100 protein-coding genes, 1 tRNA gene and 2 pseudogenes (2 of these 103 cut by a window edge) are annotated in these 114,186 nt (G+C 61.1%); 56 read left to right on the forward strand and 47 right to left on the reverse strand.

The window, feature by feature from the left end:
* From apbC to BPHYT_RS04985, 5 genes are all read left to right on the forward strand, one after another.
* Window positions 1-169, forward strand: partial view of an iron-sulfur cluster carrier protein ApbC gene (apbC, locus tag BPHYT_RS04965; RefSeq protein WP_012432066.1) — the end only. It extends 920 nt beyond the left edge of the window; 169 of the gene's 1,089 nt are visible here — the last part of the coding sequence; its start codon lies beyond the left edge, outside the window; the stop codon is at window positions 167-169.
* A gap of 226 nt (window positions 170-395) precedes the next feature.
* Window positions 396-929, forward strand: a complete 534-nt coding sequence (locus BPHYT_RS04970) for a superoxide dismutase family protein (RefSeq protein ID WP_012432067.1) — start codon at window positions 396-398, stop codon at window positions 927-929.
* Window positions 930-1,278: 349 nt separating this feature from the next.
* Window positions 1,279-1,848 (forward strand): dCTP deaminase, encoded by a 570-nt coding sequence (dcd, locus tag BPHYT_RS04975; RefSeq protein ID WP_012432068.1) that lies wholly within the window; start codon window positions 1,279-1,281, stop codon window positions 1,846-1,848.
* A gap of 86 nt (window positions 1,849-1,934) precedes the next feature.
* Window positions 1,935-4,220: an arginine/lysine/ornithine decarboxylase gene (locus tag BPHYT_RS04980; protein ID WP_012432069.1), complete on the forward strand. Its 2,286-nt coding sequence runs from the start codon at window positions 1,935-1,937 to the stop codon at window positions 4,218-4,220.
* A gap of 2 nt (window positions 4,221-4,222) precedes the next feature.
* Entirely contained in the window at window positions 4,223-4,966 is a 744-nt protein-coding gene (locus tag BPHYT_RS04985; protein ID WP_083772064.1) for a lysozyme inhibitor LprI family protein, read from the forward strand.
* Window positions 4,967-5,005: 39 nt separating this feature from the next.
* On the opposite strand, the gene BPHYT_RS04990 is transcribed toward BPHYT_RS04985, so the two are convergent.
* The gene (locus tag BPHYT_RS04990) at window positions 5,006-5,932 is read right to left on the reverse strand and encodes a bestrophin family protein (RefSeq protein ID WP_012432071.1); all 927 of its coding nucleotides are present in this window, start codon (window positions 5,930-5,932) and stop codon (window positions 5,006-5,008) included.
* 703 nt (window positions 5,933-6,635) lie between these two features.
* Between BPHYT_RS04990 and BPHYT_RS04995 the strand changes: the two genes are divergently transcribed.
* Window positions 6,636-7,088, forward strand: a complete 453-nt coding sequence (locus tag BPHYT_RS04995) for a hypothetical protein (RefSeq protein WP_012432072.1) — start codon at window positions 6,636-6,638, stop codon at window positions 7,086-7,088.
* Between the two features lie 217 nt (window positions 7,089-7,305).
* On the opposite strand, the gene BPHYT_RS05000 is transcribed toward BPHYT_RS04995, so the two are convergent.
* Window positions 7,306-8,979, reverse strand: coding sequence for an alkaline phosphatase family protein (locus BPHYT_RS05000; protein ID WP_012432073.1), 1,674 nt, complete (start codon window positions 8,977-8,979; stop codon window positions 7,306-7,308).
* A 116-nt stretch (window positions 8,980-9,095) separates the two neighbouring features.
* Here BPHYT_RS05000 and BPHYT_RS05005 point away from each other — a divergent pair, with 116 nt between their 5' ends.
* A complete protein-coding gene (locus BPHYT_RS05005) occupies window positions 9,096-9,449 on the forward strand; it encodes a hypothetical protein (RefSeq protein WP_041758285.1) in 354 nt (117 codons plus the stop codon).
* 161 nt (window positions 9,450-9,610) lie between these two features.
* Here BPHYT_RS05005 and BPHYT_RS05010 read toward each other — a convergent pair whose 3' ends face one another.
* The 3 genes from BPHYT_RS05010 to zwf form a co-directional block, all read right to left on the reverse strand.
* Complete coding sequence (locus BPHYT_RS05010; RefSeq protein ID WP_012432074.1) at window positions 9,611-11,527, reverse strand: bifunctional transcriptional regulator/glucokinase; 1,917 nt, start codon at window positions 11,525-11,527, stop codon at window positions 9,611-9,613.
* The gene (gene pgl / locus BPHYT_RS05015) at window positions 11,505-12,209 is read right to left on the reverse strand and encodes a 6-phosphogluconolactonase (protein ID WP_012432075.1); all 705 of its coding nucleotides are present in this window, start codon (window positions 12,207-12,209) and stop codon (window positions 11,505-11,507) included. The genes BPHYT_RS05010 and pgl overlap by 23 nt, the downstream gene beginning before the upstream one ends.
* Window positions 12,210-12,389: 180 nt before the next feature.
* Window positions 12,390-13,853, reverse strand: coding sequence for a glucose-6-phosphate dehydrogenase (zwf, locus tag BPHYT_RS05020; protein ID WP_012432076.1), 1,464 nt, complete (start codon window positions 13,851-13,853; stop codon window positions 12,390-12,392).
* A gap of 545 nt (window positions 13,854-14,398) precedes the next feature.
* On the opposite strand from zwf, the gene BPHYT_RS05025 reads away from it, so the two are divergent.
* From BPHYT_RS05025 to BPHYT_RS05040, 4 genes are all read left to right on the forward strand, one after another.
* On the forward strand, window positions 14,399-15,646 hold the full coding sequence (locus tag BPHYT_RS05025) for an ABC transporter substrate-binding protein (RefSeq protein WP_012432077.1): 1,248 nt from the start codon (window positions 14,399-14,401) through the stop codon (window positions 15,644-15,646).
* 199 nt (window positions 15,647-15,845) lie between these two features.
* The gene (locus tag BPHYT_RS05030) at window positions 15,846-16,784 is read left to right on the forward strand and encodes a carbohydrate ABC transporter permease (protein WP_012432078.1); all 939 of its coding nucleotides are present in this window, start codon (window positions 15,846-15,848) and stop codon (window positions 16,782-16,784) included.
* Window positions 16,774-17,631, forward strand: coding sequence for a carbohydrate ABC transporter permease (locus BPHYT_RS05035; protein WP_012432079.1), 858 nt, complete (start codon window positions 16,774-16,776; stop codon window positions 17,629-17,631). The genes BPHYT_RS05030 and BPHYT_RS05035 overlap by 11 nt, the downstream gene beginning before the upstream one ends.
* A 100-nt stretch (window positions 17,632-17,731) precedes the next feature.
* Window positions 17,732-18,847, forward strand: coding sequence for an ABC transporter ATP-binding protein (locus BPHYT_RS05040; protein ID WP_012432080.1), 1,116 nt, complete (start codon window positions 17,732-17,734; stop codon window positions 18,845-18,847).
* Between the two features lie 81 nt (window positions 18,848-18,928).
* Here the strand turns inward: BPHYT_RS05040 and BPHYT_RS05045 are convergent, their stop codons facing one another.
* Both BPHYT_RS05045 and BPHYT_RS05050 read right to left on the reverse strand, forming a co-directional pair.
* Window positions 18,929-19,846, reverse strand: a complete 918-nt coding sequence (locus tag BPHYT_RS05045; RefSeq protein WP_012432081.1) for a LysR family transcriptional regulator — start codon at window positions 19,844-19,846, stop codon at window positions 18,929-18,931.
* Between the two features lie 138 nt (window positions 19,847-19,984).
* Window positions 19,985-20,644 carry a glutathione S-transferase family protein gene (locus tag BPHYT_RS05050; RefSeq protein WP_012432082.1) on the reverse strand — a complete coding sequence of 220 codons (660 nt, stop codon included), beginning with the start codon at window positions 20,642-20,644 and terminating at the stop codon, window positions 19,985-19,987.
* Between the two features lie 278 nt (window positions 20,645-20,922).
* Between BPHYT_RS05050 and fliD the strand changes: the two genes are divergently transcribed.
* A complete protein-coding gene (gene fliD / locus BPHYT_RS05055) occupies window positions 20,923-22,431 on the forward strand; it encodes a flagellar filament capping protein FliD (protein WP_012432083.1) in 1,509 nt (502 codons plus the stop codon).
* Between the two features lie 66 nt (window positions 22,432-22,497).
* Here the strand turns inward: fliD and BPHYT_RS05060 are convergent, their stop codons facing one another.
* The 3 genes from BPHYT_RS05060 to trxB all read right to left on the reverse strand — a co-directional run bounded on the left by BPHYT_RS05060 (window position 22,498) and on the right by trxB (window position 25,072).
* Entirely contained in the window at window positions 22,498-23,118 is a 621-nt protein-coding gene (locus BPHYT_RS05060) for a trimeric intracellular cation channel family protein (RefSeq protein ID WP_041758771.1), read from the reverse strand.
* Window positions 23,119-23,131: 13 nt separating this feature from the next.
* Window positions 23,132-23,890 carry a Smr/MutS family protein gene (locus BPHYT_RS05065; RefSeq protein WP_041758773.1) on the reverse strand — a complete coding sequence of 253 codons (759 nt, stop codon included), beginning with the start codon at window positions 23,888-23,890 and terminating at the stop codon, window positions 23,132-23,134.
* A 180-nt stretch (window positions 23,891-24,070) separates the two neighbouring features.
* Complete coding sequence (trxB, locus tag BPHYT_RS05070) at window positions 24,071-25,072, reverse strand: thioredoxin-disulfide reductase (protein ID WP_012432086.1); 1,002 nt, start codon at window positions 25,070-25,072, stop codon at window positions 24,071-24,073.
* A gap of 344 nt (window positions 25,073-25,416) precedes the next feature.
* Between trxB and BPHYT_RS05075 the strand changes: the two genes are divergently transcribed.
* A complete protein-coding gene (locus BPHYT_RS05075) occupies window positions 25,417-27,729 on the forward strand; it encodes a DNA translocase FtsK (protein WP_012432087.1) in 2,313 nt (770 codons plus the stop codon).
* A gap of 364 nt (window positions 27,730-28,093) precedes the next feature.
* Window positions 28,094-28,828, forward strand: a complete 735-nt coding sequence (gene lolA / locus BPHYT_RS05080; RefSeq protein ID WP_012432088.1) for an outer membrane lipoprotein chaperone LolA — start codon at window positions 28,094-28,096, stop codon at window positions 28,826-28,828.
* An 80-nt stretch (window positions 28,829-28,908) separates the two neighbouring features.
* Here the strand turns inward: lolA and BPHYT_RS05085 are convergent, their stop codons facing one another.
* Window positions 28,909-29,829: a LysR family transcriptional regulator gene (locus tag BPHYT_RS05085; RefSeq protein ID WP_012432089.1), complete on the reverse strand. Its 921-nt coding sequence runs from the start codon at window positions 29,827-29,829 to the stop codon at window positions 28,909-28,911.
* Window positions 29,830-30,000: 171 nt separating this feature from the next.
* Between BPHYT_RS05085 and speB the strand changes: the two genes are divergently transcribed.
* Window positions 30,001-30,990 carry an agmatinase gene (gene speB, locus BPHYT_RS05090; protein WP_012432090.1) on the forward strand — a complete coding sequence of 330 codons (990 nt, stop codon included), beginning with the start codon at window positions 30,001-30,003 and terminating at the stop codon, window positions 30,988-30,990.
* An 82-nt stretch (window positions 30,991-31,072) separates the two neighbouring features.
* Here the strand turns inward: speB and cytX are convergent, their stop codons facing one another.
* Entirely contained in the window at window positions 31,073-32,389 is a 1,317-nt protein-coding gene (gene cytX, locus BPHYT_RS05095; RefSeq protein WP_012432091.1) for a putative hydroxymethylpyrimidine transporter CytX, read from the reverse strand.
* 355 nt (window positions 32,390-32,744) lie between these two features.
* On the opposite strand from cytX, the gene BPHYT_RS05100 reads away from it, so the two are divergent.
* The 7 genes from BPHYT_RS05100 (at window position 32,745) to BPHYT_RS05130 (ending at window position 40,016) form a co-directional block, all read left to right on the forward strand.
* The gene (locus BPHYT_RS05100; RefSeq protein WP_012432092.1) at window positions 32,745-34,058 is read left to right on the forward strand and encodes a replication-associated recombination protein A; all 1,314 of its coding nucleotides are present in this window, start codon (window positions 32,745-32,747) and stop codon (window positions 34,056-34,058) included.
* Window positions 34,059-34,315: 257 nt separating this feature from the next.
* Entirely contained in the window at window positions 34,316-35,611 is a 1,296-nt protein-coding gene (gene serS / locus BPHYT_RS05105) for a serine--tRNA ligase (protein ID WP_012432093.1), read from the forward strand.
* A gap of 206 nt (window positions 35,612-35,817) precedes the next feature.
* Window positions 35,818-35,908 (forward strand) — tRNA-Ser (locus BPHYT_RS05110).
* A gap of 220 nt (window positions 35,909-36,128) precedes the next feature.
* Window positions 36,129-37,430, forward strand: a complete 1,302-nt coding sequence (locus BPHYT_RS05115; RefSeq protein WP_012432094.1) for an NAD(P)/FAD-dependent oxidoreductase — start codon at window positions 36,129-36,131, stop codon at window positions 37,428-37,430.
* Window positions 37,427-38,278, forward strand: a complete 852-nt coding sequence (locus BPHYT_RS05120) for a DUF1365 domain-containing protein (RefSeq protein ID WP_012432095.1) — start codon at window positions 37,427-37,429, stop codon at window positions 38,276-38,278. The genes BPHYT_RS05115 and BPHYT_RS05120 overlap by 4 nt, the downstream gene beginning before the upstream one ends.
* A gap of 12 nt (window positions 38,279-38,290) precedes the next feature.
* Window positions 38,291-39,502, forward strand: coding sequence for an SAM-dependent methyltransferase (locus tag BPHYT_RS05125; protein WP_012432096.1), 1,212 nt, complete (start codon window positions 38,291-38,293; stop codon window positions 39,500-39,502).
* Window positions 39,468-40,016, forward strand: coding sequence for a chalcone isomerase family protein (locus BPHYT_RS05130; RefSeq protein WP_012432097.1), 549 nt, complete (start codon window positions 39,468-39,470; stop codon window positions 40,014-40,016). The genes BPHYT_RS05125 and BPHYT_RS05130 overlap by 35 nt, the downstream gene beginning before the upstream one ends.
* Before the next feature lie 114 nt (window positions 40,017-40,130).
* On the opposite strand, the gene BPHYT_RS05135 is transcribed toward BPHYT_RS05130, so the two are convergent.
* The 3 genes from BPHYT_RS05135 to BPHYT_RS05145 all read right to left on the reverse strand — a co-directional run bounded on the left by BPHYT_RS05135 (window position 40,131) and on the right by BPHYT_RS05145 (window position 43,733).
* Entirely contained in the window at window positions 40,131-41,213 is a 1,083-nt protein-coding gene (locus BPHYT_RS05135; protein ID WP_012432098.1) for an alpha/beta hydrolase, read from the reverse strand.
* Between the two features lie 89 nt (window positions 41,214-41,302).
* The gene (locus BPHYT_RS05140) at window positions 41,303-42,628 is read right to left on the reverse strand and encodes an Nramp family divalent metal transporter (RefSeq protein ID WP_012432099.1); all 1,326 of its coding nucleotides are present in this window, start codon (window positions 42,626-42,628) and stop codon (window positions 41,303-41,305) included.
* Window positions 42,629-42,752: 124 nt separating this feature from the next.
* Complete coding sequence (locus BPHYT_RS05145) at window positions 42,753-43,733, reverse strand: ferritin-like domain-containing protein (RefSeq protein WP_012432100.1); 981 nt, start codon at window positions 43,731-43,733, stop codon at window positions 42,753-42,755.
* A 401-nt stretch (window positions 43,734-44,134) separates the two neighbouring features.
* On the opposite strand from BPHYT_RS05145, the gene map reads away from it, so the two are divergent.
* The 6 genes from map to BPHYT_RS05175 all read left to right on the forward strand — a co-directional run bounded on the left by map (window position 44,135) and on the right by BPHYT_RS05175 (window position 48,546).
* Window positions 44,135-44,920, forward strand: coding sequence for a type I methionyl aminopeptidase (gene map, locus BPHYT_RS05150; protein WP_012432101.1), 786 nt, complete (start codon window positions 44,135-44,137; stop codon window positions 44,918-44,920).
* Between the two features lie 199 nt (window positions 44,921-45,119).
* Complete coding sequence (locus BPHYT_RS05155; protein ID WP_012432102.1) at window positions 45,120-45,653, forward strand: GNAT family N-acetyltransferase; 534 nt, start codon at window positions 45,120-45,122, stop codon at window positions 45,651-45,653.
* Window positions 45,654-45,875: 222 nt separating this feature from the next.
* Window positions 45,876-46,730 carry a septum site-determining protein MinC gene (minC, locus tag BPHYT_RS05160; protein ID WP_012432103.1) on the forward strand — a complete coding sequence of 285 codons (855 nt, stop codon included), beginning with the start codon at window positions 45,876-45,878 and terminating at the stop codon, window positions 46,728-46,730.
* Between the two features lie 103 nt (window positions 46,731-46,833).
* Window positions 46,834-47,649: a septum site-determining protein MinD gene (gene minD / locus BPHYT_RS05165; RefSeq protein WP_006048490.1), complete on the forward strand. Its 816-nt coding sequence runs from the start codon at window positions 46,834-46,836 to the stop codon at window positions 47,647-47,649.
* A 14-nt stretch (window positions 47,650-47,663) separates the two neighbouring features.
* Window positions 47,664-47,918 carry a cell division topological specificity factor MinE gene (minE, locus tag BPHYT_RS05170; protein ID WP_012432104.1) on the forward strand — a complete coding sequence of 85 codons (255 nt, stop codon included), beginning with the start codon at window positions 47,664-47,666 and terminating at the stop codon, window positions 47,916-47,918.
* 316 nt (window positions 47,919-48,234) lie between these two features.
* A complete protein-coding gene (locus BPHYT_RS05175) occupies window positions 48,235-48,546 on the forward strand; it encodes a YXWGXW repeat-containing protein (RefSeq protein WP_012432105.1) in 312 nt (103 codons plus the stop codon).
* 248 nt (window positions 48,547-48,794) lie between these two features.
* On the opposite strand, the gene BPHYT_RS05185 is transcribed toward BPHYT_RS05175, so the two are convergent.
* Window positions 48,795-50,219, reverse strand: coding sequence for a chloride channel protein (locus BPHYT_RS05185; protein ID WP_012432106.1), 1,425 nt, complete (start codon window positions 50,217-50,219; stop codon window positions 48,795-48,797).
* 212 nt (window positions 50,220-50,431) lie between these two features.
* Between BPHYT_RS05185 and waaC the strand changes: the two genes are divergently transcribed.
* Together waaC and BPHYT_RS39420 are read left to right on the forward strand one after the other, a co-directional pair.
* Window positions 50,432-51,436 carry a lipopolysaccharide heptosyltransferase I gene (gene waaC, locus BPHYT_RS05190; protein WP_012432107.1) on the forward strand — a complete coding sequence of 335 codons (1,005 nt, stop codon included), beginning with the start codon at window positions 50,432-50,434 and terminating at the stop codon, window positions 51,434-51,436.
* A gap of 708 nt (window positions 51,437-52,144) precedes the next feature.
* Window positions 52,145-52,279 carry a hypothetical protein gene (locus tag BPHYT_RS39420; protein ID WP_012432108.1) on the forward strand — a complete coding sequence of 45 codons (135 nt, stop codon included), beginning with the start codon at window positions 52,145-52,147 and terminating at the stop codon, window positions 52,277-52,279.
* 53 nt (window positions 52,280-52,332) lie between these two features.
* Here the strand turns inward: BPHYT_RS39420 and BPHYT_RS05195 are convergent, their stop codons facing one another.
* From BPHYT_RS05195 to BPHYT_RS05215, 5 genes are all read right to left on the reverse strand, one after another.
* Entirely contained in the window at window positions 52,333-52,512 is a 180-nt protein-coding gene (locus tag BPHYT_RS05195) for a hypothetical protein (protein WP_012432109.1), read from the reverse strand.
* A gap of 238 nt (window positions 52,513-52,750) precedes the next feature.
* Window positions 52,751-54,058, reverse strand: a complete 1,308-nt coding sequence (locus BPHYT_RS05200) for an MFS transporter (RefSeq protein ID WP_012432110.1) — start codon at window positions 54,056-54,058, stop codon at window positions 52,751-52,753.
* Window positions 54,059-54,571: 513 nt separating this feature from the next.
* A complete protein-coding gene (locus BPHYT_RS05205; RefSeq protein WP_238535628.1) occupies window positions 54,572-55,030 on the reverse strand; it encodes an energy transducer TonB family protein in 459 nt (152 codons plus the stop codon).
* A 453-nt stretch (window positions 55,031-55,483) separates the two neighbouring features.
* The gene (argH, locus tag BPHYT_RS05210) at window positions 55,484-56,890 is read right to left on the reverse strand and encodes an argininosuccinate lyase (RefSeq protein ID WP_012432112.1); all 1,407 of its coding nucleotides are present in this window, start codon (window positions 56,888-56,890) and stop codon (window positions 55,484-55,486) included.
* A 170-nt stretch (window positions 56,891-57,060) separates the two neighbouring features.
* Entirely contained in the window at window positions 57,061-57,873 is an 813-nt protein-coding gene (locus BPHYT_RS05215; RefSeq protein WP_012432113.1) for a helix-turn-helix transcriptional regulator, read from the reverse strand.
* A 154-nt stretch (window positions 57,874-58,027) separates the two neighbouring features.
* Here BPHYT_RS05215 and BPHYT_RS05220 point away from each other — a divergent pair, with 154 nt between their 5' ends.
* Complete coding sequence (locus tag BPHYT_RS05220; RefSeq protein WP_012432114.1) at window positions 58,028-58,780, forward strand: class I SAM-dependent methyltransferase; 753 nt, start codon at window positions 58,028-58,030, stop codon at window positions 58,778-58,780.
* Between the two features lie 122 nt (window positions 58,781-58,902).
* On the opposite strand, the gene ppc is transcribed toward BPHYT_RS05220, so the two are convergent.
* Entirely contained in the window at window positions 58,903-62,130 is a 3,228-nt protein-coding gene (gene ppc, locus BPHYT_RS05225) for a phosphoenolpyruvate carboxylase (protein WP_012432115.1), read from the reverse strand.
* 403 nt (window positions 62,131-62,533) lie between these two features.
* On the opposite strand from ppc, the gene hemC reads away from it, so the two are divergent.
* From hemC to BPHYT_RS05240, 3 genes are read left to right on the forward strand one after another with little or no spacing between them, the layout of a single operon-like run.
* A complete protein-coding gene (gene hemC, locus BPHYT_RS05230) occupies window positions 62,534-63,562 on the forward strand; it encodes a hydroxymethylbilane synthase (RefSeq protein ID WP_012432116.1) in 1,029 nt (342 codons plus the stop codon).
* On the forward strand, window positions 63,562-65,580 hold the full coding sequence (hemDX, locus tag BPHYT_RS05235; RefSeq protein WP_012432117.1) for a fused uroporphyrinogen-III synthase HemD/membrane protein HemX: 2,019 nt from the start codon (window positions 63,562-63,564) through the stop codon (window positions 65,578-65,580). Before hemC ends, hemDX begins: the two co-directional genes overlap by 1 nt.
* A gap of 2 nt (window positions 65,581-65,582) precedes the next feature.
* Window positions 65,583-66,773, forward strand: coding sequence for a heme biosynthesis protein HemY (locus BPHYT_RS05240; protein ID WP_012432118.1), 1,191 nt, complete (start codon window positions 65,583-65,585; stop codon window positions 66,771-66,773).
* A 151-nt stretch (window positions 66,774-66,924) separates the two neighbouring features.
* Here the strand turns inward: BPHYT_RS05240 and BPHYT_RS05245 are convergent, their stop codons facing one another.
* From BPHYT_RS05245 to BPHYT_RS05270, 6 genes are all read right to left on the reverse strand, one after another.
* Complete coding sequence (locus tag BPHYT_RS05245) at window positions 66,925-67,392, reverse strand: hypothetical protein (protein WP_012432119.1); 468 nt, start codon at window positions 67,390-67,392, stop codon at window positions 66,925-66,927.
* A gap of 575 nt (window positions 67,393-67,967) precedes the next feature.
* Window positions 67,968-68,621 (reverse strand): RloB family protein, encoded by a 654-nt coding sequence (locus BPHYT_RS05250; RefSeq protein WP_012432120.1) that lies wholly within the window; start codon window positions 68,619-68,621, stop codon window positions 67,968-67,970.
* Window positions 68,621-69,991: an AAA family ATPase gene (locus BPHYT_RS05255; RefSeq protein WP_012432121.1), complete on the reverse strand. Its 1,371-nt coding sequence runs from the start codon at window positions 69,989-69,991 to the stop codon at window positions 68,621-68,623. The genes BPHYT_RS05250 and BPHYT_RS05255 overlap by 1 nt, the downstream gene beginning before the upstream one ends.
* A 457-nt stretch (window positions 69,992-70,448) precedes the next feature.
* Window positions 70,449-71,024, reverse strand: a complete 576-nt coding sequence (locus BPHYT_RS05260) for a hypothetical protein (RefSeq protein ID WP_148225067.1) — start codon at window positions 71,022-71,024, stop codon at window positions 70,449-70,451.
* 88 nt (window positions 71,025-71,112) lie between these two features.
* On the reverse strand, window positions 71,113-71,388 hold the full coding sequence (locus BPHYT_RS05265; RefSeq protein ID WP_012432122.1) for a hypothetical protein: 276 nt from the start codon (window positions 71,386-71,388) through the stop codon (window positions 71,113-71,115).
* A gap of 159 nt (window positions 71,389-71,547) precedes the next feature.
* Window positions 71,548-72,333, reverse strand: coding sequence for a hypothetical protein (locus BPHYT_RS05270; RefSeq protein ID WP_012432123.1), 786 nt, complete (start codon window positions 72,331-72,333; stop codon window positions 71,548-71,550).
* A gap of 266 nt (window positions 72,334-72,599) precedes the next feature.
* Here BPHYT_RS05270 and BPHYT_RS05275 point away from each other — a divergent pair, with 266 nt between their 5' ends.
* The 4 genes from BPHYT_RS05275 to BPHYT_RS05290 all read left to right on the forward strand — a co-directional run bounded on the left by BPHYT_RS05275 (window position 72,600) and on the right by BPHYT_RS05290 (window position 76,864).
* Window positions 72,600-73,475: a site-specific integrase gene (locus tag BPHYT_RS05275; RefSeq protein WP_012428455.1), complete on the forward strand. Its 876-nt coding sequence runs from the start codon at window positions 72,600-72,602 to the stop codon at window positions 73,473-73,475.
* 21 nt (window positions 73,476-73,496) lie between these two features.
* The gene (locus BPHYT_RS05280) at window positions 73,497-74,666 is read left to right on the forward strand and encodes an IS91 family transposase (protein WP_012428456.1); all 1,170 of its coding nucleotides are present in this window, start codon (window positions 73,497-73,499) and stop codon (window positions 74,664-74,666) included.
* Between the two features lie 608 nt (window positions 74,667-75,274).
* Window positions 75,275-75,568 carry a hypothetical protein gene (locus BPHYT_RS05285; RefSeq protein WP_041758295.1) on the forward strand — a complete coding sequence of 98 codons (294 nt, stop codon included), beginning with the start codon at window positions 75,275-75,277 and terminating at the stop codon, window positions 75,566-75,568.
* A gap of 792 nt (window positions 75,569-76,360) precedes the next feature.
* On the forward strand, window positions 76,361-76,864 hold the full coding sequence (locus tag BPHYT_RS05290) for a lysozyme inhibitor LprI family protein (RefSeq protein WP_012432124.1): 504 nt from the start codon (window positions 76,361-76,363) through the stop codon (window positions 76,862-76,864).
* Window positions 76,865-76,934: 70 nt separating this feature from the next.
* On the opposite strand, the pseudogene BPHYT_RS39620 reads toward BPHYT_RS05290, so the two are convergent.
* A pseudogene (locus BPHYT_RS39620) lies at window positions 76,935-77,147 on the reverse strand (aromatic alcohol reductase); the annotation flags it as partial.
* A 143-nt stretch (window positions 77,148-77,290) separates the two neighbouring features.
* On the reverse strand, window positions 77,291-77,689 hold the full coding sequence (locus tag BPHYT_RS05300) for a nuclear transport factor 2 family protein (RefSeq protein ID WP_012432125.1): 399 nt from the start codon (window positions 77,687-77,689) through the stop codon (window positions 77,291-77,293).
* 80 nt (window positions 77,690-77,769) lie between these two features.
* Between BPHYT_RS05300 and BPHYT_RS05305 the strand changes: the two genes are divergently transcribed.
* Window positions 77,770-78,711, forward strand: a complete 942-nt coding sequence (locus BPHYT_RS05305; protein ID WP_012432126.1) for a LysR substrate-binding domain-containing protein — start codon at window positions 77,770-77,772, stop codon at window positions 78,709-78,711.
* 243 nt (window positions 78,712-78,954) lie between these two features.
* Here BPHYT_RS05305 and BPHYT_RS05310 read toward each other — a convergent pair whose 3' ends face one another.
* Window positions 78,955-79,872 (reverse strand): LysR family transcriptional regulator, encoded by a 918-nt coding sequence (locus tag BPHYT_RS05310; protein WP_012432127.1) that lies wholly within the window; start codon window positions 79,870-79,872, stop codon window positions 78,955-78,957.
* A gap of 117 nt (window positions 79,873-79,989) precedes the next feature.
* Between BPHYT_RS05310 and BPHYT_RS05315 the strand changes: the two genes are divergently transcribed.
* The 3 genes from BPHYT_RS05315 to BPHYT_RS05325 all read left to right on the forward strand — a co-directional run bounded on the left by BPHYT_RS05315 (window position 79,990) and on the right by BPHYT_RS05325 (window position 82,500).
* Entirely contained in the window at window positions 79,990-81,153 is a 1,164-nt protein-coding gene (locus BPHYT_RS05315) for an alpha/beta fold hydrolase (protein ID WP_012432128.1), read from the forward strand.
* 48 nt (window positions 81,154-81,201) lie between these two features.
* A complete protein-coding gene (locus BPHYT_RS05320; RefSeq protein ID WP_012432129.1) occupies window positions 81,202-81,993 on the forward strand; it encodes an MBL fold metallo-hydrolase in 792 nt (263 codons plus the stop codon).
* A 75-nt stretch (window positions 81,994-82,068) separates the two neighbouring features.
* Window positions 82,069-82,500, forward strand: a complete 432-nt coding sequence (locus BPHYT_RS05325; RefSeq protein ID WP_083772039.1) for a nitrilase-related carbon-nitrogen hydrolase — start codon at window positions 82,069-82,071, stop codon at window positions 82,498-82,500.
* Between the two features lie 861 nt (window positions 82,501-83,361).
* Here BPHYT_RS05325 and BPHYT_RS05330 read toward each other — a convergent pair.
* A complete protein-coding gene (locus BPHYT_RS05330) occupies window positions 83,362-84,003 on the reverse strand; it encodes an HD domain-containing protein (protein WP_012432130.1) in 642 nt (213 codons plus the stop codon).
* 125 nt (window positions 84,004-84,128) lie between these two features.
* Window positions 84,129-85,127, reverse strand: coding sequence for a GlxA family transcriptional regulator (locus tag BPHYT_RS05335; protein ID WP_012432131.1), 999 nt, complete (start codon window positions 85,125-85,127; stop codon window positions 84,129-84,131).
* A gap of 311 nt (window positions 85,128-85,438) precedes the next feature.
* Here BPHYT_RS05335 and BPHYT_RS05340 point away from each other — a divergent pair, with 311 nt between their 5' ends.
* Together BPHYT_RS05340 and BPHYT_RS05345 are read left to right on the forward strand one after the other, a co-directional pair.
* Window positions 85,439-86,062 carry an HD domain-containing protein gene (locus BPHYT_RS05340; protein WP_012432132.1) on the forward strand — a complete coding sequence of 208 codons (624 nt, stop codon included), beginning with the start codon at window positions 85,439-85,441 and terminating at the stop codon, window positions 86,060-86,062.
* Between the two features lie 148 nt (window positions 86,063-86,210).
* A complete protein-coding gene (locus BPHYT_RS05345; protein ID WP_012432133.1) occupies window positions 86,211-86,807 on the forward strand; it encodes a carbonic anhydrase in 597 nt (198 codons plus the stop codon).
* 156 nt (window positions 86,808-86,963) lie between these two features.
* Here the strand turns inward: BPHYT_RS05345 and BPHYT_RS05350 are convergent, their stop codons facing one another.
* Window positions 86,964-87,854, reverse strand: coding sequence for a hypothetical protein (locus tag BPHYT_RS05350; protein WP_012432134.1), 891 nt, complete (start codon window positions 87,852-87,854; stop codon window positions 86,964-86,966).
* A gap of 218 nt (window positions 87,855-88,072) precedes the next feature.
* On the opposite strand from BPHYT_RS05350, the gene BPHYT_RS05355 reads away from it, so the two are divergent.
* Window positions 88,073-88,777 carry a Crp/Fnr family transcriptional regulator gene (locus BPHYT_RS05355; protein ID WP_012432135.1) on the forward strand — a complete coding sequence of 235 codons (705 nt, stop codon included), beginning with the start codon at window positions 88,073-88,075 and terminating at the stop codon, window positions 88,775-88,777.
* A 293-nt stretch (window positions 88,778-89,070) separates the two neighbouring features.
* Here BPHYT_RS05355 and BPHYT_RS05360 read toward each other — a convergent pair whose 3' ends face one another.
* The 3 genes from BPHYT_RS05360 to BPHYT_RS05370 form a co-directional block, all read right to left on the reverse strand.
* Window positions 89,071-90,390 carry an MFS transporter gene (locus BPHYT_RS05360; RefSeq protein WP_012432136.1) on the reverse strand — a complete coding sequence of 440 codons (1,320 nt, stop codon included), beginning with the start codon at window positions 90,388-90,390 and terminating at the stop codon, window positions 89,071-89,073.
* A 155-nt stretch (window positions 90,391-90,545) separates the two neighbouring features.
* Entirely contained in the window at window positions 90,546-91,304 is a 759-nt protein-coding gene (locus BPHYT_RS05365; RefSeq protein ID WP_012432137.1) for an SDR family oxidoreductase, read from the reverse strand.
* 43 nt (window positions 91,305-91,347) lie between these two features.
* Window positions 91,348-92,787, reverse strand: a complete 1,440-nt coding sequence (locus tag BPHYT_RS05370) for an aldehyde dehydrogenase family protein (protein ID WP_012432138.1) — start codon at window positions 92,785-92,787, stop codon at window positions 91,348-91,350.
* A gap of 253 nt (window positions 92,788-93,040) precedes the next feature.
* Here BPHYT_RS05370 and ppa point away from each other — a divergent pair, with 253 nt between their 5' ends.
* The gene (ppa, locus tag BPHYT_RS05375; protein WP_012432139.1) at window positions 93,041-93,568 is read left to right on the forward strand and encodes an inorganic diphosphatase; all 528 of its coding nucleotides are present in this window, start codon (window positions 93,041-93,043) and stop codon (window positions 93,566-93,568) included.
* A gap of 152 nt (window positions 93,569-93,720) precedes the next feature.
* On the opposite strand, the gene BPHYT_RS05380 is transcribed toward ppa, so the two are convergent.
* Window positions 93,721-94,059, reverse strand: coding sequence for a winged helix-turn-helix transcriptional regulator (locus tag BPHYT_RS05380; RefSeq protein ID WP_012432140.1), 339 nt, complete (start codon window positions 94,057-94,059; stop codon window positions 93,721-93,723).
* Between the two features lie 91 nt (window positions 94,060-94,150).
* On the opposite strand from BPHYT_RS05380, the gene BPHYT_RS05385 reads away from it, so the two are divergent.
* On the forward strand, window positions 94,151-94,900 hold the full coding sequence (locus BPHYT_RS05385; protein ID WP_012432141.1) for an SDR family NAD(P)-dependent oxidoreductase: 750 nt from the start codon (window positions 94,151-94,153) through the stop codon (window positions 94,898-94,900).
* A 191-nt stretch (window positions 94,901-95,091) separates the two neighbouring features.
* Here BPHYT_RS05385 and BPHYT_RS37110 read toward each other — a convergent pair whose 3' ends face one another.
* From BPHYT_RS37110 to BPHYT_RS39050, 3 genes and pseudogenes are all read right to left on the reverse strand, one after another.
* Complete coding sequence (locus BPHYT_RS37110) at window positions 95,092-95,577, reverse strand: DUF3331 domain-containing protein (protein WP_012432142.1); 486 nt, start codon at window positions 95,575-95,577, stop codon at window positions 95,092-95,094.
* A 148-nt stretch (window positions 95,578-95,725) separates the two neighbouring features.
* A complete protein-coding gene (locus BPHYT_RS05390) occupies window positions 95,726-96,373 on the reverse strand; it encodes a cysteine hydrolase (protein WP_012432143.1) in 648 nt (215 codons plus the stop codon).
* A gap of 102 nt (window positions 96,374-96,475) precedes the next feature.
* Window positions 96,476-96,601 (reverse strand): annotated as a pseudogene (locus BPHYT_RS39050) (carbonic anhydrase); the annotation flags it as partial.
* A gap of 335 nt (window positions 96,602-96,936) precedes the next feature.
* Between BPHYT_RS39050 and BPHYT_RS05400 the strand changes: the two are divergent.
* Window positions 96,937-97,392 (forward strand): DUF6130 family protein, encoded by a 456-nt coding sequence (locus BPHYT_RS05400; RefSeq protein ID WP_012432144.1) that lies wholly within the window; start codon window positions 96,937-96,939, stop codon window positions 97,390-97,392.
* Between the two features lie 33 nt (window positions 97,393-97,425).
* Here the strand turns inward: BPHYT_RS05400 and BPHYT_RS05405 are convergent, their stop codons facing one another.
* Both BPHYT_RS05405 and BPHYT_RS05410 read right to left on the reverse strand, forming a co-directional pair.
* Entirely contained in the window at window positions 97,426-97,929 is a 504-nt protein-coding gene (locus BPHYT_RS05405; protein WP_012432145.1) for a GNAT family N-acetyltransferase, read from the reverse strand.
* A gap of 144 nt (window positions 97,930-98,073) precedes the next feature.
* Window positions 98,074-99,078: an MBL fold metallo-hydrolase gene (locus tag BPHYT_RS05410; protein WP_012432146.1), complete on the reverse strand. Its 1,005-nt coding sequence runs from the start codon at window positions 99,076-99,078 to the stop codon at window positions 98,074-98,076.
* A gap of 427 nt (window positions 99,079-99,505) precedes the next feature.
* On the opposite strand from BPHYT_RS05410, the gene BPHYT_RS05415 reads away from it, so the two are divergent.
* The 3 genes from BPHYT_RS05415 (at window position 99,506) to BPHYT_RS05425 (ending at window position 102,995) form a co-directional block, all read left to right on the forward strand.
* Window positions 99,506-99,979 (forward strand): nuclear transport factor 2 family protein, encoded by a 474-nt coding sequence (locus tag BPHYT_RS05415; RefSeq protein ID WP_012432147.1) that lies wholly within the window; start codon window positions 99,506-99,508, stop codon window positions 99,977-99,979.
* A 47-nt stretch (window positions 99,980-100,026) separates the two neighbouring features.
* Window positions 100,027-100,638, forward strand: a complete 612-nt coding sequence (locus tag BPHYT_RS05420) for a glutathione S-transferase family protein (protein WP_012432148.1) — start codon at window positions 100,027-100,029, stop codon at window positions 100,636-100,638.
* Between the two features lie 254 nt (window positions 100,639-100,892).
* On the forward strand, window positions 100,893-102,995 hold the full coding sequence (locus tag BPHYT_RS05425) for a 2Fe-2S iron-sulfur cluster-binding protein (RefSeq protein ID WP_012432149.1): 2,103 nt from the start codon (window positions 100,893-100,895) through the stop codon (window positions 102,993-102,995).
* Window positions 102,996-103,187: 192 nt separating this feature from the next.
* Here BPHYT_RS05425 and BPHYT_RS05430 read toward each other — a convergent pair whose 3' ends face one another.
* The gene (locus BPHYT_RS05430; protein WP_012432150.1) at window positions 103,188-104,603 is read right to left on the reverse strand and encodes an aminotransferase-like domain-containing protein; all 1,416 of its coding nucleotides are present in this window, start codon (window positions 104,601-104,603) and stop codon (window positions 103,188-103,190) included.
* Window positions 104,604-104,873: 270 nt separating this feature from the next.
* On the opposite strand from BPHYT_RS05430, the gene BPHYT_RS05435 reads away from it, so the two are divergent.
* The 4 genes from BPHYT_RS05435 to BPHYT_RS05455 all read left to right on the forward strand — a co-directional run bounded on the left by BPHYT_RS05435 (window position 104,874) and on the right by BPHYT_RS05455 (window position 109,241).
* Window positions 104,874-106,184, forward strand: a complete 1,311-nt coding sequence (locus tag BPHYT_RS05435; RefSeq protein WP_238535629.1) for a branched-chain amino acid ABC transporter substrate-binding protein — start codon at window positions 104,874-104,876, stop codon at window positions 106,182-106,184.
* A 170-nt stretch (window positions 106,185-106,354) separates the two neighbouring features.
* A complete protein-coding gene (locus tag BPHYT_RS37115) occupies window positions 106,355-106,768 on the forward strand; it encodes an ectoine synthase (RefSeq protein ID WP_012432152.1) in 414 nt (137 codons plus the stop codon).
* Window positions 106,769-107,109: 341 nt separating this feature from the next.
* Window positions 107,110-108,048 (forward strand): helix-turn-helix domain-containing protein, encoded by a 939-nt coding sequence (locus BPHYT_RS39055; RefSeq protein WP_012432153.1) that lies wholly within the window; start codon window positions 107,110-107,112, stop codon window positions 108,046-108,048.
* A gap of 302 nt (window positions 108,049-108,350) precedes the next feature.
* Window positions 108,351-109,241 (forward strand): AraC family transcriptional regulator, encoded by an 891-nt coding sequence (locus BPHYT_RS05455; RefSeq protein WP_012432154.1) that lies wholly within the window; start codon window positions 108,351-108,353, stop codon window positions 109,239-109,241.
* 96 nt (window positions 109,242-109,337) lie between these two features.
* Here the strand turns inward: BPHYT_RS05455 and BPHYT_RS05460 are convergent, their stop codons facing one another.
* Window positions 109,338-110,168, reverse strand: a complete 831-nt coding sequence (locus tag BPHYT_RS05460; RefSeq protein WP_041758785.1) for an alpha/beta fold hydrolase — start codon at window positions 110,166-110,168, stop codon at window positions 109,338-109,340.
* A 570-nt stretch (window positions 110,169-110,738) separates the two neighbouring features.
* Between BPHYT_RS05460 and BPHYT_RS05465 the strand changes: the two genes are divergently transcribed.
* Complete coding sequence (locus BPHYT_RS05465) at window positions 110,739-112,838, forward strand: FUSC family protein (RefSeq protein ID WP_012432156.1); 2,100 nt, start codon at window positions 110,739-110,741, stop codon at window positions 112,836-112,838.
* 41 nt (window positions 112,839-112,879) lie between these two features.
* Here the strand turns inward: BPHYT_RS05465 and BPHYT_RS05470 are convergent, their stop codons facing one another.
* A complete protein-coding gene (locus tag BPHYT_RS05470) occupies window positions 112,880-113,209 on the reverse strand; it encodes a GIY-YIG nuclease family protein (RefSeq protein ID WP_012432157.1) in 330 nt (109 codons plus the stop codon).
* Window positions 113,210-113,218: 9 nt separating this feature from the next.
* Window positions 113,219-114,186, reverse strand: partial view of a GNAT family N-acetyltransferase gene (locus BPHYT_RS05475; protein ID WP_012432158.1) — the 3' portion only. It continues 202 nt past the right edge of the window; 968 of the gene's 1,170 nt are visible here — the last part of the coding sequence; the start codon falls outside the window, past its right edge; its stop codon occupies window positions 113,219-113,221.

The raw sequence follows: 114,186 nt of genomic DNA on the forward strand, positions 1-114,186 counted from the left end.
TGCGATCCGCGAACAGGCCGACTCGGGCAAACCGACCGTGGTGGCCGACCCGCAAGGGCGCATCGCGGAGATCTACCGGTCGATCGCGCGCAAGGTGGCGATCCATATCGCCGAACGCGCTCGCGACATGACTTCGAAGTTCCCCAATATCGTGGTCCAGAACACCTGAGAAAACGCGGGCTACCTCAGGTTTCCGGCCTCGCGGGAAGTCTCCTGGAGGATCGCGCCCGCGGGCGGGCTGGCGCGACACGCCAGGTTCGACGGGCCACGCTTGACCAGCCGTTCGGACAAGGGGCCAAGGCGTCTGTTTTCGCCTGGTCTCGCGGTATCATGTCGACTTCACAAGTTCGGCTCGGCGGCCGCAGGGGCGGCCACCAGGCCGGCAAGAGGATCGCATGGGAAAACGAATCGACGGGCAGGCGGTGCATGCGTTCATCGTCCTGACTGCCAGCAGTGTGCTGTTATGCGGCTGTAGCGCGTTCCTGAGACCACAGGAAAAACGTGCGGACGCGCAGTTGCTGCCCACCGTGGGCAATCAGGCGCGCGGTCTCGTCACGTTCATCGAGCGCTCGGACGGCGTGCAGGTCACCTACAACCTCGCGGGCATGCCGCCCAATAGCGATCACGCGTTGCAAGTGCACGAGCGCGGCGACTGCAATGCCGCCGACGGTTCCAGCGCCGGCCAGGTGTTTTCGCCGGCCGCCGAGCGTCTGAAATCGGGCGCGCGCGTCGAGGGCGACCTCGGCAATATTCACGCGGACGCGAACGGCGTGGCCACGGGCTTCATCGTCGCGCCGGACGTGTCGCTCGACGGTATCCGTTCGGTGTTGCAGCGCGCGGTTCTGCTGCATCACGACGCGACAGATCCGTACGCGTATCCGCAACATGGTGCGGGCCCCGCTCTCGCTTGTGGATTGATTCGCCAATGAGCGGTGAGCGGGCCTCGTGTGCGAGGTCCGGGCGCGCGCTGCCGGCATTCATCTAAAGCAGCTTCGGAGAAGGCGCCGGACCGCGCCTAAGCCTAATCGCGGCACCATGCTCACGATCGCGTAAAATAAGCGCCTTTCGTTCGGCTGCCTCGCCGGAGCGCCTGTCCTGCCGCATAGGCGGGACATTCGGCAAAGCGAGCGTAGGGCGCCGAACGGCACGCCGCCTGGCTCGCCGCAAAGTCAGCGCAAAGCAGGCGCGCAGTAAGCCAAAAGTAGCCAAAAGTGACCCGGCACCAACCGGGTCGTTATCCGTCATACCTCTGTCATTCACGTCGAGCAGCGTTCACCTATGACTATCAAATCCGACAAGTGGATCCGGCGCATGGCCGCGTCGCACAACATGATCGAGCCGTTCGCGCCCGATCAGGTTCGCGTCTCCGAAGACGGCCGGAAGATTGTCAGCTACGGCACGTCGAGCTACGGCTACGACATCCGCTGCGCCGACGAATTCAAGATCTTCACGAACATCAACTCGACCATCGTCGATCCGAAGAATTTCGACGAGAAGTCGTTTGTCGACTTCAAGGGCGATGTCTGCATCATCCCGCCCAATTCGTTCGCGCTCGCGCGCACGGTGGAGTATTTCCGCATTCCGCGCAGCGTCCTGACCGTGTGTCTGGGCAAGTCCACGTATGCGCGTTGCGGGATCATCGTCAACGTGACGCCGTTCGAGCCGGAATGGGAAGGGCACGTCACGCTCGAATTCTCGAATACGACACCTTTGCCTGCGAAAATCTACGCGAACGAAGGCGTCGCTCAAGTGCTGTTTTTCGAAAGCGACGAGATTTGTGAGACGTCGTACGCGGATCGCGGCGGCAAATATCAAGGTCAGCACGGCGTCACGTTGCCTAAGACGTGACGTCGGCAGCGCATTGACCCACTAGCTATTCGGGTGACCGCTGCAATTTACAGAATGCAGCGGTCGTTCTTTTTGGAGAATCGCCCATGAAGTTTCGTTTTCCCGTCGTCATCATCGACGAAGATTTCCGCTCCGAGAACATCTCGGGTTCCGGCATTCGCGCTCTGGCCGAAGCCATCGAGAAAGAAGGCGCGGAAGTGCTCGGGTTGACGAGCTACGGCGATCTGACCTCGTTCGCGCAACAGTCGAGCCGTGCCTCGTGCTTCATCCTCTCGATCGACGACGACGAGTTGCTGCCCTACGTCGATAACGTGGTGGTGGAAGGCGAAACGCCGGAACTCGCGGCCGCGATCGTCGCGCTGCGCGCGTTCGTGACGGAAGTGCGCCGCCGCAATGCCGACATTCCGATCTTCCTGTACGGCGAAACGCGTACGTCGCGCCACTTGCCGAACGACATCCTGCGTGAACTGCACGGCTTCATCCACATGTTCGAGGATACGCCGGAGTTCGTGGCGCGCCATATCATCCGCGAGACCAAGGTGTATCTGGATTCGCTCGCGCCGCCGTTCTTCAAGGAACTGGTGCAGTACGCGGATGAAGGCTCGTACTCGTGGCACTGCCCGGGACACTCGGGCGGCGTGGCGTTTTTGAAAAGCCCGCTTGGCCAGATGTTCCATCAGTTTTTCGGCGAGAACATGCTGCGCGCGGACGTCTGCAATGCCGTCGACGAACTCGGCCAATTGCTCGATCACACGGGTCCGGTGGCGGCTTCGGAACGCAACGCCGCGCGCATCTTTAGCGCCGACCACGTGTTCTTCGTGACCAACGGCACGTCCACGTCGAACAAGATCGTCTGGCACGGCACGGTAGCGCCGGGCGACATCGTGCTGGTGGACCGCAACTGCCACAAGTCGATTCTGCACGCGATCACCATGACCGGCGCGATTCCGGTGTTCCTCACGCCCACGCGTAACAACTTCGGCATCATCGGGCCGATTCCGCGCAGCGAGTTCGAACCGGAGAACATCAAGAAGAAGATCCTGGCGAACCCGTTTGCCCGCGAAGCGCTCGCGAAGAATCCGAACCTCAAGCCGCGCATTCTGACTATCACGCAAAGCACGTACGACGGCGTGATCTACAACGTCGAGATGATCAAGGAGATGCTAGGCGACTGGCTCGACACGCTGCACTTCGACGAAGCCTGGCTGCCGCACGCCGAGTTCCACGAGTTCTATCAGGACATGCACGCGATCGGCGCGGGCCGTCCGCGGATCGGCGCGATGGTGTTCGCCACGCACTCCACGCACAAACTGCTGGCCGGCATTTCGCAGGCTTCGCAGATCGTCGTGCAGGACTCGAAGAACAGCCGCTTCGACAAGCATCGCTTCAATGAAGCGTATCTGATGCACACGTCGACCAGCCCGCAGTACGCGATCATCGCCTCGTGCGATGTGGCCGCGGCCATGATGGAAGCGCCGGGCGGTCCTGCGCTGGTGGAAGAATCGATCGCCGAAGCGCTCGATTTCCGCCGCGCCATGATCAAGGTCGATGCCGAATACGGCGACGACTGGTTCTTCAAGGTGTGGGGCCCGGACCAGTTCGCCGAAGAGGGCATCGGTTCGCGCGAAGACTGGATGCTGCGCCCGAACGACGAGTGGCACGGCTTCGGCCCGCTCGCCGACAACTTCAACATGCTCGACCCGATCAAGGCGACCATCGTCACGCCGGGTCTGGATATGGGCGGCGGCTTCGGCGAGACTGGCATTCCGGCTGCGATCGTCACGAAGTATCTGGCGGAACACGGCATCATCGTTGAGAAGACCGGGCTGTATTCGTTCTTCATCATGTTCACGATCGGCATCACGAAGGGCCGCTGGAATTCGATGGTCACCGAACTCCAGCAGTTCAAGGACGACTACGATAACAACCAGCCGTTGTGGCGCGTGCTGCCGGAGTTCGTCTCGCATCATCCGATGTATGAGCGCGTCGGCTTGCGCGATCTGTGCCAGCAGATTCATAGCGTCTACCGCGCGAACGACATCGCGCGTCTGACCACCGAGATGTATCTGTCGAGCATGGAACCGGCCATGAAGCCGTCGGATGCGTTCGCCAAGCTCGCGCACCGCGAGATCGACCGCGTGCCTATCGACGAGCTCGAAGGCCGTGTCACGTCGATCCTGCTGACGCCGTATCCGCCGGGCATTCCGCTGCTGATTCCGGGCGAGCGATTCAACAAGACCATCGTCAACTATCTGCGTTTCGCGCGCGAATTTAACGAGCGCTTCCCGGGTTTCCACACGGATATCCATGGGCTCGTCGGCGAAACGATCAATGGGCGCATCGAGTACTTCGTCGATTGCGTTCGCGGCTGATGATGTTGCGGGTGACGTCCCTGTTGGCTGCCGGCGCCGGCGTTCGCGGCGCGCGGCGCGCGTTCGGCGCGTTGGCGCTGGCTTCGGCGGCGGTGTTCGGCGTGGTGTCGTTGCCGGCGCATGCCGAAGTCGCCGCCGCCGATCCGATCGATGCGTCGATGCGTACGTGCCTCGCGCGCAGCGACATGTCGTCGACGACGGGGCAAGTGCAATGCATGGACAACGCGCGGATCGGCTGGAAGACCGCGCTCGATAACGCGTGGCAGCAGCTTCAGCAGAAGTTGCCGCCCGCGCAGCGCAAGCGGTGGGACAAGAGCCAGGCGAGCTGGCAGGCGTCACGCGACGCCGAGAAGCAGTTGCTCGCGGCGGTGTTCGCCACGACACACGGTTCGATGTACGTGCTTGCCGAAGCCGATATGCAATTGCAGCCGGTGCGTGACCGCGCGCTCGCGTTGCGCAGTGCTGTGGCGAAGGCGGCCGCCGGCGGCGATCCGCCGCGCCGGGTGCGGCCGTGCAGTGCGGATGCGCAGTGCGAACACGCGATGTTCGATCTGAACCGTTATTACCGACGTCTGCGGTCGAAGATGCCGGTGCATACGCGTCCGACATTGACGCGCGCGCAGAAAGCGTGGACCGCGTATCTGAACGCTACGACGCCGGTGGTCGATGAGCGTGGCCGTATCGATATCATCGGCGCGCGGGTGGCGACGCTCAAGCGTTTGTCGGAGACGGTTGGCAATAGCTGAGCGTTGAGCGGCCGGCGATGCGCTTTAGTCGAAGCGGGCTCAATCGAGCATGTAGCCTTCTGCTCCTGGGCTCGGCAACTTGATGGCGGGTTCGCCGAGCAGGTCGCGCATGGCGTCTTCGATTGCCAGGGACATCGTGTTGAGCGCAAGGTCGTTTTCGTCGATGCCGAAAGGCTCTTCGATTTGCGATGCAATGGCTTCGTGCGCCATGAACGTGTACGCCACGAAGACGGCGAAGACCGGCGTGAAGATGCCGATGCTGTCCACCAGTCCGAATGGCAGCGACGCGCAGAAGAAATACACCGTGCGGTGAATCATCACCGAATAGGCGAACGGCAGCGGCGTTGAAACGATGCGCTCGCATCCGCCGATTACATCCGAGATTCCATTCAGATTTCTATCGAAGGCGATGACGGCCATTGGGTCGATTGCGCCTGTTTTGGCTTGGCGTTGTACCCATTCGCCTAGGGAAAGCAGCAAGGTGGCTGGCTTGTAGCGCGACGCTGTGACTCGGGCGAATAGGGCTGGCGGCAGGCGTTCGGCGAGGTCTTGGGTTGGGTCGCTCTTGCGGAGTTGGTGACGCAGCGCGTGTGGCAGGGCGCTGAGTGCTGCTGTGAATTCTTTCAGGTCTTCTTTTTGTAGCTGTTTTGTCGGGAGGGTGAGCGCCTGGCGGATGAGGGAGCGTGATTCGTTCAGCAGTTGGCCCCATAGCTTGCGGGCTTCCCACCAGCGGTCGTAGCTGGCGTTGTTTCTGAAGCCTAAAAATACCGCTAACGCTATGCCTATCAGCGAGAAGGGCGCTGTCGTGTTCAGGTTTAGCGAGATCGGGAGGAGGTGGTCGTGCGCCGCCACCGCGACTATCGAAATGCAGAAGATCAGCGCAAGGCGCGGTAGCAGTTGCGGGAGGACGGAGCCCCGCCAGGCTAGCAGCATGCGGAACCAATGGACGTGGGGGCGGATGATCATCGGGGTTTGCTTTTTTGCCTGCGGCGCTTCGGGGGTTCTATTATCGCTTTTTTGGGTGTGGGCTTTTTGGTGTTGGCCTTTCCTTGAATTGTTTGTGGTCTATTAGCGTTGCCCCTGTGCGGGGCGGCACTTACTTCTCTTTGCCGCCGCAAAGAGAAGTAAGCAAGAGAAAGCGGCTCACACCGCTAATTCTTAAGCGGGTCCCCCGCGCAGCCACGGTAGTGGCGCATCTGGAATCTGTGTTCTCGCACATTCCGCTTTCGTGACAAGGCGCTCATTCTTCCGGCGGCGCTGCGCGCGCCGGCGCGGTTGTTCTTCAAACAATTGCTTCGTTTTCTCCCGGCGTTTCCGCTGCGTCGTAGTACTTCGTTCGTGAGCGTGGTTGGGAAATTTCAGAAATCTTGCGGGTGCGCGGCTTTTTGCTCGTGCGGGTGATCACTCGTGAAGCAAGACGTTTAAACTCAATTCGCCGTCGTTCAAGGACGGTCAGGTTTGACAGCCTGCAACCAAACCCGCACGCTTGCCCGGGCAAGTCTGTGCGTCTGTTTCTGCGCGTCCATCTGCAATGGGCGGGCCGTGATGGGGAGACCTTTTGGGTCTGCTGGTTTGGTTTGGGCCAGTCTGTCAACCTTGTCACTGTGCCCGCTCACCACCGCGTAAGCGCGTGTGTGGGCGATCGAATACGTTTCAGGGAGATCGCGCCATGAGTAAATCCGCCAAGCATTCACGCATCACGTCGCGCCCACCGGTTGACGCACTTCAATACGAAAAGCTCGCCTTATCGGCCTTTGGACTGCTTGAACGGCAGCTGAGTCAACTGGACAAGTTGGTCACACTCGCGGCTTCAATAGTTAGGAGTCCAGCTGTGACGCGAGAAGAAAGACACCGGCAACGGAAATTGCTGGAACTGCTGTTGGACACGGGCGAGGACTACCAACGCGAAGTCGAGATGGACCGTGACTTATACCAGGTCATCGCACTCGATGCGAAGGGAATTCCTCAGAGCCGCATCACGGCACGCCACGCCGCGGACCTTCTGGCAAAGGCCGCGCGGACAGCGGCGGATAGCCGCGAAAGTGTCGGCCCTGCAGGGATGACGCAGGATAAGCGAACGCGGTTCAACATAAAGGCGCGCCGCACCGCGATGGCACACTAACCAAGGCTCCTGGCTCGAATGCGGACTTGCGTCAGGCAGAGACCAGGCGATAACTCATCGCGCACCTTTCCTGATTTCTCCGCCGTGCGCAATTGCTCTGTGCCGCCGGCTGTCGCCGGGCTATGCCAGCGGCGCAACCGTCCGTCCATCGATGTCAGAACGACTGCGTCGCGCAAGTGAGCACGCTTGGGTCGCCGCGGTGGACGCCCTCTCAAGTCTAGAAGCGGTTGCGCTCGAAGCCGGGCAGCGCACGGGTTCCTTCGATGGCAACCGAATGCAGCAGTTCAGGTCTGAGATCGAGCAGGCGCAGGATAGTCGGCGCGACCTGAGTGGTCAGCACCGGTTCGTCGACGGTTTGTCCCGTTCGACGAGCACCCGGCACGGAAACCACGAGACCCAGATGGCTGTCGTCCGGCGCGTTGCCGCCGTGCTCTTCGTCTTTCGACGTACTCGACGTATAGATGACACCCGGATTCGGCTGCACGATGATATCGGGCGTGCGGCCGCGCGCCGGATTGCCGAAGCGCGCGGCAAGTTGCGGTCCGTACAGAATGTACGCCTGCGGACCGTCGGCGCAGATGCCCGGAGCGTTGCAACTGAGGTTGCTCTTCAGCGTCTTGACGACCGCGTGCAACTGACTTTGGTCACGCAGCCAGATTAGCCCGACGTCGTCCGTTTGAACCATGCCGGTATCCACGAGGCCAGTGCCGTCGTTCAGATTGCCGCTCTTGGTCGCGTTCTGTCCGAAGTTGCCATTCGGGTCCAGATAATTGTTGGCTTCCAGCAGTTTCGTGAGCGTGTCGCCGTTCTTCACCAGCTTCGAGTGGTCGGTCGGCGACTGGCCATGCTTGGCCGTGACAATGATCGCGGTGGACGAATAAAGCCCGCGCTGCTTGAGTTCAGCAACGATACGGCCTAACGCGTCGTCCAGATAGGCAATCGCGGCGGCGACCTGCGGGCCCGGCGTGAAACTCGCATCCAGATAGCCGCCGCCCTTCGCGACCGTGGCCTTCTGGGCAACGCTCAGCGTCTGGAAGTTGGTGCCGAACAGCGTGGGGACATCGGCGCGCGACTGTCCGGTGGAGTCCCTGCCGTCGATCTCGGCGATCAGCGACTGAACATGCAAGTTGTCGAATTTTTCCGTGTGCGTGTAGATGTCGGTGTAATTGGTGTTAGTTGCAGGATCGATCGAATTGATTTCCGTGCGCGATAGATCGTCTACACCAATACCGGATGGTCCGTTCAGCCAATCGTAGCCCCACGCGTGCTTATCGGCCCAAGCGGTGCGCGCGTCCCGTTTGTTTTCCTTGATGACTTCGAAGACGGTATTGGTCTTGATGTAGTTGTGCGGATAGACCGGCTGGCACACGCCGTTGACCAGTGCGTGAGGGATAGCCTGCGGGTTAAAAGCGCCGCCGCCGTTGAGATGCGTCAGCGCGCCGCCATTTTCCCCATCGACGCCGGTTGTTTCGTCGAATACGACATTCCAGCCTTGTTTGCCCGTGCAGCCCGTATCGGAAGGGGCGTAAAGCGTTCGGTCATAAGATACGTCGTAGAACAGACCGGCCGACTTCGGCGAGCCGCCCGTCACCAATGCAGCCAAACCAGGAAATGAATCGGACAGGCCTGGCGTATGCGCGTTCGTGTAGTTCGTACCCGACTTCGCCAGCAATGCCAGATTCGGACATGAATTCGAACCGATGCAGCGCGCGACGTCCTGCTCATGCAACCCGTCGAAGCTGATCAACAGCACATGCTTGACTGCCTCGTGCTCGCGCGAGTGATCGTCGGCGTCACCCGCCAGCGCCGTTGCCGCATGCAGCGCGGCGAGCATGGCGACACCACCTGCGATCACGCTCTGCGCACGCTGCCATCTCCTGATCGTCTTCACGTCCTTCTCCTTTAAAAGTGATGGGGAAACTTTTAGTAATAGTCCGTGAATGTGAAGTTAAATTAAGTCGTCCAGATGAATCATTGCCTTCGATTGGCTGACGGCCGGTGAGCCTTATGTCTGCCTCAAAAGATTCATTGAAGATCGCGGGAGTACTTAAGGTTTCCTTAAGCTTTGAGTGGTCTATTTCGACGCTATTGCGCTTTCAAAACAGCCTTTGCAACTCATCCAAGGCTCAAGATAAAAACGACTTTTGTTCGCACAAGGGTTCGTCGGTTGCATTCACGCTGGGCGCGACGCAGGGCATCGTGTCGTACCCACGAATCAATGACAACGGGAAGAAGGACTACAACGGCGCGCGCAGCGCCGCCGGAAGAATGACTGCTGTGTCACTTACGCGGAATGTGCGAGAACACGGATTCCAGATGCACCACTACCGTGGCTGCGCGGGGGACCCGCTTAAGAATTAGCGGTGTGAGCCGCTTTCTTTTGCCTACTTTTCTTTGCGGCCGGCAAAGAAAAGTAGGTGCCGCCCCGCACAGGGGCAACGCTAATAGACCACAAAGAAAGGAAAGGCCAACACCACAACACCAACAACTGCGGCGCAGCCAACAACCTCAAACGTCAAACCTCAATCCCGAGCCGAAGAAGCCGCCCCATGACTCAACCAATCGAGCACAGCGCTAGCATCATCATCAGCCCCTTGCCTGGCCTTGGCAACAGTCTCCGCCACATCGGCACTAGGCACAGCGCGCCGAATAGCGACCCCCACAGCCAGAATATCAATCATAACCAGATGCAGAATCCGCGAAATCATAGACAACTGCGACTCACGAATTTCAATATGATCAGTCTCAAGCGCCACAGTAGCCCGCTTAGCCAACGGCGTGTTACTAGAAGTAATAGCAATCACCTTAGCCCCAGCCTGCATAGCCACATCAAGAACCCGCAGCAGTTCAGGCGCACGCCCTGACTTCGACACAGCGACGATCACATCTCCCTTCCCAAGCAAAGCAGCAGAAGCCGCCTGCATATACAAATCGCCGTAGGCAATAGTAGGAATCCCAAACCGGAAGAACTTGTAATGCGCATCCTGCGCGACGATATTCGAATTCCCGAGCCCATAAAACTCGATCCGCCGCGCGCCGTTCAAAAGATCGATAGCCCGCTCGACCTGTTCGAAATTCAGATGCTCGCGCAACTGCAAAATCGCCGACACGGTGTTATCGAGCACTTTCGCGCCGAAGTCCGTCGCCGTATCGCCAAGATGCACCTGGCTATGGCTAACAGGAATAGTGCCCGTCAAACCAGTTGCCAGCTTCAGCTTGAAATCCGACAACCCCTGGCAACCGAGCGAGCGACAAAACCGGATCACCGTTGGCTGACTCACATCGGCTTTGCGTGCGATATCGACAATCGGATCGTTGATAATGGAGCGCGGATGATTCAGCGCAAGATCGGCAACACGTCGCTCGGCGGGCGTCAACGCATCGCGCATCTGCCGAATCCGCTCGAACACAGCCGATGAACTGCCACCCGCGCGATTCGACAACTGCTCGGCAAGAATCGCCGACACACCGAGAAACGCTGGATATTCAGCGGTAATCACATACGTCGGCACATTCTGCAGATAAGCCTCGAACCGGCCTTTAGCCTCGAAGCGCTTCCGAAACGACGAACGTGAAAAGAACTCGCCAAGCCGCGGCACGACACCACCGCCAATATAGATCCCGCCCAACGCCCCAAGCGTCACCGCAATATTGCCCGCGAACGTGCCAAGAATGCCGCAGAACACATCGACGGATTCGGCCGCCAACGGCTCGCCTTCCAGCGCGCGCTTGACGATCTCGATCGTGTCGACGTTCGCCGCCACGCGCTTCTTGTCGCGACCCGCAAGCGCGCGATAGATCACTTCGATACCGGGCCCCGCCGCCACGCGCTCAAACGACACATGCGACCACTTCTTGCGCGCGTACTGCAACACGATATCTTCGCGTTCGTCAGCCGGCGCAAAAGTGGCATGACCCCCTTCGCTACCGAGCGCGATCCAACGATCATCAGCGGGAATCAAACCGGACACACCCATGCCGGTGCCCGGCCCGAGCAAACCAATCACGCTATTCGGCCGACGTGCGCCGACACCCACCTGCACGCGCTGCGCATCGGTCAAGCCAGGCAGCGCCATCGCCAGCGCGGTAAAGTCGTTCACCACCAGCAGCGTGTCGAAACCCAGCGCGCGCCGCGTGGCCTCGATCGAAAAGCTCCAGTCGTGATTCGTCATGCTCACCTGATCGCCATCGACCGGGTTTGCAATCGCAATCGCCGCATGATTCACGCGGCCGATCTTCGTGTCCTTCAGATACTTCTTGATGACTTCGGCAACGCCCGGATAGTCCGCGCACGGATAGACCTTCACCGAGCCGATTTCGCCCGGGCTCGTCTCCAGCGCGAAGCGCGCATTGGTGCCGCCGATGTCGGCCAGCAGCCTCGGTCCATCGGCGTGCTGGCCCGCGCCCGGAACAGCCTTAGTTTGCACACCAGTAGACATCGAGTCTCACTCCCTTGTCGTTTGCCAACTGCGAGATGGCATTTTTTTGTAGCGAAGCGGACGCGGCATTGAGCACGTCCATCTTGCGCGGTCCTGCGATCAGCAAGAACAGATGCTTGACTTCTTTCAGCGCGGACATCGACCAGCTCACGCGCGCGTGCGGCGCGCTGCCGGGATGCACGGCGACGAAGCGTTCGGTGGTGGTGATCGCATGATCCCATTCGGGCGAGTCGGCGAAGATCGACGCGGTGTGGCCGTCTTCACCCATGCCGAGAATCGCGATGTCGGGCACGTTGCTAAAACGCGCGTCGGCGTTCAGCGCGGCGACATGCGCGTTGAGATCTTGCGTGGTATCCACGAGCGGCCAGAAGGTCGCATCCTTCGCGGCGTTCTGCAACAGCGTGGCGTGCACCAGCTGCGCGTTGCTCGCGCTATCCGTCTCTGGCACCCAGCGGTCGTCGACCAGCGTCACGGCAATGCGCGCCCAGTCGAAGGTCTGCGTGGACAACGTCTGCAGGAACGGGCGCGGACTGCTGCCGCCGGACACTGCAAGCATTGCGGGGCGCGCGGCGGTGGAACCGGCGGCCTGTGCGGCGAGCGACGCATGTAACGCGTCGCCGACCGCTTTCGCCAACGCGTCGGATTGGGCGCGTTGATCGTCGAAAGCGTGAAGCTCGATCACTTCTCCTCCGTGCTGCTTTTTTGTGTGATCTGCGGAATCTGCCGTACTGCTCTTACGCGATGCCTGCAAGATGGATGACCTGCAGGCGCCCTCGTGATACCGGCGCCATTCCGTTCAGTTCGTCGGTGGGTCTTACGGGCGGCATGTCATATTCCATTCAATACGACGTGCCGCCGTGATTCAATTCTCTTCTTCGAGCCAGCAGGTGCCGTGCTGCGCGAGCATCGCGCTCGATGCAGCCGGTCCCCACGTGCCCGACGCGTACGGTTTGGGCGGCTTGTTCGACGCCTTCCATTCGTTCAGGATCGGTTCGACCCAGCGCCACGCGGCTTCCTGCTCATCGCGCCGCACAAACAATGCGAGCCGGCCGTTGATGACGTCGAGCAGCAACCGCTGATACGCCTCCATCTGTCCTTCGCGGAAGAACTGGTCGAACGCGAGGTCGAGGTGGACGCTGGCGAGGTTCATGCCTTCGCCGGGTTGCTTCGCGAGACAGTAGAGGCGAATGGTTTCATTCGGCTGCAGGCGGATCACCAGACGATTCGCGCCGGCGCGCAACGCGGAAGCGCCGAGCGCCGAATGCGGCACCGCACGAAAGTTCACCACGATCTCGGCGACGCGATCGGCGAGGCGCTTACCCGTGCGCAGGAAAAACGGCACGCCGGCCCAACGCCAGTTTTCGATCTCGACCTTCAGCGCAACGAACGTTTCGGTCCTGCTATCAGGCTTCACGCCGGGCTCCGTTGCGTACGCCGGCACCGCAGTGCCGCGGATCACGCCCGCATGATACTGCCCGCGCACGGCAACCTTGCCGATATCGCGCGGATCGATGGGCTTCAAGGCGCGCAGCACGCGCAGCTTTTCGTCACGCACCGAATCCGAGTCCATGGAGTGCGGCGGTTCCATCGCAACGATGGAAAGCAGCTGCAGCAAATGGTTCTGCACCATGTCGCGCAATGCGCCGGTATTGTCGTAGAAGTCGCCGCGCGCTTCCACGCCGAGTTCTTCGGCAATCGTGATCTGAATGCTTTCGACCCACTCACGGCGCCACAACGGTTCGAACAGCGCATTGCCGAAGCGCAGCGCCAGCAGGTTCTGCACCGGCTCTTTACCGAGGTAGTGGTCGATCCGATAGATCTGTTCTTCAGCGAAGATTTCGCCGACCGCATCGTTAATTGCATTCGACGACTTGAGGTCGTAGCCGAGCGGCTTTTCCAGCACGATGCGCGAATTCACGTTCAGCCCGACCGATGCCAGCGCATGGCAGATCGGCACGAACAGCGACGGGCCCGTTGCCAGATAGAACACGCGGATACCAGGCAAGTCCTGAATGGCGTCGCGCAAATGCACGAAGTCTTCCGCTTTGCCGAGGTCGATGTTCACGAACTCGATGCGCTCCAGAAAGCTCGCCCATGCCGCTTCATCCACACCGTTCTTCGACACATGCGGTTTGACGTGCTTATTTACCCACTCGATGTACTCGCCGCGATCCGTTGCATGCCGCGCCACCGCAACGATCTTGCCGCTGTCGGCCAGCATGCCGCCCGCACGGTGTGCTTCAAACAGTGCGGGCAGGATCTTGCGCATCGACAGATCGCCGGTGCCGCCGAAGAGAACGAAGGTGAAGCTTGAATCGGTTTGCATGAGTCTCCGTCGATGTCCTGGGGCCGCGGAAGGTGAGGGAAAGCGCGACCGTAGTCCGATAAAATATTTTTTGACACTGAATTGTAGTTTAACTACAATCCAAATCAAGAGGTAGCGCTAATTCGATGAAAAAAGCGTGCGCTAAGCGTCAAGATGCGCGTTTTCCTGAATCGGCAGGCGTCCCCTGCATGTTAACGGACATTGCGTGTCGGCACGTGCCAGCGTGCCCCGGCGGCCATTACGGAAAGCCGGGGAGTTGAGCGGCTTTCCGTAATGGTCGGCACCAGGTTGACGTGCAAGGTACCTCGAGTCTGCCGCGCGCGACGCGGGCAGGCAAAAATCAAAAGAGGAGACAGTCAGTTGCATCCCGAACCACTCATCTCTTGAGCTTCCAGCGGCCGGACATCGGTCCGCCGGCACATGCCTCGCGCATGCGCCCGACCGTGCTCGATCGCCCAGTGTTTTGCCTGTTTGAACCAACCACAGCACCCTGGCGACATCAGGGGCCATTTGTTTTTTGTTCAGGTGTCTGGAGGAGATAAGCAATGAAATTTCGCGCGATCATGGGCGCTTTGTGCGCCGCAGGTCTGATGTGTGGCGTCTCGGCCGTGCAAGCCGCCGAGTCGATCGAAGTGTTGCACTGGTGGACCTCGGGCGGCGAATCGAAAGCCGTCGGCGTCCTCAAGGACGACATGACGAAGCAGGGTTACACGTGGAAGGACTTCGCGGTTGCGGGTGGCGCCGGCGCGGCTGCCATGACGGCACTCAAGACGCAAGTGATCTCGGGCAACGCACCGAGCGCTGCGCAGATCAAAGGTCCGCTGATCCAGGACTGGGCGTCGCAAGGCGTGCTGGTGCCGATCGACGCGGCCGCCGGCGACTGGAAGAAGAACCTGCCGCCGGAAATCGACAAGATTATGCACGCGGACGGTCACTACGTCGCAGCGCCGTTCTCGGTGCACCGCGTGAACTGGCTGTACATCAACAAGGCAGCGTTGGACAAGGCGGGCGGCAAGGCGCCGACCACGTGGCCTGAGTTCTTCGCGGTGGCCGACAAGATGAAGGCCGCGGGCATCCAGCCGATCGCGATGGGCGGCCAGCCGTGGCAAGACCTGACGCTGTGGGAAGACGTCGTGCTGTCGCAAGGCGCGGACTTCTACAAGAAGGCGCTGGTCGACCTCGACGAGAAGACGCTGACTTCGGACAAGATGGTCGGCGTGTTCGACACGGTCCGCAAGATCCAGGGTTACTTCGACGCGGGCCGCACGGGTCGTGACTGGAACCTGGCAACGGCTATGGTCATCAACGGCAAGGCCGGCATGCAGTTCATGGGCGACTGGGCGAAGGGCGAATTCGCCAACGCCGGCAAGAAGTCGGGCTCGGACTACATCTGCGCCGCTGTCCCGGGCACGGAAAAGTCCTACACGTTCAACGTCGACTCGTTCGTGTTCTTCCAGCAGAAAGGCCAGAAGGCGGCAACGCCGGGTCAGCTCGCGCTGGCGAAGACGATCATGTCGCCGGAGTTCCAGGAACAGTTCAGCCTGAACAAGGGGTCCATCCCGGTTCGTCTGGGCGTGTCGATGGCCAAGTTCGACGACTGCGCGAAGAAGTCGTACGCGGATGAACAAGTGGCGATCAAGTCGGGCGGCTATGTGCCTTCGCTGGCACACGGCATGGCGCAACCGGATGCAGCAGCCGGCGCGATCTCGGACGTGGTCACGAAGTTCATGAACTCGCAGCAGGATTCGAAGAGCGCAGTTGCCGCGCTCGCGAAGGCAGCGAAGACCAAGTAAGTTGCGTCAAACGAAGCGGCGCGCCCGGCGGTTCAGCAACGGGCGTCGGGCGCGCCCTTCGTGTCGCTGATTGCCGGGGTTTTACTCGTTGCATGGCAGGCGGCTTCACCCTGGTTCATAGAGTCACCCCTATGTCGTTACGGCGTCGCGTTTTTCAGCGTGAAGGTCCCGGCGGCACAGTTTCAGCAGGAGTCGAGTAGTGACTGCTTCTATCAGCGGAAACGGGAAAACGGCCACCGTGACCCGCCGCGCGTCGCCGATGGCGGCCCTTGCCGATCGCTGGATTCCGAAGCTGGTGCTCGCACCCAGCGTCGTGATCAGCCTGATCTTCGTGTATGGCTTTATCGCCATTACCGGCTATCTGTCGCTGTCCAATTCGCGACTGATGCCACGTTATGAATTTGTCGGTCTGGATCGTTATCGCGAACTGTTCGATAACGATGTGTTCTGGACGTCGGCTGCCAACCTTGGCTGGTTCGGCATCCCGTTCATTGGTGTCTGTATCGGTCTCGGTTTGTTCCTCGCGATCCTGCTCGATCAGCAGATCCGCAACGAAGGCGCGCTGCGCGCCGTGTTCCTGTACCCGATGGCGCTCTCGTTCATCGTGACGGGTACGGCGTGGCAATGGATCATGACGCCGAGCATCGGCCTCGAAAAGGTGTTCCACGACTGGGGCTGGACGAGCTTCTCGTTCAGTTGGCTGGGCGACCCGGACAAGGCGATTTTCTGCGTGGTGATCGCGGCTGTCTGGCAATCCACCGGCTTCGTGATGGCGCTGTTCCTCGCGGGCTTGCGCGGCGTGGACGGTGAAATCTTCAAGGCCGCGCAGATGGACGGCGCGGGCTTGCCCACCATCTATCGCAAGATCGTGATTCCGAGCATGCGCCCGGTGTTCTTCTCCGTGCTGCTGATTCTCTGCCACATCACGATCAAGACCTTCGACCTGGTGGTTGCGTTGACCGCGGGTGGTCCGGGCACGTCTTCGTCGCTGCCGGCTATTTTCATGTACACGTTTTCGTTCAATCGCGGGCAGCTGGGCGTCGGCGCGGCATCGTCGATGATGATGCTCGCCACCGTCGTGGCCGTGCTCGTGCCGCTGATGTATCTGGAATCGAGGAGCACCCGCAATGCAGCCTAAGATGACGATCAGCCGTGCCGTCATTTATGCGGCCTTGTTTCTGTTCGCCCTGTATTTCCTGTTCCCGCTGTACGTGATGCTGTCCACGTCGTTCAAGGACATCGATCAACTGCGCACGGGCAACCTGCTCACGCCGCCTACCCACTGGACCATCGATCCGTGGATCAAGGCGTGGAGCGGCGCCTGCACGGGCGTGCGTTGCGACGGTATGCAGCCGTTCTTCATGAACTCGGTGCGGATGGTGATTCCCGCCGTGCTGATCTCGTCGATCATCGGCGCGTTCAACGGCTATGTGCTCACGCACTGGCGGTTTCGTGGCGCGGATCCGATCTTCACGATGATCCTGGTCGGCTGCTTCATTCCGTTCCAGGCGATCCTGCTGCCGATGGCGCGCTTCGAAGGCTTCCTCGGCCTGTCGAACACGACCACCGGCCTGGTGGTGGTGCACGTGATCTACGGTATCGCCTTCACCACGATGTTCTTCCGCAACTTCTACGTCAGCATTCCGGCTGAACTCGTGAAGGCGGCGCGTATCGACGGCGCGGGTTTCTTCACGATCTTCACGAAGATTCTGCTGCCGGTCTCGCTGCCGATTTTCATGGTGTGCCTGATCTGGCAATTCACGCAGATCTGGAATGACTTCCTGTTCGGTATCGTGTTCTCCGGCGTCGATTCGATGCCGATCACGGTGGCGCTGAACAACCTCGTGAACACCTCGACCGGCGTGAAGGAATACAACGTGGACATGGCCGGCGCGATCATCGCCGCGTTGCCCACGCTGCTGGTGTACATCATCGCCGGACGCTATTTCGTGCGCGGTCTGACGGCCGGCGCAGTGAAGGGCTAAACGCCAGGCTGAACCATCCGAGCGCGGCGGCGTTTCATGAAGCGCCGCCGTCACCCGAAGACGTTTTCAAGCAGTACCAGAGACAAAGAGGATTCACAGCATGGCAAGCCTTTCCATCCGTGACGTGTACAAGACTTACCCGAACGGGGTGCCGGTCCTGAAGGGTGTCAACATCGACATCGAAGACGGCCAGTTCCTGATTCTGGTCGGCGGTTCGGGCTGCGGCAAGTCGACGCTGCTCAATATGATTGCCGGCCTCGAAACCGTGACCAAGGGCGAGATCCAGATCGACGGCAAGACGGTGAACAACCTGTCGCCGAAAGATCGCGATATCGCGATGGTGTTCCAGTCGTATGCGCTGTATCCGTCCATGACGGTGCGCGAGAACATCTCGTTCGGCCTGAACATCCGCAAGGTGCCGAAGAACGAGCAGACGCAGATCGTCGACCGCGTGTCGAACACGCTGCAGATCACGCACCTGCTCGACCGCAAGCCGGGTCAACTGTCCGGCGGCCAGCGTCAGCGTGTGGCCATGGGCCGTGCTCTGGCGCGCGATCCGGTCATGTTCCTGTTCGACGAACCGCTGTCAAACCTCGACGCGAAGCTGCGTATCGAGATGCGTTCGGAAATCAAGCTGCTGCATCAACGCCTCGGCACGACGATCGTCTACGTGACGCACGATCAGATCGAAGCAATGACGCTCGGCGACCGCATCGCGGTCATGAAAGACGGCATCGTGCAGCAGTTCGGCGCACCGCAGGAAATCTACGACTCGCCGTCGAATCTGTTCGTGGCCGGCTTCATCGGCGCGCCGCCGATGAACTTCATCCAGGGCAAGCTGGTCGAGCAGGGCGCGGGCGTCGCGCTCGAACTGGATACGGGTGTCGCACGCACGGCGTTGAATTTGCCGTTCGACTCGGCGAAGGTGAGGTCGCATGTCGGCCGTGAAGTGATTCTCGGCCTGCGTCCGGAGCGCATCACCGACGCGCGCGGCGCGCATGGCGACAACGCGAAGCTGCAGCCGATCGAAGTGAAGGTCGACGTGATCGAGCCGACCGGTCCGGACACGCTGGTGTTCGCGCAGGTTAACGGCAAGCGCATCGTGAGCCGCGTGCACCCGGCGTCGAATCCGCAGCCGCTGGCGAACACGACGCTGTTGTTCGATACGTCGAAGGCGGTGCTGTTCGACCCGTCGAACGAAGAGCGGATTGCCTGATCGCGAAGTTTTGCTGCAATAGAAAAGAAAACCCCATGCGTTTCGCAACGCATGGGGTTTTTTAGTTTTGCGCGCCTCGTTTTACTGCTCGGTAATGCGCAGATCCGGATTGTTGCGCGCCAGTTCGGTCACCCACTCAATGAAAGCACGCAGCCGCGAACTCAGATTGCGGCGATGCGCGTAGAGCACCGAAAGCGGCGTGCCGGGGCTCGTGTAGCCGGTGAGAATTTCCTTCAGCGCGCCTTGCGCGATCAGGTCGGCGACCATGAAGCGCGACGGCTGAATAATGCCGTGCCCGAGCGCGGCCGCACCGATATAGACCGAGCCGTCGTTCACCGCGAGTACGCTCTTCAGCGACACTTTGGCGATCTCGCCATCCACCTGGTATTCGAACGGGAACGTTCTGCCGGTGCGCGCCGACACGTAGTTGACCGCACGGTGCTCGCTCAATTCCTCGAGCGTGGTCGGCTCGCCGTATTTCTCCAGATACGCCGGCGACGCGCACGTGACGATTCGCGCCTGACCGATCCGCCGCGCGACGAGACTCGACTCTTCCGGCGTGCCCATGCGGATCACGCAATCCACGCCGTCCTGAATCAGATCGATGTTGCGGTCGGCGAGGCCGAGCCGTACGTCGATCTCGGGGTATTGCCGGTAGAAATCGTCGAGCGCGGGCAGCAGCAGCGCGCGCGCCAACGTGCCGGACGTATCCACGCGGATCGTGCCCGCCGGATTTTCGCGCTTGTTCGACAGCGACGATTCGGCGTCGGTCACTTCGGCGAGGATGCGCACGCAGCGCTCGTAGAACAGCGCGCCGTCTTCGGTGACGCTGACCTGGCGCGTCGAACGATTCAGCAGACGCACGCCGACGTGTTCCTCCAGCGCCTGGATGGTACGGCTGACTTTGGCGCGGGGCAGGTCGAGCGACTCGGATACTTTGGTGAAGCTGTTCGCCTCGACCACACGCGTAAATATCTCCATGGCTTCGAAACGGTCCATGTTTTGCCTTAAGGTTGATTGGCGGAAGTAGGTTTCGAAGTGAAGTGTATAGGTTGGGAAATTTGTTGTGGCAAACCGTTAGGGTTGACGTGGCACGGGCGCTCGTCTTTTTGCGCGACACGAGCGCGCAGCCGCTCGTTAATCACGGTCCGGCGCGCCAAGTGGGAAGTACGCGCGATACGGGCGCGCTTCGTCCACCGCGCGGGCAAACGACGGCCGCGCCAGCAGGCGCTTGCGGTAGGCGCGCACGTGCGGGAACGCCGGGCCGATGGCGTGCGTCCAGTCGGCGTAAAACAGGAACGGCGCCGCGCCGCAATCGGCGAGACTGAAGGCGTCGCCGGCGGCCCATTCGCGCTCCGCCATCACCTTGTCCAGCCAGCCGTACGCGGTGTCGAGCATGGCGCGCGCATCGGCGACGGCGTGCGGGTCGCGCTCCGCCTCGGGACGCATGCTGTCGTAGACGATCTTTTGCTGCGGCGTCGAGATGTAGTTGTCGAAGAAGCGGTCCATGCTGCGCACTTCCAGCGCGGCGCGGGCGTCGGCCGGCAGCAGCGACACCGGGCCGGGGTGGTACAGGCCCAGATACTCGATGATGACGCTCGCCTCCATGACGGTCCGGCTGCCGTCGACCAGCACCGGAAAGCGCTTGATCGGCCACAGCGCGGCGAATTCGGCCATGACTTCCGGGTCGTCGTGCGCCAGCAGGCGCAACTCGAACGGCGTGGCGTTTTCGTAGAGCGCGGTCAACGCCTTTTGGCAGTAGGAGGAGAAGGGATGGGCGTAAAGCTTCAGGGGCATCGTGGTCACCTTGGAGGGTTAGTGATTGTTGTGGCACGAGAACGGCCGGAGCGGCCGGTTTATCCCACGACGAGCAGGAGCCGCGCAAATCGACAATCACGACGCTTCCTCTAACCCACATTCGCTACGTTAAAACGTCACAAAGTTAAGAAGAAAGATGGTGTAACATTTGAAAACTTTGTAAGAGACGCCGACGTGACCGGATCAATGGCGCAACAGAAGCAGCCCGGGACGTCGCTTAACGAATAACGAAAAATTCGACGTACGGGGAGCTTCACATGTCCAGCATCACTTCCTCGGTGAATAGCGCGACGGCCAACGCGCAAAGCCAGGTGCAGCAAGCGGCGCAATCCATTATCAGCGGTTCGACCGGCAATTCGTCGATGGATGTGGCGAGCTTGGTCTCGGTGCTCGTCAACGCCAAAACGGCGGGTCAGGCGGCGTCGTTGCAGGCCCGGCAGACTAGCGACAACACGACATTGTCCGCGTACGGCGCGCTCACTTCGGCGTTGTCCGCCTTGCAGGCGGCGATTAAAAATCTGTCGGACGGCACCACCTTGTCCACCTTCGCGGCCACCGCGAGCGGCAAGGGCCTCGACCCGAAAGCGGGCCCCGGCGCGGTGGCCGGCAGCTATGCGATCGACGTGACGCAGATCGCCTCGTCGCAGAGCCTGGCGTCGGCGGCGTTCGGCGCGACGACGAAACTCGGCACCGGCACGTTGACGATCTCGGTCGGCGGCAAGCCGATGGACGTCTCCATCGACAGCACCAACAACACGTTGAGCGGCATCGCCAGCGCGATCAACAAGGCGTCCAACAATCCGGGCGTGACTGCGACGATCGTGACCGGCACCGGCGGCGCTCACCTCGTGCTGCGCTCGGCCACCACCGGCTCGGGCAACACGATCAACGTGGCCACCAGCAACGTACAGAACGACGCGGGCCTGTCGAGCCTCGGCGTGACTTCGACACCCGGCGCGAACGGCGGAGCGTCCACGATCGTGTCGTCGGATGCCGGCAATGCGTGGCGTCAGAGCGAAGTGGCGCAGGACGCGTTGGTGACCATCGGCGGGATCGCGGCGCGCAGTGCCAACAATGCCGTGACCGATGCGATTGACGGCGTCACGCTGAATCTGTCGGCCGCGTCGGTCGGCAGTCCGCAAACGCTGACGATCGCGCCCGACACCACCGCGCAGAACACGGCCATCACAAACTTCGCCAACCTGTACAACACGGTGGTCACCACGATCGGCAAGTTGTCCTCGTACGACAAATCGTCGAAGACGGGCGGTGCACTGCTTGGAGACTCGACGCTGCTGACGGTGAAGAATGCGTTGGCGTCGATCATCGCCGGCGGCGTGGGTAAGGGCACTTCCGTAGTGAGCCTCGGGCACATCGGCATCACGCTGAAGGGCGATCCCGCGGACGGCACGCTGGTCGTCGACAACGCCAAACTGACGACAGCGCTCAATAGCAGCCCAGCGCAAGTTTCCGCGCTGTTCAACTCGACCGACGGCGTCGGCGCCAAACTGAACAAGAGCATCGACGAGTTCACGCGGACGGGCGGCATCATCGACACGCGCAACAACGCGCTCAACGCCGACCTGAAAAGCGTCACCGCGCAGCAGACCAAGCTGAGCGACTACGCCACGCAATTGACGAAGCAGTATCAGAGCCAATTCACCGCGCTGAACACGTTGATGGCGACCATGAACAACAACTCGGCCTATCTGACGGCGCTATTCGGCGGCTCAAAGAGCGCGGGCGCGCTGGCGACCAACAAGTAGTTCGAATGAGCCGGCGGCGCGTTGCCTGTCAGAGGGCAATGCGCCGCCGTTTGGCGTTTCATATGGTCAATGCGGCAAGCGCACATTGAACCGGAATGTCAGGAGCCGTGCGAGCAGGATGAAGGCGGTGGCGATCAGCACGCTATAGACCGTGTCGAATTCGATGTAATCCAGCAGCACATACAGCCAGCAGCCCACGAACGCACACGTGGCGTACGGCCGCGAGTCGCGCAGGATCAGCGGCACTTCGTTGCACAACACATCGCGGATCACGCCGCCGAAAACGCCCGTCAGCACGCCCATCATCACCGAGGTGAACCACGGCATTTGCGCATCGTGCGCGATCGACGTGCCTCCTATGCTGAACAGCCCCAGCCCGATCGCATCCGCCACCAGCAGAACCCGCTCGGAAAAGAGCCGCGAGGTCATTTTCAGAAGAGTCGGCGCGAACAGCGACATCACGAAGATCGCGATCAGATAACCTTGATGCTCGACCCAGTAGAAGGGCCGTCGCTCCAGCAGCACGTCGCGCAACGTGCCGCCGCCGAAGGCCGTGGCGATCGCGACCAGAAACGTGCCCACGGCGTCGAGCCGGCGGGTTCTGGCTTCGATGAAACCGGAAATGGCGTACGCGAAAATCGCCAGCGCCTCCATGATGGTCAGCGCGAGGGTAAGCCTCGGATGGATCACTGTGGCTCCGTCAGGCTTTGGGGTGAGCCGGCAGTGCGCCAGGCTGCAACAGCACGACCACCGCGCCGGCGCCGCCGTCATGCGGACGCGCCTGACAGAACGCGATGACCTCGGACTTCTGCACGAGCCACGCGCGAACTTTGCCCTTCAGTACCGGTTCCTTGCCGATCGATCCCAGGCCCTTGCCGTGAATCACGCGCAAACACCGCAAGCCGCGCTTCACCGACTCGCGGATGAACTCCGCCAGCGCCTCGCGCGCCTCCTCGCGCCGCATGCCGTGCAGGTCGATTTGCGCCTGCACGATCCAGTCGCCGCGCCGCAGTTTGCGCACGACTTCCTGACTCATGCCGGGGCGGCAGTAGGACAGCGTCTCGTCGGTTTCGAGGAGGATTTCCGGGTCGAACTCGTCGGAGATCGCTTCGTGGAGCACGGCTTCTTCGTCGAGTTTGGTTTGCACCGGGAGCGGCGGCGGAGGATTGCGCGGCAGCGTGGCGCGCGGCGGCACGGCCAGCGGTGCAACCGCGCCGATCTCGCGGCGGAACAGATCGGCGTCTGCCGAGGCTTCGCGCTGCGCGGCAGCGGCAGCTACCCGTTCGCGTTCGCGCCGTTGCGTGTCGACTTTGAGCGCGTCACGCAATGCGCCGAGGCCGGCGAGGCCGGCCGCCGGATCGAGCCTCGGTTTGTCGGTGGGAGCAGCCGGTTCGGGCGCGGGCCGCGCGACGGCGCGCGCGCGCTTCGGTTCGCTCGGATGGGGCTGGTTCTTCGGCATATGGGGTGAGACACGCAGAAAAAAGTAGGTCGGTCGCGCGATGGTTTTCTTGCGACCGGAAGACCGGAATGCAAAAAGGCCGCCGGCTTGGCAGCCGCGGCCTTCTTTCAAGCTGGCGGCCGGGCCATGCCCAGCCGCCATTTTACCGTCGCGCTCCGGATCGCAGTCTGGCGCGGGCGATTAACGCTCGGCTTCCTGGCTCATTGCGTGCTCGCCGGCCATCTCGTCGATGGTTTCCAGATAGCGTTGCGCGTCGAGCGCGGCCATACAACCCGTGCCGGCGCTGGTGATTGCCTGACGGTACACGTGATCCTGCACGTCGCCCGCAGCGAACACGCCGGCTACGCTGGTCGCCGTAGCAAAACCGTTCAGGCCGCCCTTGGTGATGATGTAGCCGTTCTTCATCTCCAGTTGGCCCGCGAAAATGTCCGTGTTCGGCTTATGGCCGATCGCGACGAAAATACCTTGCAGCGCGATGTCTTCGGTGGCACCCGTTTTCGTGTTCTTGATACGCAGACCGGTTACGCCGGACTGGTCGCCGGTGACTTCGTCGAGCGTGCTGTCCCACTTGATCTCGACCAGGCCTTCCTTTTCCTTCGCCAGCAAACGGTCGATCAGGATCGGCTCGGCGCGGAACTTGTCGCGGCGATGGATCACCGTCACCTTCCTGGCGATGCCGGACAGATAGAGCGCTTCCTCGACCGCGGTATTGCCGCCGCCGATCACGGCCACATGTTGTTGCTTGTAGAAGAAGCCGTCGCAGGTGGCGCAAGCCGACACGCCCTTGCCCATGAACGCTTCTTCCGACGGCAGGCCGAGATACTGCGCCGATGCGCCGGTCGAGATGATCAGCGAGTCGCAGGTGTATTCGCCCGAGTCGCCGATCAGGCGAATCGGCTTCTCATCCAGCTTGGCCGTATGGATGTGGTCGAAAATGATTTCGGTGTTGAAGCGCTCGGCGTGCTCCAGGAAGCGCGTCATCAGTTCCGGGCCTTGCACGCCGTTGGGGTCCGCCGGCCAGTTTTCGACGTCGGTCGTGGTCATGAGCTGACCGCCTTGAGCCAGACCCGTGACGAGCACCGGCGCAAGGTTGGCGCGCGCCGCGTACACCGCGGCCGTGTAGCCGGCGGGACCGGAACCGAGAATCAGAACCTTGGCGTGTTTCGTGGAAGTTGCAGGCATGATCGAATCCTTTTACGGCGCCCGGCTCGCCCATGCGAGGCCGCGCGACTTGAGCTGAAACTGTAGATGGGTATCAGCGCGTCATTATAAAGGGCGAGGCGCCGGCCTGCTCCATGAAGCTTTCCGATCACGCCGATAGCGTCGGCGACGGGCCGCGCAACGCCTTTCTGTGGCCAAACGGCCAAGTTACCGTCATTTACAGCCTCGCGCGGGACACTGCGTTTACAATAGCCCGGATCGAAGTTCCCGGAAGCCGGGATCGGGCCCGAAGCCGCGCTGGGCGAGGCTTGACCACGACTCAGGCCGGGGTCGGGCAAACACCGGGCACACACGCAACAGGATCAATGGCAAAAGCTCCCTATTCCGCGAGCGCGCAGGCATTGCCGCACCGCATGTCGCGCCTTTTCACCGAAATCCGCTGGATCCTGCAGGTGGCGCTTGGCGTTTTCCTGCTCATGGCGCTCGTCAGCTACAGCCGCCGCGATCCGAGTTGGACCCATGCCGCGCAGGTCGACCATATCGCCAACTGGGCGGGCCGCGTCGGCGCGTGGACGTCCGACATTCTGCTGCTGCTGTTCGGCCTGTCCGCCTACTGGTGGATCGTGCTGCTCGGCCGCCATATCTCCGCGAACTACAAGCGCATCACCCGTCACGAGGAAGAGCAGGAAGACGCGCCGCGCGAAAGCTGGCTTGCCGACGCGTTCGCTTTCATGCTGGTCCTGCTGGCCTGCGACGGCATCGAAGCACTGCGCATGTGGTCGCTGAAAGTGCAGTTGCCACGCGCGCCGGGCGGCGTGATCGGCGAGGCGGTTGCGCGCGGCGTGTCGCATGCACTGGGTTTCACGGGCGGCACGCTGGCGCTTTTGATCGTGCTCGGTATCGGTTTGTCGCTGTATTTCCGTTTTTCGTGGCTTTCGGTGTCGGAGAAGGTCGGCGAATCGATCATCTCCGCGGTGACGTTTGCCAAGCTGCGCCGTGAGGCCGACCGTGACCGCAAGCTGGGCGAAGCGGCTGCGGTCAAGCGCGAGGGCAAGGTCGAGAAGGGCCGCGTGCGGATCGAGGAACACGAGCCGGTCATGATCGTGCCGCCGGTCGTCACGCCGGCCAAGTCGGAGCGCGTCGAGAAGGAGCGGCAAGTGCCGCTCTTCACAGACCTGCCGGGCGATTCCACCTTGCCGCCTATTTCGCTGCTCGATGCCGCGCCCGCCGCGCAGGAAACCATCTCGGCGGATACGCTGGAATTCACCTCGCGGCTGATCGAGAAAAAGCTCAAGGACTTCGGCGTCGAAGTGAGCGTGGTCGCGGCGTATCCCGGCCCAGTGGTCACGCGTTATGAGATCGAGCCGGCTACCGGCGTGAAGGGCAGCCAGATCGTGGGTCTTGCCAAGGACCTCGCGCGTTCGCTGTCGCTCGTGTCGATTCGCGTGGTCGAAACCATTCCGGGCAAGAATTTCATGGCGCTGGAATTGCCGAACCAGCGTCGTCAGACCGTGAGTCTCTCCGAGATTCTTGGCTCGGCGGTTTATGCGGATGCGGCGTCGCCGCTCACCATGGGCCTCGGTAAAGACATCGGCGGCAAGCCGGTGTGCGCCGATCTCGCGAAGATGCCGCACTTGCTGGTGGCGGGTACGACGGGCTCGGGCAAGTCGGTCGGTATCAACGCGATGATCCTGTCGCTGCTCTACAAGGCGAGCGCGGAGCAGGTCCGCATGATCCTGATCGATCCGAAGATGCTCGAAATGAGCGTGTACGAAGGCATTCCGCATCTGCTGTGTCCGGTGGTGACGGACATGCGCCAGGCCGGTCACGCGCTCAACTGGGCGGTGGCCGAGATGGAACGCCGCTACAAACTCATGAGCAAGCTCGGCGTTCGTAACCTCGCCGGCTACAACAACAAGATCGACGAAGCCGCCAAACGGGAAGAAAAACTGCCGAATCCGTTCAGCCTCACGCCAGACGATCCGGAGCCGCTCACGCGTCTGCCGAACATCGTCGTGGTGATCGACGAACTGGCCGACCTGATGATGGTGGTCGGCAAGAAGGTGGAAGAGTTGATCGCGCGGATCGCACAGAAAGCGCGTGCGGCCGGCATTCACCTGATTCTCGCGACGCAGCGTCCGTCGGTGGATGTGATCACCGGCCTCATCAAGGCCAACGTGCCAACGCGGATGGCTTTCCAGGTGTCGTCCAAGATCGACTCGCGCACGATTCTCGACCAGCAGGGCGCGGAGTCGCTGCTCGGCATGGGTGACATGCTGTATCTGCCGCCGGGCAGCGGCTTGCCGGTGCGCGTGCACGGCGCGTTCGTGTCGGACGAGGAAGTGCACCGCGTCGTCGACAAACTCAAGGAACAGGGCGAGCCGAACTACATCGAGGGCATTCTCGAAGGCGGCGTGACGGGCGAGGGCGACGAAGGCTCCGCGGGCGCCGGAGGAACCGGATCGGGTGACGGCGAGTCGGACCCGTTATACGACCAGGCGGTCGATGTGGTGCTGAAGAATCGCCGTGCGTCGATCTCGCTGGTGCAACGGCATTTGCGCATCGGCTATAACCGCGCGGCCCGCCTGCTCGAGCAGATGGAAAACTCGGGCGTGGTGTCGGCGATGTCGTCGAACGGCAATCGCGAGATTCTGGCGCCGGCGCGGGAAGCGGAATAGAACGAAGGGCAGCGAGTTCGCAGCGCGGCGGCGAGTGCGCTGTCGGCTGCGAGACGTGGACGCTTCTTTACCGCAACCGAAGGCAAGCCACGCCACGCTCTGTGGCGTTGAGGCATTGCCACCGCCGTCGAAAGGCACATTTGGCGAGCCATGCCTTGTGGCGTTAAAAGGCCGGTCGCTACCCTAAGGCTCGTTTAAGGCGGGCTGGCTAAGCTGTTCATGGTGCGCCTGAGTACAGCGCCGATGGGTAGCGCGCTCGCTGGGACTGCTGCGATCCCTCGCCAATATGGGCACGCAGACATTGCCCAATGCGCAAGCAAGCGGTCACGACCGCTCAACGAATTCAATCAAGGGAGAAAACTACATGCAGCTATTCGCGCAGAAGTACGCTCGAGAGAATGCTCAACCCGGCCGAATCGGCCAGCTTGCCCGCACCTTGGTGCGTGGGGTAGGCAGCGTGGCGATCGGCGCGTCGGTGCTGTTCGCGTCGCAGGCGTTCGCCAGCGGCACCGAGCAACTGAAGGCGTTCGTCGCGCAAGTGCATTCGGCGCGCGGCACCTTCGTCCAGCAGGAAGTGCGGGCGCCGAGCAAGGCGCAAGGCGCGAGCGGCACGTTGTCGACCCAGGGGGCGGGCAAAACCGGCACGTCGAGCGGCACCTTCACGTTCGCGCGTCCCGGAAAGTTCATCTGGCAATACGAGAAACCGTATGCCCAGTTGCTGCAAGCAGACGGCGACAAGCTCTACGTCTATGACAAGGATCTGAATCAGGTGACGGTGCGCAGCCTCGGCGGCGCACTCGGCGCGAGCCCGGCCGCGATCCTGTTTGGCAGCAACGATCTCGACAAGAACTTCACGCTGCGCGACGCGGGTGTGAAAGCGGGCATCGACTGGCTCGAACTTACGCCGAAGGCGAAAGACACGCAGTTCCAGCGCGTGGGCATCGGCTTCAAGGACGGCAATCTCGAAGCGATGGAATTGCACGACGTGTTCGGCAACGTGACGCTGCTGACCTTCTCGAACATTCAGAAGAATCCGCCGCTGCCGGCCGATGCGTTCAAGTTCACGGTGCCGAAGGGCGCGGACGTGATCAACGGATAAGCCGTTACGCAGTTGGAATGCGATTGGCACAGAAGCCGCGCCGTGAGCGCGGCTTTTTCATTGCGCGCGTGAGTTGTCCACTATTCGTCCACTTCCAGCACCTGCACCGGATGCGCGGCCTTCATATCGTCGATAAACGCTTCGACGATATCCGTTCGATGCTGCCGCGCCCGCGTGACCATATGAAACGCGACGCGGTAACGCATCTGCGCAGGATTCAGCGCGGCGAGCAGCCCTTGCTTGACGAACGGCGCCGCGAAATGCCCCGGCAGATAGCCGAGGTGATGCCCGGAGAGCACCAGCATTGCGACCGCTTCCATGTTGTCCGCGACGGCGGTGACGTTCTGCGGCGTGGTCGAACTTTCGGCTTCGGGTAGCGGATAACTGCGCCACGCCCATTCGTGCTGCGCGGCTTCGGCGGGCGGGACATCGCCCGCTTGTGCGAACAGCGGGTGACCTTTCGCGCAATACGCGAACTGGTCTTCCGCGAACACCTCGGTATATTCGAGCGACGGCACGCGATGCCAGAAATAGCCGATGCCGATCTGAATCCGCCCGTTCAGCAGCAACTCCTCCAGTTCGCCCGGCGAGCGCACCAGAATCGAAAACCGCACCGACTGATCGCGCGCCCGGAACCGGCCGATCGCGTCGCTGATACGCGCGCTCGCCGACACCGGTGTGTGGCCTATCATTCCGATATCGAGCGTGCCGACCAGCTTGCGGCCGACGTTGCGCGCCTGCATGCCGAAGGTATCGACGGCCGACAGCAGGGCGCGCGCCGCGTCGATGAACTGCTCGCCGCGCGCCGTCAGGCTGAAGCCGCCGCGGCCACGTTCGCACAGCCGGTAGCCGAGGCGGGTTTCCAGCGTGGCGAGTTGCGTGCTGATGGTCGACTGGCCGACGTTGAGCGTTGCTTGGGCCGGCGAGACGCCGCCCGCATCGACAATGGCGAGAAATACGCGGATCAGCCGCAGGTCGAGATCGGTGAGTTGGGAGAACATGCGTCAGGATACATCGCTGAAGATCAATGTGAAGTTTATTCCGTCGGTATTTTAACTTCTGGGAAACTGCTCAAGAATCGAGATTCGCCCGGCAAGGTGCGCTTCTGATGCTTCCCCTCGGCCGGTCTGCACGATTTTGCTTGCTGCCCCTCTTTTCATTGCCGAGACACGATGAATACTTCTTCCTTCATTTCCCCAGAAGCCGGCGAACGGCCGCAACCGCTGTCCGGCAACGCCATGCCCCGCTGCGGCGGCATCGCGACGATGATGCGGCTGCCGAACGTCGGCTCGGCCGAAGGCTTCGACGCCTGTTTCGTCGGCGTGCCGTTCGATCTCGGCACCTCGAACCGGACCGGCGCGCGCTTCGGACCGCGCCAGATCCGCAGTGAATCCGTGCTGCTGCGCCCGTACAACATGGCGACGCGCGCCGCGCCGTTCGATTCGCTGCGCGTGGCCGACCTCGGCGACGTCGCGATCAATCCGTACAACCTGCACGATTCCATCAAGCGCATCGAAACCGCGTACGACGAAATTCTTCAACACGATTGCAAGCCGATCACGCTGGGCGGCGATCACACCATCGCGCTGCCGATCCTGCGCGCGATTCATCGCAAGCACGGCAAGGTCGGCCTGATTCACGTCGACGCGCACGCCGACGTCAACGACACCATGATGGGCGAGAAGATCGCGCACGGCACGCCGTTCCGCCGCGCGGTGGAAGAGGGCTTGCTCGATTGCGACCGTGTCGTGCAGATCGGTTTGCGCGGCACGGGCTACGCAGCCGAAGACTTCGACTGGTGCCGCGATCAGGGTTTTGAAGTCGTGCAGGCCGAGGCTTGCTGGAACCAGTCGCTCGTGCCGTTGATGGCGCGTATTCGCGAGCGCATGGGCGACGGCCCGGTGTACATCACGTTCGACATCGACGGGATCGATCCGGCTTTTGCGCCGGGCACGGGCACGCCGGAAATCGCCGGCTTGACGGTGCCGCAGGCGTTGGAAATCATTCGCGGCTCGCGTGGTCTGAATATCGTCGGCTGCGATCTGGTCGAGGTCGCGCCGCCTTACGATCCGTTCGGCACGACCGCGCTGCTCGGCGCGAATCTCGCGTTCGAATTGCTGTGCGTGCTGCCGGGTGTCGAGTATCGGGCGTCCACGCGCTAAAACGATTTGAGCGATAAGAAAAGGCCTGCATTTGCAGGCCTTTTTGTGTTTATGTGACGTTGACGCTCAGCTCAATTGAGCCTCAGGCATACGCGGTCTTGCGCGCCGTCACGAACACCAGATAACACACCGCGCCGATCACCAACGCGGGCAAGGTCGCGCCGAGATTCGGCAGCCATTGATTGATCACCTGATACGCGACGATACCAATCGCCCACGCAAGGAACGCGCTCAGATGCCAGCCGCCTGAGAAGCCATAACGGCCGCGCACGTCGGCGAGCGCGGCGGCTTCGATACGACGCTTGCGCACGATGAAGTGATCCACCAGCACCACGCCGAACAGCGGCGCGAATACCGAGCCGATCAGCAGCAGGAAGTTCTGATACTTTGCCATCGGCACGGCAAGGGCGATCAGCGTGCACAGCGCGCCGAACGCCGCCGACAAAATGGGCACGCTGCCGCGCGTCCAGAACGTGCCGGTCGACACCGCGGCCGAGTGGATGTCCGCGAAGGCGTTGTCGACTTCATCGATCAGGATCAGCAGCAGCGCGAGGCCGCCGCCGGCTTGCGCCAATGCGCCGGTCAACAGCGCGTCGCCGCCGCCCGCCGCGAGGCCGTAGACCGCGCCGAGTGCGTAAAACCAGATGTTGGCGATGCCGTAACCGATCAGCGTGCCGCGGAAGGTTTCGCCGGGCTTGCGGCCGAAACGCGTGTAGTCGGCGATCAGCGGCAGCCACGACAGCGGCATGGCCACTACCAGATCGATCGCGCCGCCAAACGACATCTCGCCCGTGCCCGGACGCTGCATCAACGCGTTCAGATCGTGCTTGGCGAGCAGATTCCAGGTGAGCCACGCCGCGCCCGCGAGCAGCAGCCAGATGCCCCACGTACGCAGAAAGCGCCGCACGAACGAGAGCGGGCCGCTGATCGCGAGCAGCGTCGCGAGTAAGCCGAAGATCACCGTCCAGATGAGCGGCATGGAGAGGCCGAAGGCCTGCTTGGCGAGGGCGTCGGCGGAATCGCGCATTACGATCACCTCGAACGAGCCCCAGCCGACCAGTTGCACCGCGTTCAGCACGGCGGGCACCGACGCGCCGCGCACGCCGAGCGTCGGCCGCAGTGACGACATGGCCGCGAGCCCCGTATCCGTGCCGATCACGCCGGCCAGCGCCAGCAGCACGACGCCGATCACGCTGCCGATCGCGATGGCCAGCAGCGCATGCGGCAGCGACAATCCCGGCACTAGCAGCGCGCCCGCTTGCGCAACCAGCAGGCCGATGCCGAGCGAGAACCAGAGCGCGAACGCGTCGCCGGTGCGGAACGCGCGACGCGCGTCGGGCACCGGCGTGAGCGGTGCGTAGGTGGAACCGGCATCGCCGGCGAGTGGATCTTGTGCCATCTGGTCTTGTCCCTGTTGATAGTGCTTGCCGACTCGTTTGCCAATCTGGCTGCGCAAACTGCGCCGACGTTTGCGTCTGCTGTTATTTCCGCGGTTAGGTCATGCGTTGCCTGCCATGTCCGCTCGATCGTCCAATTGCTTCACCGGTTACCCGATTCGGCCTGGCGGGCCGCCTGAGTTGTTCCCCGCGCGCCGCGCGTCCTTTGTCCAGACGCCGGGCGATTCTTGCCCGGGCGCCGTCACTGTCATAATGCAGGACGTTGCCCGCACTTTCACGTGCTGGCGTGGCTCACCGGCTGTACGCCGCCTTAACACGGACCGCGTCCGGAAAAGCCGAGATTATCCCCAAAACGTCATGTTTGAAGAAACCCGTGCCAATGTTCCGCTCGCCGAACGCCTGCGGCCCCGCAATATCGACGAAGTGATCGGCCAGAAGCACCTGCTCGGCCCGAACAAGCCGCTGCGGGTCGCGTTCGAATCCGGCGAAGCCCATTCAATGATCCTCTGGGGCCCGCCCGGCGTCGGTAAAACCACGCTCGCCCGGCTCATGGCCGATGCGTTTCACGCGGAGTTTATCGCGCTCTCCGCGGTGCTCTCGGGCGTGAAGGATATCCGCGAGGCGGTCGAGACCGCGCAGATTCATCGCGCGAACGGGCATCAGACGCTCGTGTTTGTCGACGAAGTGCATCGCTTCAACAAGAGCCAGCAAGACGCGTTCTTGCCGCACGTCGAGTCGGGGCTGTTCGTGTTCGTCGGCGCGACGACCGAAAATCCGTCGTTCGAGGTGAACAGCGCATTGCTCTCGCGTGCCGCCGTCTACGTGCTGAAAAGCCTCACCGACGACGAGCAGCGCGAGTTGCTCGAGCGCGCGCAGCAGGAACTCGGCGGCCTCACGTTCACCGACGAAGCCCGCGACGCGCTGATCGGTTCCGCCGACGGCGACGGCCGCAAGCTGTTGAACAACCTCGAAATCGTCGCGCGGGCGGCTTCGCAGCAAAAGACCACCGAGATCGACGGCGCGTTGCTCGGCAGCGCGCTGGCCGAAAATCTGCGCCGCTTCGATAAAGGCGGCGACGCATTTTACGACCAGATCAGCGCGCTGCATAAATCGGTGCGCGGCAGCAGCCCGGACGGGGCGCTGTACTGGTTCTGCCGCATGCTCGACGGTGGCGCGGACCCGCGTTACCTGGCGCGCCGCATCGTGCGCATGGCGTGGGAAGACATCGGCCTCGCCGATCCGCGCGCCGCGCGCATCGCGCTAGATGCCGCCGAAACCTATGAGCGCCTGGGCACGCCCGAGGGCGAACTGGCATTGGCGCAGGCGATCATCTATCTGGCGGTCGCGCCGAAGTCGAACGCGGGATACAACGCGTATAACGAGGCGCGGCGCTTCGTGAGCAAGGATCAATCGCGCGGCGTGCCGGTGCATCTGCGCAACGCGCCGACCAAGCTGATGAAGGAACTCGGCTACGGTCACGAGTATCGCTACGCGCACGACGAACCCGATGCCTACGCGGCCGGCGAAACGTATCTGCCGGACAACATGCGCGATCCGCATTGGTACGAGCCGACGCCGCGTGGTCTCGAAGGCAAGATTGGCGACAAGATGGCGCGTCTGGCGGAGCTCGACGCGCAGTGGCGCAGCGAGAACAAGCCGAAGAAGGGTTAGGCTTGGCGGCGCCTCTTGCGCTGCGGCTCGCTTCGCGCGTGTTGTCGCGCCTCGCTGCGGCGTTTGTTTCGCGCGCGGCTGTGCGCGTCGTTTGGCGCTTAGCGTTGTGCTTCGATGCATGCCTTGTTTCATGCGTCGCTGCCCGCCTAAGCGCGCGCCATGTCGGCATTCCACACACGCCGGCCATCTAACGCACCGGCCGCCCACGCCGGTGCGCTAAAATCCCACCTTCATACAACGAATACCCGCCCCATCCCATGCTCGACATTCAGCTGCTGCGCAAAGACCTCGACGGCGTCGCCAAACGCCTCGCCGACCGCGGCTATACCCTCGACGTGGCGGCCTTCGCCGCGCTCGAAGCGGAACGCCGCGAGACCCAGACCCGTACCGAAGAGATGCAGGCGCGCCGCAATAGCCTCTCGAAGCAGATCGGCGCGATGAAAGGCAAGGGCGAGGACACCTCGGCGGTGATGGCCGAAGTGGGCGGTATCGGCGACGAGATGAAGGCGTCGGCGGCTAAGCTCGACGATATCCAGAAGCGTTTGTCGGAACTGCTGCAAGGCGTGCCGAATCTGCCGCATGAAAGCGTGCCGATGGGCAAGGACGAAACCGGCAACGTCGAAGTGCGCCGCTGGGGCACGCCGCGCCAGTTCGATTTCGAGGTGAAGGATCACGTCGATGTCGGCACGCCGCTCGGCCTCGACTTCGAGACCGGCGCGAAGCTCTCGGGCGCGCGTTTCACGATGTTGCGCGGCCAGATTGCGCGGCTGCATCGCGCGCTCGCGCAGTTCATGATCGACACGCACACGCAGCAGCACGGCTATACGGAGGTCTACACGCCGTACATCGTGAATCCGGAAATTCTGTACGGCACCGGCCAACTGCCCAAGTTCGCCGACGACATGTTCCGCGTCGAGAAGGGCGGCGATGAGAACACGGTCACGCAGTATCTGATCTCCACGTCGGAGATTTCGCTGACGAACACGGTGCGCGACAGCATCCTCGAAGCGGACGCGTTGCCGATCAAGCTGACCGCGCATTCGCCGTGCTTCCGCTCGGAAGCGGGCTCGTACGGCCGCGACACGCGCGGTCTGATCCGCCAGCATCAATTCGACAAGGTCGAGATGGTGCAGATCGTCGCGCCGGAAACGTCGTACGCCGCGCTGGAAGAAATGGTCGGCCACGCTGAGACGATTCTGCAGAAGCTGGAACTGCCGTACCGCGTGATCACGCTGTGCACGGGCGACATGGGCTTCTCGGCGGCCAAGACGTACGACCTGGAAGTGTGGGTGCCGGCGCAGAACACGTATCGCGAAATCTCGAGCTGCTCGAACACGGAATCGTTCCAGGCTCGCCGCATGCAGGCGCGTTATCGCAATGCGCAGGGCAAGCCGGAACTGGTGCACACGCTGAACGGCTCGGGTCTGGCCGTGGGCCGTACGCTCGTGGCGGTGCTCGAGAACTTCCAGAACGCCGATGGTTCGGTCACCGTGCCGGCGGCGTTGCGTCCGTATCTGGGCGGCATTGAACGGCTGGAAGTCGCGGCTGGATGAGCGGCTCCATCAGCGACGGGATCGTAATTGCGTCGATCCTCTGCTGATGTTGCGTCAAGACGGGTACGGCGTGCCAGGCGCTTCTGAAGTTTTTTTGGGTCGAGGGGCTTGGCAAACCGAAATAGGCTGTTTTATAATCTTTTTCTCCCAAGCAATCGACCCGCTTGGTACTGATGAGGCGGTAGTCACGGCGATTCAGTAGACCCGGAAAGGTGGCAGAGTGGTCGAATGTACCTGACTCGAAATCAGGCGTACGGTTTTCCCGTACCGTGGGTTCGAATCCCACCCTTTCCGCCAAATTTAAAAACCCCGCAGAGCGAACGTTCTGCGGGGTTTTTGTTTTGACGCAAAGCGAGCTCGGACCGGTCGTCGAACAGAGCAGTCACCTGCCAGCGTCACCGCAATGCCCGCTTGCTGCATCCAAACAGATCCGCGCTGCGTAAATCCCCTCAAGGACCGCAACCCTCGTCACACCTCTTGAATTCAACGCGTGTCCCCAGCTCAAGGAGACGCGCCCATGCCCCATTCCGCACCGACCTCACCACTACCGCGCGGCTCGCGGGTCGCGGTCATCGGCGCCGGCATCTCGGGTTTGGCCAGCGCGTATCTGCTGGCGCGCCACCATCGGGTCACGCTGTTCGAATCGGCGGCGTACCTGGGCGGCCACACCAATACCGTGGACGTCACGCTCGACGGCCACACGCATCCCGTCGACACCGGTTTCCTGGTGTTCAACGACCGCACCTATCCGAACCTGATCGCGCTATTCGCCGAACTCGGCGTGCAATCGCATCCGAGCGACATGACCTTCTCCGTTTCGCTCGACGAAGGCCGTCTCGAATGGGCCGGCACCAGTCTGAACACTGTGTTCGCGCAGCGCCGCAACCTGTTTTCGCCGACCTTCATCGGCATGCTGCGCGACATCATGCGGTTTAACGGCAGCGCGCAACGCAACCTCGAACTGGCGATTGCAACGCGCGCGTCGATGGGTGAGCTGCTGACGGAAGGCGGCTACGGCGGCGCGTTCCAGCGACAGTATTTGCTGCCGATGGCCGCCGCGATCTGGTCGAGCGCTACCGCCGATATCCTCGCGTTCCCGGCCACGACTTTCCTGCGCTTCTGTCTGAACCACGCACTGCTGCAAGTGAATCGCCGGCCGCAGTGGCGGACCGTGGTCGGCGGCGGCCGCGAGTATGTGAAGCGTATAACCAGCACGCTGGACGACGTCCGCATCGGCACAGCGGTGCGCGGCGTGCGGCGCGACACCGACGGCGTCGACGTGTTCACTGACCACGGCAGCGAGCGCTTCGACGCGCTGGTGCTCGCGACTCACGCACCGACCACGCTGCGCCTCCTGCAAGACGCCGATCAGGACGAGCGCGGCGTGCTCGCCGCCGTGCGCTATCAACCGAACGTCGCGGTGCTGCATACGGATACGAATCTGCTGCCGCGTCGTCAGCGCGTGTGGTCGGCGTGGAATTATCTTGGCAGCCGCAGTGCCGACGGCACGCATCCGGTGTGCGTCAGTTATCTGGTCAATCAATTACAGCCGCTGCCGTTCAGGACGCCGCTCGTCGTCACGCTCAACCCGGTGACCCAGCCGGCGCCGGGCACCGAACTGCGCCGCTTCGTCTACGATCATCCGCTGTTCGATCTGGCCGCCATCGACGCGCAGCATCGTCTGCCATCGTTGCAAGGCAAGCGCCGCACGTGGTTCGCGGGCGCATGGACGGGTTACGGTTTTCACGAGGATGGTCTGAAATCGGCGCTGCGCGTCGCGGCCGATTTCGACGCATCGCCGGCATGGGCCAGGCTATGAAACCGTCGACCGACAAAGCCGGCGCAGATCCAGCAGCCTGGCTTCTGACCGGCAAGGTGATGCACGAACGTCTGCGTCCAAAACATCATCGCTTCACCTATCCGGTGTTTTACGTGCGATGCGACCTGGATCGGCTGGCCTCGCTCGACAGCGGGTGGTTCGGCATCGACCGCTGGCGGCCGCTCAGCCTGTATCGACGCGACCACGGTCCGCGCGACGGCAGCGACCTCGCCACATGGATGCGCGAGCAACTACGTGCCGCGGGCATTGAAGAAGCGAACGGCCGGATCTGGCTGCAAGCTTTCCCGCGCGTGTTTGGCTACGCGTTCAATCCGGTCAGTTTCTGGCATTGCCACGACCGCGACGGCCAACTGCGCGCGCTGCTGGCCGAAGTGCGCAACACGTTCGGCGAGCGCCACAGCTATCTGCTCAGTGCAAGCGGCAACGCGCCGATCACGGCAAGCACGCGGCTCATGTGCCGCAAAGTGCTGCACGTGTCGCCGTTTTGCCGTGTGGAAGGCGGCTACACCTTTCGCGTCACTGAAGCGCCCGGTGGCGCGTCGGTCTCCATCGACTATCACGACGCCGACGGTCTGCTGATTCGCACCGCGCTCGGCGGCCGCCTGACGCCGCTCACGCGCGCGGCCGCGTGCGCCGCGCTGCTGCGTCAGCCGCTCCTGACCGTGGGCGTCGTCGCGAGAATTCACTGGCAAGCGTTGCGCCTTGCCCTGAAGAAAGCGCCGTTCCACGGCAAAAACCCCGCGCCGGCCCGCACCGGCGACGCGTCCACCCACCACGCCGCAGCCGCCAAACCATCCGCCGCCGCGCGCCCCATTTCGTCCGATTGAGGAGATTCAGCCATGGCGCTTTCAAGAACCCTGAGCGGGCACCAAACCGCCCCCGCGTCAGGCCGTCTGTTTCTGTCCTTGCTCGAGCGGATCCAGGTGGGGCATCTGGTCCTCATCACGCCCGACGGCCAGCAGCGCGTGTTCGGCGATCCGCACGCGGCGCCCGGCGCGCGGCTGGAGATGCGTGACTGGCGCGCGTGCGGCGCGATTCTGCGCAAAGGCGATATTGGTTTCGCCGATGCATGGCGCTCTTTCTGGGTCGATACGCCCGATCTGGCCGCGCTGCTGCGTGTCGCGATCCGCAACGAGCGCGCTCTGCAACGCACGGTGTATGGCGGCTGGCTCGCGCAACTCTGGTACGGACTGCGCCACAAGCTGAGGCCGAACACGCGCTCGGGCAGCCGGCGCAACATTCACGCGCACTACGACATCGGCAACCCGTTTTACGCGCAGTGGCTCGACGCGACGTTCACCTATTCGAGCGCGGTGTTCGACGGCAATTTCCATCAATCGCTCGAAGACGCGCAGCACGCGAAGTATCAGCGCATCATCGATACGCTCGGTTTGCGCGAAGGCATGCACATTCTGGAAATCGGCTGCGGCTGGGGCGCTTTTGCGCTGCATGCGGCGCGTCTTGGCATTCACGTGCATGGCGTGACGATCTCGCCGGCACAACTCGAATTCGCCCGGCAGCGTGTGAACGAAGCAGGCCTGGGCGAGCGCGTGCAACTCGAACTGCGCGACTATCGCAGCCTGACCGGCCAGTACGACGCCGTCGTATCGATTGAAATGTTCGAGGCCGTCGGCGAAAAATTCTGGCCGACGTACTTTCGGATTCTGCGCGAACGTCTGCGGCCGGGCGCTCGCGCGCTAGTGCAAACCATCACGATCGACGACTCGCATTTTGCCGCTTATCGCGCGACGAGCGACTTCATTCGCGAGTTCATTTTTCCTGGCGGCATGTTGCCGAGCCCGCAGCGTTTCGCGCAGGCCGCACGGCGCGGCAAGCTCACGACGCGCACCTCGCTGGCGTTCGGCCGCGATTACGCGGAGACCTTGCGTCGCTGGCGCGGCGCGTTCGAAGCGCAACTCGATACGATCCGCGTGCAGGGTTTCGACGAGATTTTTGTGCGCACGTGGCGGCTCTATCTGGCGTATTGCGAAGCCGGCTTCGACGAAGGACGCACGGATGTCATGCAGTTCGTGCTTTCGCAAGCGGACTGACGTGCGCGCCTTCGTCGCTCTCGTCCTGGCGTTGTGGGTGAGCGCCGCTTGCGCGGACTGGCGCGGCGACGTCCAGTCCGCGCAACTCGTTGGCGAAGGCGATTTCAGCGTGCTCGGCTTCCGGCTCTATCGCGCGCAGATGTGGAGCGAACGCGTGCCGGTCGATTACGACGCCCGCTTCGCGCTGCACATCGTGTACGCGCGCGGCATCAAACGCGAGCGCCTCGCGGACACTGGTATCAGCGAGATCAAGCGTTTGGCTGGCGTGCCGATTCCGGCCGACACGCTGGAGCGCTGGCGCGCGGATATGCTGCAGGCCTTCGTGGATGTCAGCCCCGGCGACCAGTTGAGCGCGGTGTATCTGCCGGACAAAGGCGTGCGTTTTTATGCCGGCGAGCGCATGACCGGCGAGTTCGACGATCCCGCCTTCGCGCGTGCATTCTTCGGCATCTGGCTCGATCCTTCGACGCGCGCGCCTACTTTGCGCAAGCAGTTGCTTGGCACGGCGCCGTAGTTCGTTTGCGACGCGTTGCGAAGTTTGCCGTTGGGCACCGGGGCGAGTACGTGAATCAGGTGCGTATAAAGCGCCGGGTGCGTCGCCGCAGAACCGCAACGCGCTTTGCGGGGCTTATTCGCTGAGGCCCAGATTGCCTTGTTGTTTCTGGCAATCCGTATCAGCGGCGGGCGCCGATACGGATGCCGAGCCATCGCACGACGCAACCGCTGCTTTCGCCCGTTGCCTGCGCATCTGATAGACGTTGCCTTGCGCGTCCGAAGATGCGGGCAGTAATGGCGCGCCACCGTTTGCAGCGCTCTTGTGCGAACGCCGTACTTCATTGCTAGCCTGCTTGTCGATAAACGCGCTCGCATCGTCGAGCACCGGCGCAAAGCCGCGCAACGGGCCGGCAAACGCGCCCACCAGCAGCGCGTGCCCGACGCGCGGATAGTGCTTCACTTCGACATCCGCGTCGCCCGATGCGCGCAGTTTCGCCGCGAGCCGGTCGGTGTTGCCCGGATCGACGGTCGTATCGCGCTGGCCTGCCGCGAGGAACATCGGCGGCTCGTCGCCGGCGACGAAGTTGATCGGCTGACTCGCGGCGCGCAAGGCACGCGGGAAAATTTCCTCCAGCGTCGCGTCGTGCAAAGGCAGAAAATCATACGGCCCGGCCAGGCCGATCACGCCGCTGATATCGCTTTTGCTCATCTGCTGCGCGGCGAGATAGCGGCCGTCGGTGGCGAGCAGCATCACGATATGCGCGCCCGCCGAGTGTCCCATCAAAAAGATTCGCGACGGGTCGCCGCCGAACTCGGCCGCGTGGTCGCGTGCCCAGCGCACGGCCGCGGCCGCGTCGTCGACGAAACCGGGGAACGCGGTGTCGGGCCACGTCCGATAGTCCGGCAGCACGGCAACGAAGCCGCGCGAGGCCAACGCCGCGCCGACGAACAGATAGTTGCCGCGCGAGCCGTTCTGCCAACTGCCGCCATAGAAGAACACCACCATCGGACGGCCATGCGAAGAAGCGGCTGCCGGCGCGTCGGCGGTGGGTACGTAGACGTCGAGTTTCTGGCGCGGCGCGTTGCCGTAAGCCAGGCCGTTTTCGGCGCGGAACTGCTTGTGCGATACGGCGGCGTTCAATACGCCCGCCGCGCTGCAGCCGCCGAGAGCGGCGAGGGCCAGCGTGGCGGTCAGGGTGAGAAGGCGTCGAGGCATGAGAGTCGAGTCAGTCCGGAGAGATGCGTTCGAACAATGTACGCGCCAACCCCACGAGCGGATGCAGGCCGTGCCATGACGCCGCTGGCTCACGCGGCATGAAACGGCGGCCACGGCGAAATGCCGGCCGCCTGCAGCAGCAGAATGAGATTGAGCGCCAGCACGACGACCGTGCCGAGAATCGCCGCGAAGGTCGTCGCACGACGATTCCGGTAGCGGCCCATCAGGTCGCCGCGCGAGGTGAACCACACGAGCGCGATCATCGGCACGGGCAGGGCGATGCTGAGCACCACCTGGCTCAGCACCAGGGCGCGCGTCGCGTCGACGCCGCAGGCCACTACCGCGAAAGCCGGCGCCATCGTGATCAAGCGCCGGGCCCACACGGGAATATGAAAGCCGACGAAGCCCTGCATGATCATTTGCCCAGCCATCGTGCCGACCACTGAACTCGACACGCCCGACGCGATCAACGCGGCCAGAAAGAGTCCCGCCGCGGCGCCGCCGAGCAGCGGCGTGAGCGTGCGCCACGCGGTCTCGATGCTGGCGATCTCCGGGTGCCCTGCATGAAACGCGCTCGAGGCCATGATCACCATCGCCATGTTGATGAACCCGGCCACGCCGAGCGCGACCACCACTTCGATATTGGAAAAGCGCAGCAGCCTCGCGCGCTCGCCGTCGTTGCGCGGTTTCACGCGATTCTGCGTGAGCCCCGAATGCAGGAACAGCACATGCGGCATGACCGTGGCGCCGATAATGCCGACCGATATCGTCAACGCATTGCTATCCGGCACACGCGGCGTGAACGTGTGCGCGACCACCGATGGCCAATGCACCGGTGCGATCAGCAACTCGGCAAGATAAGATAATCCGATTACGCCGATCAACGCCGCGATCGCCAGTTCGAGCGGGCGGAAGCCGCGCTTTTCGAATTGCAGCAAGCCATACGTGACGGCTGCGGTGATCAGCATGCTCGGTATCATCGGCAGATGCGTGAGCAATGACACGCCGATCGCGCCGCCGACGAACTCGGCCAGATCGGTCGCCATCGCCGCGATTTCGCTGATGCCCCACATCGCGAGCACGGAGCGGCGTGGCAGCGCTTCGCGGCATAACTCGGCGAGATTGCGCCCGGTGACGAGACCGAGCTTGGCCGACAGCGACTGGAACAGCATCGCGACGACATTCGCGACCGCCACGACCCACAGCAGCGTATAGCCGTATCCCGCGCCCGCCTGGATGTTGGTGGCGAAGTTGCCCGGGTCCATGTACGCGATCGACGCCACCACCGCCGGCCCGACGAACGGCAGCATCGCGCGCACGCCACGGCGCCTTCCCGCCAGCGTTTCGCGAATGTCGAAACAGGTCTGCTCGGTGAGAGTCTGCGGCACGGTGCCCTGGCTTATCGCTTCGTTCATAGCGGCTCCTGTACGTCGTCAAGCGTTCAACGCAAGTTGCACATGACGGCCGGTCAACGGGTTCAGCGCGATCGGCGTCGCGGCGCCCCGTTGCCGGTGCAACTGACACAACCAATAACTCAGCTCAGGCGCTCATGTTCAGCGAACCGTTGACGCCGTTCGGGAAGAAGCCGCCCTTGGTCGCCGCTGAACTCGTCAGGTAGACGATGTTGAGGACGTTGCTGTAGTTGCGGCTGAATGCGAGCCCATTGCTGTCCAGCGGCACGATGTTGGACGTGCCGGCGGTCGCGCCGGTGATGCCCTGATCGTCGTGGCCGTTGTGATCGAGGCTGTTGCGCGCAGCCGAAATCGCGTTGGCGGCGGTGACGAGACTCGTCATGTCGATGCCTTTCGAGTACAGCACCGTGCGCACCAGGCCGGCGTGATACGCCTCGGCCGCGAGAATGCCGGCCGCCGCTTCGAGGAACGTCTTGTTGGTGATGAGCGGCGAGGCGCCTTTATAAGCCGTCACGCCGACGTCCTCGAAGATGTACGCGCCGAGCAGGAAGTTGTTGTCATTCGCATACGGATTGAAGGCGGTGCCCGCAGGCACGAGACCCGCGGCGCGCGCCGCGTTCGAAAACGCACCGTTCGGATCCGTGCCGCCGATATCGATCGCGGGCATGGCCACCGCGGCCGAACCCAGCGCGCTGCGCAGGAAGGTGACGTGCTCGCGCTCGTCGTTGGCGATCTCGTTGGCGTAGGCCTTCACCACCGGGTCCTGGAACGGCACCTGCTGCCCGGGAATCACCGTGCCCATCGTGCCGACGCCCGCGGTCATGCTCGCTGCGAGCCCGGCGCCGGTCGTCGCGTACGTATAGAACTGCGATTCGAGGTACTCCAGATTCAGCGCGAAATTCAGGATTTCCGCGTCGGTGGGCGCGCTCTGGGCCGATACGTTCGAAACCGAGCCGCCGCCGCCGCACGCACTGATCAGCGTGCCGCCGACAAGTCCCAGACTCAAGCCGCCGGCGTTGCGAAAGAACTGTCTGCGTTGCAGGCGGCGCGTGGCGCGTCGATCGAATGCATCAATAAGGGATGCTGATTTAGTGCTGGACTCCGACATGGCGATGCTCCTCAAATGGTTCGCTGCCGATGCCGCGAATTCGCGACGTATTCGCGCGTACATCTGTTTCTCTCGCGCGGTCAAACGCAATATCGCGGACGCAAAGAGGCCTCCGTTCTTCTGAAAAGAACCAGATGATCAAGGGAGAAGAGCGAGTCCTCATTCGCCTTTACGGGGCGAGCACTCTGCTAGATGCAACACTCGCAAAAGATTTCTGTTTGCGTGCGCAGCATCGATTGCGCTGCATGTGAGGAACCGGTCGGGCATGCCGACCAGGGTCGCTGCAGACCGTTCAGTCCGGCAAGTTCGGCGCGGCTCGCAGAGGCTCGGCTGCGATCCTCTGTACAATTGGCCGATCGATTGAACATCGACCTCCCATTCGACCCATATCGACCGAATTCATGGCTATTACCTACAAGACTCCCGACGACATCGCCAAACTGCGCATTTCCGGCCGCCTCGCGGCCGATGTGCTGGCGATGATCGGCGAGCACGTCAAGGCCGGCGTCTCCACCGAAGAGCTGGACGCACTGTGCAACGACTATATTGTCAATACGCAAAAGTCGATTCCGGCAAATGTCGGCTATCTGGGTTTTCCGAAGACGGTTTGCACCTCGGTCAACTCGGTGGTGTGCCACGGCATCCCGAATCGCGCTGAGGTCCTGAAAGACGGCGACATCGTCAATATCGACGTCGCGATCATCAAGGATGGCTACTTCGGCGATACGAGCCGCATGTATTGCGTCGGCCAGCCGAGCACGGTGGCGCGCCAGCTGATCGACACGACCTATGAAGCGATGCTTGCCGGCATCCGCGAAGTGAAGCCGGGCGCGACGCTCGGCGACGTGGGCCATGCGATCCAGAAGGTCGCGCAGCGTGACGGCTTCTCGATCGTGCGCGACTATTGCGGGCACGGCATCGGCAAGGTCTATCACGAAGACCCGCAAGTGCTGCACTACGGTCAGCCGGGGCAGGGCGTGCGTCTGAAGCCGGGCATGGTCTTCACGATCGAGCCGATGGTCAACGCGGGCCGCGCCGGCACCGCGGTGCAGCGCGACGGCTGGACCGTGGTCACCAAAGACCGTTCGCTGTCAGCGCAATGGGAACACATGATCGCCGTGACCGACGACGGCTATGAACTCCTGACACCGTGGCCGGACGGCACCGGTAGCTACGAAGCGCCATGACCCTGCGCGGCGCGTACCGCGTCCGGCCGCTTGCGCCGGAACTGGGCGCGCAACATGCTGCTGAGTCTGGCCACGCTTCGCATGTCGTCTCCCGAGGAGACTTCCTGCGGCGCATGCCACATTCCGGTAAAGAATGATTTGACTCTCGCGCCGGTTCGGTTAAAGCTACGCCTTAGGGTTTCAAGGGGTTTTCGTCTGCATGAGTCCGTCATTGACCGTTCGCCGTATCGCCGCTGATCAGGGCGCTGTTTTCCGCGAACTCCGTACTGCGTCGCTGCGGGAGGCACCGTATGCCTTCGGCGCCACGCTCGAGGACGCGTTGTCGGCTGACGCCGCCAGTTTCGACGCCACCGCTGCGGATCATGCGGTTTCCTTCACCTTCACCACCTTCATCCTCTACACCGAGGGCCATCCGGCGGGACTGATCGAAGCGTACTTCGACGATAGCGCGGCGCGCCGCGCGTTCGTTTGCGAACTGTGGGTGGCGCCGGCCGTGCGTCATCTGCGGGGCGGCGAGCTGCTGGTCGATTCGGCCGCCGCCTGGCTCGCAAATGAAGGCGCCACGGAAATCTACGCGTGGGTCGCCGACGCCAATCGAAATGCCATGCGCTTCTACGAGGCGCTCGGCTTCGGTCCGACCGGCGAGCACCGTCGCGTCACGCGCGCGCCGGACCAGGCCGAAAGCCTGCTGGTGCGCCACGTGCCGACCACGTCTCAGGTGTTTCAGCAGTGATCTCGCGAGCGGCGCAACAGTCTGCCGCTCGATTCCCTTCCGCGTCTCTTCAGCGTCTGTCGCCGGATCATCGGCGCGGCGCGCGGCCCGAATGGCCACGGCGAGGCCGTCGCGTTGCCTGCGCTGGGCCGCGTCGTGATCGCGGCGGGCCGTTCTCCCGGCAAAAAAGCTGGCCGCGCGCGTCGACGCCTGTAAAATACGCAAAATTTTTTGCCGAACGCTATGTCGCCCAAGAAATCGCCCTTTTTCGAACTTCGCAGCGGCTCTGTCGACACGCTCCTGTTCGTGGTCAAGACAACCGACCTCGACGCCATGCGTGCCGAACTGACCCGGCGCTTCGAGGCGACCCCCGAGTTTTTCGCTAACGACGTCGTCGCCATCGACGTGCGCCGTCTCGCCGAGAACGAACGCGTGCCGCTCGCCGACATCGCGCAACTGCTCGACAGCGTGCGCATGCGCCCCGTTGGCGTGGTCGCCAACCCGCAGCAGGCGTGGGCGGCCGAGTCGCAATTGCCGCTGCTCGAAGCCCGCGACCGCCGTGGCGCCACGAACGCCGCCAAATCCGCGGACGAAGACATCGCCAATGCCGCCGCTGCAGCGCCGGCTGTCACCGCCGCGACGGCCACGCCGCCTTCCGATCTGTTCGAGCTCGCCGCCGGCACGCCGGAAAACGGCACGCCGGCCACGGCCGCGGCCGTCGAGCCGGCTCCCGCCGCGGAGCCGGTACGTCTGGCCACATCGTCGCAAACCATGGTGGTGGACAAGCCGCTGCGCTCCGGTCAGCGCATTTACGCCAAGGGCGACCTGGTCGTGCTCGGCCTCGTGAGCTACGGCGCGGAAGTGATCGCGGAAGGCAACATCCATATTTACGCGCCGCTGCGCGGCCGGGCATTGGCCGGCGTGCAGGGCAATCACGACGCGCGCATTTTCTGCACGTGTCTCGAGCCGGAACTCATCTCGATCGCGGGCATCTATCGAACGACTGAGAACCCGCTGCCGGCCGACGTGCTCGGCAAGCCGGTGCAGATCTGGCTCGAAGAAGAAAAGTTGATGATCGAACCGCTGCGGCTCACCTAAGCGACGCGAAGCGCGCTGCGTCGATCAACCCGATGCACGCGGCGTTTCACGGCAAATATGGCCGCACATAATTGACGCATTTGACGAACACAAGGTAAGGGTAATGGCAAAAATCATTGTGGTGACTTCGGGCAAGGGTGGCGTGGGCAAGACGACCACGAGCGCGAGTTTTGCATCGGCCCTCGCTCTGCGGGGCAGCAAAACCGCCGTGATCGACTTCGACGTCGGCCTGCGTAACCTCGACCTCATCATGGGTTGTGAACGCCGCGTGGTGTACGACCTGATCAACGTGATCCAGGGCGAAGCCAATCTGAACCAGGCGCTTATCAAGGACAAGAAGTGCGAGAACCTGTTCATCCTGCCGGCCTCGCAAACGCGCGATAAAGACGCGCTGACCATGGAAGGTGTCGAGAAGGTCATCAACGATCTGATCGCGATGGACTTCGAATTCATCGTGTGCGATTCGCCGGCCGGTATCGAATCGGGCGCGCTGCTCGCCATGCATTTCGCCGACGAAGCGCTGATCGTGACGAATCCGGAAGTCTCGTCGGTGCGTGACTCGGACCGCATCCTCGGCATTCTGTCGTCGAAGACCAAGCGCGCGATCGAAGGCAAGGAGCCGATCAAGGAACATCTGCTGATCACCCGCTACAACCCGAAGCGCGTCAGCGAAGGCGAAATGCTGTCGCTGACCGATATCCAGGAAATTCTGCGCATCGATCTGATCGGCGTGATTCCGGAATCGGAAGCGGTGCTGCACGCATCGAATCAGGGCTTGCCGGCGGTGCATCTGGACGGCACCGATGTGGCCGAAGCCTACAAAGACGTCGTGTCGCGTTTCCTCGGCGAGCAGAAGTCGCTTCGCTTTACCGATTACCAGAAGCCCGGGCTGCTGCAGCGCCTCTTCGGCACCAAGTAAGGGGAGCGCACGTAATGTCGATTCTTTCGTTTTTGCTGGGCGAGAAGAAGAAGTCCGCATCGGTAGCGAAGGAGCGCCTGCAGTTGATCATCGCGCATGAGCGCGCCGGCGGCCATGCGCCTGCCGATTATCTGCCTGCGTTGCAACGCGAACTGGTGGCCGTGATCTCGAAGTACGTGAAGATTTCCCATGACGATATTCGTGTGAGCCTCGAACGTCAGGACGATCTCGAAGTGCTCGAGGTCAAGATCGAAATACCGCAGGCCTGATCGTCCAGGGTCTGCGTCCTCTCGCGGCCGGTTTCATATGACGTGCTGCGCGCTTCGCTGCGTTGCGTCGAGATGACGTAACGCGGGGCGGCGCGCGAGTGCGCCGCTTCGTTGTGCCTCTTCGTTTTTCGTTGTTCCCACCTTCCTCTGTGTTCGTGCGCGTGTGCTTGAGTGGGCTTTCTCGCGCGTCGGCTGCACGTCGAAATAATCCGTTGCACTTCAGCGTATGGCGTTACACGTCCATGGTCAGCCGCTGCGTCCCCTCGCGCATTAAACGGATAACGCCGCCTTCGGTGTTCATCTACAGAGGGATAACATGAACAAGACCTTGCGTTTGCTGCTTGCCAACACCGTATTGATCGCCGCCGGCGCAGCCGCCGTGGCATCGGCTTCGGCCGCGGAAGTCGTCGTGATCGCGCCGTCCGCGCCGCCGCCGGTGCGCTACGAAGCGGTGCCCGCGTCGCGCGTCGGCTACGTGTGGGATCGTGGTCACTGGCGCTGGGATCATGGCCGCTATGTGTGGATCGGCGGTCACTGGCAAGCCGAGCGTGTCGGCTATCACTGGGTGCCGGGACACTGGGTCGCGCACGGCCCGAATTATCACTGGGTTGAAGGCCACTGGGCGTAACGCCACGAGCGTTGGCAATGCGCGGCACGACACGGTGAATGCCGTGCGTGCCGCTGCTTCCATCTCGACGGGCGCAGACACATGCATACGTTGCGCACGCATTCGGCGTAGCGCTCGTCTGCGCCTGCTTCAGGAAACCATGTGATGAAAAAGAATCTGCTTTTGATTGCCGTGCTGGCGGTCATGCTGGCCGGCTGCGTCGTCGTGCCTGCGCGGCCGGTGTATTTGCGAGCGCCGGCCGTCGTCGTCTACTGACGTGGTGCGTTGCTGCCGTTGGGGGCGTCGGCGAGCGGCTCGCCGTCGACGTTCTCCGCGGCCGGGACAGGCGCTTCGACCTCGGGCACTTCCGGCGTCGGCGCGGGCGCGGGTTGCGGCAACGGCGTCATATACCGCTCGGCCAGCGACTCATACAGCGGCGGCGTAAGGAGGCGCGATACGCGGCTCGAAATCAATGCGGTGGCCATCAGCGAGATCACCAATGCGTGGCCGTTGATCATCTCCATCACGATCACGAACGATGTAATCGGCGACTGCGTGACGGCGGCCAGATAGCCGACCATGCCGAGGGCGATCAGCATCGGCAGATCCATCGATTGGAACACCCGGTACAGCAGATCGCCGAAGCCCGCGCCGATTGACAGCGAAGGCGCGAAGATGCCGCCCGGGATGCCCGGCAAATAAGAACCGACCATCGAAATCATCTTCAGGAACGGATAAAACACCGACAACTGCGCGTGGCCGTCGAGCAATCCGCGTGCTTCGGCGTAGCCGCTGCCGAAGGTCGTGCCGCCCGAAATCAGCCCGACCCCCGCGATCACGAAACCGCACAGCGCGGCGAACGCGACCGGCCGCTCGCTGTGCAATTGACGCAGCGGCGCCGGAATCCAGCGCGCGGTATTCAGCAGCAGCCAGCCGAACACACCACCGGCGAGGCCCGTAACGACGGCCGTAAGCAGCACCGCCAGCGCCAGCACATTGGGAAAGTGCGCGCCGATCTGGATGGTTCCGAAATAGGTGTAGTTGCCATTCAAGCCGAGCGCGATCACGCCAGCGATGATGATCGCGGTAATCAGCACGCCGCTAGCGCGTGCCTCGAAGCTGCGCGTCAATTCCTCGATCGCGAACACGATGCCGGCAAGCGGCGTATTGAATGCGGCGGACAAGCCCGCTGCCGCGCCCGCCAGCACGAGTTGCCGTTCGATCAGCGCGTTCGAGCGGGGATACAGCCGCCGCAGATTGAACATCAAGGCGGCGCCCACCTGCACGGTCGGCCCCTCGCGGCCGATCGTGAGGCCGCCGAGAATCGCCAGAAACGACACGGCGATCTTGCCGAACAGAATCCGGAAGGTCAGCAGCCGTGAACCGTATGCGCTCGTCCGGGAGTGAAGCGTGGCGATGACCTGCGGAATGCCGCTGCCTTCGGCGCCGCGAAAGAACTTGCGGGTGAGCCAGACGGCGAGTGCCGTGACCGCGGGGGTGATGATCAGCGGCGCCCACACATGCTGTTGCTGCACGGTGCGAAATTCGTTGTAACCCCAGTCGATCAGTCTCGCGTACAGCACCGCGGTTAGCCCGACTGCGATCGCACCAAGCCAGAAGACGCCGTATTGGCGCCACAGTCGCCTCGCGCGTCGAACGATGGCGGAAGATCGGATCGGAATGGACCGGGACATGGGTTGTATGGAGGCGCAAAGGCAAAAGTATAAGGCGTGCCGGACCCGTAAATCCGCATGAAAGTATTTTGCAATAATGCAAAAGGGCTTTCTGTAAGTAGTTGAGCTAGCCTGCTGTACTAATGACCGAGCAGCGCGCTGCGCGATTCGGCAAAGATTATCGGTTTGGTCGGCTAAAATGCCTTGATGTTCGAACAACTCACAGGTCCTCAATGAAGCGCGTCCTTATCGTCAAGGTCACTTCGCTCGGCGATATCGTGCAGGCCCTGCCAGTGGTCGCCGATATCAAGCGCGCGTTTCCCGGCGTGCAGGTGGATTGGGCCGCCGACGAAGCATTCGCCGAAGTCGTGCACTGGAGCGAGAACGTGGACCGCGTGCTGTGCGCGCCGCTGCGCCGCTTCAAGAAAGCGCGCCGCTGGGCCGATTTCAAATCGATCTGGGCGTCGATCGCTGAATTGCGCGCCTATCGCTACGATTTCATCCTCGACATTCAAGGCGTGTACAAGAGCGCGATCATTGCGTTTCTGGCGCGCTCGTCGCGGCGTATCGGCTACCTGGCTCCGGATCTCGGCGAGCGGGGCGCGGCGTTTGCCTATACCGGGCGATTCGGCCCGCGTCCCAAATGCAATGCGTGGCATGGCATGCGTATCAGCGCGGGCGAGGCGCTGGGCTACGAAATAGAAGGCCCGGCGGTGTTCAATCTGCGCTTGCCGGAACCCGCCAGTCTCCCGTTCGAGTCGAACGGCGCACCGGTCGCGGCGTTCTTTCACGCCACCTCGAAAGACGACAAGAAATGGCCGGTGGGCCATTGGGTGGCGATCGGCCGCGAACTGGCGCAGCGCGGTTTTCGCGTTGTGCTGCCGTGGGGCTCTGAGGGCGAGCGGCTCGAAGCGGAGCAGATCGCGTCGCAATTGCCGGGCGCAACCGTCCTGCCGAAAATGAGCGTGACCGAAATCGCGCAGATGATCGACGCGTGCTCGCTCGTAGTCGGCACCGACACGGGCTTCGTCCATCTTGCGCACGCGCTGCAGAAGCGCACCGTCATGATCTTCGTGGCGACCCCGCCGTCGCATTACGGCATTGAATCGCCATACCGTTCAATCTCCATCGGCGACGGCCAGTCGGTGCCGCCCATCAGCGCCGCGCTCGAGGCGATCGACTACGTCCACACCGAGGCGCACGACGTCACCGTGCAGCACGGCTCCACGGACGTCTGAACGCGGCGTCCTGAAGTCTTGCGCAATCGTTTGCTCGAAAAGAAAAGAGGCGCGACGCGCAGTCCGCTCAAACCACTGAGCGCTGCCTCGTAACGCCTCCGAAAACGCCCGTGTCGGGGAACAGCGGGCGGAGAGGAATCGTCGCAATCAACGGACTCGGCCACGCACTGAGCGGTGGCATCGCGGACACGCCCGGTGTCGACGCGACGACCGCCGCCTCGCGGCCGGCCGGGTTCACTTCTGATCATCTGCGGGATAGGGTGTGAATGTCCGCACGGTTTCGTGCAGCACATCGGCTTCCCCATAGCCGCCGATTCAAAAAGGCGCCGCGCATTACACGCCTGTTAAATCTGTCGCTTTTCGTTGAGTGCCTATTGGCGATCCACGCATTTTTTCGCGCCGTCAAAAGCGGCTGCGCGCAGCATGCATTTCGTAGGCACGTTGTCCGGCGGATTCACCTTGCACCGCGTATGCGCCGCCAGCAAGGCACGCGCCGGACCGGCACGTTCAAACCAGTATAGGCGGTGTTTTCCTCCGATGTGAATTCGGCGTGATCGCGCTTCGAGCGCAGTGCGTTGCGTGCGTCGATCATGTAACACCTTGGTGATCTTCCCTTACAAATCGCAACGCTCGCGCAAAGCGCCGTCGTGTTCAATCGAGTCATTCGGGGTTTAGGCTCGAATGAATCTGACTCGACGGAGAATAACGATGAAACGCTTGATCCTCAGCCTGATCGCAGGCACGCTGCTCGCAACGGCACTTGGTGGTTGCATCGTCGCGCCCGCGCCGGGCTACTACGGCGGCGGTGGCTATTACCACCATGGCGGCTACTACTACCGGTAATCCAACCGACTGAGGCCGCGGCGTCTGCGATGGCGCCGCGGCACCCGTCCGCGTCAGGCCAGCAGCATTTCGAACGCGACGACCGCGGCGATGGCAGCGGCATTCGCCGCCAGCGCTTCCACCACGATGCCCTTCCATGTCGCCGGACGAAAGCGTAATGCAAGCAACAACGAACATAGCAGCGCCAGCGCAATGATCATCACGACGTCTGCGTTGTGAAGATGAATGTTCATCCCTGCCTCCCCGTTAGCCGAAGGGTTATTTTGAATCGAGTATAGGCATGTCAAAAAGACGTGCAAGGCAGGGAATTTACTCAGGAATGCTCGGCAAGCGCAGAGCGTGACGCGGCGGGGAGGTGGGCTATGCCGCCGCGACGTGAGAGTCGCGCCGGGCGGCATCGAGCGAAGAGCAAAGCGCAAAGAGCGGAGAGCGGAGAGCGAAAAGTAAAAGCGCCGGGTTCGGCGCCTTTCGTTACATCAACTGCGTATCGCGCGTTTCACGCATGCACAGCACGCCGATCATGCTGACGGCCGCGGCGATCGACACATATGCGCCCACCCACGGCAGGCCGCCGCGCGCGGCGAGCATCTGCGCGATATACGGCGCGACGGAGGCGCCGAGAATCCCACCGAGGTTGTACGACACACCGGCGCCGGTATAGCGCACGTTGGTGGGGAACAACTCCGGCAGCAGCGCGCCCATCGGCGCGAAGGTTACGCCCATCAGAAACAGTTCGATGACGAGGAACAGCAGCACCAGCGACGTCTGTCCGCTGCCGAGCAGCGGCGCCATCGTAAAGCCCGACAGGATCGCCGCGATGATGCCGACGATCAGCACCGGCTTGCGCCCATAGCGGTCTGCGGCCCAGGCCGACAGCGGCGTGGCGAGCGCCATGAACACCACAGCGATGCACAGCAGGCCGAGGAAGGTCGGCCGTGGAATATGCAACACGGAAACGCCGTACGACAGCGAAAACGTGGTGGCGTTGTAGAACAGCGTGTAGCAGACCACCATCGCGAGCGCGCCGAGCAGGGTCGGCACCCAGTGTTGCGACAGCAGGGTGGCGATCGGCACCTTGACGCGTTCCTGACGTTCGATCGCCGCCTGGAACGCCGGCGTCTCGGCGATTTTCAGGCGCACGTACAAACCGAGCGCAACCAGCACCGCGCTCACGAGGAACGGGACGCGCCAGCCCCAGCTGCGAAACTGCTCGTCGCTCAACGAGAGCGCCAGCGCGAAGAACAGGCCGTTGGACGCCAGAAAGCCGATCGACGGCCCGAGTTGCGGGAACATGCCGAACCAGCCGCGTTTGCCGGCCGGCGCGTTCTCGGTGGCGAGCAGCGCGGCGCCGCCCCATTCGCCGCCGAGGCCGATGCCCTGGCCGAAGCGCAAGATGCACAACAGGATCGGCGCGAGGCTGCCGATCGAGTCGTAGCCAGGCACGAAACCGATCAGCGTGGTGGACACGCCCATCACCAGCAGCGATGCCACCAGCGTCGATTTACGGCCGATCCGGTCGCCGAAGTGGCCGAACAGGAACGAGCCGATCGGCCGCGCCACGAAGGCGATGCCGAACGTGACGAAAGCCGACAAGGCCTGCGCCGTCGCCGAGCCATGCGGGAAAAACACCGGTCCGATGACGAGCGCCGCGGCGGTCGCATAGACATAGAAATCGTAGAACTCGATCGCGGTGCCGATAAAGCTCGCGAAGATGATCCGCGAACTCTTGTTCTGCCCGGCCGCATTGGGCTGGGCCGCGGAAATCGGCGAAGTGGACATGCAGGGTCTCCAAATGTCGTGATGCCGCCGGGCGCCCGGTTCGTAAGCCGGTGGTGCGTGTGGAGACGGCATCTTTGTTCAAATTCGTGCGTTTCGCTTTGTCGGCGGACCGGCGGGCGGCTCGTGGGACGCCGGCGACGCAAACAACGAAGCAACAGCTTACAACGGCAGCCGGCGAAGTTTGCCCGCGAAAGCGGCCATACCAGGGCAATAACCAGGCGGGAGGCTGACGCTTGCGACGTGCGAGGAAAGGCGGAGCGGCCGGCGCGGCGCGAAGCCGCGATGTTTTGCGATCACGGCAACGACAGGCCGCATCACGCATCAAGCAGGCGGCGCTCGCGGATGGCGCGGCGGCGCTGCAATCGGGCTCATGCCGCGCCCGCGGGTGAGCAGGTGGCGTGAGCGGTGCCGGAAGGCTCCGGCGCAGGGAATCGGAAAATTATAGCGAGCACGGCCGCGCCGCAGCAAGGCAACGCCGGGTTTGCCGCGCGCTTTGCGCGAATATAACCGCGTTCAATCGATGGTCTGCGCTTGCGGCGAGGCGAACTCGCGAAGCTGGAATTTGCCGTTGTCGTTGAACAGCCAGTCTTCGAATAGCTCGAGCTGGCCACGGCCGTTCAGCAATTTGCCGGGCGGCTGCGGCAGCGGCGCGGCGCGCCGCAAGCTGGCGAGCGCGGTGCTTTCGGCTTCGTCGTCGCCGTTGGTGCGATACACCGACGACTCCAGCACGCGGCCATTACTATCCACCGTGAACGAGACCACGACCAGCGAGCGCAGCATCGCTTGCGGCGTGCCGCGCAGCACATAAGACGGATTGCGTTCGAGGATGCGTCTGGCCACGGCATCGCGGTACTGGTCGAGCGTCGCGCTGTTGATGGCGGCAGCGGGCGTCGGCACGCTGGCGCGTGGCGGCGGTGTGATGGTGCAGCCCGCCATGCCGATGCCGATAACCAGGCCGACTACGAGGAGCATGCCGCGCACATGCGCGGGCCATCCGCCGACGCTGCAAACGCCGCGTTCGTTGCAAGGGCGAAGGTGACGCGTGCGAGTGAACATGGTCGGGGAAACAGCAAAGACAGGGCTGATTTGATGGTAGTCAAAATCCGCCAGGAAGCAATTAGCGTTCGCCCGCTGTATGTGGCCCAACCGTCTGTAATAGGCTGAAATATGAGCGAATTGGTTGGCGGCGAAAACGCGCCTACACTTCGATGGCCTCTTTCGGGAGGCATCGGTGGAAGTCTTTCATTTAGCCCGCTTCGCGCGGGCTTTTTCTTTTTGCGGCGCGGCTCGCGCGAGCCCTGCGACGCGATGCGAAAAACAAAAGGCGAACCCGATATCGGGTTCGCCTTCTATCCGCAAGCTGCGTGCAGGAACCAAGCAAGCGATGGGCGCGTAGTACGCGCTCACCGCATGCCGCGCGTCCGCTTACTTCAGCGCCGCACGTGCCGCTTTCACCGCCGCGAGCACCTGTTCCGGCGCCGTGCCGCCCGGATGATTGCGGCTCGCCACCGAGCCTTCCAGCGTCAGATACGAGAACACGTCCTCGCCGATCAAATGCGCGACGTTCGGCAGTTCCTTGCGCATTTCCTCGAGCGTCAGATCCGCCAGATCGCAGCCGCGATCCGCGCAGACGCGCACGGCCAGCGCCACCGCTTCGTGCGCGTCGCGGAACGGCAGGCCGCGCTTGACCAGATAGTCGGCCAGATCGGTTGCCGTGGAGAAGCCTTGCAGCGCGGCGTCGCGCATGGCTTGCGGCTTCACCGAAATACCGGCGACCATTTCAGCGAAGATGCGCAGCGTATCCGCAACCGTGTCGACGGTATCGAACAGCGGCTCCTTGTCTTCCTGATTGTCCTTGTTGTACGCGAGGGGCTGGCCTTTCATCAGCGTGAGCAGCGCGATCAGATGGCCGTTCACGCGGCCGGTCTTGCCGCGTGCGAGTTCGGGCACGTCCGGGTTTTTCTTCTGCGGCATGATCGACGAGCCGGTGCAGAAGCGGTCCGCCAGATCGATGAAGCCGACACGCGGGCTCATCCACAGCACGAGTTCTTCGGAGAAGCGCGAGACGTGCGTCATGACGAGCGCCGAGGCCGCCGTGAATTCGATCGCGAAGTCGCGGTCGGACACGGCGTCGAGCGAGTTCGCGCAGATGCCGTCGAAACCCAGCGTCTTCGCCACCGCGTGGCGGTCGATCGGATAGCTGGTGCCGGCGAGCGCGGCCGCGCCGAGCGGCAGACGGTTCACGCGCTTGCGGCAGTCGATCATGCGCTCGGCGTCGCGCGAGAACATTTCGACGTAGGCGAGCAGGTGATGCCCGAACGTGACCGGCTGCGCCACTTGCAGATGCGTGAAGCCCGGCATGATGGTCGAAGCGTTTTTCTCCGCCATGTCGAGCAGCGCGGTGCGCAATTCGGTCAGCAAGCCGCCGATGCGGTCGATCTCGCCGCGCAGCCACAAACGGATATCCGTCGCGACCTGGTCGTTACGCGAGCGGCCGGTGTGCAGCCGCTTGCCGGCATCGCCGATCAGCGCGGTCAGGCGCGCTTCGATGTTCAGGTGCACGTCTTCCAGATCGAGTTGCCACTCGAACTCGCCTCGCTCGATTTCGCCCTTGATCTGCGCCATGCCGCGTTGAATCGCGGCGAGGTCGTCGGCGGCGATGATCTTTTGCGCGGCCAGCATCGAGGCGTGCGCGAGCGACCCTTCAATGTCGACGAGCGCCAGACGCTTGTCGAAGAAAACCGACGACGTGTAGCGTTTGACAAGCTCCGACATCGGCTCCGAGAAGCGAGCCGACCAGGCTTCGCCTTTTTTGTGCAGTTGGGACGTCATGGTGTTGGGCAGTTAAGCGGCAGTTAAGCAGCAGTTGAGCGAGCGGTGAAGAGGCTGACGACGCGAATGCACATGCCGTGCAAAGGTGACGCCGAAGCGAGGAAAGACAGGGATTTTAACACTGGCCGGGAGGCTTAAAGACGCCGTGCGCCGCGGCTGTCTCCCGTCGCCTATTCGCGCACCAGCACCACCAGTTTCAGATCTTCGCGATGCGCGGGTTTGAACGTGATCTGGTCATACACGAGGCGGCCGTCGCGCGGATGGTTGAACTCGCGCCGTCCGCCTTCGCGGCCGCCCACGTCCTGCGAGGCCCAGAAGCGCGCGAACGCGTCGCTCGCGGCGGTAAGCGAGTCGATCAGCGCGCGGGTGGGCGCGTCGTTCAGATGGCGGATCGAGTCGGCGCGGAATTCGGCGGCGAGCCGCCGCGCACGTATTTCCCAATCGACGATCAGCTCGCGCGCGGCCGCTTCCGTGAAGGTGTAGCGCAGCAGATTGCGGTCGTGCGCGCCGTCCAGCCAGCCGACGAACAGGTCCGTGGCGCGCTCGTTCCACGCGAGTGCATTCCATTGGCGGTCGAGCACATAGGCTGGCGCGCTCACGAGCTGCACGGTTTCCAGCAAGGTGGCGGGCGCATCGGCGGCGGCCGGATCGGGCTCCGCCGGGTCGCGCTGGGCGGCCAGTTCAAACAGATACGCCCGCTCGGCGCGCGACAGTTGCAACGCGACTGCGATGCGCGCGAGCGCTTCGGCGGAAGCGGAGACCGGGCGCCCCTGTTCGATCCACGTGTACCAGGTCGGACTCACGCCGCACAGTTGCGCGACTTCCTCGCGCCGCAAGCCTGGCGTGCGGCGGCGCGGACCTGGCGGCAAGCCGACCGCTTGCGGCGAGAGCCGCTCACGGTGAGCGCGGATGAAGTCGCCGAGCGCGCGCGCCGGGGTGGCGTCGAGCGGCGGCGGGTTGTCGGCGGAAGACGGCGTGGTCATGCTGAGCGGGCGGTAGGTCGTAGAAGGGGAGGCAGGTAATGGCGATACCAGAATAATTGCTTAACTTGTACTGGTACACAGCGCGCTCTATTGTAGCGGCTGGAACTGCACCACGCGCTTCCAGCGTGCCCCAAATACATAACCGGAGCCTCCCATGAAGCATCACGATCAGGTCGCCGACGCCTTCGGCTCGACCGCCGCCGCCTATCTGACGAGCCCGACCCACGCCACCGGCGCCGATCTGCGCGCGCTGGCCGAATCGATCGCGGCGACGCCGGATGCGACGGTGCTCGACATGGGTTGCGGCGCGGGCCACGCGAGCTTCGCGGTCGCCCCGCACGCGCGAGAAGTGGTCGCCTATGACATCGCGCCGCAAATGCTGGCGACGGTGGAGGGCGCCGCGAAGGAGCGCGGTCTTGCCAATATCCGCACGCAGCAAGGCGCGGCCGAAGTGCTGCCGTTCGCCGATCATTCGTTCGACTGGGTGATCAGCCGGATGAGCGCGCACCACTGGCACGACATGCCGCTCGCGCTCGCCGAAGTGCGGCGTGTGCTCAAGCCGGGCGGCAAGGTGTTGTTCATCGATATCGCCGGCATCGATCATCCGCTGCTCGACACGCATATCCAGGCCATCGAGTTGTTGCGCGACGGCTCGCATATCCGCGATTACCGCGCCGACGAGTGGCTCGCGTTGTTTGCCACGGCCGGGTTCAAGGCATCGATTCGCGAGCGTTGGCGCATCGATATCGAGTTCAGTTCGTGGGTGGCGCGCATGCGCACGCCGGAACCGCGCGTGGTGGCGATCCGCTCGATGTGGGCGAATTCGCCGGATGAAGTCCGTCAATATTTCGACGTGCAGGAAGACGGCTCATTCAAGCTCGACGCGTTGATGATCGAAGCGCAATAAAAAAACCGGGCGCGACGAACTGCGTCGCGCCCGGCTGATTATGCGGTTAGCCAGAATACGGCAGGCAACCGGGCGCGCCGCAATGTGCGCGCTCAGTTGCCTGCCGTGAACCGCTTGCGTGCTTAACCCGTATTGCGCAAGCCCGCCGCAATCCCGTTGATGCTCAAATGAATCCCGCGCCGCACGCGCGCGTTCGTGTCGCCCGCGCGGTGACGCTTGAGCAACTCCACCTGCAAGTGATTCAGCGGATCGAGATACGGGAAGCGGTTCTTGATCGAACGCGCGAGCAGCGGGTTCTCCGCGAGCCGTTCGCTCTTGCCCGTGATCTCCGACAACACCTTCGACGTGCGCTCCCACTCCGCGACGATCCGCTCGAACACGTGCTTGCGCAGCTTCTTGTCGGACACGAGCGCGGCGTAGCGCGACGCGACCGCGAGGTCGGTCTTTGCCAGCACCATGTCCATGTTCGACAGCAGGTTCGCGAAGAACGGCCAGGTCTTGTGCATTTTTTTCAGCAACGCGAGACGGCTCTTGCGTTCGGCGTCGGTCGGCGCGCTGTCCAGGTACGTGGCCACCGCGCTGCCGAAACCGTACCAGCCGGTCAGCAGCAAACGGCATTGGCCCCATGAGAAGCCCCACGGAATCGCGCGCAGATCTTCGATCTTGCGTTGCTTCGGATCCTGCAATTTGCGCGAGGCCGGACGGCTGCCGATGTTCAACTCGGCGATCTCCGCGATCGGCGTCGACTCGAAGAAATACTCCTTGAAGCCCGGCGTTTCGTAGACCAGCGCGCGGTACGACGCCATCGCCGCGTCCGACAACTGCTGCATGGTTTCTTCGAACGCGGGCAATTGCGCCGGCGCAATGTCGTGCGGCAGCAAGGATGCTTCGAGCGTGGCGGCGACCACCGTTTCCAGATTGCGCCGGCCGATCTCCGGATTGCCGAACTTGCTCGCGATCACTTCGCCTTGCTCGGTCAAGCGGATCTGGCCGTCGACGGTGCCGGGCGGCTGCGACAGAATCGCCTGATAGGTCGGACCGCCGCCGCGGCCGACGGTGCCTCCGCGTCCATGGAACAGGCGCAGCGTCACGCCGCGTTCGTTGAAAAGCGACACCAGCGCGAGTTCGGCGCGGTACAACTCCCAGTTCGACGTGAGGAAGCCGCCGTCCTTGTTGCTGTCCGAATAGCCGAGCATGACTTCCTGCTCGTTGCCCTGATGTTCGATCAGCGCGTCGACGCCCGGCAGCGCGATCAGATCGCGCATGATGTGCGGCGCGTTGCGCAAGTCGGGGATCGTCTCGAACAGCGGGATCACCATCAGGCCCGCTTGCGCCGGATCGTTCGCATCGCCCAGGCGTCCGCGCAGCAGGCCGGTTTCCTTTTGCAGCAACATTACTTCGACCAGATCGCTCACGGTCTCCGTGTGCGAAATGATGTAGTTGCGCACCGCGCGCGCGCCGAATTTCTCACGCGTGATGCGGGCTTCCTCGAGCACGCCGAGCTCGCTCTTCACGAGATCGGAGTATTCCGCGTATGGCAGGCGTAGCGAACGCGGCTGCGCCAGTTCGGCAAGCAGCACCTTGAGCTTGTCTTCTTCGGTGAGTGCCGCGTAGTCGTCCTCGACGCCGGCGCGCTTGAGCAGTTCGGCGATTACCGCTTCGTGAATGTCGGAGCTCTGGCGCAAGTCGATGCTCGCCAGATGGAAGCCGAACACTTCGGCGGCGCGCGCGAGCGGCGACAGACGCGGCGCGGCGAGCGGCGCGCCATGATGCTCGGCGAGCGAATCGATCAGCACGTGCAGGTCGCGCACGAATTCGGACGAGTCGTCGTACGGCTTGGCGCGGATCGGCGCCACGCCGCGGCCCGCGCTGCGCACCGGCACGCTGCCTTCGCCGAGGCGCACGCGCGCGCTCGCGGCGAGCCGCGTGTACATGCCGATCAACGCGCGGCGATACGGTTCGTCGGTGCGGTGCGGCGACTGGTCGGGCGAGATCGCGGCGAGTTCCTTCAGGGCTTCGCTGGCGCCGGCCAGCAGGTTCGACACCGACAACTCCGCGCCGAGCTTGTGCACCTGTTCCATGTAGTGCTCGAAGATCACCGCGGCCTGGCGGGTGATCGCGTTTTCGAGCGTCTCGGCCGTGACGTTCGGATTGCCGTCGCGGTCGCCGCCGATCCAGCTGCCCATCTGGAAGAACGGCGGCAGGCGCGCGTCGATGCCGTGCTCGGTGAGCGCTTCTTCGATATCGGCGTAGAGCGCCGGAATTTCGGTGAGGAAAGTGGCGCGGTAGTACGACAGCGCGTTCTCGATTTCGTCGGCCACGGAGAGGCGCGAATCGCGCAACATGCGCGTTTGCCATAGCGACGTGACGCGGGCGCGCAGCATCGCTTCGTTGTGCGCGCGCTCGCGCTCGGTCAACTGCTGATCGCGTTCGGCGAGCAGACGCGCGACGTCGTGTTGCGCGTCGAGAATGCTCTTGCGTTGCACTTCGGTCGGGTGCGCGGTGAGCACCGGCACGATCAGCGCGTCGTTGAAGAACTGCTGCAGGACCGGCGTGGCGGCCGCGTTGGCTTCGACCAGCCGTTCGAGCGCATGGGCAATCGTGCCCGGCTGCGAGGTCGAACCGGCCAGTGCGTGAATGCGGTGACGGCGGTTGCGGTGGCGGTCTTCGGCAATGTTCGCGAGGTGCGAGAAGTAGCTGAACGCGCGCACCACGCTGACCGTTTGCTCCGGGCTCAGCGAGCGCAGTTTCTTGTCGAGCGTTTGCGCGGCGGCGCTGTCGTCTTCGCGGCGAAAGCGCACGGCGTTCTGGCGGATCGTTTCGACGACGTCGAACACCGCGTCGCCTTCCTGTTCGCGCAGCACGTCGCCGAGCAGGCGCCCGAGATAGCGGATGTCCTGGAACAGCGGATGGTCCTTGTCCTCGCGCGTGCGGCCATTGCCCTTCGGCGCCGATGTGTTTGCGGACGCTGGTGATTGCTCCGCCACGGCCTGCAGCGCGGGCGCTTGCGGCGCGTTGGCAACGACCTTGATCTTCGCGGAAGCGGCCTTGGCCGGTTTCTGCGCCTTGACGGTGGCTGCGGCTTGCGTCGTCTTACCCGTCTTGACTGCCTTCACGGCCTTGTCCGTCTTGACGGGCGTGGAGGTTTTGGCGGCCTTGCCGGCTTTGGCGGCGTGAGCGGCCTGAGCGGGTTTGCCGGCGCGTTTGGCCGATGTGGACTCGGCAGCGGTTGTGGCCGAGGCGGCGGCAGAAGCGATGGCAGAAGCGGCCGGCTGGGCGGCGTCGGCCGCGCGAGCGTTGGGCAATGCAGTGTTGCGGCGGGCAGGGCGCGCCGATCCGGAAGACGTCACGATGGGTTTCCTCAGGGAAGCCAGGGTCTGTTGAGTGATGAACTGCTACTGCGGAACTGCACTATGAACTGCAACGTGAACTGCAAGGGAACTGCGCGAAACGGTATGCGCCGATGGCGATACGCCTGAGAGAAGACTGTGCGCCTGAAGCGTGCCGCGCGCTTGCACGACACTCGTTCGAGGCGCATGCGGCGCAGTACGCCGCACCGCATCATCCCGCATGCGGCGGCCCGGTGCGCGAACGACCGTGCGTGAACATGCCGGGACAGGGCAGGCGCGCGCCGCGCGAAGCCCGTCTCCTCCATCGATACCGCTTCAGCACGGCGCCTGGCTGCGTCTTGAGACGCAAGGGCGCGTGCTAACATTGTTCGTTATTACATCCCGTCATTCGATCAGCAAGCTAATGAACACCGAGACGTTTTCAACGCCACCCCACACGCTTGTGATTGCGTCGCGAGAAAGCCGCCTGGCCATGTGGCAAGCGGAGCATGTGCGATGTGCGCTGCACAAATTATATCCATCTTGTGACGTAAAAATCCTCGGAATGACAACACGTGGCGATCAAATTCTCGATCGCACTTTGTCGAAGGTTGGTGGTAAGGGCCTCTTCGTGAAGGAACTCGAAGCCGCTCTCGCCGACGGCCGCGCGGACCTCGCCGTGCACTCGCTCAAAGACGTGCCGATGGAGTTGCCCGCAGGCTTCGCGCTGTCCACCATCATGGAGCGCGAAGATCCGCGCGACGCGCTGGTCTCCAATGACTACGACTCGCTCGCGGCACTGCCGGCCGGCGCCGTGGTCGGCACTTCCAGCCTGCGCCGCGAGGCCATGCTGCGCATGCGTTATCCGCATCTCGAAGTGCGGCCGTTGCGCGGCAATCTGGACACGCGTCTGTCGAAACTCGATCGCGGCGATTACGCGGCGATCATTCTGGCCGCAGCCGGCCTGAAGCGTCTGGGTCTGGGCGAGCGCATCCGCGCGCTGCTCGATCCCGAAGACAGTTTGCCCGCAGCGGGCCAGGGCGCGCTCGGCATCGAGATTCGCGCCGACCGCGCGGACCTCGCGGCATGGCTCGCACCGTTGCATCACGACCACACGGCAGCCGCCGTCGAAGCGGAGCGCATGGTGTCGCGCGCGCTCGGCGGCAGTTGCGAGGTGCCGCTTGCCGCCTATGCCACATGGCGCGACGGCGCGCTGCATCTGCGCGGCATCGTCGCCACGCCTGACGGGCAGCGCGTGCTGAGCGCGCAGGCATCGGCGCCGGCGCCTAGCGTCGAACGCGCGGTCGCGCTCGGCCAGGAAGTGGCGAGCGCGCTCGAGCAGCAGGGCGCGATGGACATCGTGCGTGCGCTCAGCGCCGCCAGCGGTCCCGCCGCGGCGAAGCAGGGCGCAGCGGAAGACGGTGCGGCGGACAGCGCGGCGACCGGCGAGTGATGGCGGCCGATATCCCAGGCAACACTTCTTCATCCGTCGACAAGGCGGTGTTCACGGTCGTGATTACACGACCGGCCGGTCAGTCGAACGAACTGATCGCGCGGCTCGCCGCCGCCGGCATCGCCACGCTCGACTTTCCGCTGATCGACATCGCCCCTGTCATTGACGACGCGCCGTTGCGCGCCGCGTTGGCCTCGCTCGAACGCTATGCGCTCGTCGTGTTCGTGTCGCCGAATGCGGTCGATCACGCCTTCGCTCAGAGCGACTCGATCTGGCCGCATGCGTTGCCGATCGGCGTGGTCGGGCCGGGCAGCGTGCAGGCGCTCGCGCGCCATGGCGTCGCCGCACCGGCGTACAACGTGATCAGCCCGCCGTCCGGTTCGGATGAAGACACCGCGCGCTTCGATTCCGAAGGTCTGTTCGCCGCGATCGATGCGGCGCTCGGCGCAACCAGTCTCGAAGGCAAGCGCGTGCTGATCGTGCGCGGCGACGGCGGACGCGAGTGGCTCGCCGAGCGTCTGCGCGAAGCCGGCGCCGAGGTCGACACGGTCGCGGCATACCGGCGCCTCGTGCCGGAACCGTCGATCGGCGCCTGGGCGCGCGTGCACGAGTTGCTCGCAGGCGTGCCGCACGCGTGGCTGCTCACCAGTTCCGAAGGTGTGCGCAACCTGAACGAACTGGCGCACGACCACCTCACCGCCGACGAGATCGCGCAGCTCAAACGCGCCGCGCTCGTCACGCCGCATCCCCGTATCGCGCAGACCGCGCGGGCATTGGGTTTTGATAGCATGACGGTGTCCGGCGCGGGCGATGAGCGCATTGCCCGCGCCTTGATTGCCGCCGTCCCGGCCGTCGTCCAACCGGTATCGTCCAACCCGGCTCATTCACCGGCTAAATCACGCATGACTGAAACGAACGCATCCACGAACGCTTCACCCCAGCCGGCCGCGACCACTGCGTTGCCGCCGAATCAACCCTTCACGCCCTACGAAGCGCAAAAGCGCCATAGCGCGAGCGGACCGCTGCTGTGGTTTGTCGTCGTGATCATTGCTTGTGCCGCGGGCGTGGGCGGCTATGCGCTCAATCGCAAGGTGGAGCGTACGGAGCAGCAGCTCGCGCAGCGCCAGCAAGCCAACGACACGCAGACCAACGAACTGCGCATCAAGACGGAGCAGGCGCTCGCCACGGTGCATCAGTCGGAATCGCAGGTTGCGCAACTCGAAGGCAAGCTCGCCGATGCGCAGACCTCGCAGCAGGCGCTGCAACAGCAATATGCGGATCTCGCGCGCAATCGCGACGACTGGACGCTCGCCGAAGTCGGCCAGATGCTCTCCGCCGCCAGCCAGCAGTTGCAGCTCACCGGCAACACGCAGCTTGCGTTGTTCGCGCTGCAAAGCGCCGACACGCGTCTCGCCGCCTCGGACAGTCCGCAAGCGGTCGCCGTGCGCAAGGCCATCGCGCAGGACATCGACAAGCTGAAGGCCGCGCCTTCCACCGATCTCACGGGCATGGCCATCAAGCTCGACAACGCAATCGACCAGGTCGACAACCTGCCGCTCTCCGGCGAAGCACCGATTGCCCACGCCACGCCGCAAGCCGCGACCTGGGCCGACACGGCCAAGGTGGCCGCGGCCACCGGCGAGCCGCGCTGGAAAGTGTGGTGGCGTGAAGTGAGCACCGGCATCGGCCAGCAGTTGACGAGCCTCGTGCAGGTGCGCCGCATCGACAACGCCGACGCGATGCTGGTCACGCCCGATCAGGGCTACTTCGTGCGCGAGAATCTCAAGCTGCGTTTGCTGTCGGCGCGTCTCGCCTTGCTCTCGCGCAACGAGACCACGCTGAAGTCCGACCTTCAGGCGGCGCAGAATGCGCTCACGCGTTACTTCGACAACTCGTCGAAGAAAACGCAGACCGTGACCGATCTCGTCAAGCAGGTGGAAGCGGGCTCGGCCGCGGTTGAATTGCCGAATCTGAACACGAGCCTGCAGGCCGTCAATCAATACCGGAGCCGAGGTTAATCATGGCGATCCGGGGACTTCTATGGCTTGCGTTGCTGTTCGTCATCGCGGTGGTGCTGGCGGTGGTTGGGCGCTTCGACATGGGACAGGTGCTGCTGATCTATCCGCCGTACCGCGTCGATATATCGCTGAACCTGTTCGTGGTCGGGTTGGTGGTGCTGTTCATCCTGATCTATGCGCTGCTGCGCATCTTCCGCAATATCTGGCGCATGCCGCAGCGGGTGGCTGCTTATCGCGCTCGCTCGCGTGTGGCGAAAGCGCATGCGGCGTTGCGCGATGCGATCGGCAATCTGTACGCCGGGCGTTTTTCGCGTGCTGAGAAAGCCGCCAAGGATGCGCTCGCGAATGGCGACAACAAGGGCGCGGCGGGTTTGATCGCGGCTACGGCGGCGCATCGTATGCATGAATATGCGCGGCGCGACGAGTGGCTTTCGCAGATCGACGAGGCTGACTGGCAAGACGCACGTCTGATGGCCACCGCCGATATGCGCGCTGATGGCCGCGACGCGGACGGCGCATTGACCGCGCTGACGCAAATGCAATCACAGGGCGGGCGACGTATTCACGCTCAGCAGATCATGTTGCGCGCACAGCAGCAGTTGAAGAACTGGGGCGAAGTGCTCAAGCTCGTCAAGACGCTGGAAAAGCGTGAGGCGATTCATCCGGCGGTGGCGGTGCGTTTGCGCCAGCTCGCGGCGGAAAACCTGTTGCGTGACCGGCGTCACAATGCCGATGCGCTGCTGGAGTTGTGGAATTCGTTGTCGGCTACTGAGCGTCATTCACCGCGGCTCGCGGATCTTGCTGCGGAGTTGCTGGTGGCGCTGAATCGTCCGCAGGAAGCGCGCAAGATCGTCGAGGAAGCGCTCGCGCAGAATTGGGATGCGCGCTTGTTGCGTCGGTATCCGGATACGGCGGGCGGCGACGCACTGCCGTTGATTCAGAAGGCCGAAGGGTGGCAGAAGGATCGTCCGGAAGATGCGGACTTGATGTTCGCGCTGGGGCGCTTGTGTCTGCACCAGCAGTTGTGGGGTAAGGCGCAGTCGTTCCTTGAGCGCGCGCTGAAACTCGCGGATAACGAGACGCTGAAGATTCGCTCGCATCGTGCGTTGGCGCGGCTGCATGAGCAGCTTGGCGATGCGGAAAAGGCGAGCCAGCATTATCGGGAAAGTGCGTTGGCGATGAATATTGTTTGAGGGTTTTTGGGGCGGCGCGTTTGTTGTTAACTCGCTGTTTTGAGAGCTTGAAATTGCTGGTAGATGAGGTGATGGCCGCAGCGGATGCTGCGGCCATTTTTTTATTCATGCTTCACGCTGGGCCTGTTTTGTTGGTGCTTGATTTGATCGCTTAGTGCGGTGCAGTGGACGGTTGTTGCACGGCGGTGGAGGACAACTTGATCATCGCGCTTTTCGTGGATGGTTTTTTGCGGGGCGAAGCGTTTGATTCTTCGTTGAGCGCTTTTGCTCTTTGCGATGCTTCAGCTAGCAGGTTCGTCGCGTGCTGCGCTGTGATGCGGCTGCGCGGGATGCCCTTCGCGTCGAGTGCAATCACCTGGAATAACTCGCGGTCGGATTCGAGTTCCTGCTGGTACTGCTCGGCCGTGTCTACCAGCAATTCGAGCAGCGTTCGGTGACGCTTTCTTTCTTCGTGGGTAATCGCAGGATTTCTAACTATTGAGGACGCAAGTGTGATCAAGGTTTCCAGTTGATTTGCCTGCCGGTCGCATAAATCGAATGCGGAAAGGGCTAGTTTTTCGTACTGGAGTGCGTCGACTGGGGGGCGCGAAGATGGTTGATTTTTGACGGACCTGGTCATGGTGCGATCTCCTGTTGATTCTTTGGGTCGCCCGGACACGCATCTTTGGGGGGAGGGTGAGCGGGCACGTGGCAGGGTGACAGACCGGTGTTACGTCAAGCCGGCGAGCCTCGCGGCTCCCCTACCAAGGCCCGCCCATTGAATATAGACGTGCAGAGATAGACGCACTCCCGCCTGAGCGGGGTGCGGACGTAACAAACAGGCTGTCATTCCTGGTCGTTGGGTGTCTCCCGACGACTTGATAATTATAAGGGAGCGGGGCTGTCTCGGATTTGGTTTTGGGGGGTAAATGGTGGGATGGCCGAAGGGATAAGGGGGAGTAGGGCGGGAGGTTAACCGCCCGGTGCCTTGCCTATTTCCGATTCGACTTCGTAGTTGTGACTTCTGGCGCTCCTTCCGATCGTGGTCGCGCGAGTAGCCGGGAGGGAAGCGCGGGGACTGAAATCGACCCAAAGCAGTCCTTCGACAGCCTCGTTAGCAGACGTAGCGAAAGCGGACCAATAGGTCGGCGTTAGCCAGCGATAACGAGGACCGCAATTTATAACCCGGCGCGAAGGGCCGCACCGGGTCGGTGCTCATAACAACGGCCTCAACTCTGCAGGTAATTGAGAAGGAAGAGCCTTGCTAGCAATAGCCTTCCACAGTTGATAAACCCGCGTCGTCGGTCCGGTAGGGTTGTCTCCACCATCCACCGATTGATCTAATCTCTCCGCCCGAGCACAAGCGGTTGCAACGGTTGACAGCGGGAATTTGGCCATGTCGAGGCGGGTCTTGTTATACCGCCCCAGTGTGTCCCGAAGCAACTGTTCTGTCGCGGCCGCGTTGCGCAAGCCGGTAACCGCAGAACCATCGACGTGGTGAAGCAACAGCCACAGTTCAAATGAAGGCTTGCTAAGCGCTACGTTCATACCCTTCTGCTTGGCCTCCCCAATCGCGCCGAGAAACGTTCCTATATGGTTGTCCCGAGTGCAATGATCGGTGTCCAGCAGCATCCATAGCTCATCGTCGTCTTCGTGGTCAAACTTGCTTAATCGATCGAGAACATGCGGCGCGGCCGATGTTCCGTCGATCGTTGGCACAACGTGAATTTGGATTCTGGGAATGGAAAAAGAGTCGAAATACTGCTTCGGTGCGTAGGTATCATCGCACGCAATAATGAACAACCGGTCGTCACGAAGTGTTTCCTCGCCCCGTTTTAGCGGTCTAGGTTTCCGTTCGAAAAGGCTCATCAGACGTTACCTCGCTCGACAAGCATCCGATCGAGGTTGCCGAGGAACGGGACGGCTCCGAAACGCCCTTGGAGATAATGCTTTCGAATTTCCAAATCCTTCCGCACGCGAAAATCTGTCAGGGGATAAATGTGCGTCTCGGATGTCGCGCTTTTTTCCACGAACCAGATCTCATCCCTTCTCAGCAAATCCAAGTCAAGCAGATTCGATTCATGCGTTGTGATAATAATTTGGTGCCTGTCCGCCTTGCAGGACTCAAGGAAGAATTGCAAAAATTTCCAGATCAGCATCGGATGCATACTACGGTCTATTTCGTCGATAAAATAAACGGCACCGCTATCGTCGTCATGATTCAACGCTGGCATCAAACTTAACAGGCGCCGAGTTCCATCAGATTCATCTGCGAGGTCGAGCTGCGCGACGCTGCCCGGCGCATATTCATGCGCGGCTTGGACACTGATGCGGTAGTAATGATGAGCGTCTGTTTTCTCGATGAGCAGTTCGCCCCGCTCCGCCATATCCACGACAGCCGTATTGTGTGGGCTCTTGGATACATCTTGAATCACTCGTTCAGCGACGGTTTCGGGCAGAATCGCGCGGAGCTCCTCCTCGGTAATTTCCGTCTTTTGGACGCTCAGATGATCCACCCCAGTTGACGATGACTTGAGGAAGGTTCCAGCAAACGTCAGAAATTTGGGATCCGAGCTCAGAAGATGACCCAATGGTGCAATGGATTGCGTCGGGTCAATTAGTTTTAAACCTTCCAAAAACCAATCAATAATCGAAGCGAGTTCCGAGCCGATATCGTCTTCGTCAAGAGTAGCTCTAATTGTCGCCAGAAACGACTGGTTTTGCGGGCCTCCGACCGTAACAAGAGCAGACAGCTTCTCATTTACCGACTTGAGATAGTCGCCTTCAATCTGCACTCGACCGTTTTCGTCGGTGGCTCGCTCGTAAAGAACCCGCTCTTTGTTGCCGGTGATTTTCACGAGCCATTCCTGAACGATCTTGTGATCGTCGATCCTGAAGCCAAATCGGTAGAGTTGTTCGCGCACGATGAACTGCAAATCGAAGCTTGACGGCTCCTCGCTCGCGCCTCCGAATCGGAATGCCTCACGGCCCGTGCCAGTATTCTTTTTCCTGGGCCTGAGGGCCACCGACTTGAAATACTTCAACGCCTTGAACAAATTAGATTTGCCCGCGCCGTTTGCCCCATATAAGACTGCAGTTTTTAACACTTTCTCTTCTGAGTCAGGGACCGCGATCGCGTGCCCCTCGTGGCTCCCGGCGTGCCGGCTGCTAGCAACGAGCGATAGCGTTTGCTCAACTCTGAATGATCGGAAGTTTTCAACTGAAAAGGAAACTAACATTTTGCACCTGTGATGTTTTCACGCTGAAGGCTTGAAAATTCGGGGCCATCATCAAGGAAATTTGCCCCAACCGTGAAACTTTCACAACATGGTACTACATTGGCTGGATGCGTAGGTCTGGTTGCGCGCGCCAGCGTCGCAGATTGCCATCTTGGGTATGCGAGGAGCAGTTCGGGGCGAACGCATCGGTGGGCGCGCGGGGCCGCACTGGTGGGCGCAGAACGGCGCCCGGCTGTTGCCGGGCCCGCTAATGGGCGTCAACGATCCAGGCGGCAACGGCCAAGGACCGCTTCTGGCCGAATCCGGGCCGACGACGAACGCACCAAACCGACCCCGAGCGGACAATCGGCGCTCCCGTTAACGGACAATCGCAGGCTTAGCTGGCCGCCTGGCCGAGTAGATACGGTCGTCACGTTCATAAGTCGCTTTCCGGAATCGACGGAAGTGGTGTACGTGTTCAATGACTCTGCTTAGCCGTTGTCGATGTGTCGGTTGTCTGCAACCCATGTCGTCGGAGGACAATGGAGACCACCATCCACATTTGATTATTCACCTGTTGCGATAGCTTTGCCATATACGCCGTAGTGCTACTGTCGCGCATCGCAATGCCCCATCTTTGCATGACAGGATCTTGCATTATCGTTATTAGATGCCTGAGTTCATCGTCCGAGAATTTCGCGCTTTCAACGAAGTGTCTTGTTAGAAGAGCTTGCTCGCCGTACCCGGGCTTTATTCTGTTTGAAATAATGCCGTTGACATCAGCACGGATAGATCCCCATGTGTTGTCCGGAATCCCTGGATTGAACTTCCTCGATGCATCAATCTGATATCCAGCTGTTGTCTTTTCCATGGCAGCTGGATCTCCATGCTCGGTCAACGCAACAACTCTATCGATCAAAGCATCGGTAGTTGTGTTGGTCTGTGCGGAAGCGTTTACGGGCTCGCAGAGAAAGGCGAGGAGTAGCGGAGTCACAATACCCGCCGCCCGTCGAGAAATAGCAAATTTTTGTATCATATTCTTCAAAATCGCCAACTAGTCGATTGCCGCCGCCGCGCCGATTGTCGACTATCGAGACGACTGACTCGGCGGGCGTGCCACTCATTTGAAGGCTGCCTATTTGTCAGCACTTGGCTGCGATCATAGCCCCGGTCTTGGTGTCTACGTATTGTTCCAGCCACTGTCGCGCGTCGCCGAGATAGGTGTATTCGAGGTCCGGGTAATCAGCCGCGTATTTCCGTCCCAGCGGCTTCTTCAGCCATACATTCACGTTTGGCATTGGCCAACCACTGCTGATTTCGACCATAGCGTTACCGATGCAAAGCTCGGCGTCGAGTATCTCGCGAAGAGGGCCGCTGAGACGAGGCAAGATAACCGAAAAATTGTAGTCGTGAATCATGGGCGTCCGGAGGCTTGGGCATAGAACCAGGGCAGATTGTCGACGATCTATGTTGCTTCGTCGACCGTCGCTTTCTTGGCCGAACTGAGCGCGAGGACGGGCTCTGATCGACCCTGCGCGGTCGTATGATGCCACCCAACATCGGGCCTTCAAATCGAATCAGTACCTACACAATCCTTCACAGTTTGATTGTGCTAGATTTTTCGCAATTGCCTCGATGTAACCCTTCAGACTTTCTGGTGCACTATTGCTTGCAGTTCTTGCCGTCAGCTCTAGCTTCTCTCGCTCGTCTTGTTTCATGATCGGAACGAATTGCGAAGCGGTCTCAGCAAGTGCCTTAAGCATGCTGGCCCGATAGTGCTCGCTCAGTGAAATGTCATTCGCCGAGATCAAAGTTCCAAGAAAAAAACTATCGATTCCGTTCCGGCCCTGCTCAAGACCTCTCAGCCGTACAGGCGTAATTTCCTCTGGCTTCAGACGTTCAATAAACCGTGCAAGTAATGGTGCTTGCCGCGCCATGCAGCGAATCCCAAACGGTTGCAGTTCTGACAGTTCGTCTTGGTAAGTCAGGACGTTCCGCTGCTCAAGTCGGAGTACGGCCTGCTGAAGGGTTTCAGCGGGCATGCTGTTATCAACATGCCTACGTAGATCGTATAGCACATAACTCATGACTTTGCGGTTCGCTTTGTCACATACCTCCATCAACGCTGGTAGCTGTGCGTCGTCGAACGTAATGCCGTCGAGAAAGCGCCGATTATCGGATAGCGTCGCGAGCAACGCAGCGGCTCGTTCATCTGTCTGGCGGGGCATGGCGCCGGTTTTCTCGACCCATTCGTCGAACTGTTGGCTTGCCTGAATGTAGCCATCAAACTGATCCGCGAGGACGCTAGCAATAAAACCGAAATACAAACAGACAAGCGTAAGCCAAAACTTGGCACGATGCATTCTTCCTCCTTCGCGTAGCGTCCGGCGTGGCAGACATACCGTTTTGTTCGAAACGGATTTAGGCTGATCAACAGCTAGTTTCGATCTTGATGACGCAATTATCGACGATTTGAGCGCTACCGCCGACTGACCGCTCCTGGCCGATGGACTAAACCGCTCGCGCGGTAGGGGCTACGATCCGACGCTGGAGGTGAAGGTCAAGCCGGTCACGCGGTTTATGTTGGCGAACGAGGCAATCCGCCTCGCTCTTCAACAGGAGCCGAATCATGACCTCCTTACCGGCAAACGTCAGCCCATTGCGCCAGCGCATGATCGACGACATGCGCATGCGCCAGCTTGCTCCCAAGACGCAGGACATCTATCTGCACATCGTGCGTGAGTTCGCCCGGTTTCTCGGGCGCTCACCTGACACGGCCACCGTCGAGGACCTGCGCCGCTACCAGCTCTATCTGGTCGATCACGGCACATCGGCCGTGTCGCTGAACCACGCGATCACCGGCCTGAAGTTCTTCTTCACGGTCACGCTCGACCGGCCCGAGCTGATAGTCAGGATGCAGCCGGTGCGCGTTCCCCGCATATTGCCCGTCGTGCTCAGTCCCGACGAAGTGCGGCGGCTGATCGAGGCAGCCGGCAACCTCAAGCACCAGACTGCGCTGTCAGTCGCCTACGGTGCCGGGCTGCGCGCAAGTGAAGTCGTAGCGCTGAAGGTCACCGACGTCGACAGCGAACGCATGACACTGCGTATCGAGCAGGGCAAGGGCCGCCGCGACCGCTACGCCATGCTCTCGCCGGTGCTGCTCGAGCGGCTGCGCGTATGGTGGCGCATGGCCCGTGCGCAGGGCAAGATGTTTGACGGCGGGTGGCTGTTTCCCGGGCTCGATCCACTCGACCAGTTGAGCACGCGACAGTTGAACCGCGCCATTCATGCCGCCGCCGAAGCCGCGCACATCGACAAGCGTGTATCCATGCATACCTTGCGCCACAGTTTTGCGACGCATCTCCTCGAACAGAAGGTCGACATCCGCGTGATCCAGGTTCTGCTCGGCCACGCCAAGCTTGAGAACACCGCACTTTATGTGCAGGTGGCCACCGACCTGCTGCATGAAGTCACCAGTCCACTGGACCGCCTGCCTCCTGGATAAGCCCATACCCTGCAGCATCTCATGCTGGAGGTTGCGGACATCTTCCGCAGCCACGGGCCGGCGTGGCGAGCCACGACACATCTGAGCCTGGGGCAGCTGAAGGTCATGTCGGCCATCGAACGGTGCCGCACCGCGGCACTGGGCGGACATGTGCTGCGCTGTTCAGGCTGCACAATGACAGAGGTGTCCTTCAACTCGTGCCGGAACCGGCATTGCCCGAAGTGCCAGGCCAGTGCCGCACACCGCTGGCTGGAGGCACGCCAGGCCGATCTGCTACCTGTCGAGTACTTCCACGTCGTCTTCACGCTTCCCGCACCCATCAGCGCCATCGCCTGCTATAACAAACGGATCATCTACGGCCTGCTGCTCGACATCGCCGCTGACACGCTGCGCACGATCGCCGGGGATCCCAGGCATCTCGGCGCCCAGATTGGCGCCACGCTCGTACTGCACACCTGGGGCTCGGCGCTGACGCATCACCCGCATGTGCACGGCATCGTACCCGGTGGCGGACTGTCGCCTGACGGTGAGCGCTGGATCGCCTGCCGCCCCGGCTTCTTCCTGCCCGTGCGCGTCCTCTCACGCCTGTTCCGGCGCCGCTTCCTCGAAGCACTCGCAGACGCCCACAGGCGCGGCCAGTTGCAGTTCTTCGGCGAGTACACCGGCCTCGCTGATCCCGCTACCTTTGCCCGGTGGCTTGCGCCGCTACGTACCTGCGAATGGGTGGTCTACGCCAAACGCCCGTTCGCCGGACCGGAAGCGGTGCTCGAGTACCTCTCACGCTACACGCACCGCGTCGCCATCTCCAACCAGCGCCTCGTCGCCTTCGATGAGCGCGGTGTGACGTTCCGCTGGAAGGACTACCGTGCAAAGGGACGCACCCGCTACAAGACCATGACCCTCGAAACCGGCGAATTCATGCGCCGCTTCCTGCTCCATGTGCTGCCCAGTGGCTTCCATCGCATCCGTCACTACGGATTGCTCGCCAACCCGGTGCGCCGCGCCAGACTCGCGCGGGTGCGCGATCTGCTGCACATCGCACCCGCGACCAGCCCATCACCGGACCACGCCATCATCGAAACCCGGCCCGTCTTCATCTGCCGGCACTGCGGCGCACCGATGATCGTCATCGACATCCTCGCGCGCAGCGCCCCGATCCGCGCACCGCCCATGCGCCTGGATCAGCCATGAACCTCACGGCTCCTCGAACTGCCTGTCCAACGTTGGCTTTGCGGCGACGCGGCCCACGAACGGACGTATGCGCGCGTCGCTTCGCGATGTGCTTCGTGCGCCCGCTTCATCATCCCGAATACGCAACTGCACCGCGTCGCGATGGCGTTAGTGCCCGACCGGCTTCTCGCCAGACTGTGTCGCACCCGACATCACTGAACATCCCGCGCTATCAATCGCCATAGCCGCGAAACCTCCAACCGCATTGGGGCACTCCGCGGTTTCCTCCATCGGGCTTATTCGACGCCTGCCGGCACGCGCCGAGGTACCGTCACGTTCCTGGGGCCGACGGCAGGCATCGAATAACCCTAAACGAACAGCGACGATTGTCCAGACGCCTTTCCACGCGGTCGATCGAACCCGCAGCGTTTGAGTCGACCCACGACTCGCTATTTTTCGCGCTCCGGACGCCCGAAAAGCTGTCCCGCCTGCGCGCTGGACCCAAGCCCGCGTTAAAGACAGCCGAGATTCTGACCGAATATCAAGCCGAAACGGTCATGCAGCGCCGAAAACTCGGTATAGTTCGAAAGCTCGGGCATTTCGGTTGCCCTATTCTGACGGACGTCGATATGATTCCAATCGCAATCGGTGCAGCATCCACTCTACTCAGCGGCGTGAGCAGCGCCATTGGTTCAGGGCTGTCGAAGCTGACAGGCCAAAGCTCAACGAGCGAATCGAGCCAGTCGAGTTTTGCAGCACATCTGAAGACGGCAACGTCGCAGAGCAGCCTTGGCAAGAGCGAGCATCACCATCACGCGCACGGCGCGTTGAGCGCATTGGCGAATTCTTCGCCATCGCAGTCGCAAACCACTACCGGTTCCGATACGACCGCGGTCGGCTCAGTCATCAATATCAGCGCCTAAAAGGGCAGCCGCATCAATATGGATTCATCGAGCCATCCCGTGCCGAACAGATGGCGCTTCGATGAAGCCACTGCTTCCAGTGTGCCCTTGTCTTTGTCGCGACATCACGCATTCCGTGACCTTTCCAATTCATCCTGTTTTAACGAGACTCCGGCATGGCCGCACGCGCACCTCACGGCCGCCTCTGGGGCATGGGATACCGCGGGAGGCGTTCAAGGCTTTGCCTCTCGAACGGACCGGACGGTCGAGGTCGAAGGCAGCTGTTTCCTACCAAGGCGATTGTGGGCATTGCGCATTCGCTCGCGGACTTGGGGGACTTGACCGGCCAAACGCTCGCCGGTACCTCCGCACGAAAACGGCTGCGCCAGCTCGGATTCACATTGCGCAAGCGCACCACTGCCGATGGGGTAACCACGGTCTCGTCGCACAATTTTCCGCCTAATCTCTCCCAGGGAAAGCGTAGTCTTCCCAAATCGGCGGTGCAGAGATCGCACGTTGAAGCAGCTGGGGGCGCATTGGCAACGGAAGGAAACATCGAACTTCATTCTCAATTCAATGGAAGCCGATGGCTGGTGCGAGTGGGCAAAGACTGGTTCAGTTTCCGCAAGTTGGTCAAACGATCGGCGCTTCTCGCTGGCCTGCCAGAATCTTCGAGACCAATTTAACGCAACCGGAGGACGGGAAGTGGCGTGACCATCTGCGAATGCTCGGCTTCCATAAAAGACTTCCGCTGTGGTACGAGGCTGCGCCTGCGCCGTAGGTCGGAGGCCAGAATATTTGCTAAAGGTGTATATGATGCGACACATCAAAAAATCTGCTGCGTCAATTTTGATGCTTCTGGTCCCTCTGTTGTTTCATTCCACTGCGTCTGGAAAAACGATCTACTCCGTCGGGTTTGACTATAGAAAGGCTGTGCCATCATCGGTGTATTTTGCTGGAAAATCGCACAAAGAGGTTGACCACCTTTGCGAGACGGGCGAACACGCATCAACCGCTGACATTGCTGCGTGCAGCCAAAGGGACTACGAAATAATTTTTGCGAAACTGAAGTCGAAAATTAAATCATTGGAAGACGGTTTTAAAAAAGACGATGCCGAACTGAAAGCCGAGGACAATCCTATCGCATCGCCATATTTCGAGAAAGGCCAAAACGCATGGATCGAGTTTCGTGACAACCAGTGCTACGCCGAAACGTACTCGTTAGGGGAGGCATCAATGCGTTATATGACGTTTTGGGATTGCATGGCCCGTATAACCAGAGAAAGGTTAGATGATCTGGACAGCGCAAAAGACTGACGACGCACAGCGCTCCGATATCATCGGGCGTCGTCAGCGTCACAGCGGTGTCGAGGCTGCCCAGTGCGTGGACCGCGTCGTCTACGACAATCTCAATCCCAAGACCCCTGATCTCCGCGATGTCTTCTCGCTTGCCTGGTGCACTAGACTCAACGGCACTTGCGCGAAGCAGCACGCTAATCTTCGCGCCATGCGCATCCGGCGCGCGGCGCGCAATATTGCGCAGCACCGGGAGGCCAGGTTCGCCGGCACCGAGCACGAGAATGTTTTGAGCCGTAGCGATGGCGGCCGCGCAAGAAGTGCCGCGCTTCAGCTACCGGCGGATTGTCTGCGTGATCAATGAATACCCTGCGAGTGCGTGGCGATCAAAGTCGGCACCCGCCCTTCGCAAACGCCAGCCTTCGGTATCGAGCGACATCAATTCGGCTACGCGTATTTGTCACCCACCGTACTGCGAATCGGATGTGTATCGTAGACAATGATCATCCGCTCGATTAGCCCGTTGTCGTCGAATTCGAAAACATCGACGCACTCAAAGCGCACCGCCGAGCCATCCTTGAGTCCCCAATCGTAGACAAAGTAACCGGTCGCACGTCGGGCCCCCATCGTGCTAACGCAGATGTCGATAGGCGTTATTCTGCTTTCTCCAGACGCTGCGTTGACCTTCGCGAAGAATGGCGCAGGGCGCATCCAGCCGAGAAACGGCGAGAAGATTTGCGCGTCCGGCGTGAACAACGCGCAGATCGCCGCGACATCGCCGCGCTCCAACTCCCCGAGATAGTTGCGAACCCGCCGCGTGTATAGTGCTTCCGACGATGAGGCCATCTTCATTCTCCGATCATTCGGTGACAACTCCGCGCGTCCGAGCGGACGCGTATCCGTACAGGCACGATAGCGACCCATCGATGACCGAACAATCGAAAAATCCGCAACCCGGGTATGCAACCCATGCATATCCATTGGCCGACCTGACGCGCGCGCTGCCGCCGCTGACAGCGTTCCAGTCGTTCGTCGCGGCAGCGCAACTCGGGAGCATCAGCAAAGCCGCTGACCATCTGTGTCGAACGCAGGGCGCGGTGAGCCGTCAGATCCAGCAACTGGAAGCGCACTACCGGTGTGCACTTTTCGTGCGCCATGCGTCGGGGCTGACGCTGACGGCGGAAGGAAGCGAACTGTTGACCGTGGCCGTAAGCGTACTCACGCAGCTGGTTCAACACGCAGATAGTCACGCCGGGACAGCGTCTGTCGTCACCCTGCGGGTGCCGTCCACGTTCGCGATTCGCTGGTTGCTTCCACGGCTGGCAGACATCAATCACGCGTTGCCTGGAACGGAACTCCGCATCTCCACATCGGCGGACGACAGGCCAGATTTCACTATGCCTGACGTCGACGCCATCGTTGTTCGTGGAACCGGGCAGTGGGCGGGTATGGACGCGGTTCCGTTGTTTGCCGAGCAACTCACACCGATGTGCACAAGCGAAATGGCCGCATCGCTTAACTCGGCAGCCGACCTTGCTCATGTCACCTTGCTCCATCCCGGGCACGGCCATCAGGAGTGGCGATGCTGGCTGGAAAGCGTGGAGGCACGGCACATCGACGCGGACCGTGGCCCCGTCTTTGATACCCTCGAATTGACGCTCACCGCTGCGGCGGAAGGGCATGGAGTTGCAATAGGCGATCCCCGGATGGCGCGAGACCGCCTGCGGGCTGGGACACTGGTAACGCCTTTTATCGACGTGGCGCAAAACGGCTTGTCGTACTTCGTCGTCTATCCATCTCAACGAGCCGCACAGTCCAAGATTCGCGCCCTCGCTGACATCTTGTTTCGGCTTGCGCAGGAAGACTGATTGTTATCGAGGGAAGCAGTTCCGGGAATGGGAAGGGCGGGGACTGAAATCGACCCGTTACGGTCTGTCGAGGTTCGGCAACCCCGTCGTCCGATTTTCGAATTGAAGCTGCCATTCAATGATCCTTCCGACGAACAGGCTAATGGCAGCGCAAGGCTAGGAAGCGAAAAAAACTACTGGGCTGGCGCGTTCCTGTTTGTCTGGGCGAGCCCCCGACATTGAATGACAGATGCAGCCGCTCTTTTATAGCCTTGCGTTCCGATCCCAAGGCGGTAAATCGCCAAAAGTCTCGGCAAGGTAATCGACGAACCGGCGCACTTTGAGCGGTATGCGCTGCGCGCTCGGATAAACCGCTTGAATCGCCAGATCAGCCGCGCGGTAAGCCGGTAGCAGTGCCACCAGTTCGCCCCGCCGTAGATGCTCGCCGAACACGAAGGTCGGACCGTACGCGATACCGGCGCCCGCGAGCGCGGCGGCAAGAAGCATCTGCGTATTGTTGGCTGTCAGCCGGCATGGTCCGTCGATCACGTGCGCGCGGTTTCTCGCATCGAGCAATGTCCAGTCGCCGGCCGACACGGCTTCGCTGAAGGTAAGCCGCTGCGCGAGTCGTAAGTCTTCGGGTTTGCGCGGCGCGCCATGGCGCTCGAGGTACGCGGGAGACGCACATACGACCATTCGGCAGGGCGCAAGCCGGCGCATCACCAGTCGTGGGTCCGTCAGCCGTCCTATCCGAATTGCCACGTCAACGCCCGCATCCATGAGATCGACATAGCGGTCCCCGAGCAGCACTTCCACGTTGACGTGCGGATGGTCCTCCAGGTAGCGGGCAACAACCTCGCCCAGGTGCATGGCGCCGAACGTGACCGGCGCTGCGACGCGCAGTACGCCGTGCGCCGTGCCTTGCGAATCACCCGCTTCCCGATTCGCTTCGTCGAACGCTTCAAGGATCCGCTTACAGCGCTCATAGTAGGTCTGGCCGGCGTCGGTCAGACTTAACCGTCGCGTAGTGCGCTGGAGCAGTCGCGCATTCAGCTCAGCCTCGATTGCGCTTACATGCTTGCCGGCCATCGCTGCCGATAGCCCGAAGCGGCGCGCCGCAGCAGCAAAACTGCCTTCCTCGACAGCCGCGACGAATACGCCAAGGCTCGTCAGTCGGTCCATTTTATGCACTCCAATTCGATAGCCCCATTATCGACTGAATACACCAATCCGGCAATTATCAAACCAGTGACATGAATCTACCATTCAGACACTAACTAACCGGAAGGTGGGACGGAAATGGACATCGACTCAAACGGTACGCGGATTCACGTCACGCAGCGAGGCAGAGGAGAGTTGGCGCTGGTGTTCCTGCACTACTACGGGGGCTCGTCGCGTACATGGGACGGGGTAGCGAGCGAATTATCTGACCGGTATCGAATCGTTGCCACCGATCACCGCGGCTGGGGCCATTCCGAGGCGCCCGCCGACGGCTACCGCATTGCCGATCTTGCCGCCGATGCCGAAGGCGTCATCAAGGCGCTGGGCCTGCAGCGCTATGTTCTGGTCGGTCATTCGATGGGCGGCAAGGTCGCTCAGCTCATCGCATCGCGTCGGCCACCTGGGCTCGAAGGCCTTGTGCTCGTCGCGCCGTCGCCTCCGTCGCCGATGCTCCTCCCGGACGAGCAACGTGCGACGTTGACCGGCGCGTATCAGTCGCGTGAATCAGTCGAATTCGTGATCGATCACGTCCTGACCGCAAAATCGCTTGATGCCGCTCGCCGCGAGCAAGTCATCGAAGACAGCCTGAAGGCCGCACCGCAAGCCAAGGCGGCGTGGCCAAACGTGGCCATGCGAGAAGACATTAGTGCGGCGGTGGCATCCATCGATGCGCCGACCATCGTCATCTCGGGTGAGCTTGACCAGGTGGATCGCGTCGCAACGCTGCAGGCGGAACTGATGCCTCGTATTCCGCACGCGGCGATGCATATCCTGCCCGGCATTGGACACTTGTCGCCGCTAGAGGCTCCGATCGAGGTGGCGCGGGTTATTGCGCGGTTCGTCGCGGCGATCGAAAACAAGTCCGCCGTATGCAGCACGCCCGAGCAGGTCCCCGTCGCTTTCGACGCGGCGCTCAACGCCGGCGATCTTGATTCCCTGCTCGGTATGTTTAGCAATCAGGCCACGATGCGGATGACGGACGGCGAGGTGGTGCAGGAAAGCCCCACCGAATTGCGCAACGGCCTGGCTCGATTGCTGACACTGCGCCCGCGCCTCCACAACGAGGTGCGTCGAGTGTTGACGAGCAGCGATATAGCGCTCGTTCTGCTTGACTGGACCTTGAACGTGACGCTGCCGGACGGCCAGGAGCACGAGGAACGCGGCATCGCTACGCAGGTTATGGAAAAGGGCCGCGACGGTGGGTGGAGGCTGCTGATCTCTAATCCGCTTGGATTGAACTGAAGGGCACAGGGGGGGGCAGCGCCATGAACAACCGACAGGAAGCACATCATGAATAAACCTACCATCATTACGGTTCCAATCCTGCCGTTCGGCATGGTCCACTCCCACCTCATCATCGGTGCAAAGGGCTGCGTTCTCGTGGACACGGGCACGCCGGGCTCAGAAGACAAGATTGAGCGCGTCCTTAAGAAGCACGGTCGAAGCTTTCGCGATGTCACCTTGATCGTGGTCACTCATGCGCACACGGACCATGCCGGTTCGGCTGCGCGACTGCGCGAACTGACGGGCGCGCCAATCCTTGCTCATGCCGGAGATCTGGACTACTACGAGCGGCGCAAGGAAATGACGTATTGCGTGACGCATTGGTGGGGGCCGCTCTTTTTGCGCTCCGGCGTGCCCGGCGAGCCGTACTTGCCGTTCACACCGGACATCCTGCTTCAGGACGACGCCACCATCGATCTAAGCGGTTATGGAATCGAAGGCGTGGCAAGGCACACGCCAGGCCACACGGCCGGCTCCGTGTCAGTTGAACTGGCCAGTGGAGACGCGTTAGTCGGCGACCTCATCGCCTCGGGTGTCTTTCTAGGCGGATTGATTCGTCAGGGGCGCGCCATGCGCCCGCCGTTCGAGGATGACCCGCAAGCCGTCAGTGGTGAATTGATGGGCATGGTGGAGGCCGGCATGCAACGCTTTCACATGGGTCACGGTGGTCCGCTAGCTGCCAAAGAAGTGCGCCGGCACGCTCTCTCACTGCGGAACCTGAAGCCCGGGCGCAAATATGGGATGCAGGCCATCAGGTGTGCCTGCTCGGAGCCCAAGGTAGCTGAGCCGGTTAAATGAAGCGTGGCGCGCGGTTCAGGCGTGTTCTTCCCCACCAATCAATTGAAGCCGGCTCGGCTTCGCTAACTTCCAGGAATGGATTGCCATGCCCCGGCGCTCGGAAGCGAAGTCAACAATGCCGCAAGCAGAATCTATGCGGTGGAGGGGTCGTGCTTTGTGCTGGCACCTTGCGCGGTCGTGTCCGAAGCGATGATTGACAAGTTGTGCGACACATCCGAAAAGCGTGACTTGAACCACGTGGGTGGTGGTCATGCTGTCATCTACGGTCCTGACGGAAGCGCGCTGGTCTCGAAGTTGCCCGAGGACAGTGAAGGTATTCTGTACGCGGACATTGATCTTGCCGCCATTGTCATGGCCAAGAACGCCGCCGATCCTGCCGGCCACTACTCCCGCCCCGATGTCACCCGGCTTTTGATCAATAAGACCCGTATGCGACGAGTAGAAGCCTTCGCGCTGCCTATCGACAGGTCCGCGAATGACGATGCGGCGTACAGGGAAGATGTGTAGGCACACAGATGTATGCTCGCCGCGCGAAACGCAACGACCTGCCGCCCCTGACGACAACGAAAGTGGAGCGAGCGACTCTTAAGTGAGAGAAGCCGGACATTCACATGTCTGAGCGAATCGTCGAACGGCGGCTCCTCGACCCGCTGCGGTCGCTCGCAGAGTAGTGACCGCCGCGTCTGCTTCCGATGGCTCACCCGACATCCGCCTACGTCCGGCTGACTTTCACCTTCGGTCTTTGATAACGCTTCGAAAGAAGTGCCGGTACGGCGTTTGTCTATGGCCGACATAGCGGCGAAGCATCGTATAGAAGCCGAAAATTTGACAGTCATCGTTCAAGGTGGCTTCACGACCGCCAAGGCGGCAATGATAAATGCGGTGAAAAAAATATGTAAAACCTCACGCGGAAGTGTGACGACTGCTCCATCGCTAATCCGGCGAAGTCTTCTCGATTGGAGCCCATGCAAGGTAGACAGCAAGAGAATAGGGTTAATTTTGATCGTCAGTCATAGCTGGGAAACGCCAGCCGCGGGACACAGACAGAAATAGGTCGAAAACCCCGTGAGCAGAAGGGCAGGAGCAGTCAATCGTCGATGCCAGCACGAAAGCTCTCTGGCGCCGACTCCAGCCGGCTTCCCCAGAAGCGATAGCAAGGGCGGACGTAACTTCAGTGGCAGGCAGCCCACCGATAAAAGCTAGCACCGCCGCAACAGGGCCGACCTTGATCAACACATGGAAAGCCGGGCTCCTCATTAGCGCTATGCGTACAACCTGCCAAGATTGGCGGCAATAGATCGCCCGCATGTCGGCGAAGAAAGCGCCTGTTTCCTGCGGCCTTGGTGGAGTTGCGGTCACGCGAAAGGCTCAACTTTCGAAAGGTGCCGCAAGGAGCAGGTCGCAAACGTTGGGAATTTCGAGACCTGGCACAAGGCGACGTCCAACGTCGGCCAGACCTGTTCCGACGGCAGTGTGTGGCTTTCGTCTCGCGACCTCGGCTAGCGCCTCCGTGAACGCCCTCTTGAAGCCCAACCGCGGATACAGCGCGAGCGTGTCGTCGATCAGTTGGGGCGAGATCTCGTCCATCCTGAGCCCCAGGACGTCGACGTGAGCGCCGAAGTGCACGAGCGCGACTTCCGGTTCCCTGCGGTCGGCGATTTCGGCGGACGAGTGAAAGGCGATGGCATCCCAGACGATGTCCACCTTTGTCTTCGGATAGTCGTGCATATGCAGAAATCTACTCGCGGCGTCGGCACCATCCACTTCGAAACGCTTGTCTGCAATGTGATCTTTCGACAGACCCAGGTCGTGAAGCAGCGACGCAAGATAAACCAGCTCGCGGTCGTACTTCATTTGCCGCTTTTTGCCGATGAATTCAGCAAACCACCATGTCCGGTGGACATGATTGAGAAACGGCTTCGAATGGGCTTGCTCGACAAGAGCAGCCGCCGTGCGGGCGAGCTCCGAGTCCGGCGCAGTCATGCCTCCGATGATGACAGGGGTTTTCATATACTTTCCTCAAATGTCGAATTCGAAAAAATAGTTGACCCTGTCTTTGGCGGCAACGACAAACAGCCCTCGTTCAGGGACATTCGTTCGCTCCAACGGAAAAGGCATCTCTGCCGGTTTTCGCGTCAAGACTTCGGCTGTCCGAAGCGGCTGCGATAGTCCTGCGGAGACACGCCATAAACTTTTGCGAATGCCCGGCGCATCCGTTCGTCATCTCCAAAACCGGTCCGACGCGCGATGACCTGAATAGGATCCCGCGCGGATTCGAGCAGGCGTCTGGCCGCTTCTATGCGGATCTTCTCGACGGCTCGCGCGGGGCTTTCCCCGGTTTCGCGAAGATAGACACGAGCGAAGTTGCGTGGGCTCATCCGTGCTGCGTCCGCGAGTGCCGGAATCGATAAGTCCGCTTCGAGATGGGTTCGAATCCAATCGTGAAGGTCGTCGAACCGACCGCGCGCGTCGCGCATCTGCTGCCGCAGTTCCATGCTGAACTGCGATTGACCGCCCGGCCGCTTGAGAAAAAGAACCATGCCGCGCGCCACATTGAGCGCCGCGAGGTGGTCCAGATCGTCCTCGATCATTGCCAGCGCCATGTCAATCCCAGCGGAGACACCGGCCGATGTCCAGATATGATCGGAGGTGACAAAAATCGCGTCTGGCTTGACGTTGATGGTCGGGTGCTGGTTCTCGAGCCGGCTGCACGCAGCCCAATGTGTCGTCGCATCGCGGCGATCCAGCACGCCCAACTGGGCGAGGACGAACGCGCCCGTGCAGACGGAGCCGAGCCGACGAGGCCGGTCGAGATAACTCACGAGTCTCGCCCGAAGCGATGCAGTCGCGGCAGCGGGCATGATCAGGTCTGCGCCGGCAACGAGCAGCGTGTCGACGGAGTCGATCACTGCGTCGTCGAGCCGTACGGTTTCCAGCTTCACGCGAGTATCGGTGGAGACCGGACCGCCCGCCTCGGAGGCAAGAACGACCTGATAGGCGGGACGACCATCTTCAAAGCAGGCGTCGCTGAATGCTTGCAGTGGACCGGATATGTCCATCAGCTTGGCACCGTCATAAGCGACGATGACAACCTTGCGAGGCACTTGTCCGTCCGAATTGTCGGTCTTAGCCATTTGCCTGAGGCGTCGAGGTGTGGCGAGTTTCGCGGATTGCCCGTCCTGGCGACAGGTTATCGGCATTTGGCGTGCGGCAGCAATGACAATCACCCCTCTTTTTCTGCCGCCGCTGTGCTAGGCCGGTCTGACCTGACGACTTGAGGGAGGATGGCTCGACGTGGGCTCACGCAATTCGCGCTGATTGCGGGCGGGACAGGCGAGCACGCTATCAATCGGCGGAAAACGAGGTGTGAATGTCAATTGCGGAACGATTCGTGATCCTATACTCGGCTGACTATTTTTGACACTCAGGCAGCCAGGACATTCTCATGATCTCAGATATCAAGGTACCGGACAGCAGCATTGTCCGCGAGGCTGAGGACCTTGCGCGCTCGGTCTCAAATGACACGCTCTTCAACCACGTGATGCGGTGCTACTGGTTCGGTGAGCTGTTCGCGCAACAAGAAGGAACGAAAGTGGATAGCGAGCTGATGTTCCTGTCAGCGGTGCTGCACGATCTGGGACTTACTGATCATGCCCCCGGTCCTCACCGCTTCGAAATTGAAGGTGCGAGTGCGGCGCGGACGTTCCTTGTTGAACAAGGCGTAACGGAGGATCGTGCACAGAAGGTTTGGGACAACATCGCGCTGCATACGTGGGATATGAATCATTTCAGGGGGGACACCAGCCGCCTGACGCAGTTGGGCCTGGCGTATGACGTCTCTGGCGTGGCCGGCGCGCAGCTCGACCCAGCAGATGTCGCCGAAGTGCTACGACGATACCCCCGCCGGAACTTCAAGCGCGCATTCAACGAAATGCTCAATCACGAAGTCGACTGCAAGCAACCGTACCCGCACTGGTTTCACATTTGTTCCCGCGTTGCACACAATCGGTCGCCGCTCACAATCGTGGATGCACCGGCTGTGCTGGACTGGGCGCCGTTCGACGAATGAGCGGTGCTTCGAGCATCTGGGTTGCTGGCAGAAATCGAGGGCTCGTCGTCATTTGTGCGGCGGTTCGACAAACCTATACTCGGTAGCGATACCAGCACCCGAACGACGCCCTCGTTCAAGCAAAGACCGTACAACGTGGAGCAAGCCAATGACCAAATACAGCGAATTCGAATTCAGGACGCAACCGTGGTTTGACCCGGCATGGTTCGATCGAACCGCCTTCCAGGGATTCAATCAGTTCATCCCGATGAAGACCATCGTGATCCACTGCTTTGATCCGCGGGCATCCGAAATACCGCAGGCTGTCGCCGACTATTTCGGCGATGAGGTCTATCCGGGCGAAAATATTCTCGACGAAGCCGGCAACCGGATCGGCAACACGCGGACGCTGTTCGCCGTGTCGAACGCGGGTGGCCGTGCCTTTTCGGCTCTTCAATCGGTCGCTACGATGGACTATCTTTTCAAAGTAAAAAACGTCGTGGTGGTGCATCACTCGTTCTGCGGCGCGACGGCTTTCACGCCGGAGACTCTTGTCGGCGAGTTCCATGATCACCACCACGCCGATATTTCGACCATGTTCGATCACGATAGCCTCGCTATTTCACATTTCGAGGAGTCGATCAAACATGATGTCAAACTGCTTCGTGCCAGCCCGGCTGTACCAAAGGAGGTCAAGCTCTACGGCTTCTTCTATGAGATGAATTCTGGCGAGTTGACGGAAGTGGTGCGGGACATTCCAGCATAGCGGCGTCGCTGCCGGGGGAAGTACTGCAACAGACCGCAGCGATCAACGGTAAAAGTTGTTGTTCAGGTGGCTCGTACACAATTTGGGCGAACGGCTGCAGATGGCCGACACCGGGCCAACAGAGAACCCCCCAGCTACCATGCAACGAAGCGAACCTTACTCTCCGTGAGCGCTTGTGGCTCGCCTCCATACGCCTTCCAGCATGGCGGGCACCCATTGCTCGGCCGGGCAGCGACTCCAGGTGTCGGCAAGGAAAATCATCGATTCGTCACCACTCGTCTGCCGAGCTCTCTCCAACTCCAACAGCAACAGCGTACCCGCGGAGTACGGGCAGCCACCGACCGTTCCACTCGATGTCGCTTGACGAAGCACCACGCCCGGGGCGAAAAGGCAACGACGGCTGACCATCTCGGGCGTGAGTGTCTGGCGCACCGACGCGTCGCGATAAAGACCACGCATTTGATTCAGGCCTTTTACGACATTGTGTATTGCTACGCTGACCGCGTGGACGCCTGCAAGGTCCCCACCGACCATTGGAGCGAGTAACCCCTTGGCGCGTGTCACCTTGCCGGTTAAGCGCCAAGCCAGATTACGCAGCGTATTACCCGGCGCAATCGACGCAGCAACCACTTCCGCAGCGGCCCAGGTGGCCTCGCCGGCTTCGAAGGTGGGACTGAATAAACGGCCTATGACCTGCTGCACAAGTGGCCCGACTGCGGCATCGGAGTTCGAACCGCGCACCCACATTGCCAATGGCTCCAGATCGGCGGGGCCCGCACGGACATCCGGCGCGGCGGCGTTAAGTTTCTGCCACAACGCGTCCTGTTGAGTCTCGCGTCCGGTTGCCTTTCTCGCGCTCATCGTCGGGAATCGACGGCTTTTGTAGGACAGCACCCCAAGTATGCGGCGCAGCAACAGGCGGTTGAGCAATGGCTTGCCTGATCCAAAGGCGCGGTCAAGCGTGCCGTCGCGCGCGATTTGAAGGATGCCGGCAGGCTGGTCCACTTTGATGACATCGACAAGACCCGGAATATGTTTATGTTCCACGACTGCGTACCTCGTAAAGGAAGATTTTCGTTCGGCTTGCGTGGTGCGGCATGACCCCGGCGTTTTGCCATTTGCTGCCACTCTTACCACTGTTACCACTCGTGCCGTTCGAACAGGACCGACGCCCACGATAACCTCCCCGCGCCGTCAGACATGAGCCCCAATCATGTCGTCAAAACCGTCTAATATCTATCAGCTACCCGACAGATTGGCGCCAAATGAATTCCCACGTACAACGCTATAGACCACAACTTGCAACATCACCGTGGTTCAAGGATTTACCGATCGAGCTTCAGGACTATCTTGTCGCTCACGCCGACCTGCTTCGACTAAAGAAGGGGCAACAGCTTTATCGGCGCGGCGAACAGTCGTTCGGCATGTACGCCGTTCTCGACGGTGCATTGTCCATCGGCACCGTTGGAGCGGATGGAAAAGAGGCGCTGCTCGCCGTACTTGGGCCGACCGCGTGGATCGGGGAAATCTCGATGTTCGACGGGCTGCCTCGACCGCACGATGCCTCAGCAATAAGTGAGACTCTCGTGCTTCACGTACCCGGTCCCGCGCTGGAAAGCCTGCTTAAGGCTAACCCTGCTTACTGGCGAAATTTTGGGTTGTTGATGGCGCAAAAAATCCGAATCTCCTTCGAAAACAACGAAGCCATGATTCTGCTGCCCGCCGCTCAACGCCTGGCAAGTCGCTTATTGCTGATCGCTGGTGGCTACGGAGGGATCAATGCCGAACGGAGCAGGATAAAGCTCTCGCAAGACACCTTGGCTTCAATGGTTTCGCTTACGCGGCAGACGACGAACCAGCTGCTCAAGAACCTCGAGAGTCAGGGTATCGTCGATCTGAGGTTCGGGGAAATCGTTATTCTTGATTTCGATCGCTTGCATGCTGCCAGCGTCGAAGCTCCCGGCCCTTGAGTTGCAAATCCGAATGCCCGGACCGGGCTGGTTCCAGGGCATTGCTGCGTGCCATGAACGACGAGAAGCGCGTCAAAGCTTGTTTGGCCAATGTGTCCGTCAGACATCTCACACCAGTCGCTTGCGGATCGATACCGAGTTTGCCTTCATGGCCAACTACCGCCTCATGCCCTCGGCGATAGTTGGCCAACATCCGTCGAAACCAACGTATCCGGAGGTGAATTGGACGCACGTCCACACAGCAATGCAAGGCCTCAGCAGTGAAGCACTGCCAAGGCCCGCACCTCAACCCCTCACTTATTCACCATCTTCGCCGGCACACTAATCGCCAGCAACCCGCCGAGCACCATGAACGCCGCCAGCATATACATGCCGGAGTCATTCGCGGCAGTCGCTTGCTTGAGCCAGCCCACCGCGTACGGACTCAGAAAACCTGCCAAATTGCCGATCGAGTTGATCATGGCAATGCCGGCAGCGGCGCCCGTGCCGGCGAGGATCGCCGTAGGCAAACTCCAAAACAGCGGCAGCGTAGTGAGAATACCCATGGTCGCGAGAGTAAGCGAAGCCATCGCCAGCACAGTGTTATGCGCCCAAACCACAGAAAGCACCAACCCAACCGCCCCCGCAAACGCCGGCAGCGCGATATGCCAACGCCGCTCCCGCTTCCGGTCCGCGCTACGCGACACAAACACCATCGCCACGACAGCCCCCGCAAACGGAATCGCCGACAGCAACCCAATCATGAACGCATCCGTCACCCCGGTAGCCTTAATAATCGTCGGCAACCAGAAGCTCACCCCATACAACCCCATCACAAACGAGAAGTACGTAAGACTGAGCATCAACACACGCCCACTCGTCAGCACCTGCCGAATCGGCATGTCATGCTTGGTCGCCTCTTCCGCAGAAACATGCCGTTCAAGCAACTGCTGTTCTTCCTTGGTCAGCCACTTCGCCTTCGAAATCCGATCGTCCAGCATGGTAAAAACCATGATCCCGACGATTACCGAAGGAATCCCTTCGAGCAAAAACAGCCACTGCCAGCCATGCCAGCCGTTCATGCCGTTAAAGGTCTTCAGGATATAACCCGACACCGGCCCGCCGATCACGCCCGACAACGCAATCGCCGTCATAAACCACGTAGTCATGCGGCCACGCCGATGCGCCGGATACCAGTACGTGAGATAAAGAATGATCCCAGGAAAGAACCCCGCCTCGGCCAGACCAAGCAGAAAGCGCATCACATAAAACATCGTCGGCGTAGTAACGAACATGGTCAGCATGGAGATCACGCCCCACGACACCATGATCCGCGCAATCCACACCCGCGCGCCGACCTTATGCAAAATCACATTGCTCGGAATCTCGAAGATGAAATAGCCGACAAAGAAAATCCCGGCGCCGAAACCATACACCGCATCGCTCAGCCCAAGATCGCTGGTCATTTGCAGCTTGGCGAAACCGACGTTGACGCGATCCAGGTACGCGACCACGTAACAGAGCATGAGAAGCGGCGCGAGCCGCCAGCTGACCTTGCGGTAGGTGGCCTCTTCGAAAGTGGAAGGCGGCGCACCCGCGCCGGGATGGTGGAGCGGATTTGCGGGACTAGCCATGGTGTCTCCTCTTTTCTTGTGGAATTGAAGTACCGCCGTCGATCGATTCTATCCGCGCTGCGTGGTCTGCACGACGAATCGATACCCGGGGAAAACACTGACTGCGGCGAGGGCCGCTGCACGCGAAACCCTCGCGGACCAGATACGGCGCGGCGCTACACGCAGCGTCCGCCGTCCACTTCCAGACACACGCCGGTGATGAACTCCGCCTCGTCCGAAGCCAGATAAAGCGCGGCGTTGGCGATGTCCTGCGGCGTCGAGAAACGCCCAAGCGGAATGCCGGCAAGAAAGCGCTGGCGATTTTCCGGCGTATCTTCCACGCCCATGAATTCGGCCAGCAGTGCCGTCTCGCCGATCACCGGATTCACGCAGTTCACGCGTATGCGGTCCGGACCCAGCTCGACCGCCAGCGACTTGCTCGCGATAATCACCGCGCCTTTGCTGCCGTTGTACCAGACGAGCCCGGGGCGCGGCCGCACCCCCGCCGTGGACGCGATATTGATGAAGCAGCCGCCGCCTTGCTCGCGGAAATACGGCACGAATTCCTGCACGCTCCAGTAGATGCTTTTCACATTCACCGCATAGACGCGGTCGAATTCGGCTTCCGTCACATCCATCACCGGCTTGTTGCGATGCGTGGTGCCCGCGTTGTTGACGACGATCTGCACGCTGCCGAAGTCTTCAAGCGCGGCCTCCCGCAGCGTCTGCCAGTCCTCACGCTGGGCGACGTTGCCCGTCACCGCGATGGCCTTGCCGCCGGCCAGCGCGATTTCGCTGGCCACGCGTTCGGCAGCCGGGCCGTTCAGATCGTTGACCACCACGTTAGCGCCTTCGCGCGCGTAGGTCTTCGCAATGCCTTCACCGAAACCCGAGCCGCCACCTGTGACGATGGCTGTTTTACCTGTCAACCGCATGATGTCTCCGTTGTTCGTTGTGGATGGTGATGCGCGTACCTGACTAACCGTGCTTGATTGCAATGGTCTTGAGCGCCGTGAAGCCATACAGCGCTTCAAAGCCCTTTTCGCGCCCATGGCCCGAATGCTTGACGCCGCCGAACGGCAATTCGACGCCGCCGCCCGCGCCATAGTTGTTGATGAACACCTGGCCGGAGCGCAGGCGGCGCGCGAGCCGCATCTGCCGAGCGCCGTCGCGTGTCCAGATGCCGGCGACGAGACCGAACGGCGTGCCGTTGGCAAGCGTCAAAGCTTCGTCTTCGTCGCTGAACGACATGGCGGCGAGCACGGGGCCGAACACTTCGTCGCGAGCGAGGCGGTGGCTCGCGGGCACGTCGCGCAGCAGCGTCGGCGCCTGATAGAAGCCGCTTTCCGGCGCTTCGGGAATCACCTCGCCGTGCGCCGCCATGGCGATGCCGTCGTGCTGCGCATCCGAGAGGAAATCCCACACGCGCCGCTGCTGTTTCGCGCTGATCAGCGGGCCGCAGTCGAGGTCGGCCTGCGAAGGGCCGACGCGCAACGCATGAAACGCGCTGCTCAGCCGGTCGAGCAAGGGCTCGTAAATCGCCCGGTCGATCAGCACGCGGCTACCCGCCGAGCAGGTCTGTCCGGCGTTTTGCACGATCGCCGACACCAGCACGGGCAGCGCGGCGTCGAGGTCCGCGTCGGCGAAAACGATTTGCGGCGACTTGCCGCCGAGTTCCAGAGTGACCGGCACATGATTTTCGGCGGCCATTTGCGTGACGAGCTTGCCGGTATCCGGCGAGCCGGTGAACGAGATGTGATCGATGCCCGGATGACGCGCAAGCGCCGCGCCCGCCTCATGGCCGAAGCCCGTGACGATATTCAGCGCGCCAGCCGGCAAACCCGCCTCGGCAGCAAGCTCGGCGACCCGCAGCACGGAGAGGCACGCATCTTCGGCCGGTTTGACGACGCAGGCGTTGCCGGTGGCTAGCGCCGCGCCCACGCTGCGCCCGAAAATCTGCATGGGGTAATTCCACGGCACGATATGGCCGGTCACGCCGTGCGGCTCCCGAATCGTCAGCACCGTATAGCCGGTCTGGTAAGGCAGCGTTTCGCCGTGCAACTTATCCGCCGCGCCGGCGTAAAACTCGAAATAGCGGGCGAGGGCGGCCGAATCGGCGCGCGCCTGCTTGAGCGGCTTGCCGGTGTCGCGCGCTTCGAGTTGGGCGAGTTCCTCCTGCCGCGCCGCGACCAGCATGGACAGCCGGTACAGGATACGGCCGCGTTCGGCGGCGCTGGCCTGGCCCCAGGGGCCTTCGAACGCGCGGCGCGCGGCGTGCACGGCGGCGTCGATATCCGCCGCGGTGCCGCGCGCGAGTTGGGTGAACGGCTGGCCGTCCGAGGGATCGAGTACGGCGATCGTCTCGCCGCCTGATGCAGCGGACCATTCGCCGCCGATGAAATGCCGGGCTTCTTCCATGCATGCTCCTTGAGGTGTCACGAGCACCGCGCTGCGGTGACGTGGTGTTCACAAACGAGAGGCACAATCGAGAGACGCCAGACGATTATCGCCCCGATCCAACGAGGGATGCCATTGGGCGATTGGCTATAATGGCGTATTCAGCACTGTCCGGCCGCAGCGCCGCTGCTCGAGGCGAGTTTCACGTTGCATCCCGTTCGAGCGAGCACGCCGCGCGCCGTGTTCCGAATTCCATCCCGACCAGAGAGCGCTCATGAGCTTCAATAACGTCCCCGCAGGCAAAGACCTTCCGCAAGATTTCAACGTCATCATCGAAATCCCGGCGCAAAGCGATCCGGTGAAATACGAAGCCGACAAGGAAACGGGCCTGCTCCACGTCGATCGTTTCATCAGCACGGGCATGCGCTATCCGGCGAACTACGGCTACATTCCGCAAACGCTGTCGGGCGACGGCGACCCGGTCGACGTGCTGGTGATCACGCCGTTCCCGCTGCTGGCAGGCTCGGTGGTGCGTGCCCGCGCACTCGGCATGCTGCAAATGACCGACGAATCCGGTGTGGACGCGAAGCTGGTCGCGGTCCCGCACGACAAGGTCTGCCCGATGACCGCCAACCTGAAGTCGATCGACGACGTCCCGGCCTACCTGAAAGACCAGATCAAGCACTTCTTCGAGCAATACAAGGCGCTTGAGAAGGGCAAGTGGGTGAAGGTCGAGGGCTGGGCGGACATCGAAGCCGCGCACAAGGAAATCACCGAAGGCGCGGCGAACTACAAGAAGTAAAACAGGGTAATCGCAAAGTGAACGAATGAGTTTGCTTTGCGAGCATTCGGCAGGTTTTCAAGGGGCAAACCGCAACGGTTTGCCCTTTTGTGTTTGTTGGCCTGGATTTCGGCGGTAACACCCCTTGCGGTTCTGGAATCGCAGGTGTGCGGCTATGCCGCTTGCGTCAGTTCGGCAATCCTTTGCCGGTTTTCGTCGCCCCACGCGCAAAGCGGCTTCAATGCCGCAGCCAGCGAATAGCCAAACGGCGTCATTTCGTAATCGACCTTGGGCGGAACCGTCTGATAGTCCCGCCGAATGATGACGCCGTCGTCCGCAAGCTCCCGCAGCTGCTGAATCAGGACTTTTTCGCTAATGCCTGTCACAAGCCGCTTCAACTCACCAAACCGACGAGGGCCATTGTTCAGATGAAACAGCACAAGGGGTTTCCATTTTCCGCCGATAACCGTCAACGCGACTTCCAATCCACAACTGTCTGCACGCAGTTCCATCAAAGACCTCATACTTACCTTTAGGTAGGTACTATCTTATCAGAAGGTGTCGTTCCATAATGAGAGGTCGAAAAGTAACTGGAGTGTCGAGATGGGTAAGCTTGCAGGTAAGGTTGCATTGGTCACTGGCGCGAATAGCGGTATCGGTCTCGCTATCGCGAAGCGCTTCGCCGGCGAAGGCGCGCGTGTTTTCATGACCGGACGGCGCCAGGAAGAGCTGGACAAGGCTGTTGCCGAGGTCGGTGGCAACGCTCGTGGCATTCGGGGCGACGTATCTAACCTCGCCGACCTCGACCGTCTTTACGCGACTATCAAAGACGAAGCGGGCGTCATCGATATTCTGATCGCAAATGCCGGCGCTGGCGAGTTTGCCGCGCTTGGCGATATCACCGAAGAACATTTCGACAAGACATTCGCGACCAACGTGAAGGGGACGCTTTTTACGGTGCAAAAAGCGTTGCCGCTGCTCAAGGATGGCGCATCCATTGTTCTCACGGGCTCCACGGCAGCCGTAACCGGCATTCCGGCATTTAGCGTGTACAGCGCAAGCAAGGCGGCCATCCGCAACTTCGCGCGAAGCTGGATCCTCGACCTTGCGCCGCGCAAGATTCGTGTAAACGTACTCGCGCCCGGCTCGACCTCGACGCCCGGATGGCACAACCTGGCTCCGTCGAATGACGTGCACGAAGGGATGGTGAGTGCAGTACAGGCGACGACGCCGCTTGGGCGTCTAGGTGATCCTGACGAGACGGCCAGCGCTGCGCTATTTCTCGCATCCGATGAAAGCAGTTTCGTCAACGGAAGCGAACTGTTTGTAGACGGCGGTTCGGCGCAGATTTGATTTGCATCGCGAAGTATTTGGGCTGCAGACCTGGTTGGTGAGCCACGGCTTGGGCTATCCGTCCGGATCGTCGGATTCGGATGCGCGACGTGAACGCAAAAGCCATCGGTTCCTGACGCTCACGCGCAAGGCTCCGATGGTTGCGGTGATGTCTGGTTTCCGACCGATGCGATTAGATGCGACGCCAGGGGTCAGCGAATATCCAGAGAATCGTCGCGGACCATGTCTGCAAGTATCATGAAGTCGCGATTTGCGGGGCTGCCCGTGCTCTGTGATTTGGGGCGATAGACCAGATCGCCGATTTGAATGGGAACTCCGGTCAATACGCAAAATGAACGTATGCGGGCGCGACACAGTCTCCAGCGCTGGTCGGCGTATAGCCCCGTCCTGGCGTCACTCCAGTAGACGGAAAGCGTTTCGCGCGACAATCGCTCGACGATTTGAAATCGGGAAGGTCCGGTGACCGGCCTGACCGATTCAACTGCAACAGCTACCGCAGTGGAGTCGCAAGCGCGAGATCTGGCATGCCGCCGTATCGGGCGAGATGCAGCGTGGACTACTGTCGAGCGCTGGCCAAGCAGATCTTCTGTCATGCAGGTCATTGCATCCCGCACGCCTGCTACGGAAGAAGCTTGTAATGGAATCCGTTCAAGCAGTGGGAAAATGTCTTCACGCATCTGCCTCTCCAACAAAACGACGGAGCCGGCTCCGGCAGAGACTCGGCCGTGGTTCGATGCTACGGGATGAGATTGCAACTGATGGCGGCGCCGTACAGCACACTAAAGCGCCGCCATGCTCAATGCCCGAGAAGCACCACCGTCTATGTCAGCCAAGTAGTCTGACTACCTCATCGGTTGGCAAGACAGAGTGGGCAAGGAATCGATAATTCACCATCGCCGCTTTGTAACCGTCGCCCCATTCAGGATGCCGGGGACCAGCCGTTGCGTCCGATATCACGGTCACTTCAAACCCTTGCTCCAGAAAATCGCGAAGATGAGATTCAACGCAAAGGTTGGCAATCATCCCGCAAAGCAAAATCTTCTGCAGGCCTCGTTTTCTGAGTTGAAGCACGAGGTCATTGGTCTGTGGCCCGAAGACCTTGTGAGGGCTGACGACGACTGTCCTTCCGTCTTCAATGTACGGTTTCAATGATTCAACCCAGTCGGCACCTGAGCCTTGGAAATCCTGGAGCGTGAGCTGTCCGCGTCTGGAGAACGTTCCGGCCTCGATCTCGCCAGCTTCGACCGGTCCGTTCAATTTCCAGCCTGAGTCAGTTGGGTAAAAATAGTGGGGTGACACAAACACACCAATACCCTTGTCTTTAGCAGCCTTCAAAACCCGCTCCAGGTTGCCGACTGTATTGTTTTCCGTCACGCTGGCGCCGACCGCTTCCCAGACAGTCCCTTTCGGGGTCAGCACATCGTTCTGCGGGTCAATAATAACGACGGCCGCATTGTCAGAATTGAAGTTCACTTTTCAGGCTCCTCGGTCATATCGTCGGAGAGACTTCGACTAGGCCCCTTCATCGGCTGAAGGGCGGCGCATGCAAAACGAAAATTCGAATCGTTTGCACAGTGTGTCTGAGCATGTAACGAAAAGCGCGGTAGGAGCTTGCGCGCGCGAAAGCTTTTTAAAGAGCTCCACCCGCTCTGGGAAGATCTCTTTCTGGAATCGAAGAAACCCCTCGATAATCTCTTTCATCACGGCTCTCGCATCGCTTTGACGATCTCTTGAGGTTAGTCGTCGGCCAAGGGCAAAGTATTTCCGATTTGCACGCAAAAGCTTCAAGTTAGCACGGGTCTCGTCACGGTCCTGAACGGCAGCCAGGATGCAGTCAACCTATCGCTGAGCCGGCGCTGATCAGCGTTGTGCTGGAGCGATGATGAACGCGTGAATCAGAAAGAACCTGAACCGCCGTCGTGCATATGGATAAAAGCCTACGAAATTTGCCGCCTATACTCGCACCGAAAGATTGGGCGGAGGCGCGGGGAAAGCAATGTCGAGCGCCGCATTGGTCTGAGCCAGGAGAGCCTGCCGTGAATCAGATTTTGGCAAGCATTGCGGGAGCGACGGTCATTCTTTGCGCAAGTGGTGCGTTCGGTCAGAGTGCACGCGACATACGCGGAGCGGACCCTGTTGTCCCGCTGGAAAACGAACCTCCCGCACGAATCGTCGTCGACCCGCCTCTTGCCGAGTCTCTGGCAAAAGGCTTCGTATTTATCCAGTACCGGGCAGAGAATCTGCACATCGTACCGGTATTCGGCCCTAAGGCACTCGACGACTCGCCACGTATCGGACACATTCATGTAACGGTTGACGACGCACCGTGGCATTGGGCCGATGCGAGCGGTGAGCCTCTAATCATTGTTGGGCTGCCGGTTGGAGCGCACAAGGTTTTAATCGAGCTCGTAGACGCCAATCATGAGACGCTCGACAGCGCCGTCGTGAATTTCGTCGTGCCGAAACAGTTTTCGCGCCCAAGGAAGAAGTAGAGACGACGATAGGTTCGCCGTCCCTTGTTTATTTCAGAGGTCCAGGCGGAACAATAGCGAATCCCGGTCAGGATAGTCATACGTGATAGGCGCATCGGACCTGTCTATCTGCCGGAAGCCCTTCTTGCGATAGAACGCGTGTGACCGGCTTGCAATCGATGGTGTATCCAGGAGGATTGTCCTCACCCCGCTCTGGTCTGCGAATGCGAGCAGCCTGTCAAATAAGCCAGCCGCGACGCCAGCCCCGCGATAGCTGTCCTTGACGAAGAATTTCTTGAGAACGGCGACTTCTTCGGTCTCGCGTCGAAGTCCGACGGAGCCAATTACGTCGCCCGATTCGTCTACTGCAACCCAAAATCCGCCACCCGCCTGCGGGTAGTTTGATTCGATAGAGAGAAGGTCGGGTTGCTGTTCGAGCGATATGTTAAGGCCCGCTTCAACGTTTTGTATTGTAAGAATCAAATCGATGACCCCGTCCGTGAATTCGGGACGGTATTCGACGATTTTCCAGCTCCTGTCTTGCTTGCAATCCTGCACGGCGTAGCTCCATGGTCTTTTGTTGACATGCCGAGATATATAGCGAGCGAGCGCGTATTCCTTTCACTGGCCTCGGGCACGACTTCAGTCTATAGAAGCCGCCGCCACATCTATAGAACGTTCTTGCATTGCTTCCAATCATGACTAATCGGGTCTTTCAACGCGCAGTGCCTGAATCATGGAAAAGGCATGGTGCCTGGTCCATATGTCTGCACCTCCCAGCCTGTCGGTCCACAGCCGTCCGTCGGCAGTCGGAGTCGTGAGCATCTCGTTAGTGACAGTTTCGATTGCGTCTTCCAGATAGCCGTCCATCAGCGCCCACAGATTGTCGGTCCCCGTCCGTGCGGCCACGTCTTCAATTCGTACAGACCTCAACGCCTTCATGGACGCCGCGCGCAGTTGCTGCGCGAACTCCTTCTGTGTGACGACATCGGCACGCGTGCCATAACGCGTAAGGTGGCCACACACCATAACGTCGAAGTCGTAATCGAGAAGCAGATCGTGGGCGTGCAAATACTCGTGAACGTCATTGGCAACCGCCAGATTCCTGAAGGGTACCCATCCTGGGAAAATGACATCCACGAGCATGAGGACCTTTTGTTTCGGTTCGTATATGAAGATGTTGCCGGGCTGATGGATGTTTCCGTGATAGCGGAGTTCGAGTTCTACAGCACCTAGCTGCAGCACATATTCGTCGCTGAAAGTGATTGTCGGAATCGGGCGCTGAGGGTCGCTATACCCCGCCAACTTCTCCGCGGTGTACTGGTGTGCGATTCGGACTGCGCTTTGCGGGTAGATATCGGCTGCGCCGATGTGGTCGAAGTGCGAATGGCTATAGATGACGTGTGTGACTGGCTCCGCCGTGACGGACGCTATGGCGGACAATAATACTTCTCGCAACGAGGGGGGCGCGTCGACAGCGATTACTCCGGCGCCGGTAACAAGGAACATCGTGTCGTATCCGCCAGCGCTTATCCAGTAAACGCCAGGCTTGACGTTTTCGAGCTGGTAACCGCTCGGTCCTGCTGCGCCACCACGGGACGATTCAGGAACGGCGGCGAACGGCCCGGTACAGCGCGGGCATTGATATCTTTGAGATGCCTTGCCGGCACGGTCGTCATTCGCACCGCTGTCTGCATCGGGAAACATGTGACCTCCTACAACGAAATGAAGATCGCACTCTGTGCGGGCTCGCTGGCCGTCCGACCGAATTGTGAAAAATGGGATTCGGCTTGGCGCGGCCAGTTATCGCGTCACGGATTGGCTGACGTCCCAGCGTCGCTCCGGCAAAAAAATGATGCCTTGCTTCGTGCGCTCGTTGTTTCGAAGTTCGCGACTTCTTATCGATTTCGCACTACATTTTTGACTTGGTCTAACCCATCTTGGGTAGGCCATCGAAGCAATCGTGCAAATGCAAAACAAAGTTTGATCTGACCGTTCGTCAACGTAACCAGCCGGATTCTGCAACGGTCAAACTTTGGCTGCGCATATTCAGTTGAGACAGGCTGCCAGGTGAATGGGCCGGCACTTCGCCGGTCTCCTATTGAAGTTCCTCTGCATGAGCAGGAGTCCAATAATGTCGGAAGATGTACGCTCTCCGTGTCCCCCCTTCGACAACGAAACCGCAACATTGAAGGTGCGACTTGCAGAAGATGGATGGAACACCCGTGACCCCGCGCTCGTTTCGCTTGCTTACTCAGCCGATTCGCGCTGGAGAAATCGCGCCGAATTTGCAAACGGGCGTGCGGAGATAGTGGCCTTGCTCACCCGCAAGTGGCAGCGCGAACTGGACTACCGGCTGATTAAGGAGCTGTGGGCGTTTTCGGGTAACCGAATTGCGGTGCGCTTCGCGTACGAGTGTCACGATGACTCCGGGAATTGGTTTCGTTCATACGGCAACGAAAACTGGGAGTTTAACGATAGAGGCTTGATGATTCGTCGTTTTGCGTGCATCAACGACCGTCCTGTCAAAGAAGAAGACCGGCTGTTCCATTGGCCGCTCGGTCGCCGTCCTGACGGCCACGCCGGGCTGAGTGAACTTGGACTGTGACGACATCCGCAGCACCTCCGTGTTCCACTTCATCTTGAGGGAAAGCCATGAAGCTCTACTACCATCCGCTGTCTGGACATTCTCACCGCGCACGACTTTTTTTGTCCCTCATAGGTTTACAACCGGAGCTCGTGGAGGTCGATCTGATGAAGGGGGCGCATAAAGCGCCAGAATTTCTGAAGATTAATCGCTTTGGACAAGTTCCCGTGCTGGTCGATGATGGCATAACCATCGCCGATTCGAATGCCATCCTCATTTATGCGGCGAAGAAGTATGGCAAGGAAGATTGGCTGCCAGAGTCTCCACAGGCTGCGGCGGCCGTACAGCGTTGGCTGTCCGTGGCTGCTGGCGAGATCGCAAATGGTCCTGCCGCCGCGCGTTTAATCACTGTTTTTGGAGCAAAGTACAACCCGGAGCAGGTCATTAGCGTCGCGCACAGCATACTGAAAATCATCGAGGCGGAGCTTGATGGCCACGAGTTCATTTCACACGACCATCCGACTGTCGCCGATGTCGCCCTGTACAGTTACATAGCGCGAGCACCCGAAGGTAACGTCGATCTGAAGGGTTACCCTAATGTGAATGCGTGGTTGCAAAGAATCGAGGCGCTGCCGGGATTTGTGGAATTTCAGAAGTCTCCTGCCGGTTTAAATGCCTGAACATAGAGACGGACAGGAGTCGTTTTCATAGATGATATGCAGGGCAACCTCGCGCCAGCGGGAAAGAAGGCCCTCCACGCTTTCGCTGATTTCACGGTGATTTGGCTGCGGACAAGTTCTGAAGGGAAAAGCTATTCATCGTTGAAGCGGATGCTATTCCTGGCCGGTCGATGGACGGGCCGGGCAACCGTAGTGGCTCACTGAACTGCATATCGAAGTCTGATGCTAGACAGTGACACGTAGGGAGCAACGTCATGAGCAGTTCAACTGTTCCTTCTTCGCCCGGCTGGGACCTTGAGCGTTCACCGTTCCACGAAGGCGAGTTGGCAGTGCAGGAGCGCGTCGGGGTACGTGAAAAGATAGACGCTCAAGGGCGGCGTGCCGTTCGCCGGTACCTGACGGCCCAACAGAGGGAATTCTTCCTCATGCTGCCGTACGTTTTCATGGCATCCGTCGACTCCTCCGGTCGCCCTTGGGCTTCGTTTCTGGTTGGTGAGCCAGGCTTCGTCAATCCCACCGGCGATGTGACGCTTACGGTTCGCGCTCGCGCTCTATACGGTGACCCGCTAAACGACACGCTCGTGCCTGGCGCGGAGATAGCGTTGCTTGGCGTCCAGTTTCATACTCGCCGTCGGAATCGCGTGATAGGCACCGTTGGGGCGTTGCTGCCCGATGGCTTCACAATCGACGTCCGCCAGACCTTGGGTATCTGCCCGCAGTACATTCAGGGGCGCGAGCTCTCGTTCAATCGCGACCCGCTTTTACCGGAGCCGCGACCGGTTCACCGCAATAGCCGGCTCGACGCCTCGGCCTCGGCCATCATTTCTAAAGCCGATACTTATTTTGTGGCCAGCGTCCTTTTGCAAGAAGGGGACCCGGTTGCCACGGGCGCCGATGTGTCGCACCGCGGCGGACGGCCTGGCTTCGTCCGTATCGATGACGACCACACGCTGACAGCACCGGATTTTGTCGGCAACTTTATCTTCAATACGATTGGCAACTGGCAATTCGACAATCATGCGGGGCTGATGTTCATCGACTTTGATAGCGGCGCCATGCTCTACATCGCCGCTCACGCGGAGGTTCTATGGGACGGTCCTGAGTTGCACGCGTTCAACGGCGCACAGCGCCTGTTCCGTTATCACATCGACGAAGTTTGCCGGGTCGAGGCAAGCTTGCCATGCACTTTCACAGCGCCGGACTATTCCCCGCTTCTTGAGCGCACCGGCCACTGGGATATCGTCGCAAAAACGCTGGAAGCGGAACGGCTTCGTACGGTCTGGCGACCGTTCAAGGTTCTGGAGACCATTGACGAGAGTGCGACGATCCGCTCCTTCATTCTGGAGCCGGCAGACGGTAGCGGTCTCGTGGGTTACCAGGCAGGCCAGTATCTGCCCATCCGCCTGCAACCGCCTGGCTGGGCCGAGCCCACGATCCGCACTTACACGCTGTCCGACGCGTCGAACGGTAGGACCTATCGGATTAGCGTAAAACGAGAAGGCAAGGGCGGCTGCTCCGATTTTTTGCACGACCACATTGTTGTTGGCGACACGATAGAGACGCTCGCCCCGCGCGGTGCATTTGTGTTCGATGAGGCAGCAGGAAGACCTCTGGCGCTTATTTCCGCGGGAGTTGGCATTACGCCTTTGATCGCGATGCTCAATAGCCAACTGGTCAACGACGGGCGCACGCTCCTCCACAAGCCAATCTACTGCATCCATTCCGCGACTAACAGCAAGCACCGCGCATTCGCAGCACATCTTGCAAAGAAGGGCGAGCTTCATGCCAACCTCACTCTGCATGTCGCGTTCAGCCGTCCTTCTGAAGATGATGTGCTCGGAAAAACACATCAGAGTGAAGGATATATTGACCGGGCGCTTCTGCGCAGAGTACTTCCTCTTGACGATTACGAGGTTTATCTTTGCGGCCCACCGGGCTTCATGCAAAGCGTTTACGACGCTTTATTATCGCTAGGCGTGCGGGATTCGAGAATCCACCTCGAGAGCTTCGGGCCGGCCTCGGTTTCACGCCGAATCGAACGGACAGTGGAAGTGGACAACAGCGAAGGTGTCGTAGTCACGTTCGCCAAAAGTGGCCGGAACGCAATCTGGAGGCCGAAAGTTGGCAGTCTGCTCGAGTTGGCTGAGGCGAACGGTCTGAAGCCACTTTACGCCTGCCGGTCGGGCAGTTGCGGCACTTGCGTAACGCGAGTCGTTAAAGGTGAAGTCGACTACACCGAGCCTCCGGCACATGACGTGGAACCGGGAGAGGCGCTGATTTGTATTGCACGCCCGCATCCCGGCCCTCATCTCGAGGATGGAACGCAGAATCGTGAAGGTGTCACCTTGGATATCTAAGTGTTTTGGACAACACTTAGGGCGCTTTGCATATTGGCGAGGCGCATGGCATCTCAAGTCAAGCTGTGAACCGGTGCGATTAACGGGTGCGCCACTGCCTGCCGTTCGCTAGCCGTGAGACGACGCTGCCTCAGTCTCTGCCGAGTGTACTGCGGGATCTTTTGCACTCGTTTCGCCATGGCTTCATGAGTATCAGATTACTTGACTCGGTTCATACGATTTGAGATGCAGGATGTCGGCGATTCGACGCATGCAATTTTCAAGGTCGTTACGTGTTCTCGGCGCGCCTAAGCAGAGTCGGACACCATCGGGTGCCTCGGAAACCGAAAAGGCGTCAGTACCCGCGACGGATATACCTGAAAGCTTCAGTTGGGTTATGAACGCGTTGCATGTCCAAGGCACGGGTAATGGCAGCCACAAATGAAAGCCGTAACCATGTCGATTTTCCAGGTCAGCAGCTAGGTGCCGGTGCGCGATAGCTTGGCGTGCTTCACTTTCTGTGCGTATCGCACTGAGCATCTCTTCTGCCAAACCAGATTCAATCCAGTAAGTAGCAACGGCGGCGCTCAACGGCGCGGCCATCGATGCCGTCGCACGTATCACGACGGATGCTCTCTCTGCGGAGCTTTGGTCAGGTACGGCCAGATAGGCGATTCGCAATGCGGGCGACACGCATTTCGCCAGTCCCGATATGTAATGCACCAACTCGGGCGCCAGCGACGCTAGAGCGGGAAGTTCGCGCAAGGCATCGGCAGAATCGTCGGGCGAGTTGACCAGAGGCCAATAGTTGTCATCTTCGATGATGGGGAGTTTGTGACGGCGCGCTACTTCGACTAAAGCGATGCGCCGGTCCAGCGGCATCGTAATCGTGGTGGGATTGTGAACAATGGGAGTGCAATAGAACGCCTTCGGTTTCTCGGATCGGCAAATCGCGTCAAGTGATTCAGGCATCGCTCCGTGCTCGTCCATTTCGACCGCCGACAGACGAACACCCAGTTCCTTCGCAAGCAGGAGGCAGCCTGGATACGTCAACGCCTCTACGCAAATGGTGTCTCCCGCGCTTGCCAACATCATGGAGACGGCAAGGAGTGCGCCTTGTGCGCCGGGGCAAACAAGGACGCGCTCAGGTCCGAGGCCCGGAATACGTTGAGTGAGCCAGTTCGCCCCCACCAGACGGTCTCTCATGGCTCCGCTCGGCACCTGGTAGCGCATGAGCATTTCCATGCCGCGCTCGGCCAGCATTGCAGGCACACCTTCCCAGATGCGCTTCTCAAGCGTGGGGTCGTCGAACGGCGGGGGCTGATTTATCAACATGTCGATGCCGGACACGTTCGTTAGAGTGGCAGACGGACGCTGTATCGCCTTCACATAGGTGCCGCGACCCACGCGAGCCTCGAGCAGACCTCGTCGCTGGGCCTCGGCATAGCCCCTGCTAACGGTTGTGAAGTCGATGCCGAGTAATGCGGCCAGTGAACGTTGCGGGGGTAATCTGTCGCCGACGCGGAGCTCACCCTTATTTATGCTTTCAGCGACGGCATTGGCAATTGCCAGATACGTCGGACCATTCCCGCCTTCGAGAATTGGAGTCCAGCCAGATGTTCGCATCATTTCGCACCTCGCCCGGAGCAATCTGTTTTTATTGTATGCAACATTTCGGACGTCTGCTCCATTTTTGTGCGTCAATGTCTGCATCCAAGTTGTCTGAAGAGAGGGCGCAATCTGGACGAAACGTCAGTGCTTTCCAAGGGGCAGTACATACATTCATCAATTATTGATGCAGCTCTTTACTTCACCAAAGCCAAATACCCATCAGGAAGGCGGAGCAAGCGTCGAAGCCCACAATTTGATGAAGAGAAATGTATGCGCTTAATTGGATGATTGAATGCAGACAAGCCGATTTTTAAAAGAAAATTGTTTGCATTTCACGATGCTTGTTTCTATTGTATGGATATGCGCGATGCAGCAAGCCTGTGGTTCTACGCCGCGCCGTTGCACTGGCGAAGTGATGTCGATCGGGAGCAAATCATGAACTGGCTCATGAGCACGTTGAAGCGCTTCGCCGGCGGGGTGATTTTCTCGATCGCGACTCTGTGGTGTCAGGGCGCTCAGTCAGAAGACGCGGCTGTTGTTCGCATTGGATTTGCTGCCCCATTGACGGGCCCCTCGGCGGCAGATGGAAAAGAAATGAAAAACGCGGCGCGACTGGCTATCGAGGACGCGAATGCGCGGCATCCAAAGATAGGCGAGCGTACTGTCTCATTCGAGCTGGCGCCACTTGATGACCAGGCGGACCCGCGAGTAGCGAGTCAGGTTGCGCAGCGCTTTGTCGATATGTCGGTTGCGGGGGTGGTAGGGCATTTCAATTCCGGGTGCAGCATTGCCGCCTCGAACGTATACGACGATGCCCAGATTGCACAGGTAAGCCCTAGCTCCACGAGCGCTATCTATACGCTTCGAGGGAAGAAGTCGTCGTTCAGAGTCGTTGGGCAGGACGCGGTTGCCGGTGCTGAACTGGGACGCTATCTTGTCGAAGATTTTCAGGCTAGGCGTGTTGCCATCGTTGACGACAGAACTGATTTCGGTGCGGGCCTGGCCGACCGGGTCAGCGATTTCATCGCGCAGCGCCACGTCGCAATTGTTGCCCGAGAGTACGTGACGGATAAGACAGTTGATTTCAGCGCTATCCTGACCCGAATCCGCTCTCAGAACGCTGATTTGGTTGTATTCGGCGGGTTTGATGCGCAAGCCGCCCAGATCGTCAGACGGATGCGAAGTGCGGGCATGAAGGCGACGCTCGCCGGAGAGGGGTTCAACAACGCTATCTTTTTGAATCTCGCCCGCGGGGACGGTGAAGGTACGGTCACTATCCAGCCAGGCTTGCCGTTGAACAGAATGCCAGCAAAGGATTTTGCGTCCCGCTATGAGGCGCGATACAAGGCAAAGCTGGAAGGATTCCAGGCACCCTATGCCTACGATGCTACCTCGGTCATCGTACAGGCCGTACTGGCCGCTCAATCTGCCAGAGCCGTCGATGTACTGCAGGCGGTGCGGAAAACAAACATGGACGGTTTGACAGGACCGATTGCCTTTGACAAAAACGGTGACCTGGCTGCGGCTCCGTACACGATATATCGACTAACAGGTGGTCGTTGGACGGACAAGAAGGTGTCTGTCGCCCATGGCGAGTAGAGCTGTATGGGGCAGAGGTCGCGCTAACACCTTCTTCCCGCCACTTCGTATGGCCGCGTCGGGATCAGCGACACGCGCGCGTCGTCTTCGAGCGGCGCCTGATTGATAGTAGCGAATTGGACGAACACTCGACCAGAACGGATGTCGCCTAGCCGTAAGAGGAATATGAAATGTTAGTACGTGACGTCGATTCAACCGTTGGAACACCGAGACACATTCGCGGAAAAGGCTGGGACAGCAAGCGATTAGTCGTCGCGGCCGACGGGGTGTGTTTCTCCCTCCACGATACGACAGTCGAAGAGGGCACCCAGATGGAATTGCAGTATCGGCACCACGTGGAGGCAAATTATTGCTTCGGTGGAGAAGGCGAGGTTGTAGACCTCGCGAGTGGCGAGAGATTTAAGCTTAGACCAGGCAGCGTATATGTGCTGGATAAACATGACCGTCATCTCGTGCGAGCTGTTAAAGGTGACCTTCGACTTGTTTGCGTATTCACGCCGGCCCTCGCGGGAGAGGAAACTCACACTGCAGATGGGGGATATGAGCCGATTCGAGCCGTTCCCGATTCGCCTGCAGAAGATTGACGCGGTAATGGAATCGCCGCTGCCGCTCGATTCGTAAAGAAACGCTTGTCGCAAAGCCGAATTGCGAATTGACCTTGTAGTCATCGCGGCATGGAGACTTCTAGACGCGAGCCGCAATGACCCTCAGCGTCCCCCACGTGCTCGCATCCCTTGCTCACGTTGGCAGCTAAATCCAATAGATGTAACTGCGGTCTATACGTGCGAATAGCCCTCCGCTTTTGCGCGGATAGTAAGCCGCCCATCAGTTCCGTGTTGAGAGATTTGTCCAGCGTTTCCGATTGGCATCGGTTAGGGTCGGATAGATAAATAGTAGGAGTTGTAATTGAAAGAGGCGCAGTATCATGAATCCCGATATGTTTGCCTGCGAACCAGGGTTTCGAAAATCCGAACACCCTACCAACTCACTCGAAGAAGAGGCGGACTGGCGTAAGTCCGCACACATCCAGTTTTCAGCGTCGCGCATTTCTATCGCATTCTGGCGTGACATTGCGGAACACGAGCGGCAGCTGAGCGCTCCAGTACTTGAAGACTGTTACATTATCGAAGTGCTGCTGCGGAACACAATCGTGGACTGCTTTCGAAATGGGAAACGGATAACAAAGGGCACGGGAGGCTTCGGCGGGACGCAAATCGCCGGCCCCGGCGAAGAAATCCGTTGCAACTTCAAAAGGCCGGTAGAAGCAGTTCACGTATTCGTACCGCGGGCGACTCTCGTTGCAACCTATGAGGAGTTGCAGCAATGTAAGTGTCCTGCGGACTATCACCTTTCGGACCCAGGGTTTGCGCCCGATACGGTGATGGGAAAGCTGGGATGTACCTTGCTCGACGCCACAAGTTTGCGAAGCCCATTTTCTGGTCTTTATTGCGAAAGCCTTGGCATGGCAATCCTTGCTCGAGCGATGGAATTCCAAAACAGATTTCTGGACGACGGTCTTCGCCAAGGCCTCGCACCATGGAGATTGAAGCGCACTATAGAGTACATTGAAGACAATCTCGGTGAACAGATTAGCCTGACAGACCTCGCGCAGCGTGCGGGATTGAGCCGCATGCACTTTGCAGCACAGTTCAAGCTTGCCACGGGACTGAGTCCGCATGCATACCTGACAGAGAAGCGATTGGGCGCTGCTAAATCGCTACTTGCAGAGGGACGTTTGCCAATCGCGCAAATTGCCTATGCGGTAGGATTTCATACGCAGGCGCATTTCACGACGGTGTTCCGTCAGGCGACCGGTTTGACTCCGAAGCGCTGGAGGGAGCAGGCATCGGGGGCAACGCGCTAGCAGCCTGTCTTTCGAAACCCTCGCTTTGAAGCCGCAACGGCGATGGTCCTTAATGTTAGAGGCAACGCAAAAGCTTTCTATACGAGTGCAGATGCCCTTGTAAAAATTCAAGCGTGTCATCCGACCCGTGACGACCTTTACGCAACAAGGCGGGTTCTACTGAGCAATTGTCCCTGTGCGTGGCTCGATGGCTGCCGCGTCACTGGCGAGCAGCCGATACGCTGACAAGCGCGTGTCCAGACGTTTACAAATTGGAATTGCTCGCGCCTACGCTGCAGCCGTATAGTGACGGTCCATCGGCAATGCCGCCGCTTTCTCCAGGCCATGTTTTTTTGAATTGCTCGACTATGACGGGAAGTAATCCACGAACTACGGCAGAGTTTGCGCGATTCGGACATGTTGCGAAAATTCAGGCAATTGAGGCGCTGCACGCCAGATTCGAAAGCCATCGGTTCGCCGCTCACGCACACGACACGTGGTCGATAGGCGCCGTTGTGGCGGGTGCGAAAGATATTTCGGTGAGAAAGGCGAGCCGACGAGTTTTGGCGGCAAACCAGATCTACTGTATGCCTCCGGGCAGTCCGCATGCCGGAAAGGCAGTCGGAGGAATGTGCGAATATGTGATGCTCTACGTTCCCGATGAAGCGTGGCAGCAGCAGTGCGAAGCCTTCGACGTGGATGTGTGCCAACTTATGCGAGAGTTGCCGGGCGACTTGCAACAAGTGCGAATCGCCCGGGCGTTCGTGGACCAGGTTATCACGTCTCCCGAGACGGTAGATGCGTGGTCGGGGGAATGGACGCTTTTCTGCGAGTCATTGCTGCATAAGTATCGTGGCTTGCCTCGGTCGAAAGCTCCGTTGTCGTCGTGCGGCCGCACGAGTGCAGGCCTTCGTCGTGCGCACGAATTTCTGCATGAATTCTGGAATCGAAACGTATCGCTTGAAGACCTCGCACGCGAGTCTTCGATGTCGGCATCGGATGTGTGTCGCCGCTTCGCGATAGCCTACGGTTTGACGCCGCACAGATATCAGTTAATGCTTCGCGTAAGCGAGGGAAAGTCCCGGTTGCTAGCAGGTGCCGATATATCGGCTGTAGCCACGGAGACAGGATTTGCTGACCAAAGCCATTTCGGGCGTCACTTCAAGTCAATCTTTGGTGTGACACCGGGAACCGTTGCCAAGGCTCGCCGATAGGCGCTTGGACGATTTTCTGTGACATCGGTCGACCCATCGAGGCGATTTCCATGGACTCGCGTTTTGGGTTAGAGAGCATTTGTTGTGATGCCGACTTCATGATCTGGCGAAGGCAAGCAAATCCGCATTGACTTTGTCGGACAGCGTTGTACACATGCCGTGAGGCGCCCCTTGGTATACCTTGAGGGTTGCGTTGCTCAGCAGTTTGGAAGAGAGTGCCGCCGAGTCCGAAATGGGCACTATCTGGTCGTCGTCTCCGTGCAGCAGAAGAGTAGGAATCTTGATTCTCTGAAGGTCTTGCGTAAAGTCCGTCTCGGAGAATTGCTTCACGCAGTCATACTGGCCTTTGATTCCACCACGCATCCCTTCGAGCCAGAATTCGTCGATTACCCCTTGCACAGGAGTGGCGCCCTGACGGTTGTAACCATAAAACGGCATCGCGAGGTCTTTATAATATTGCGCACGTTGCAACACACCGGCGCGAATGTTGTCGAAGACATCTATCGACAATCCACCGGGATTGCTTGCACTCTTCAGCATAACCGGCGGAATAGCTCCAATAAGGACGGCTTTGGAAATACGTTTGGTTCCGTGTCGTCCGAGGTAGCGAACGACTTCTCCACCGCCAGTTGAGTGACCAACGAGCATCGCGTCTTTTACATCGAGCATGTCGAGCAAACCGGAGAGGTCGTCGGCATACGTGTTCATGTCGTTGTTATCCCAAGTCTGTGTGGAGCGCCCGTGGGCACGGCGATCGTGGGCGATGACGCGGTAGCCCCGAAGTCCGAGAAAGAGCATTTGCGAGTCCCACGCGTCAGCGTCGAGAGGCCATCCGTGTGAAAAGACGATTGGCGTCCCTTCTCCCCAATCCTTAAAAAAGATACGTGTCCCATCTTTGGTCACATGGAAACTGCTGTTATTGCTCATCAGGGTCTTCTTCCGGGGTGGCGCGCCCTGAGCAGTGACATTCGTCGCCAGTACGGACAAGGGTGCGCCGACTAAGGCGGCAAGGGCGGCGATGGTGCGACGGCGTTTCTGGGAAAGTTGGGCATTTCGCAGGTCGCGCTTCATGGGGCCTCCTGGCTAGATATCGTCATGCAGGAGGCGATGCTCGCGATTAGTGAAAAGCGGAATCGAACTCCACGGCAGCGAGCGGTTGGCATGACGTCGTGCTGTAAAGGACTGACGGATGACCGTTCTTGGTGACTCGATACTGCGCGTGTCAATGCTTCGATGGTTCTCTTTTTGCACGGTCAGGTGTCGGAACGGCACGGAGAAGGCGCTGACCTGGACGCATAACGGCCACGGTGAAGCTACGCGGCACCGGGCGAGAGTTCGGCGAGCATAGACGCAATGCATCGACAGGATGAACCGAAGCCATTTTTATATCTACGCGTAAACCCGTATTATTGGCCGCCTGCATACGCGTGCCTGCCGCCGGCCGTCGCGCTGCGCCGACGCGGCGCCAATCCGCGTTCCCTGGAGGCCATCTTTCGGATGCTGAATCGCAAGTCCAACCCGTCGTCTTCATCGCAACGCTGGTCGAACTGGCTGTATGCCGTCGTCAGCGCGATCTACCGCAAGCGGCCGGTATGGATGGTGTCGTTTTCGACCAGCGAGGCCAGCCTCTCCGAAGGCTTGCGAGCGGCTTGTGCGTCGACGGCCATGCTCGCGCTCGGCAATCTGCTGCACGAACCGACATTTGCGTGGGCGGCGATCGGCGCGTTCTGGACCTGCCTCGCCGATGCGGGCGGCTCCAACCGCGCGCGCTTTGCCTCGATGATGGGCTTCGCGGTGCTGTCCACACTGTGCGGCGGCCTGACCGCTTACGCTTCCGGAGCGGGCGCCGTGTTCGCGGCGCTCGCGGTGCTGGTGTTCACGACAATCGGCGCATTCGGCAGGATCTGGGGCGCGGCCACATCGCAGGTAACGATTCTCGCGGCCACCGCATGCGTCGTGATGGTCGACCGGCCGATGCACAGCGTTCGGCAAGGCATGGCGTTTCTCGGCATCTACCTGGTGGGGTGTCTGTTTGCCGTGGCGCTGAGTTTGACGGTCTGGCGCATTCATCCTTTCGGCACGAGCCGCTCGTCGTTGCGCGCCGTGTATCTGCGTCTTGCCGATATCGCCGTGGACAGCGCGCGGCTGCTCGAACGCCGCGCGGCGCGCGGCGAATGGGCCACGCATGCCGCAAAATTTCGCGCCGACGCCCGCGCCGCGCTGGAGCGCTCGCGCAAAGTGCTCGCGCGTGTGCCGGCATCGAGAACGGGTGGCCGCGAAACCTACGACACGCTGCTCGGCCTGCTGACCGACAGCGAAGCGTTGTTCGCGTATCTGATCGCCGTCTCGGGCGCCTGTGAACGAGTCCCCGACGACGCATGGCGCGCGCAACGCGCGGCGCGGCTGCTGACGGTCATGGGCGACGTACTGCGCGGCATCGGCGCGGCCGCCAACGACGCACAGTGGGCGCGTCTCGCCGATTTGCAGCTGCGTTTGCGGCGTTTTGCTCGGCGCCTCGAAACTGCCTTGATGGAGCCCGTGACACTGAAGTCCGATTTCGAACTGGTCGACTTCACGCCGGTGCACGCAGAGCCCGAAGGCTGGCGCGACAACGCCGCGCGGCTTTTCACTCGCGTCTGGTCCACCTTCAAGGCCAACCTGTCGGTCGAGTCCGTCGGCTTGCGGCACGCGGCGCGCGTCGGCGTGACGACCACCACGGGCTTTCTCGTGATCCGCGCGCTCGGCCTGCCGTTCGGCTACTGGGCCACAATGGCGACGCTGCTGATTTTGCAACCGTCGATCGCCGCGACCTGGCCGCGCAGTATCGAGCGTGCGGCCGGCAGCATCGTAGGCGGCGTGCTGGCGGCGGCGATCGGCTATGCGATCCATTCGCCGCTCGGCATTTCGCTCGCGGTATTTCCGCTGGTGATGGCGACCATGGCGCTGCGGCCAGTGAGCTACAGCCTCTTCGTGTTGTTCCTCACGCCGACCTTCGTGCTGGTCGCCGACTTCGCGACGCCGGGCGCCAGCGAATTCGCCTATGCGCTCACGCGGCTCGGCAACAACGTGCTCGGTTGCGTATTGGCGCTGCTGGCCACGTTCTATCTCTGGCCGACGCGCGAAAAGATCGACTATCGCGCGTACTTGAGCGAGGCGGTGCGCGCCAATCTGGCTTATCTGAAAGCCGCGATGGAATCGCCTCGCCGCAGCGAGAAAGAGATGGAGCGCTTGCGCCGCGCCGCGGGTCTGGGCAGCAATAACGCAGAGGAAGCCATCGGCCGGATGCGCCTCGAAAAACTCGAGGACTCGATGGTCGACACCGTCACGCTCACCGTGCTGAGCCTGTTGCGAAGAATGGCCGGCACCGCGACGCAACTGCGCCTGAGTATGAACCGGCGCGACATGCACGACGAACTCGGCACGTGGATCGCGACCGTGAGCGCGGACATAGACGCCGCGTTGAGCCGCACCTTGCGACCGGTGCGCCTTGGGCTCCCCGCGCGAGAAGGGCTGACTTCACTGGAAGCCGATGCAGTGGGCGAGCTGGCGCTGATGCATCGGCTGCTCAACGAGCGGATGCGTGAGGCGAGGGGATAGCACGCGGCGGTGCGAGGAAGAAGGGCGAACCTGAAGCGTTGTCAGGACGCGCCGGTTTTTTCCTCAGCTTGCTCTTCGTCGACAGCCGGTTCGGGTTCGGGCAATGGCATCACCGATTCGAGCGTGCGCAGTCCCGCTGCAAGCGCCCGCTTCTCGGAAGGCGACAACCGCTTGACCCAATACTCCGCGCGCGAAGCAGTAGACCGATCCGTCAATTCGAACGACGCCAGCACCTGCACCGGCTTGCGCGAACGCGTATAACGCGCGCCTTCGCCACTCACGTGTTTGTCGAAGCGCGCCTGCACATCGACGGCGATGCCGGTATAAACGCTGCCGTCCGAGCATTCAAGAAGATAGAGAAACCAGGCCATGAATGCGGTTCAGCCTTTGAACGGATTGTGTTCGCGCAGTTCATCCACATATGCGTGGATGCTGTTCTTTTCGTTGTCGAGAAAGTGGCCGACCGCATCGGCGAACGCGGGGTGCGCGAGCCAGTGCGCCGAGCGCGTGACCGTGGGCAGAAACCCGCGCGCCATCTTGTGCTCGCCCTGGGCGCCGCCTTCGAACGCGCCGAGCTTTTCCTCGATGCAGAATTCGAGCGGCTGATAGTAGGCCGTTTCGAAGTGCAAACACGGCACGTGTTCCAGTGCGCCCCAATAGCGGCCGTACAGCGTGCCGCCGGTTTTCGCGTCGCGCTGATACACCACCAGCGAACTCGCGATCGGCTTGCCTTCGTATTCGGCGATCACGAGCAGCAGGTTCTCCGGCATCGACGCGCCGATCATGCGGAAGAAATCGAGGTTCAGATACGGACTCGAAAAGTGCTCGCGGTACGTCTGCCGATAGCACTTGCTGAAGAAACGCCAGTCCGCGTCCTGAATGTCCTCGCCGCGAATCCGGCGCATCGTCACGCCGGCCTCGTGCACTTTGCGACGCTCGGCGCGAATGTTCTTGCGCTTCTTCTGTTCGAGCGTGGAGAGGAAATCGTCGAAGTCGCGATAGCCGTCGTTGAGCCAGTGAAACTGCACGCCTTCGCGCTGCATCATGCCCATGTCGGTGAGCGCTGGGGCTTCCGTTTCGGTGGGGAAAAGCACGTGCAGCGACGACACGTCGGCCTGCTCGGCGAACGCCATCAGCGTCGCGGCCAGGTGCCTGAGCGCATGCGTATCCGCCGACAACAACCGGTTGCCCTGCACCGGCGTGAACGGCACCGCGCACAACAACTTCGGGTAATACGGCAAGCCGTTGCGCTTGTAGGCGTCGGCCCATGCCCAGTCGAACACGTACTCGCCGTATGAGTGCCCTTTCAGATACACGGGCGCGGCGGCCACGAGCTTGTCCGTGCGCG

Source organism: Paraburkholderia phytofirmans PsJN (assembly GCF_000020125.1).
GTDB lineage: Bacteria > Pseudomonadota > Gammaproteobacteria > Burkholderiales > Burkholderiaceae > Paraburkholderia > Paraburkholderia phytofirmans.

What these genes read in the sequence shown, in the direction of transcription:
- BPHYT_RS05205 (WP_238535628.1), bottom strand. Translation starts at nt 55,030, where the DNA reads ATGCTCCTCGTAGTCGGCCTGGTTATCGGCATCGGCATGGCGGGCTGC.
- BPHYT_RS05315 (WP_012432128.1), top strand. Translation starts at nt 79,990, where the DNA reads ATGGACATCGACTCAAACGGTACGCGGATTCACGTCACGCAGCGAGGC.
- BPHYT_RS05455 (WP_012432154.1), top strand. Translation starts at nt 108,351, where the DNA reads ATGCCGCCGCTTTCTCCAGGCCATGTTTTTTTGAATTGCTCGACTATG.
- BPHYT_RS05300 (WP_012432125.1), bottom strand. Translation starts at nt 77,689, where the DNA reads ATGGCCTCATCGTCGGAAGCACTATACACGCGGCGGGTTCGCAACTAT.
- BPHYT_RS05355 (WP_012432135.1), top strand. Translation starts at nt 88,073, where the DNA reads ATGAATTCCCACGTACAACGCTATAGACCACAACTTGCAACATCACCG.
- BPHYT_RS05425 (WP_012432149.1), top strand. Translation starts at nt 100,893, where the DNA reads ATGAGCAGTTCAACTGTTCCTTCTTCGCCCGGCTGGGACCTTGAGCGT.
- speB (WP_012432090.1), top strand. Translation starts at nt 30,001, where the DNA reads ATGAATACTTCTTCCTTCATTTCCCCAGAAGCCGGCGAACGGCCGCAA.
- lolA (WP_012432088.1), top strand. Translation starts at nt 28,094, where the DNA reads ATGCAGCTATTCGCGCAGAAGTACGCTCGAGAGAATGCTCAACCCGGC.
- BPHYT_RS05270 (WP_012432123.1), bottom strand. Translation starts at nt 72,333, where the DNA reads ATGCATCGTGCCAAGTTTTGGCTTACGCTTGTCTGTTTGTATTTCGGT.
- BPHYT_RS05285 (WP_041758295.1), top strand. Translation starts at nt 75,275, where the DNA reads ATGATTCCAATCGCAATCGGTGCAGCATCCACTCTACTCAGCGGCGTG.
- BPHYT_RS05370 (WP_012432138.1), bottom strand. Translation starts at nt 92,787, where the DNA reads ATGGAAGAAGCCCGGCATTTCATCGGCGGCGAATGGTCCGCTGCATCA.
- BPHYT_RS05340 (WP_012432132.1), top strand. Translation starts at nt 85,439, where the DNA reads ATGATCTCAGATATCAAGGTACCGGACAGCAGCATTGTCCGCGAGGCT.
- cytX (WP_012432091.1), bottom strand. Translation starts at nt 32,389, where the DNA reads ATGGCACAAGATCCACTCGCCGGCGATGCCGGTTCCACCTACGCACCG.
- BPHYT_RS05045 (WP_012432081.1), bottom strand. Translation starts at nt 19,846, where the DNA reads ATGGACCGTTTCGAAGCCATGGAGATATTTACGCGTGTGGTCGAGGCG.
- minE (WP_012432104.1), top strand. Translation starts at nt 47,664, where the DNA reads ATGTCGATTCTTTCGTTTTTGCTGGGCGAGAAGAAGAAGTCCGCATCG.
- BPHYT_RS05245 (WP_012432119.1), bottom strand. Translation starts at nt 67,392, where the DNA reads ATGACCAGGTCCGTCAAAAATCAACCATCTTCGCGCCCCCCAGTCGAC.
- BPHYT_RS05470 (WP_012432157.1), bottom strand. Translation starts at nt 113,209, where the DNA reads ATGGCCTGGTTTCTCTATCTTCTTGAATGCTCGGACGGCAGCGTTTAT.
- BPHYT_RS05380 (WP_012432140.1), bottom strand. Translation starts at nt 94,059, where the DNA reads ATGGAACTGCGTGCAGACAGTTGTGGATTGGAAGTCGCGTTGACGGTT.
- BPHYT_RS05115 (WP_012432094.1), top strand. Translation starts at nt 36,129, where the DNA reads ATGCCCCATTCCGCACCGACCTCACCACTACCGCGCGGCTCGCGGGTC.
- BPHYT_RS05175 (WP_012432105.1), top strand. Translation starts at nt 48,235, where the DNA reads ATGAACAAGACCTTGCGTTTGCTGCTTGCCAACACCGTATTGATCGCC.
- BPHYT_RS05200 (WP_012432110.1), bottom strand. Translation starts at nt 54,058, where the DNA reads ATGTCCACTTCGCCGATTTCCGCGGCCCAGCCCAATGCGGCCGGGCAG.
- BPHYT_RS05135 (WP_012432098.1), bottom strand. Translation starts at nt 41,213, where the DNA reads ATGCCTCGACGCCTTCTCACCCTGACCGCCACGCTGGCCCTCGCCGCT.
- BPHYT_RS05415 (WP_012432147.1), top strand. Translation starts at nt 99,506, where the DNA reads ATGTCGGAAGATGTACGCTCTCCGTGTCCCCCCTTCGACAACGAAACC.
- BPHYT_RS04970 (WP_012432067.1), top strand. Translation starts at nt 396, where the DNA reads ATGGGAAAACGAATCGACGGGCAGGCGGTGCATGCGTTCATCGTCCTG.
- BPHYT_RS05130 (WP_012432097.1), top strand. Translation starts at nt 39,468, where the DNA reads ATGTCATGCAGTTCGTGCTTTCGCAAGCGGACTGACGTGCGCGCCTTC.
- minC (WP_012432103.1), top strand. Translation starts at nt 45,876, where the DNA reads ATGTCGCCCAAGAAATCGCCCTTTTTCGAACTTCGCAGCGGCTCTGTC.
- map (WP_012432101.1), top strand. Translation starts at nt 44,135, where the DNA reads ATGGCTATTACCTACAAGACTCCCGACGACATCGCCAAACTGCGCATT.
- BPHYT_RS05420 (WP_012432148.1), top strand. Translation starts at nt 100,027, where the DNA reads ATGAAGCTCTACTACCATCCGCTGTCTGGACATTCTCACCGCGCACGA.
- BPHYT_RS05325 (WP_083772039.1), top strand. Translation starts at nt 82,069, where the DNA reads ATGGATTGCCATGCCCCGGCGCTCGGAAGCGAAGTCAACAATGCCGCA.
- BPHYT_RS05275 (WP_012428455.1), top strand. Translation starts at nt 72,600, where the DNA reads ATGACCTCCTTACCGGCAAACGTCAGCCCATTGCGCCAGCGCATGATC.
- dcd (WP_012432068.1), top strand. Translation starts at nt 1,279, where the DNA reads ATGACTATCAAATCCGACAAGTGGATCCGGCGCATGGCCGCGTCGCAC.
- BPHYT_RS04995 (WP_012432072.1), top strand. Translation starts at nt 6,636, where the DNA reads ATGAGTAAATCCGCCAAGCATTCACGCATCACGTCGCGCCCACCGGTT.
- BPHYT_RS05140 (WP_012432099.1), bottom strand. Translation starts at nt 42,628, where the DNA reads ATGAACGAAGCGATAAGCCAGGGCACCGTGCCGCAGACTCTCACCGAG.
- BPHYT_RS05330 (WP_012432130.1), bottom strand. Translation starts at nt 84,003, where the DNA reads ATGAAAACCCCTGTCATCATCGGAGGCATGACTGCGCCGGACTCGGAG.
- BPHYT_RS05320 (WP_012432129.1), top strand. Translation starts at nt 81,202, where the DNA reads ATGAATAAACCTACCATCATTACGGTTCCAATCCTGCCGTTCGGCATG.
- minD (WP_006048490.1), top strand. Translation starts at nt 46,834, where the DNA reads ATGGCAAAAATCATTGTGGTGACTTCGGGCAAGGGTGGCGTGGGCAAG.
- BPHYT_RS05065 (WP_041758773.1), bottom strand. Translation starts at nt 23,890, where the DNA reads ATGCCGAAGAACCAGCCCCATCCGAGCGAACCGAAGCGCGCGCGCGCC.
- BPHYT_RS05310 (WP_012432127.1), bottom strand. Translation starts at nt 79,872, where the DNA reads ATGGACCGACTGACGAGCCTTGGCGTATTCGTCGCGGCTGTCGAGGAA.
- BPHYT_RS05345 (WP_012432133.1), top strand. Translation starts at nt 86,211, where the DNA reads ATGACCAAATACAGCGAATTCGAATTCAGGACGCAACCGTGGTTTGAC.
- BPHYT_RS04990 (WP_012432071.1), bottom strand. Translation starts at nt 5,932, where the DNA reads ATGATCATCCGCCCCCACGTCCATTGGTTCCGCATGCTGCTAGCCTGG.
- BPHYT_RS05250 (WP_012432120.1), bottom strand. Translation starts at nt 68,621, where the DNA reads ATGAGCCTTTTCGAACGGAAACCTAGACCGCTAAAACGGGGCGAGGAA.
- BPHYT_RS39420 (WP_012432108.1), top strand. Translation starts at nt 52,145, where the DNA reads ATGAAACGCTTGATCCTCAGCCTGATCGCAGGCACGCTGCTCGCAACG.
- BPHYT_RS05215 (WP_012432113.1), bottom strand. Translation starts at nt 57,873, where the DNA reads ATGACCACGCCGTCTTCCGCCGACAACCCGCCGCCGCTCGACGCCACC.
- BPHYT_RS05430 (WP_012432150.1), bottom strand. Translation starts at nt 104,603, where the DNA reads ATGATGCGAACATCTGGCTGGACTCCAATTCTCGAAGGCGGGAATGGT.
- waaC (WP_012432107.1), top strand. Translation starts at nt 50,432, where the DNA reads ATGAAGCGCGTCCTTATCGTCAAGGTCACTTCGCTCGGCGATATCGTG.
- argH (WP_012432112.1), bottom strand. Translation starts at nt 56,890, where the DNA reads ATGACGTCCCAACTGCACAAAAAAGGCGAAGCCTGGTCGGCTCGCTTC.
- BPHYT_RS05155 (WP_012432102.1), top strand. Translation starts at nt 45,120, where the DNA reads ATGAGTCCGTCATTGACCGTTCGCCGTATCGCCGCTGATCAGGGCGCT.
- BPHYT_RS05220 (WP_012432114.1), top strand. Translation starts at nt 58,028, where the DNA reads ATGAAGCATCACGATCAGGTCGCCGACGCCTTCGGCTCGACCGCCGCC.
- BPHYT_RS05335 (WP_012432131.1), bottom strand. Translation starts at nt 85,127, where the DNA reads ATGGCTAAGACCGACAATTCGGACGGACAAGTGCCTCGCAAGGTTGTC.
- BPHYT_RS05100 (WP_012432092.1), top strand. Translation starts at nt 32,745, where the DNA reads ATGTTTGAAGAAACCCGTGCCAATGTTCCGCTCGCCGAACGCCTGCGG.
- BPHYT_RS05305 (WP_012432126.1), top strand. Translation starts at nt 77,770, where the DNA reads ATGACCGAACAATCGAAAAATCCGCAACCCGGGTATGCAACCCATGCA.
- BPHYT_RS39055 (WP_012432153.1), top strand. Translation starts at nt 107,110, where the DNA reads ATGAATCCCGATATGTTTGCCTGCGAACCAGGGTTTCGAAAATCCGAA.
- BPHYT_RS05255 (WP_012432121.1), bottom strand. Translation starts at nt 69,991, where the DNA reads ATGTTAGTTTCCTTTTCAGTTGAAAACTTCCGATCATTCAGAGTTGAG.
- BPHYT_RS05040 (WP_012432080.1), top strand. Translation starts at nt 17,732, where the DNA reads ATGGCAAGCCTTTCCATCCGTGACGTGTACAAGACTTACCCGAACGGG.
- fliD (WP_012432083.1), top strand. Translation starts at nt 20,923, where the DNA reads ATGTCCAGCATCACTTCCTCGGTGAATAGCGCGACGGCCAACGCGCAA.
- BPHYT_RS05125 (WP_012432096.1), top strand. Translation starts at nt 38,291, where the DNA reads ATGGCGCTTTCAAGAACCCTGAGCGGGCACCAAACCGCCCCCGCGTCA.
- BPHYT_RS37115 (WP_012432152.1), top strand. Translation starts at nt 106,355, where the DNA reads ATGTTAGTACGTGACGTCGATTCAACCGTTGGAACACCGAGACACATT.
- BPHYT_RS05365 (WP_012432137.1), bottom strand. Translation starts at nt 91,304, where the DNA reads ATGCGGTTGACAGGTAAAACAGCCATCGTCACAGGTGGCGGCTCGGGT.
- BPHYT_RS05290 (WP_012432124.1), top strand. Translation starts at nt 76,361, where the DNA reads ATGATGCGACACATCAAAAAATCTGCTGCGTCAATTTTGATGCTTCTG.
- BPHYT_RS05050 (WP_012432082.1), bottom strand. Translation starts at nt 20,644, where the DNA reads ATGCCCCTGAAGCTTTACGCCCATCCCTTCTCCTCCTACTGCCAAAAG.
- BPHYT_RS05185 (WP_012432106.1), bottom strand. Translation starts at nt 50,219, where the DNA reads ATGTCCCGGTCCATTCCGATCCGATCTTCCGCCATCGTTCGACGCGCG.
- BPHYT_RS05240 (WP_012432118.1), top strand. Translation starts at nt 65,583, where the DNA reads ATGGCGATCCGGGGACTTCTATGGCTTGCGTTGCTGTTCGTCATCGCG.
- BPHYT_RS05085 (WP_012432089.1), bottom strand. Translation starts at nt 29,829, where the DNA reads ATGTTCTCCCAACTCACCGATCTCGACCTGCGGCTGATCCGCGTATTT.
- BPHYT_RS37110 (WP_012432142.1), bottom strand. Translation starts at nt 95,577, where the DNA reads ATGCGTGAAGACATTTTCCCACTGCTTGAACGGATTCCATTACAAGCT.
- ppa (WP_012432139.1), top strand. Translation starts at nt 93,041, where the DNA reads ATGAGCTTCAATAACGTCCCCGCAGGCAAAGACCTTCCGCAAGATTTC.
- BPHYT_RS04985 (WP_083772064.1), top strand. Translation starts at nt 4,223, where the DNA reads ATGTTGCGGGTGACGTCCCTGTTGGCTGCCGGCGCCGGCGTTCGCGGC.
- BPHYT_RS05385 (WP_012432141.1), top strand. Translation starts at nt 94,151, where the DNA reads ATGGGTAAGCTTGCAGGTAAGGTTGCATTGGTCACTGGCGCGAATAGC.
- BPHYT_RS05460 (WP_041758785.1), bottom strand. Translation starts at nt 110,168, where the DNA reads ATGAGCAATAACAGCAGTTTCCATGTGACCAAAGATGGGACACGTATC.
- BPHYT_RS05010 (WP_012432074.1), bottom strand. Translation starts at nt 11,527, where the DNA reads ATGTCTACTGGTGTGCAAACTAAGGCTGTTCCGGGCGCGGGCCAGCAC.
- BPHYT_RS05410 (WP_012432146.1), bottom strand. Translation starts at nt 99,078, where the DNA reads ATGTTTCCCGATGCAGACAGCGGTGCGAATGACGACCGTGCCGGCAAG.
- BPHYT_RS05025 (WP_012432077.1), top strand. Translation starts at nt 14,399, where the DNA reads ATGAAATTTCGCGCGATCATGGGCGCTTTGTGCGCCGCAGGTCTGATG.
- serS (WP_012432093.1), top strand. Translation starts at nt 34,316, where the DNA reads ATGCTCGACATTCAGCTGCTGCGCAAAGACCTCGACGGCGTCGCCAAA.
- BPHYT_RS05005 (WP_041758285.1), top strand. Translation starts at nt 9,096, where the DNA reads ATGTCTGCCTCAAAAGATTCATTGAAGATCGCGGGAGTACTTAAGGTT.
- BPHYT_RS04980 (WP_012432069.1), top strand. Translation starts at nt 1,935, where the DNA reads ATGAAGTTTCGTTTTCCCGTCGTCATCATCGACGAAGATTTCCGCTCC.
- BPHYT_RS05120 (WP_012432095.1), top strand. Translation starts at nt 37,427, where the DNA reads ATGAAACCGTCGACCGACAAAGCCGGCGCAGATCCAGCAGCCTGGCTT.
- hemC (WP_012432116.1), top strand. Translation starts at nt 62,534, where the DNA reads ATGAACACCGAGACGTTTTCAACGCCACCCCACACGCTTGTGATTGCG.
- BPHYT_RS05265 (WP_012432122.1), bottom strand. Translation starts at nt 71,388, where the DNA reads ATGATTCACGACTACAATTTTTCGGTTATCTTGCCTCGTCTCAGCGGC.
- zwf (WP_012432076.1), bottom strand. Translation starts at nt 13,853, where the DNA reads ATGCAAACCGATTCAAGCTTCACCTTCGTTCTCTTCGGCGGCACCGGC.
- BPHYT_RS05465 (WP_012432156.1), top strand. Translation starts at nt 110,739, where the DNA reads ATGCTGAATCGCAAGTCCAACCCGTCGTCTTCATCGCAACGCTGGTCG.
- BPHYT_RS05075 (WP_012432087.1), top strand. Translation starts at nt 25,417, where the DNA reads ATGGCAAAAGCTCCCTATTCCGCGAGCGCGCAGGCATTGCCGCACCGC.
- BPHYT_RS05145 (WP_012432100.1), bottom strand. Translation starts at nt 43,733, where the DNA reads ATGTCGGAGTCCAGCACTAAATCAGCATCCCTTATTGATGCATTCGAT.
- trxB (WP_012432086.1), bottom strand. Translation starts at nt 25,072, where the DNA reads ATGCCTGCAACTTCCACGAAACACGCCAAGGTTCTGATTCTCGGTTCC.
- hemDX (WP_012432117.1), top strand. Translation starts at nt 63,562, where the DNA reads ATGGCGGCCGATATCCCAGGCAACACTTCTTCATCCGTCGACAAGGCG.
- BPHYT_RS05035 (WP_012432079.1), top strand. Translation starts at nt 16,774, where the DNA reads ATGCAGCCTAAGATGACGATCAGCCGTGCCGTCATTTATGCGGCCTTG.
- BPHYT_RS05280 (WP_012428456.1), top strand. Translation starts at nt 73,497, where the DNA reads ATGCTGGAGGTTGCGGACATCTTCCGCAGCCACGGGCCGGCGTGGCGA.
- BPHYT_RS05195 (WP_012432109.1), bottom strand. Translation starts at nt 52,512, where the DNA reads ATGAACATTCATCTTCACAACGCAGACGTCGTGATGATCATTGCGCTG.
- BPHYT_RS05360 (WP_012432136.1), bottom strand. Translation starts at nt 90,390, where the DNA reads ATGGCTAGTCCCGCAAATCCGCTCCACCATCCCGGCGCGGGTGCGCCG.